This is a genomic window from Rhodonellum psychrophilum GCM71 = DSM 17998 (genome assembly GCF_000381545.1).
In the GTDB taxonomy this organism is placed as follows: domain Bacteria; phylum Bacteroidota; class Bacteroidia; order Cytophagales; family Cyclobacteriaceae; genus Rhodonellum; species Rhodonellum psychrophilum.
On record NZ_KB906691.1, the window covers coordinates 1 to 111,437 of the forward strand.

Below are 111,437 nucleotides of genomic sequence, written 5' to 3' on the forward strand. Positions count from 1 at the left end.
ATGCCTACTGCCTTTTTTAGGATTTCCCTTTCTATCTCGGATTCTTTAAGAGCTTTCTTCAAGGCAAGGATTTCCTTTTGTTCCGATGAGTGATTCATGTTCCCGTTCCCAGGGAAACTCTTCACACCGTCAGACTTAAATTCCCTTGTCCACCTGCGTACAAGATCAGGCCCGATGCCTAATTCACTGCCGATTTCCGTACTGGTTTTACCGCTTAATTGTAACTCTACGGCCATGGTCTTGAAGGCCTTGTCAAATTTTCTTCTTTCTCTTTTACTCATTGTTTCAAATTTAAGAAAAGAGCTTAACTTATTGTTCATTCAAATGTAGCAAGTCCAGTGTAAGGACGGTTATTTGCAAACTGTAAATATCATCATCCCAAGCTAACTTTCTTCTGTTTAACAACAACAGAGTTACATAGTCTGAGTGTTAAGAAGCCTCACCAATCGGTGGGGCTTTTCTCTTTTCTCTAAGTGTGGCTAGCATATTTACACGAAAATTTTATATTTGTGGAACACCCGATTTTTCAACGGATAAGAACCACCCTAAAAACCACGTTGTTCAAATGATTCAAGGTTTCTGTCATTTATGACATTCATCTTCAACTGTTTGAGCGGATCGAAATGCTGAACTGCCCGATGATAAAACACATCAAAAACTTGCTGCCAAGAATTCGAAACCATAGTAAAAAGCTTGACCATATAGAAATCTTTGTGGAAAAACCATGGGTTCTCATACAAGAGCCTCTTATTAGTCCCCTGTTTGAGTATGAATTTTATCGGGATAACAAAACTCTAATATCAGTAGGAGGTAATGTGTCCTGGGGCACTTGGAGTCTAACTCCATCATCCCAGAGGCTAATCTTGAAAAATTTTGAAGTGGAGCTTTTACTTGAGACCGTGTTCATTGATAAATCTGTAATGATCCTAAAAAAAAGCGGAACGTCTGATGATTTTTACGTCTTCATGAACAGGATAGAAGTTCCAAACTTGAACTTTCAGGAGTATTTTGACATGACCCACTTAAACCACCCCGAGGTTAAAAATGAGCACCCTGAAGTTAAAAAAAATCACGATAAAAAAATCGAGCTTTCTTCTCCAGAAAATGAAGCGGAAAATAAACTTTCACTTGATCAACTGAAGATTTCAAAAAGGAAGCTTGACCAAGAAACAAAAAAACTAATAAACCTACTGAAATTGATTTCCGAAACTGAAACTAGAAAAACCCACCTAACTGAAGAGTTGCGAAAAACAAAAATCTCCATATCCCAGCTGAAAGACAGCCACCAACATCTCCTTGTGCATGGACCTGATTCAGAGAGCTTGATTTTCAATCCTGAAGAGAACCCGGAGTTAATCCAAGAGCTTAACGAGGTCAACAAAAAACAGCCAAATCTAAACAGAAGACAAATTGAGCTCTATCTAACCTTCGCTGAAAAAAGATCCCTTCCCTCTGAGAAGATAGGTGACCACCAGAAGTTTGTAGAAGCTTTAGTTTCGGCTAAACTGCCAACATCCGCCTCCCATAGACTGTTTTCAAGCCATAGTCACTTACATAATTATAAGAATTCATTAAAGTCCTTTATGGAAAACACGTTGCTTCAGACAACAACAAACACTTCTGTGGAAACCATATGAAAGAATTCTTCCAGTCCATCCTACCGAGGATTCAGAACAAAGGCGAAAAACTGAAACATATTGAGCTCTTCGTAGAGAAGCCATGGGTTTTGATTGATGAGGCAACAGATGAACTTCTGGAATATGAGTTCTTCAGAGACGGCAGGCTACTGGTCTCCCGTGGAGGAAATGCAGCTTGGGGCAGATGGGAACAAACTCCTTCCAGCAGGTTGATTTTGGAATATGGGGACAAATTACTTCTGTTACACACGACCTTTGTGGACGAAGCGGTTATGTTAGTCACCAAAAGCGGGAGTACTGAACCTACCATGGCACTCGTAAATCAGAAAAAAATCCCGGATCTCCTCTATAAGGCATACCTTGCAAATATTGCCGATCTTCAAGGGGAAATAGAGAAAGAAGAGCCTGAACCTCAAAAGAATCCATCAACAAGTTCTCAAAAAATTGATCCTCCACAACAGGGGGAAGTCTTTGGTGCTGAGGCGGAAGGGATTCCAGTTAAGGTTAATCGATACAATATAAAGGAGAAATCAGACACCGGAGATGATTTGATTTTTCTTACCGCTATCCCTGACGTTATTCACGAAGGGGCTCAATTGATGTCTATCAACAACAAAGAGGCTCTACCAGAGGCTAAACAAATTACGATAAAAAACTTTTCCGGAAGTTTCCTGATTGAAATCGATAGTGATTGCACTGTTGGTTCTGTTACTTATTTAGAAGCAGGATGGAACAAGTTGTACTTACTCCTAGCGGCCGCTCTTGTATTTATCATGGTTATTGTGCTGTCAAATTTTGTGTAAATCTGTACTTTCACGCACGGGTATTTTCTAATACCTTATATTCGCTCAACAAAATCTGGTTCGAAAGGGGCAAACCTTTGGGGAAAACTCAAATGACCTTCACCAGATTGGTGAAAGTTCCCGGTGATAAAAGAAGGTTACAATACTGTGTTACCTCGTTCCAACCACGCTGGAACATTTCCCGATCAAGTCCCTTTTGAGAGTTTGATACTTTAAATGATTTACCCTGGTTCCACAGGCTGTCAACACAGTTCTGAGAACCTGCAACCCATATAAACCTACATGTCCGAAGAACAAAAACGCCAGCTGGAAAGCAAACTCTGGGGTATCGCCAATCTTTTACGCGGCAAAATCAGTGCAGACGATTACAGAGACTATATCCTGGGCTTTATTTTCTACAAATACCTCAGCGAACGTCAACACCTCTATGCCAACGGACTGCTGGAAACCGAAAGTTCCAAAGACTACTTGACACTCAAAGACCCCGACTTGCTGGAAGCCATCAAGGATGAATCCCTACAGTCGCTTGGGTACTTTCTCAAACCCGAAGAACTCTTCGCCTCTATCACCGCCAAGGGCAATGCCTCCACAGAGACGGACAGCAATTATATTCTGGAAGACCTCAAAGCCGTACTCAACCACATCGAGCAAAGCACCATGGGCACGGATTCTGAAGAGGACTTCAACGACCTTTTCAGCGATATTGACTTGAGTTCAAATAAGATTGGGCGTACTGTCAAAGCGCGAAACGAGGTGGTGGTACAGATCCTGAACCATCTCAATTCCATCGACTTCCGACTGGAAGACATCGAGTCGGATGTTCTGGGAGATGCCTATGAGTACCTGATCGGGAAGTTTGCAGCGGGGGCAGGAAAGACGGCTGGGGAATTTTATACCCCACAGCAGGTATCAAAAATACTGGCAAAGATCGTCACCACCGGAAAGACAAAACTGAAATCCGCATATGACCCAACAACTGGATCGGGATCGCTCTTGCTGCGGGTTGCCAAAGAAGCGGAAGTCAGTGAGTTCTTCGGGCAGGAACTTACCCGTACCACCTACAACTTGGCACGAATGAACATGATCCTGCACGGCATCCATTACCGAAGGTTCAACATCGCGCAGGAAGATACCCTGATGCACCCCCAGCACTTGGACTACAAGTTCGAAGCGGTGGTGGCCAACCCACCTTTCTCCGCCCACTGGAAAGGGGATGACCACTCACTTTTCAATTCTGACGAGCGCTTCAGCCAATATGGTAGACTGGCACCCAAAACCAAGGCAGACTTCGCTTTTATGCAACACATGCTCTATCAGCTGGCTGACAATGGAATTATGGCCAGTGTATTTCCCCATGGGGTACTCTTCCGTGGAGGAGCAGAAGGACAGATCCGGGAGTATATGATCAAGGAGATGAATGTGCTGGATGCCGTGATCGGTCTGCCTGCCAATATCTTCTATGGAACTACTATCCCAACCTGCATTGTGGTGCTGAAAAAATGTCGAGAGCATGATGACAATGTGGTCTTTATCGATGCCAGTGGTGATGACAACTACATCAAGGTGGGTAACCAAAACGAGCTTCGAGACAGTGATGTGGAGAAGATCATAGAGACCTACCGTAATCGGGAGACCTTGGACAAGTACAGCTATGTGGCCTCCTTAGCAGAGATCGCTGAAAATGACCACAACCTCAATATCCCACGCTATGTGGACACCTTTGAGGAAGAGGAAATTGTGGACTTGGATACCACCGCAGAAGAAATTCAGCAACTTGATATTTCTCTGAAAAGTAATGAGGCGGTGTTGAAGGACTTTTGTGAAGAATTGGGGATTAAAACACCGTTTTGAAATGAGCGAAAAAAGCATGTTACCTAAGCTTAGATTTTCGGATTTCAAGGAGAATTGGCAAGAGAAAAATCTCGAGGATATTTGTACTCTTCAGAGAGGTTTTGATATCACAGCAAAATCAAGGATCCATGGCGATTTCCCTGTATACTCCTCTTCAGGCATCTCCTACTTCCATAATCAATATAAGGTAAAAGGGCCTGGAATTGTAACCGGTAGAAAAGGGGTTCTAGGGAAGGTATTTTTCATTCTTGGCCCTCATTGGCCACACGACACAACACTTTGGGTGAAAAATTTTCACGGGAATGATGTGAAATTTGTGTATTGGTTACTTGTAAATTTTAAACTGGAGAGGTTTGATGCTGCATCTTCGATTCCAACACTTAACCGAAATAATGTTCATAGAATAAAGGTTCTAGTTCCCTCCCTCCCCGAACAGCAAAAAATCGCCTCCTTTCTGTCTTCGGTGGACGAGCGGATTGACTTGCTGGAGCGGAAGAAGGAAAAGCTGGAAGTGTACAAAAAGGGGGTGATGCAGCAGATATTTTCTCAGAAGATCCGGTTTAAGCAGGATGATGGGTCTGAGTTTCCGGATTGGGAGGAGAGGAAGTTGGGGGAGGTTGGTGACTTCTATGGTGGTGGGACACCTGAGAGCACAAAAGAGCACTTTTGGAAGGGTAAAGTACCTTGGATTTCAAGCTCTAACCTCACAGATAATTCAATTTTCAAAGTTTCAAAAACAAGGTTTATATCCGAAGAAGCGATAGTTCAATCTGCTACAAAAAAAGTACCTCCTGGTTCTGTCTTGATTGTGACACGGGTAGGAGTCGGAAAAGTCGCTTTCAGTGATGAAAGCTTATGCACGAGTCAGGACTTTGCATCAATAGCTCCAAATAACCAGTACAACCCTATTTACCTCGCATATTGTTTGCTTTGCCTTCGGTCGAAGATTATAAATCTGAGCCAAGGCACTTCAATCAAGGGTGTCATACTAGAAGATTTGAAAAGTTTAAAAATCCCAAGCCCTTCAAAAGAAGAACAGAAAAAAATCGCAGCTTTCCTGAACAGCATAGACGAAAACCTTGAAACGCTTGACAGGCAGATCCAGGGCTTGCGCACTTGGAAGAAGGGGCTGTTGCAGCAGATGTTTGTGTGAGAGAATTGTTTGCAAAAGGACTAAGGTGGTACCAACAATTACCAATACATCACCTGACTAGTCTATCCGATCAACCGTAAAAAATATAACACCTATATAATCAATTAACTAATATTATGATACTTTTAGCAATCATTGTTGGATTAGCCTTGATAGCCTTAGCATTCATGGAATCTTGGGAGAGTGCCGACCAGAAAAAAAGGGGTCTAAAGCAAGGAGAGCAAGAAGCCGGGTTTTTCCCATTTTTAGGTAAACTTGGATGTCTGTTCATCACTGCTGTAATTGGCGCACTAGTTCTGTATGTTATAACCCTCTAGCATGTCTACAGGAAACATTCGTGAAATTCGAAAAACCTTTTCAAAGCTCAGTAGGCCTTTTCAAGAAAAAACAGCAAACTAATATGCAGAAAACGCAAGCGATCACTGCACTTGCGTTTTCCGATTTCCTTCCTCCGAACGGTAGGATAAACTCTTAAATAAAAGCACGCCCTCCTCACCTAATTACACTCCTGCATAGCACGCAGGCCTTCGGTGAAGAGAAAGTGTTTTCGCAAATGTGTAAACATATCTTTATTTTTCGTAATTATTTACGTAAATTTGTTTCAACAGAATCTGAGTCGCATACCGTAAGATCTGCTCTCGGGTCATTTTTATTCATTACCTTTGCATCGACAGTACACGCCACGCTACCCATCAGAACAGCGTCCCAGGGCGTGTCTTTTGCTTTTTAGGGGAAATCAGAATTTCCTGAGACTTGAAACTTGTAATTATAAGATCCTGTCACCTAAGTCTTGTTTTGTTGAAAAGATTTCCACATATTGCCTATAGACTTATTTCATGACGCGTGATTTCACCCCTTTTTACTGTACAAACGCCCCACAAGAAAAAACTCTTTATATCAATCTTGCCAAAATCACTTTTGTAGATATATGCAGAAATACTCCGTCAACCAACACCTTATCGAAACGATTCTCTCCTGGGTTAAGTCCGGTGAGATCTGGATTCCTAAGATCCAGCGACCATACGTATGGGATAGTAGTTCCAAGGTCTGTGACCTGATGGACTGCCTCTACCAAGGATACCCTGTAGGTTACATCATCGCCTGGAAAAACCGAAACGTTAAGTTGAAAGATGGGTCGCTTAGTGAGGGGAAAAAGGTGTTGATCGACTGAGAACAGCGGGTTAAACACCGTGGAGGAACTTCATCAAAATTTACGGATGAACTGTGTCCCGGTCGAGATCATGGATATGAACCTCGACAACTACCCTGAGTTTTCGAATCTCAGACGAAAACTGATGGCTGAGAAGATGAGAGAGTATTACTTTAAACTGTGAGCTTATGGATGAATTTGAAGCAAACTCGGGTTCCGCAGAAGAAGAAAAAAGAAAGCGGGACAGATATTTAGTCCCGATACTAAGTATTTTTGTAGGTTTGGTGGGGTGGCTGTTCTACTCATTCCTTGGCAAAGACTATTTTCCAAGTCGAGTGATAGGAATGCTGTTTTGGTTAATTGGCTTGAACATAGCAGTCAGTCCTTTTGAAAGAATACTAAAAAAGTTTCTCCTTACACGAGTCCTCCTAAAATTGGTTCAGGGTTTACTCATTATCGCATTGGTGGTTTTATTCATCTCAGTTTCGGTGGGATCCGTTTACGTGTCGGTGATACTAGTTTTTATGTTTGTTGTGGCACCAATCAAAGTTGGCTTAGACCTGCTTGATATAAAAAACTCATCTGAAATTGCCATATTTCTGTCATTCACGTTTTCAAGTATCGCTTTCTCCTACAAGGGAAATGCCATCATAAACCGAATAACTATCTTTTGGAGAGGAAGGGATAAGGAAAAGATCCAGCGTGAGCTCGAGTTAATCAACACCTACCTTGGCGAGAAACAAATCCGATTCTTCATTTACCTTGCTTACTTTTTAGTAATCATTTCCGCCACAGTATTTGACCTCGCAGAGGTTTTTAAGGATTCATCAGAACAAAACTTCTTGTATTTGACACTCCAGTCCTTTGCGGCATTTCTCGCCTTCGAAGCCTTAATCGAAAAGAAATCTTTGATGAAGCCATGGACTGACAAATTTATTGTGTTTAGAAAGCTTTTTCCAATAAAGGCAAAAGAGAGATCTGATAAACCTACATCCGAATAAGCGAAGGCCTAAACAAAAGGTTATGGAAAAGATGTCCCAGGGCGTGTCTTTTACTTTCCGGAAGAAACAAACTTCTAGGATTTTAACCTCCGCAGTTTAAATGCTGAGCGTTTCTTATTCAAACTTTTCACGAACAGTGGTATCACTACTTGCTTAGCTAAAACTAAATCCACATCTTGAAGTCTGTTGGCCCAAAAACTTATTCATGGGTCATTTTTACGCCGATCATGACCACCCAACCCGAACAGACCCTTGAAAACAACCTGATTTCCCAACTACAACAGCTGGGTTACAAAAAGGTACTGATCCCAGACGAGAAGGCCCTGCTGATCAATTTGAAATCTCAGCTCGAAAAACACAACAAAACCCAATTCAGTGAAATTGAGTTTGCCCAGATCCTCAATGCGATCAACAAGGGAAATGTATTTGAGCGGGCAAAGATCCTCAGGGACAGGGTTGAGTTCACGGATGATTCTGGTGAACACCGCACCGTAGAACTGATCAACCAGATCCACTGGTGTCAAAACGAGTTTCAGGTCGCCCAACAGATCTCTATAAAGGGAATCTACAAAAACCGCTATGATGTCACCATCTTGGTAAATGGACTCCCACTGGTACAGATAGAACTCAAACGACGAGGTCTGGAACTCAAAGAAGCTTTCAAACAAACCTCCCGATATGGCATCCACTCCTTTGATGCGGGACAGGGACTTTTTCAGTTTATCCAAATCTTCGTCATCAGCAATGGCGTCAACTCCAAGTACTACGCCAACGGTCCTTTGAGAAACCGAAGTTTCAAACAGACCTTCTACTGGTCAGATGTCAAAAACAAACAGATCACGCAGCTTTCAACATTTGCGGATATTTTCCTGGAGCCCTGCCATATCTCCAAAATGATCACCAAGTACGTGGTATTGAACGATACCGAGAAGACCCTGATGGTACTCCGCCCCTATCAGTTCTATGCCACGGAAGCTATCGTGGAGCGTGTGAAAACCACCACCAAATACGGCTACATCTGGCACACCACAGGTTCTGGCAAGACCCTTACTTCATTCAAGACCGCCCAGATTCTCACCAACCTGCCACAGGTGTATAAAGTGGTCTTTGTGGTGGACAGAAAGGACTTGGATACCCAGACCTCACAGGAATTCAACAGCTTCAGCAAAGGCAGCATTGATGGCACCAACAATACCAACAAGCTTGTCAAGCAACTGACAGGAGATGACAAGCTGATCGTTACCACCATCCAGAAACTTTCCACCGCTGTCAACAAAGCCCACTATGTGGAAAAGATGGCTGTCCTCAAAGACAAGCGCATCGTCTTCATCTTTGATGAATGCCACCGGAGTCAGTTTGGGAAGACCCATTCCGACATCAAGGAGTTTTTCGAAAATTCCCAGATGTTCGGGTTCACGGGCACACCGATCTTTAAAGATAATGCAGGCACCAACGAATGGGGCAAACGGACCACGCAGATGCTTTTCGGAGACTGCCTCCACAAATATGTGATCACCGATGCCATCCGGGATGAAAACGTCCTGAAATTCTCAGTAGAGTACATCTCCACTTTCAAGAAAAGAGACCACATCTTTGACATCAACGTGGAGGCCATTGATGAAGAGGAGGTGATGAATGCCCCACAAAGGCTGAACAACATCGTGGACTACATCGTCACCAACCATGGGAGGAAAACCCACAACAAATCTTTCACAGCCATCTTCTGTGTACCGAGTGTAGCCATCCTGATCGAGTACTACAAGCTCTTCCAGACCAAGTATAAAGCCGGGGAACACAAATTGAAAGTAGGCACCATATTTTCCTACGGGGCAAATGTGGACCTGATCAATGATGATATTGATGAACTTGGAACTGTGGAAGAGCTGGGCTTGGCGAAAGAACCGGGGTTTTCCTTGGCAGCGGAGGAAAAGTACATGGCACCCTATGGCAGCGCCACCAAAAAACACCCCCGAGAGTATCTGGATGATTTCATCGCAGACTACAACAAGCTCTTTGGCACCAACTTCAGCACACAGGACTCCAAGTCTTTCTACAACTATTACAACGACATCGCCAAGCGGGTGAAAAACCAGCAGGTGGATATTCTGCTTGTGGTAAACATGTTTCTCACTGGATTTGACAGCAAATGGCTGAACACCATCTACGTGGACAAAAACCTGAAATACCATGGATTGATACAGGCCTATTCACGGACCAACCGGATTCTCAACGAATTGAAATCACAGGGGAATGTCGTCAGCTTCAGGAATCTAAAAGGTGCCACCGATCAGGCCATTTCACTTTTCTCCAACTTGGAGGCGAAGGGAGAGATCATTATTGAACCCTATGAGGATTACGTGGAGAAATTCAATCAGGCATTTAAAGACCTGCTCCAAATCACCCCAACTGTCAACAGTGTGAATGATCTGCAGGATGAAGATGCACAATTGGTTTTCATCAAAGCCTTCCGGGAATTGATGCGTCTGAAAAATGTATTGGTGACGTTCACGGAATTTGACTTCGAAGACCTCTCCATGCCGGAGCAGACCTTTGAAGATTACAAGAGCAAATATCTTGACCTCTACGACAGAACCAAAAACAACAGCCAAAAAGAAAAAATCTCTATCCTCAACGATGTGGATTTTGAACTTGAACTGATCCACCGTGACGAGATCAATGTGGGCTATATCCTGAAACTCCTGGGCAAACTGAAAGATGCCAGCCCAGAAGAACAGGAGAAACAGAAGAAAGCGATTGTAGAACTCATCGTAGGGGAAGCCCAACTCAGGAGCAAGAGAGAGTTGATCGAGAAATTTATCCGCGAAAACCTTCCTGAGATAAAAGATGCCGATGATATCCCAGAGGAATTCACCAGCTTCTGGACTAAGGAACGTCTCAGAGCCCTCCACCAGCTCAGCAAGGAGGAAAACCTGGATGATGAAGCCTTGGAAAAAGTGATCGGAGATTTCATCTACACCGAGAAGGAACCTCTCAGAGATGACATCATTGGGTTAATGAAGGACAAACCTTCCCTTAAAGAGAGGAAAACCATCGCAGAAAGAATCAAGTCCAAAATCCTCGGTTTTGTGGAGACCTTTATCAACGGGATCATGGAGGCGGCTTAGGGTGAAGTAGATTCAAGTTGTTTTGACAGGTTCGAGGATTTCCTCCAAAGGACGGTCAATCAACTTCCGGACATCTATGTTTCCTATCTCAGCTTGATGAAAAAGAAACTTAAGGTCTTCTTCTCTCTTCTGGGCTGTTGTAAGCTGTACGTACTTTGGGTTGATGTAAAAGACCCCTGAGTCATTTGTCTTAAGGAGAAGCCCCTTCCCCACAAGCTTTCTGGTGAAGTTGTTCATGGTTTTGACATTGATCTTAATGCTTCCACCTGAGATTTGGGAAGCATGTTGAACAAAAGCCTCCTCTTGCTCTTTCCCAATATACACTATACCATGTCTTCCAACATCTTCACACAAAAACTCAAACCAACATCTTTCTTTTGCGGAAATCGACAGATAGATATGTCTGGCATTGAAAAATATTTTGAGCCCAACAGTTGAAAACTTCACAGATATAGTTGTTCTTGTGCCATCTTGGTATAAATCTGTTTTAAGCACAAGAGAGCCTTGTTTTGTTGTCATATTTACGAAAAACGGGGGTGTTTTTCACCCCTTTTATCAAAATCAAACCTCTGAAAAACAGAGTGTTAACCTATATTTAAGAGCCTAATAAATAGTAGACTGTCGGATGCCTGTATTCCTCGCTAACCTGTTTGAGAACCCACGTGGGTTGCTGCAAATGTATCATAACTTCGTTGAAAAAGTAAAGGGTACGAATCGTCGAAAAAAAATCTCAGTTCCGCTCGCATTATACAGAGTGCCCGATGGGGTTTTGTCAGATGGGGTAATCATACCGGAAAAAGGGGATCTCAGTCTCCTGACCAGCAATATTCCTCTGAGAGCCGAAGCGATTTTGTTTCTGTTTGAAATTGACAAAACTGCAAAGAACCTTTTCCTATTCTGTGTTGCGACAAAAATGAAACCTGAAACGTTGGAGTTCTCCTGGAACAAAAAAGATCAGGGAGATTTTCTTGACTTCTGTAACCTGTTTGGATCAAAACCAAGCTTAAGCACCGCAAAGGATGCGATGAAATTATTGGCATCCCAGAACTTGGTTAGGTTTATAGGGGGCAAAAAATACATGTGTAACCCCATGATAGTCTCAACTCCTGAAAATTTGACCACCCAAATGTTCTCAAAATTCACTGACAGCATCATCGAAAAGGAAATCAAGAACGAAAAGTTGGGAGGTGTGATTCAAGAAAAGCTTTTCCCAAAGCTGAAAACTCTCTATAAGGAAGTCTCTATCTAGCCGACAGTTTGAGTGTTATAATTTCGTCAAGAAATTTGTGTGTTCACTTCTGAGAATGCTCCTCCGACCTGATACCTATTTCTACACCGTCTCCTTAAAGAGAAAACAGAGCGTTCCTTATACTCTTGATAGCTAACTCTGAGACTCACTGTCATCATTTCGACACGCACAACGTGAAAGAGCTTGTTGACGAAGAGAACAAACCTTGGTTTGTGGCCAAAGATGTGGCCGAAATATTAGGGTATAAGAACACTAGGACGGCCATTGCAGCACATTGCAAGGGTGTCCTAAAACAGGACACCCTTACTTCAAAAGGAATCCAAAGCATGCAAATCATCGGCAGAGACGACATTATACGTCTTTGCATGAAATCAAAACTTCCAGCAGCTGAGCAGTTCGAAAAATGGCTTGTGTGAAAGAGATGTGTTACCACGTATCAGAATGTCTTCCAACAAACCGGAAAGATAGTTCTCAGAAGTGATGAATTCCCCTAAAGAGACAAAACCGTCACAGCTTCTCAGAACTTACTTTGGGTTATTTGAAAAGAGCAGGTAAAACGGCATCTTGCGTTACTTTTGTAGCCCGATGAAAAAGCTAGCCTCCACCTTCTTCCTTTGTACTATAACGCTATCGCTGCTTTTCACAGCATGCCATGGAAAAGGCATTTCGAACCTTCTCTCTAAGGAGGGATCAACCGTCTCCTCCCGAGTGCTTGAACCTCGTGGATATGTTAGAGAAGCAACCACAGGTGGAACATGACCGCATTACCTTCAAAATCTGAAACCACAGCCCCACGGGTCAAAAGTTTTGGATTTTCAGGGTCGTCCCATCTCAGACCAACGCAATCATTCTGCGGTAATGGACATCGATGTAGAAAAAAAAGACCTTCAAAAATGACATGATGCCACCATCAGATTTAGGATTACCCAAAAAGCTCCCGATTTGGCACCTTAAAAAAACCCCTAAGATCAGAAGATTCAGTTAATTAGACCACCAATAAACCAAGACCCAGCACATGTTAGAAAATCAAGATTCCAAAGACTTGAAGCATCTGAGTGGCACCCCAACATCTCCACATCAAGGAGGTGATCACAAATCAAATGAACCAGAAAAGAACAGTTGGTGGAGCCTGCAAAATATTCTCGTCAAAGTAATCACTGTTGTTCTGGGCATAGCGGCCCTTTTCATTGTGACGGAAGTACTGGACCAAATAGAAAGGATGCTGTACGAACTTTACAAAATCAGCATCTGGGTTTTCGCTGTAATTGTGGTGATCACCATCATCATATCGCTCTTCAAAAAAGACTGAAATAAGCCCAATAAGTGTGATTTGAGACGGGAAATGCGCCTGTTTTTCTGTATATTATAGTAAGGGGCATTTGCTCCGAGACTCAAATTTTTACAGCATGAACAGCGCATTTTTCGTCACACTTCTCAGAAACAACGACCATTCAGAAAACCATATCATCAGCCCGGAATTTAGGGACATCGATGATGCAGCCACCTTCCTCGATGAAGTCATCACCCGAATGGAAGGCATAAGAAACGGCCTGATCAATCAGGATGATGCCGGGCTGGTGTACCGGGATCTGGACTACACCTTTCAGGTTGTGGAGGATAACGCTTACAAGGGAATTGTGCTGGTGCGTTTTGAAGATATCGACTTTGAATCTTCCTACGAACACATCAGGGATTTCCTGTTGTCAGAACAACCGACGTTAGCATAAATTTTTCCCAAAAAAAATTTCCACATTATGACAGTTCCCTTACAGAGCGTGCGACCGTGATGCTACCACCCCCTTAACATCCCCCCGGATCACTTCAAATCCACTGGTACCCCCCACTTTTTAATTACATCTTATACTTTTTCATCTTCCTACCCCCCAATTGCTCTAGTGTTCAACCTATAAACATTAGAGCAATATGCATTTACGTATTTCAAAACGTTCCCAAGCTCGCATACGAATTGCGTTGCAGGGTCCAAGTGGTTCAGGAAAGACTTACTCTTCCCTACTGCTTGCTTATGGCTTGGTGGGTGACTGGTCAAAAATAGCCGTCATCGATACCGAGAATCAAAGTGCCGACCTGTATGCCAACCTTGGCGACTACAATGTCATTTCTCCGGGTCTTCCTTACACACCTGAGAAATATATGGAAGCAATCCAGTGCTGTGAGAACGCAGGTATGGAGGCCATCGTCATCGATAGTCTTTCTCATGAATGGGAAACCCTGCTGGACATCCACAGCAACATGCCAGGCAACAGTTTTACCAATTGGAGCAAGATCACTCCCAGACACAACCACCTGATCAACAAAATCCTTTCCTCCACAGCGCACATCATTACAACAGTCCGAAGTAAACAGGACTATGTGCTGACTGAGAAAAACGGGAAGCAGGTGCCTGAAAAAGTGGGTATGAAAGGTGTGCAGCGCGATGGGTTGGAGTACGATTTTACAATTGTCTTTGACATCAACATCAAGCACTTCGCATCGGCCTCCAAGGACAGGACAGGGATTTTCGGTAGTCTTCCTGATTTTAGGATTACTGCAGAGACGGGAGAAATGATCAAAAACTGGTGTCTTTCCTCAGAGCCATCCGTGGAAGCAGATCCCAAAGATTTCCTTGAAGCCATTCAGTCCTGCAAGAGTCTTGACCAGTTGTACCGTCTGTACAATGAGAACCCAAGCCTGCAGGAACTCCACAAGGAAGAGTTTGTTACTCAGAAAAGTAAGTTGTTAACTCCGCAAAACTTCAGATCCAATGGAACTACTGCGCATTAACAACCACATGGAAGTAATGGACATCTCCCATGTGGAGGTGTCTACTTCACCTTTTCTGGAAGCCAACACCTCAGAAGTCTCTCTAAGGGAAATCCGGGAAAGGCATGTGATTCCAGTGTTCCTGAAAGACAACGAACCGACCATTTCACAAGTTGAGTTCGTGGAGGTTGTCGCAGAAGCTGCCAGAGATGTCTTCGGCCTTGGCACTACACCCATCCCTACAGTGAGGGTTTCGCATCCTATTAAGGGAAGGACCTTCGATGCTAGACACAAAAAAGCCCAGGATCTGCTTCCTCACGAAAAGACGATCTATAATGAGCGGATGGCATTTATGCTGACCATTCCGGGGATCACCGACGAGATCGGAGGCAACACATTGGAACTGTCAGTGGGTGGTGTCAAAGCCTACAATCTGGACAACCTAAACAGTGTCAAGGGTTCACCTGAACATTTCAAGGTATTTGTGGGCTTCAGAAATTTCGTCTGCACCAATCTTTGTGTTTCTACAGATGGGGCCAAGTTGGACATTCGTGCCAAGAGCCTTGAAGATCTGTACCAGCAGGTATTTCTGCTCTTTCAGGAGTATGATGCAGTGAAGCAACTCAGTCAGATGAATCAGTTCACAGGATACTTTCTGGAGGAACGGCAGTTTGCACAAATCATTGGACGTGCCAGACTGTACCAATTTCTTCCACGAGAGTTGAAGGTGGAGGTGCCTGAGTTGCTGATCAACGACACGCAGGTGTCCCGGATAGCTGAATGTTATTACTCAGACCCGAATTTCCAGCGACAGGACAATGGCAGCATCGACCTTTGGAAGTTTTACAACCTGATGACAGGTGCAACCAAGCATTCCTATATTGACAAGTACCTTGAGCGTGGAGTCAACAGTTTTGACTTCACCCGGCAGGTACAGGGAGCATTGGAATCTCCTTCACACAATTTCTGGTATTTGCGTTGAACCCGAAGAGCTCGCCCCTAAAAAGGCGGGCTTTTCACATTTTAGACAGACATGACAAACTTGATTTACGAGCTTCAGCTCAGTTACAAAGCAAAAGGATGCGGAAGTAAACTTCAAAAAATCCAGGGTTCCGCGGAAGCATTTCGGCTGCTACAAACTATCTTTGACCAAGATTTAATAGCCGCCAGAGAAGAATTCGTCGTCTTGTACCTCAACCGGGCCGGACAAGTAATCGGTTATCACAAGGCATTCCAAGGTGGGGTTTCTTCTGTGATATGTGACCCCAAGATCGTCTTGGGGGTAGCGCTCAAATCTCTCAGCTCAGGGTTGATCCTTGCGCATAACCATCCTTCAGGAAATATGAGTCCTTCAGAAGCGGACATTACGCTGACACGAAAGATAAAGAACGCCTGCAAGGAAATGGATATCGAGCTGTTGGACCACCTCATCCTGTCCCCCGACGGGAACTACTTCAGCTTTGCTGACGAAGGGAGAGTATTGTAAAACAACTGGTGGGATAGCAGGTCAGGATGTATTCCTTGCCCTGTTTCACCCACAAAATGATCTTTCACAGGCTGAGGCGTGCGAAAAGCGTGCACATAATGAGGCATTTCTTCTGCAACTTATTGATTCACAGTAGCTCAGCTGGTTAGAGCATCTGACTGTTAATCAGAGGGTCCTTGGTTCGAGCCCAAGAGGAGGAGCGAAAGCCTTGCAGAAATGCAGGGCTTTTTGCGTTTTTAGACTATGGAACAATTTTTTGTTTATATTTTGTATTCGTCTTCCATCGATAAATATTACGTTGGTCAAAGCGAAAATGTGGCGAATAGGATAGCATTCCACAACGATGGTGTAAGAAATAAAATCTGGACAAGGCGGGGCATTCCTTGGGAACTGAAAACCGTTTTTGGATTTGAATCAAAAACTGAATCCTTAAAAGCGGAAAAATTCATCAAAAATCAGAAATCAAGAATATTTATAGAAAAGCTATTAGCGGGAGGCTGGAATTGCATCTGATCCCGTTTGAACGGGAAGGGTCCTTGGTTCGAGCCCAAGAGGAGGAGCCAAAGCTTTGCAGAGATGCAGGGCTTTTTGCATTTTTGGACAATGGAACAATTTTTTGTATTCGTCTTCCATCGATAAATATTACGTTGGTCAAAGCGAAAATGTGGCGAATAGGATAGCATTCCACAATGATGGTGCAAGAAATAAAATCTGGACAAGGCGGGGCATTCCTTGGGAACTGAAAATCGTTTTTGGATATGAATCAAAAACTGAATCCTTAAAAGCGGAAAAATTCATCAAAAATCAGGAATCAAGAATATTTATAGAAAAGCTATTAGCGGGAGGCTGGAATTGCATCTGATCCCGTTTGAACGGGAAGGGTCCTTGGTTCTTGAATCCCGAGAGACGAACGGATCGGGAAGCCCAAGAGGAGGAGCAAAAGCCTTGCGGAGATGCAGGGATTTTTTTTTGCGTTTTTAGACCATGGAACAGGGAAATGAATGTTGATTTTATAGTAGGGAGAATCCCAGTGCTGGAGCAGGAGAGCATTGACTTGGGGATCTATCCAACTTAACTATCTCCTAAAGGATAAGGTCCAAGACATTGGGATTTGGCCTGGCATTATATAATGCTGTTGTAGGTGGTAGTGGAGGACAATTGTTAAATATGATTTGGTGGGGAGGATAAGTTTATTTCCTGATGCATAAAGATTTATTTTGACATGTATTCCTTCTTATCCTAAACAGATATTTTCAATAATATTAATTTCCATCCTCATTATTTTCTTCTTCAAGTTTTCATTTTTAAGCGTCCCTATAATCCAAGTGGTATTTTTTTCTATGGATAGGTGTCCGGAATTTCCGATGGTTCAATAATTTAATTTTGGTATTTGCCGATTGATTAAATTTTATTCAGCCGATCCAAGCGGAACACCTTTCTTTTAAGAAGATTTCCAAGACAGATCGATTATATTTTGTTGGTCGATTTTAATTGAATAAAAAAAAATCGTTAGAAATACCATTAAAGATAGTTGATGATGAAGATGGAGGTGGTGTAGCTTTTTTTCTAGAGTATTTTTTATGTGCGAAAAACGAATGATAGATGCTTCCATTCGTTATTTTTGCCAGAATGAATCAACATTTAAATTTTGTTGATTTCTTGTAAATAGATATCGATTTCAGGGAGTTATTTTGAATTCCTATACTCAAGGGTATTGAATTTTGACTCAATACAGATGAACTCAATTATGGGTTTTTAAAGCAAACAAACTCCAATACTTCAAAAAATAGCTTTTCATAAATCGGGATTGATTCTGTTTTTTAGTAAAATTTCAATTCCTTATAATTAGTTTTTGGATAGTATTTTTCTGGAAATTTTTCACAAAAAAAAAGGGCGCCAATTTTGGCGCCCTTTTTTTATTGAATAAAGTCTTATTAGACCTTGTCTTCGTATTTCTTTACCCAGCTATTCAAGGTTTGATAATTCAAACCTTTGGCTCTTGCAAATTTTGAAGTATTCATGCTGCTGTTTTTGGATTCTTCATTTCTGAATTCCCTTACATAATTGATCTTGTCATTTTCGCTGTAGCTTGTTCTTGAAGCTTTTTTAGTGCCACCTGATTTTCCACCATTGATCAATTCAATTGCTTCCATGATGTCTTTAACCAATGAAAGGTCCGTCAAGTCCAATCCTGCTTTAGCAAGTTTGTTTTGCGCTTCTATCTTTGGGTTTTTTGGAGTAACACTAAGTCCTTTTTTGGAAGCTTCTTGAAGGCTTATTTCTTGCCCATCTTCAGTAACGAAAACAAATGCATCTTTCTTCTTTAATTCTGAGAGAACACTCTTTATTAAGTCTTTCATGTTTTTTGATTTTTTTGATTATTTTTTATAAATGTAAGTATTAATAATTCATATTCAAATCGTATTTAGTGTAAGTTGTTCATTGATTTATAATTCCCGCTCTTTTTTATGAAACCATTTTCCGGATTATGCTTTAAGTTATGAATGAAAATTCTAGATTTTGTTTATTGAAAATTGAATGAAAACTATTCGAAAAACCGACTAATATTAAAAAAAGCCTATTTATGGTAAAAAATAAATTCTTTTTATATGAATTTTAATATATATTTAATTTGTTGTAAATCAGTGTATTTAATGTATTTTGGATCAATTTATACTTTCATTTAAAATAGTTTAAAAATAAAGATTTAATTCAATGCCTCTAAAAGAATTAACTTAAGAACTTGAGGGTTTTTCCCTTTTTTATGTTCTTATGAGTTGTCGGGTTTTGATTCTTTTTATGGTTTTATTTAATTTGAAACGAAATTTATTTTTCTCGGTGTGCAAAAATATTCTCGTGATTAATTTTTGAATTTCCAATTTTCAAGGTCGGATTCCCCTTTTGGTTTTATGTGTTTTAAATTTTCAGCATCATTGTTTTTTCCTTTGGATTGAAGAGCTCGCCTTAAATGCTGACTTATGATGTGATTATTCTGATAGTAATTATAACGATTTGAACTGTGTGTTTTTTAAACGTTAAAAAACAATGATTTTGACTACTCTCCTTTATTTGTAAAGTGGGTTATGATTTCTTGAAAACGAATGAAGGGAGATTTAATAATGGGAGACGATTAAAATTTATTAAGGATTATTGTGTTGTTTAGAATATGTTTCTTCTTTGTTTTGGAAGTGGGGTTTCTGGGTTTGATTTTTAGATACGCTATTCTTAAGATCTTAATTAACCCATTGTGTTATCGAAAAATTTAAGTGCGTCATTTTTCAGACATTCAATAAATATATTTCCAGTCTTAGATTCAATTGGGGAAAACGAGTTGGTTTTTCCCGATTAGTTTTGAGTTATTGTCTATCCAGAATTTATTCTTTAGTAAAAGAATTAGGAATGGATTTGGATCTCTTTCCCATTCTATATCTTATGTATCAATGAACAGCTAGGGAAGAAGCTTTTTTTTTCTTGCCGGTTTTTGAAGCAATTTTTCGTAATGTGATTTATGGAAATTTCGAAAGGGTAGTTTTGATTTATCCCCAAAAAATATTTTGTGTTATGTGGTTTTAGACTTTGAGGTTTTATTCCATATTTTCTTTTCTTGGACTCAAATATTTATAGCTTCTGTTTTTTAATTTTTCAAAACAGCGCGTCCTTAATTTGAGAAGTTTAAATCCAATTGGTTTTATTTATTTACACTCAATTCGCTGGATATATACTTTAAAATTAATTTTGTTAAAATTTTAGTTTTACTCTTTTAAAACCATTTTCTGGTTATTTTGTTTTTTTAAACATTTATTCAATTGATCTAAATTAGATACTTTTCACTGATCTTAGGGAGAGATTCTAATTGGCTAATTTTTTAATAATCAATCGGGGAGATTAGTGGAACATGTCAAAAAGAAAGAGATATGTAATGCATCTGGGTAGTCAGTGTAGGAATAAGATTTGGCTATGGTGGTTATATTAAAATTTTTAAACTCGCTTGCTTTTATCTCGTCCCATTGACCAGGTCTTTTATATTTGGATTGGTAAACCTTAAACTTTTCTCCTCAAGATTAAGAATATTGTCTTTTAAACATTTTCTTTTTTGGCGAGAGACTTTCTGTCTTAAAATTTCCTTGAAAAAATTAATCCTTTATCGTTAAGTTTGGGGTTAAATCACTGCCCCAAATAAATAATTAATTGCATTCACCTCTCTAATCATCCTGTGGAAATCACCATTTATGGCCTTTAATTCGATTGATTTTGCTGTGTTTTTGCCTATCGTTTTTATTCTGTATTGGTTTGTGGCCAAGCGGAATTTGAGGGCGCAAAACCTATTGATCGTTATGGCCAGTTGTTTTTTTTATGGAATGTGGGATTGGCGATTTTTGGCTCTCATACTCTTCAGTACGCTTGTTGATTTTGGTGTCGGATTGGGGCTTGCCCAAACTGAAAAGATACATCGGCGAAAATTATTGCTCTGGATGAGTGTAGGTGTCAATCTTGGCTTCCTTGGATTTTTCAAATACTATAATTTTTTCCTCGATAATTTCCTGGATACCTTTTCCTTGCTTGGCAGTCCCATACAGGCCAACTCCCTGAATATTATATTGCCTGTAGGGATCAGTTTCTACACCTTTCAAACGATGAGTTATACGATTGATGTCTACAGGAAAAAGTTGCAGCCAACCCGGGATTTTATTGCTTTTAGTGCTTTTGTGAGTTTCTTTCCCCAACTGGTGGCTGGGCCTATTGAGAGGGCATCCAACCTGCTTCCTCAGTTTTTTAAGGAAAGGGTCTTTGACCAAAAAAAGGCCGTGGATGGTTTGAAACAGATTCTGTGGGGTTTATTCAAAAAAATGGTGATTGCCGATAACTGCGCCCAATATGCCAATACCATTTTCAATAATTCTGAAATTGCTTCTGGTTCCATGTTGGCAATGGGGGCTTTCTTTTTTGCTTTTCAGATTTATGGGGATTTTTCAGGGTATTCCGATATTGCCATCGGAACCTCCAGACTTTTTGGGTTTGATTTGATGAAAAATTTCGCTACCCCTTATTTCTCTAGAAACATAGCTGAGTTTTGGAGGCGTTGGCATATATCGCTCTCCACTTGGTTTAGGGATTATGTCTATATTCCGCTGGGTGGAAGTCAGGTGGAGATTTGGCCAAAAGTGAGGAACATTTTCATCATCTTTTTGGTCAGTGGTTTTTGGCATGGGGCCAATTGGACTTTTATCGTTTGGGGGGCACTTAATGCTGTTTATTTTCTACCCTCTCTTTTTCTTGGGAGCAATCGGAAGCATCTCGAAATTGTGGCCCAAGGGAGGGTTTTGCCCAGCTTCAGGGAGTTCTTGTCCATGTTGGCAACCTTCTCCTTCACCACTTTTGCATGGGTATTTTTTCGTGCCGAAAACATCGATCATGCTTTTCGGTTTGTTGGCGGGATATTTTCAACCTCGTTTTTTACGGTACCCAATCTTTATGCGATGGAAGGCTCAGTTACGCTTTTGGTATTCATCTTCCTTTTCTTGATTTTGGAATGGAGGGGTAGAGAAAATGAGTACGCGATCAGTGAATTGGGGGCTCGATCGACACGTGTACTCAGATGGTCAATGTATGTGGGCTTTATTTTGGTCATCAATATTTTTGGGAATAATTCCGCTGATATCGAATTTATTTATTTTCAATTTTAACCAAAGACGAGATGAAAGGATTTATTGCAAAAACATTGTTTTTCTTGGGTGTTATGCTTGCGGTGAATGCATTGCTTTTTATTTTGGTCAAGCTTTTTTATATCAGGGGGTATGAAGAAGTCGATTTGAACTATCCCACCTATTTGCTTGCGGATTCTCACGGAATGCCTTTAGGCGACTTTACCGAGGATTTTGACGTACACAATTTTTCCGACCATGGGGATTCCTATTTGGATATGGAAAGGAAGCTCAAATACCTTATTGCCAATACGGATGTTTCCAAGGTGTATATCAGCGTGGATGACCACACTTTGTCCCCTTATCGAGAAGATTTCAACAATGTCGATCGTTCAGCCTATTATACGGAGTTGGAGGATCACCAAGGTCTATTTGATTTTTTGGAGGAAAAGTACATGGATTACTATGTCGTGTTTCTCCATGATAAATACAGTTTGGTGATCAGGAATTTTCTGGAAAAGGAGTTGTTTGACTTTTCCAAATGGAAAAGTCAAAAGAAGACCAGGTGGATTGAACTTTCGAAGGAGGCCCAAGACCAAAAAAGTATTTCGCGTGCAAATGATTTTTTTCCGGGCCATCGCAGGTCAATGGCTCTTACCACATCCTTGAAAAACATCATTTCCCTCTGTAAAGAAAATGGAATTGAATTAATCGGGGTGAGGTTTCCATTGAGTCAATCTTTTCACAAAGTCATCGGATCAAAAAGTTATCGGGCGGACGAGATTTTTTATAAAGAAGGGTTGTTGGTACAGGATTATGATTCCTTGTATTTGGGGCAAGATGCATTTTTCAGGGACCAAGACCATTTGGAAAGGGAGGTAGGGGCAAAGTTTGCCGAGATTTTGTTCGAGGGAACGGAAAAGGATTAACTATGGGTGTTGAGTTGATTGGGTGTAATAGCCGTGAAGTTTTTCTATTGACCGAGCAACCCCGCAGAAAAAACAAAAGCGGAAAAAAACCCTTTCGAATGATTTTCCGCTCCATTACCTGAAGGCCAGAGCCTTCAAATTATGCCAAGCTACAGTTATTATGGCTTTTCGCCCAGTTTCCCAGGTTCATGACTTTAGGTTTTCAAACTCTAGCATTCGCAATCTTTCGAAATTGAAGCTTGATTCAGGAATGTCTGCGGTGAACCGTTTCAGACTTTTACCCAAAGGTATAAGCCCCTTTATATCTTTATCGCAAGTTCTAAACCCTGGCCCGAAATTTTACTTTCGACCTTTTATCTCTTACTTGATAGAATCAAATTTATATATTAATAATTATATAAAAAAATAAATATATAAAAAAGAATAAAAAAAATAAAGATATTGTGATGAAACCTGTTTAAGGATTTTCATGATTCTTACATGTCATGCTGAAAAATCCTTAATTACTTCTTCAAGCAGTTTTAGAATTTGAAAAATGAGCTTAAAACCAAATTAAATACCATTTAAACAAGGATAGACCAATTGTAAATAATTAAAAGAAGCGGTTTTGATAAGAATTGTTATCTTCATATTTGTGGATTTATCTCTCTTGGGAAGTCAATGGAGGGTGGGAAAAGACGGTAAGGAATTCATTTTCCCTTATTCCAGATTGCCAACGCACCTTTATTTTGACTTGGACATAGATTGATCCGAATTTTTGAAGACCCTTTAAACACAATTGACAAAAACCATGAAACGACCCAAAAAAGAAATCTCGGAGAATTCCCGTAGAACATTCTTGAAAAATGCGGCCATTGCTTCTTCCATCTTTATCGTGCCGAGGCACGTGTTGGGTGGGGTGGGATTTATAGCGCCCAGTGATCAGCTGAACCTTGCGGCTATCGGAGCAGGGGGTAAGGGCACCAGCGATATCCTGAACGCCTCCGTCAACGGGCGCGAAAGGGTAGTTGCTCTTTGCGATGTGGATTTTTCCGGCACGGCAAAAAAATCAATCGAGAATTTTCCCAAGGCAAAGCTATATGCGGATTACAGGGAAATGTTGGAAAAAGAAAAAGACATTGATGCAGTGACTATTTCCACTCCGGACCACGTCCACGGTCCTGCAGCGGCCTTTGCCATGGAAAGGGGGAAACACGTATATGTCCAAAAACCCATGACCCACAATATACGGGAAGCGAGACTGCTTACAGAAATGGCAAGGAACAATAAAATCGTCACCCAAATGGGAAACCAAGGGGCCTCGAATCCCTTGCTGGATATGGTGAAAAAATGGGTGGATTCCGGTCAAATAGGCAAAATATCCAAAGTGCAGATTTGGACCAATCGTCCCGTATGGCCACAGGGCGGTCCCATGCCTAAGCCTGACGAAAGCCTAAAACCAAAGGATCTAAATTGGGACTTATGGTTAGGTCCGGCCAGCTACAGACCCTACACACCCAATCTTCATCCCTTCAATTGGAGAGGGTGGTGGGATTATGGTACAGGAGCGCTCGGCGATGTTGGCTGCCATTTGATCGATATCCCTTTTCGGACACTGGGGCTTCGCTATCCCACCGATGCGGAGTGCAGTGTGGGCTCCGTCTATTCGGGAATGTGGACGGCGGATTACCACCCTGAAGGATGTCCAGCCTCTTCGTTTACAACCTTACATTTTGCAGCTACCGAAAAAAGCAAGTCACCGATAGAAATGACCTGGAGCGATGGTGGGATAAGACCATCCCATCCGGATATCATCCCTGCCGACCACGACATCGGAGGAACAAACAGCGCCAATGGCGTCATGATCATAGGTGAAAAGGGAATCATTACGACCAATATCAATGATAGCTCTCCCATGATGCCCAAGTTGTACCTCAATGATGGAACAACTGATTTTGGGCCGGATAAACTTGATAACCAAGAGCCGGAATATGGTCATCAACGCAAGTGGGTAGATGCCTGCAAAGCCGGTTTCAACAGTACCGAACACAAAGGATTGACTTCTTCTTTTGACTATGCCGGCCCGATGACCGAAACCGTATTGATGGGCAATCTTGCCATCCGAAGCTACATGCTCAGGAGAGAAAACAGCAACGGACAGATGGAATTCTATGGCCGCAGAAAATTACTCTGGGATGGGGAAAACATGAGAATCACCAACCTTGAGGATGCAAACCAATTCGTCGGCAGAACCTACAGAGAAGGATTCAAAGTCTGATGAAATAACCCGTGAAAGGATTCCATCCTGAATGGGGTTTATATTTTACAGTACAAGGGTCCCAACTTCTAACCAATCGATTCTTGTGATCAGGTTGGAAGTTGAGGATTAAATTCAGTTAAATTCACCCCTAAGGCCATGCAAAGGCTTTGGGGGGTTTTTGTGCTTTCCGTCTTTACCGATGGGTAACTTTCTTGGATCAAGAAGGATCCTTTTGAAAATAAAATTCAGGGCGAAACCCGCTTTAGTAAAGAAGATACGTTCAATATGGCATCGAAAAGAAACTTGCTTTTGAAAAAACCAACCTGTATGTCAGCTATTTTGGTATTGGCGATGCTGTCATTTTCATTTGATTCAGTATTCAAGCCACTTCCCCAACCCGAAATTGGCGTCTGTACAAGTTATACCAATGCGGATGTGCTGGCCAAGGCAGGATACTCTTTTATCGAAGAAAATGTCCAAAGTTTTTTGGTTCCTACCAAAAGCGAAGAGGAGTTCGAGAAAATCTTAGAGGACGCAAAGAATGCGGCCCTTCCGATCAAGTCATTTATCATTTTTTTGCCGGGAAATTTAAAAAGTGTGGGGCCTGACGCAGTTCATGCAGAAATATTGGACTACGCAGAAATTGTTTTTCGAAGGGCAAGAAAGGCGGGCGTTGGAATCGTTGTTTTTGGAAGCAGCGGATCAAGGTCTGTTCCTGAGGGCTTTTCAAAAGAAGAGGCAAGAAAGCAATTTATCCAACTTGGCATTGCCTTGGGGCCCATCGCAGCAAGACATGATGTGGTCTTGGTCCTTGAGCCTTTGAATAAAAAAGAGTGCAACTTTATCAATTCAGTCCTGGAAGCGGGAGAAATCGTGGAAGAAGTCAACCATCCCAATTTCCAGTTGCTGGTCGATATCTACCACATGAAAATGGAGGGAGAGGGTCCGGAAAGTATCCTACTGTATGGACGCTTTGTCAAGCATGCACACGTGGCTGAGAAAGAAGGTCGAGCTGTGCCAGGAACCCATGGGGAGGATATCCACCCGTATTATCAAGCCTTGCAACATGTGGGATACCAAGGGAAATTATCGATAGAAGGGAATTGGGTTGATATGGAAGCGCAGGCAAGTGTGGGAATAAAGACTATCAAAAACCAATGGTAAATGAGTAGCGGGGTGGATCGCTGCAGAAAAGAAGCTCTTTTTTCTTTCTAGTGTAGGAAATTCCCAAAAACAAGTTTGGGAACTGGTTCTTTTCAATAAAACCCCACAATTAAATTGTTGAAATGTGAGACAATCAAATTTTTTTGAAGGATTGGAGTTTAAATCAAAGTCTGAAAGCCTGTCTTGCCGCAAGTTTCCAGTCTCCTTTTTCCTTTACCCACACCAACAATACGCCTAGGTTTACCGTGTTTGACCTTCCGCCATCTAGCGTTTCGCCAGAGAGTTTGTGTCTGACAATCGCAGTTTTTTTGCCCGAAAAAGAAATCGTTTGGTCTGTCAATATGATTGTTTTAAAATCCGATGTTCCCGAAACCAAGGCTTCTATGAATTCCTCTCGGTTTTCAATTTTGCCACTGGAATGACCATAGCTGAGATTCGATGCTGTGAGTTGTGTCAATACTTCGGTGGAAGGATCAATCATGGCAATGCGAAGGCTTTCGATGGCGGTTTGCACTTCTTTGTCTGATTGGGCGAAAGAGAAGGAGCAAAGAAAGAAAAGTGATAAAAACAGCAGGCTTTTCATGGTCAATAAAAGGTTTAGGTCGCTTGAAATGGAAAGATAATAATTTCTTGGATATTACGGATTCAGTGGTTAAGGCTATGTCAAGCATTACCAATTCCATTCCATCCTTAAATCTCATTATAATCAGTCAATTGATTACTTTTTTAGACTTCTCCATGTCGACAATACGTCTAATTCTCCTAATAGTCTGGGGTTTTTATAGTTTCAAGCTCATAGGGAAACCTGAGGTGTGTTTCGGCTTTAATGGCTTTTGTCAAGAAATGTTTGGTGGACCACCTGCCAATATTTTTCGGCCTTTAATTGTCATTGCCAGCATTTTTTTAGAAACCGTTCAATAAAGCCGCTTTTTGTATTTGTTGATGTATAGGGTTTATCAATTTTTTTTTCAACCGTTTGCTTAGTTGTGTTCTTTTGGGTCGAGTGCTTGAGCTTCGATGTTCTGATAATGATATCTTTCTACTCGAAAAATGGACTTGTATGAATTCCGGTTGCTCTAGAGGGAAAAAATAGTGGGTTCAATTAAAAGAATCCATCAAATGGGCCTCAAATTTTTTTATGAGGCCCATTTGAGGGCTTCCTTCTAAAACTAATTTGCGGTAGGCTGTGGCTTGTAAATGGCACCTGTAGCAAAATCAACAATTAAGCCAGGCATAAATAAAAGTATGTCAGCAATTAAAGCACCTACTCTTACTTCTCTTTGTGGTTCACCTGGTTGTGGCTTTGTTCTTTGGTATTCACTAACTGGACCACCAAAAACTGTCGCACAGCCAGTTACACTTGCGGATAACAAAACAATCAATGTGAAATGAAGGAGTTTTTTCATTTGTTTAAATTTAAAAGGTTAGGTTAATTTATTTGTAAACAAGTTTGGTTTTTGAAAATCTATCGTGGAATCCATTCTGATAAAAAAGAAAGGATATAAATTCTAGAGGGACCAATCGCAATGCAGTTCGTAAAAGAATATTTAAAACTTTGGGTTTTTCATTGGTTGTCAATCCAACAACTTTTGTCTTGGTAAACATTTTTCCAACAGTTTGGCCTGTGATTGTTTCAGATATAAAATAATATAGGTAATAAATTAAAATCATTAACACTCTGAAGTCTTCTATTTCTACAAAATCCCTAAGGATGAATGCCGAAGCGAAAACAAAAATTAAAAAAACAGTTGAATCAATAAGAAGGTTAATAGCCCGAACCTCAAATCCCATATTTAGTCTCAATTTCTCCTGCAATTCTAATAAAAAAAGGTAGTTTATTCTAATTTTGAATTAGTTATTTCTTTTTGAAAATCAATTAAAACCATTTTATTTCCTGTGATTTATTGAACCGATATTGTCTTTTGGGTTTCCATTTGGGCGTTATTTAAACCTAAGAAACAGGTGTTTTCTTACTTAATTAAAGAATGCGTAGGCATTTTTAACCCGGTTCAAAAAATCAAATTTTGGCGGAAAACAGTTTTGTTTGTTTTATGGTTTTTTCTTAATTAAAAAAGGTAGGCCCTCCTTATCGGAGCGCCCACCTTTTACGATTTTGGATAGGAAAATCGGAGTATTAGCTAAGCTTAAATCGTATCGGCAATCGCATGCGCACATTCACCTTGCGTGCTCTTTGCGTCCCTGCATCCCAATTGGGTGAGTTTTTGACGACTCTCAGCGCTTCTTCATCGCATCCTCCTCCGATTCCTCTGAGGATTTCGGGATTCGTGATGGATCCATCGGAATTGATCACGAAAACAACATAAACAGTCCCTTCAATGCCCATATTCCGCGCCTCTGTTGGGTATTTTAAATTTTCGCCCAGGTATTTGCTCCAGCCCTCCATTCCTCCGGGAGGATTTGGTGGAACTTCAACGACATCGAATATTTCTCCCCCAACCGATTCGAGGACAGTTTCATCGATGGGGATATCAATCATTAGAGGTAGTGCTTCCTCTTTGGATTCTTCACAGGAGAAGGCAATCACCAACAAGGCCATCAAGGGAATGGCGAACATGAACCTCGTTTTTTGCAGTAAATTGGATTTGTTTTTTTTCATCATAAGGATTCTTTTTTTGGTTTGAAATTGGTTGAAATTGTTCATGAGTTGCTTTCCCCTTTCGGCAATGACCAGCTTCAGAAGGAGGTAAGCGTATTCATCTTTTGCATGTGATTTGGTGACTTCATCATCTACTTGGTATTCGTGCACTTCGCAGAGACTTGACTCCACAAACTTGAGTACAGGGTGGAACCAAAAAACCATTTTCATCAACTGAAAAAACATAAGGTCCAATGTATGGTAATGGCTTCCATGGAGGAATTCGTGCGCAAGGATCAATTGATGGTCATGGTCGCCAGGATTGTATTGAGGCAAAAAGACATAATGGAAGAAAGAAGAAGGTTGAAAACTGGGGTTGATTACGATGGTGTAACCGTCTTGGTAATGTTTTTCGGAAGCTTGAATCCGTCTGAATATCTGGAACAGCCCGATGGAGAAGCGAACAAATACAGTGAGGAATCCGACCCCATAAATTCCCATCAAGATTTGGGGCAAACTTAAAAGTGGGGAGGTTTGGCTTTCTGCATTGGTCGAAAACTCAAATTCGGGCAGGAAATAAATTGGATTGGTGGACAGAAGATTCGATTCCATCGAAAACCCACCTTCAAAGGAAAGCAGCGGAATGATCAGAGCCAGTCCGAGAGAGGCGAGCAAGTACGCGCGGTTCCACCCGAAAAAAGTATGCTTTGTCAAAAAGATGTGGTAAAAGCCATACAGCACAACCAAACAGATGCTGCCTTCCCATAAGTAGTTCAAAACTGGATTCATGATTCCTCGGGTTTGTTGAAGTTTTCGATGAGTTTTTGTAATTCCTGAATATCCTGATCGGAGATTTTATTTTCCTTGACCATAAAAGACAACATGTTTTGGGCAGAGCCATCAAAGTAGTTTTTGACCAATTTGTTTAAGCTTTTGCTCTGATATTGGCTCTTGGAAATCAAAGGAAAGTATTCATTGGTTTTTCCATAAGACTTGTGATTCACATACCCTTTGTTTTCCAATTGCTTGATGATGGAAGCCAAGGTGGTATACGGTGGTTTTGGATCAGGTAAAAGATTCAGGATGTCTCTGATCAAGGCCTTTTCCAGCTGCCAAAGCAGTTGCATGACTTGTTCTTCATTGGGGGTTATTGCTTCCATAATTTAAATGTAAAATTTCTTTTTCAAAAAACCTACGAAAAAATCGTAATACTACGAAAATAAAGTAATGATCGGTTTCGCTCCACTCACAAGGACACGTTTCTGCCTCGCAAATACCTGTCATCATGAGTGGAGCGAAACCAACGAAGAGGTTTTTTGTGGACTCCTCATAAGGCAAAACCTTAAACCCGTTTTATGCATTGTCAATTTTATTCCGGCCTGAAATTGTTTTATAATCAGTCGGTTGTTTACCCTTTTTGATTTCTCCCTATTGGACTATACATGAGTATTCAATTAGTCCGGTTTTTTTGTTGTTACAGTCCTATTTGGGAAGCCTAATGCATCTTTTGGGGTAAACAATATTGGGCTTGATCAAAAAAGGATTTCAATTAAAACCGAACCAATTCGCATCCACTCAGTTCCCTTTGGAATAAAAGCGCAATATTTATTTCAGGGAAACCAATTTTTCACTGACACACAAAAAAGACAAGCAAAATTAAATGAACGATATCCTTATCATTGGCGCAGGACTCAGCGGATTGACCCTTGCCCATAATCTCAAAAAGAAAGGGATAAACTGCAAAGTCCTCGAATCCCAAAATAGAATGGGGGGAAGGATTCAGACTGTCTATGGAAAGGCCAACACGCCTATGGAAATGGGCGCAACCTGGTTTGGAGGAGTCCATCAAAATCTCCTGAAATTATTGGAAGAGTTGGATCTTGGATATTTCAAACAAAAAGAATCCGGGATCGCCATTTTCGAGACGATGTCCTTCGAGCCTCCCCATCAGTATTTTGTACCTGAGTCGGGATCATCCTCTTTGCGCATCAAAGACGGTACCTATCGGATCATCGAGGTTTTGGCTGAAAAGATTGGGGTCGAAAATATCCAATTGGAAACTGAAATCACCCAAATCAGAGAGGAAGGGGAGTTCATCAGATTGATGGACAATAATGGACAGGAATACTTGTGCAAAATTCTGGTCATCGCAATGCCACCACGCGTGCTTTTGGGCAATGTGGAAATCACGCCAAAATTTCCCAAAGAAGTACTGGAAGTGATGCAAAACGTGCAGACTTGGATGAGCGGATCGGTGAAATTCTCCGTGGAGTATTCCTCTCCGTTTTGGACCCAAAAGGGTTATTCGGGATCTGTGTACAGCCAATCGGGTTTGGCAACGGAAATCTACGACCATACCAACTTTGAGGGCTCAAAATTTGCACTGAAGGGCTTTCTGAACGGAAGTGCATCCTCTTTAACTATAGAACAGCGAAAAATCAGGGTGATCCAACAACTGGAACATTATTATGGTCAGGAAGCAACACAATTTCTAAGTTACCAGGACAATATCTGGGATGGAAAGTTTATCAAATCAAAGGATGACGGTTTTCTCCTCCCCCACCAAAACAATGGACATCCCATTTTGCAACAAGGGCATTGGGGGAACAAATTGTTTTTTGCGGGAGCGGAGAGCGGTAAACCTTACGGCGGTTATATGGACGCAGCGGTAAATGCTGCCAATGTAGTTTCAACCCAAATCACCCAACTCCTTTTGTGAAACAGACTTGCGAAAATTTCGGTGGTTTTTTACCGACCGTCATTTTTCAAATTTTTTTATGTTTTAATAACCTAATTTAGATGGTAACAAAACCATTCAAATGATGAGAAAGATTTTACAGCTGATCTTGGTCTGTGGCCTGATGTTATCTTTTGGCTTGCCAAATGAGACCAAGGCCCAAACCTATGATGAAAAAGTATACGATGCCGTCCAATGGCGGTTGGTGGGACCACACAGAGGAGGCCGATCTGCGGCAGTCGCGGGAGTAGCTTCCGAAAAAAACACCTATTATTTTGGCGCCACGGGTGGCGGTGTCTGGAAAACCACAGATGGAGGCAGGAATTGGGGCAATATTTCTGACGGATACTTTGGGGGCTCGATAGGCGCGGTCACCGTTGCCGAATCAGACCCAAACATCATCTATGTGGGTGGTGGAGAAAAAACCGTCCGCGGAAATGTTTCTTACGGTTATGGCATGTGGAAAAGTACAGATGCCGGCAAAACCTGGGCCCAAACAGGTTTGGAGGAATCCCGTTTTATCTCCAGAGTGAGAATCCACCCAACCAATCCCGATGTTGTTTATGCAGCGCTATTGGGGGATATTTTTAAGCCTACCGAAATGCGTGGGGTTTACAAAACCATGGATGGTGGCAAAACCTGGGAGAGGAAACTGTATGTAGGCGATGTGGCAGGAGCGGTGGATCTGATATTGGATCCAAACAACCCAGAAACCCTATACGCCACTACATGGGATGTAAAAAGGACACCTTACAGTTTGGAAAGTGGTGGGCCGAATTCCAAAATCTTCAAAAGTACAGATGGCGGGGAAAACTGGACCGAAATCTCCAGAAACAAAGGATTGCCCGCAGGTTTATTGGGTATCATGGGCATTACAGTGTCTCCTTTGAATTCGAACAGGCTTTGGGCTATTGTGGAAAACCTCGAAGGGGGAGTTTTTCGCTCTGATGATGGCGGGGAAACTTGGGAGAAAACCAATGAAGACAGAAGCCTAAGACAAAGAGCTTGGTATTATACCCGAATCTATGCCGACACGCAGGATGAAAACATTGTCTACGTTGTCAATGTCGATTACCACAAATCAACCGACGGAGGAAAGACATTTAAATCCTCTAGTGCGCCACACGGTGACCATCACGATCTTTGGATAGACCCCAATGACAATCAGCGAATGGTCATCGCCGATGATGGCGGTGCCCAGGTTTCCTATGACGGGGGCACTTCTTGGTCCACGTACATGAACCAACCCACCGCTCAGTTTTACAGAGTCACCACGGACAATCATTTCCCCTACCGGATTTATGGTGCACAGCAGGACAATTCTACCATGCGCATCAACCATAGAAACGAAGGGGCAGCCATTACGGAAAAAGATTGGGAAGTAAGTGCCGGCAGTGAAAGTGGCTGGTTGGCCGTAGATCCAAATGACAATGACATCGTCTTTGGAGGGAATTATGGTGGACTGCTTCAATACCTAGACCACAAGTCAGGCGCAAAAAGGAACGTCAATGTCTATCCCGACAATCCGATGGGCCACGGTGCCGAGGGGATGAAGTTTCGATTCCAGTGGAATTTCCCGATTTTCTTTTCCCCCCACGATTCCAATGTGCTTTATACCACATCCAATCAATTTCACAGATCGAGCAACAAGGGGCAGAGTTGGGAAACATTCTCTCCTGATTTGACCAGGAACGCAAAAGACAAACTCGGTCCTTCAGGCGGGCCGATCACCAAGGACAACACTTCCGTAGAGTATTACAGCACAATCTTTACGGCCGCAGAATCCCCTCTGAAAAAAGGAGTGATCTGGGCAGGATCCGATGATGGACTTGTCCATGTCACGCAGGACAACGGTAAAACTTGGGAAAATGTAACGCCAAAAGATTTGCCGGAATGGACCCAAGTCAACAGCATGGAGGGTCATCCTTTTGAGGAAGGTGGATTGTACTTTGCAGCGACTGCCTACAAAAACGGTGATTTTGCACCTTACCTTTACAAAACCACCGACTACGGCAAAACCTGGACAAAAATAGTAAAGGGAATCGATGCCCAACATTTCACCAGGGTAGTGAGAGCAGATCCTGCCAAAAAAGGAATCCTTTATGCGGGTACCGAAACAGGGATGTATATTTCCTTTGATGACGGTGCCAACTGGCAAAGCTTCCAAATGAATCTTCCGATCGTGCCCATCACGGATTTGACGATCAAAGAAAACAATTTGATTGCGGCGACACAGGGGAGAAGTTTCTGGATCATCGATGACTTGACCGTCTTTCATCAGTTGGCAGAAAATGTGGGGAGCAAACCTTTTCACCTTTTTCAACCCCAGGATTCTTATAGTTTAGATGGTGTAAGAAAGGAATCCACTACGGCTGGGACAAACAGACCTGGAGGAGTATTGGTCTATTATCATTTAAAAGACGAACCAAAGGAGGAAGTCAGGTTGGAGTTTTACGACAAACAAAAAAAACTTGTCCATCAGTTTTCCTCAAAGGGCATTGAAGGGGATACTTTGAAATACAAAACCGGATCCAATGAATTCAATTGGAATCTCAGGATTCCTGATGCAAGGAAGTTTGAAGGAATGATCATGTGGTCGGGTCCTTTGAGAGGTCCTAAGGTGGTGCCAGGAGATTATTCAGTTCGCCTGATTGTGGACGGTCAGGCTCAGGAGCATGGTTTCAAAGTCTTGCCGGACAAAAGGTATCCGACAACTCAGGAAGATCTTCAAGCAAAATTTGATTTCTTGCTCAGTGTTAGGGATAAATTGACCGAAACCCATGAGGCCATCATTCTGATCAGAAAATACAAAGAGGAGCTCCATACCATTTTAGAAAAAGATCCGAAACAAAAAAGAAGGATCGATCCGATTGTCAAAACGATTTCTGATATCGAAAAGGAACTTTACCAGACACAAAACAGCAGTGGCCAGGATCCCTTAAACTATCCTATCCGACTCAATAATAAGCTTGCTCACTTGAATGTGATCGCAGGAACCGGGGAATTTAAGCCTACCGATTCAGCAGAGGAAGTGAGGGTAGAAATCACCCGGCAGATCAATATCCAATTGACCAAATTCAAAGAGATCGAAAAAACCCAGATTTCTAAAATTTTGAATATTGAAGAAATGAAAACCGAGTTGAAAATGAAATAATGTCCTGCAAAGGATGGCTTTAAAAAGTCCGCTGATTTCAGCGGACTTTTTTTTTGTCTGTGGGAAAAGTACATAGAGTTGTTGATTTTCAATTTATATTTTTGAAAACCTGGGAATGCCGATGATTTTCTCGCCTTGAGATTTCCTCTAACTGGATGGCCGTATCCATTGTTTTTCAGGTAAAGGTTTGAGTCCGTTTCACTTATCGTTATCTTTAAAATCGGAGCAAAAAAACGGAAGAAATGCATTCTGTTTTTTGCCCGGATTTTTATGTTTAAATGATATAGGTTTGGTAAATGAACCTACTGACTTGTTCTCCTATCGATGAAATCATTGGTTAAATATTTGAAAAAAAGAGAGGCCGAGATCCTTTTTCTCTTGAGAAAGGCCAAGGAGGACTTCACGGTAAATGACTTTCATAAGCTTAGAGTTGAAATCAAAAAACTAAATGCGTTTTTCGAAATGGTGGATTTTTGTGTCTCAGGTTTTAAAAGGGGAAAAAAATACAAACCATTCAGACTGATTTTTAAACAGGCAGGGAGAGTGAGGGAACTGCAGGTGGAGGAGGAGATGCTGAGCGCTTTTTTTATGGAAAATTCGTTGCAGGATTATAGACTGGAATTGAGTCGTGCATTAGAGAAGGAAAAAGAATCTTTTTTTTCAATTAATGATCAAAAAAAGCAAGACTTGCTTCAAGATAAAATCTTAAAAACCATTCCTTTTCTGAAAAAAATAAACAGGAAAAAAATGGCGGCATACATGGAGTTTGCCTGGAAGAAAATCGAGAAAATACTTGAACAAGAAAACCTGCTTTCCGAAAACCTTCATTTTTTACGCAAGCGCATCAAGAAACTTCTGTACAACAGGGTGCTGGTTTCAAAGGGCGGAGGAAAAAAAACCGTTTCGATTACGGATGATTTATCCGACATGTTGGGAAAGTGGAATGATGGACAGGTAATCCTCAATCGTTTGGAGGCAGCCATGAATTCTGGAAAAATCAAGCCGGGTGAACTCCTCCAAATCGAAAATCTAAAGGCACAAATCATGTCCAACAATGCACAAATGTTTGACCAAATCAAGCTCAGCATCCATTCTTAGGTCAATTGCTGAAAGCGAGCTGAATTTTTTTTCGTAAATCCCAAAGATCCTTTCTATTCATCCACAAGCGTAAATACCATTTGCCTGAATTTCCAGGCGGTCTGATCACCACTGATGTTTTGGGTTTGCTTCAGCAAAATCCCGATCAATTGTTCCTCTGGATCAGCGAAGTACTGGGTGTTGAAATAACCTCCCCAATCGAAAGTGCCAGCACTACCGTTTCCACCTTCAGCCATTCCTTTTTCGGTAAGAACGCCAAATGCCAATCCGTAATGTTTGTTTCCACCTCCCCAAAGGTCACCGACTTGGTTGGCCATCATGGTGTCAATGGTTTTTCGGCTCAAGATCCTCTTGCCGTTGAGTTCACCGCCATTCAAAAACATTTGCAGGAAATTGGCATAATCCAGAACGGTGCTCGACAAGCCGGCCCCTCCTGAGAAAAACCTTTTTGCCCCAGCAATGGGATAATTTGGATCATAGAAAGTGGTGGGAAACGAGGACCAATTCCCATCTTTTTTGGTGTGAATGCTGACCAGTCTCGATGATTTTTCTTCAGGCAGGTAAAACCAGGTATCCTTCATTTCCAATGGATCAAAAATCCTCTCCCTTAAAAAATCATCATAAGGTTTTCCGGATATGATTTCTATCAAATAGCCCAGTACATCCAATCCCTCACTGTAAACATATTTCTCCCCAGGTTGATGGTGGAGGGGAAGTGCCGCCAATTTTTTCGTGTTTTCTCCAATACTGATGTTTTCTGTGGTGTACAGATCCACAATACCAGCCTTTTGATAGATCATTTTCATTCTCTCGTCTGCGTCGATGACACCATAACCCAAGCCAGACGTATGGGTCAAAAGATGTCTGATGGTGATTTCTTTGTTTGCAGGCGCAGCGATAAAGGTAGTGTCTGCATACCGGAATTTCTGAAGTACCATGGGGCTTTTGAATTCCGGTATGAATTTGGAAATCGGGTCGTCCAAACGGAACCTGCCTTCTTCCCATAGCATCATCACCGCGGTGGCGGTAATGGCTTTGGTCTGAGAGGCAATGCGGAAGATGGCGTCTTTTGGCATTGCTTTGTCATTCTCTACGGATGAAAAGCCCTTCGCCGCATGGTAAATGATTTTTCCGTTTTTGGCGATCAATGCTACCAAGCCTGGAACTTCTTCGTTCTTGATCGCATCCTCTAGCATGGCATCCAGTTTCTTCAATCTATCCGGTGAAATCCCAACACTTTTGGGAGAAGCCGCTGTAAGGAGTGGGGAGCTTTTGATGGAAGGGGTTTGGGCAGATGCGAAGAAGCCGCAGCAGGAAAGTGCCAATGCGATGGAGAATCTTTTCATATGGAGATGGCTGAGTACTTTTGTCGTATTTTTTTTGATTCAAAAATAATATTTTGATGGCAATTGTCAATTGGGGGTCTTATTTCCAACCCATTTTACTGAATTGACTCAGGAAATTTCTGGAATCTCAGGATTTATTTTCTTATCAATGAAGATAAATCATTATTCAATAAAAAGGGAAAATTTGTGGTTTTACTTGGGGAATAAAAATGAATCCGAATTGTCATCACAAAAAAAACAGCCGGTCAACTGACCGGCTGTTTCCTGCCTACATCTCAAATTTTGAAAATCTTTATTCTAATATTACTTCGAAATAATATTCCTGTCCGTTTGGATAGCGCCCCAGGACCACGACTTCTTGTCCCTTATTGTTGTTGAGTACGCTGATCAGGTCATCGGCACCAGTTATTTTGTATCTGCCATCCGCTCCGATTACCGAGGTGATGACGAATCCGGTTTTTGCACCTGACTTTTTCCAGGTTTCATTGTTCAGGGTGATGATGGTAGCACCGCCCTCCAATTTCAGACGTGTTTTCAAGCTTTGGTTTACGTCTTCAAAGGTGATCCCTGCAAATGTCGCTACCTTGGGCAATTCCTTTTTTACAATCTTGGTATCTCCGGAAAGGTTTTTCAGCAAAGCGTTGGCGGTAAATTCCTTTCCATTTCTAAGGTATTTTACTTCCACTTTGTCGCCAGGCCTTTTTCGGGCGACCATTTCCTGAAGTTTAGCGACGTTGAAAGTGGTAGTGCCATCTATTCCGACGATCACATCCCCTTTTTGAAGTCCTGCTTCTTTCCCGCCACTGCCTTCATTCACATCCATCACATAGACGCCTCTGGAAACACTGATTTTTTCGTTCAGGTATTCTTCCAATTCTGGACTGATGTCTTGGATCTGTACACCCAACAAACCTCTTTGGACTGTTCCGAATTCCAATAAATCATCCATCACTTTTTTGACAATGGAACTTGGAATGGCAAAAGCATATCCGTTGAAAGTGCCGGTTCTGGAGGCGATGGCAGTATTGATACCGATCAGCTCTCCCGCCAAATTGACCAAGGCGCCTCCTGAATTGCCAGGATTGACCACTGCGTCCGTTTGAAGGAAGGACTCAATCTGTAAGTTATTGTCTGGGTTTCTTAAAATGCCAATGTTTCTGGCTTTTGCACTGATGATTCCCGCAGTGACTGTTGAGGTCAGGTCAAATGGATTTCCTACGGCAAGAACCCATTCGCCGATTCTTGTAATATCAGAATCTCCGAATTTGATGAAAGTGAGCCCTTTTGCCTCGATTTTCAACAAAGCCAAATCCGTTGTAGGATCGGTGCCAATGACTCTGGCTGTATAGCGGGTGTTGTCTTCCAAAGAAATGTCCACCTTCGTGGCATTTTGGATCACGTGGTTATTCGTCACAATGTAACCATCCTCAGAAATGATGACTCCCGAGCCTGAACTCATTCCTTCTCGGGATTGTGGCGATCTTTCGGGAGAGGGAAACCCAAAGAATTCTTCAAATGGATCTCTTCCCCTTTGTGTTTCTTGGGTGACCGAAATGCTGCTTTTTACATGGACAACCGCCGGTGTTACCATTTCGGCAGAGGCCACAAAGTTGATTCCATCGGGAATGCTGAATTTGTCATCCGCAAGCCAATTGACCAAACTGGTATTTTGCTTGTCGGTGAAATTGGTGGCGGAGTTCTGCTTGGCCAGATAACTTGCCCCCGCCAAGGCAATCACACCCCCTATGAGAGAAGCCAAAATGATTCCCAAGAAAAACTGCTTATTATTCATCTCTAGATAAGTTTATGTTATTGGATGGTTCACGAAATTTACGAGTATTGGTTGACAATAATCAAGCATTAATTGATTGAAATTGACCTAAATTAACAACGTTTAACAAGGTCAGGTTTTTTGGCAACTTGGTTCGTACTTTTATAACAAAAAGAAGTGGTGTGGGTTTCCCCACGCATCAATTAATTTACCGGAATGGTTGATTTATAGGTTGTTTTTTCAGCTTTCGGTATTTTGATTTTCAAAAGACCATCGGCATAAAGAGCCTCTATTTTGTCATGAAGGATGTCTTCCGGAAGTAAAAAGGATCTTTGGAACTGTCCATAGGGTGTTTCGATGCGGAGGAGATTTTTTTCACCGAGGTTTTCCTCCATTTTCCTTTCCCCTGAAATACTGAGTTTGCCTTCTGTGATTTCGATTTTGAAATCTGATTTTTTCACCCCTGGTACGCACACATTGATTTCAAACGCTTCTTTCCGCTCGGCAATGTCTGCCTTGGGGATAAAGGTCTTCTGTTTTTTTTCTATCGATTCTTGAAACAGCCTATCCAAAAGGCTGCTGAATGTAGGGGGATTGCCCGCCACCATTTGATTGTAGTTTACCAGTTTCATCGTATTGTTTTTTTAAATGATAAAATTAACCTGATGTTTCAACAATTGAAAATTCTATACCATCCTAGTAAGCAAGACATTGAGGCAGAAAATAGCTGGTTAATTCTTTAAAAATAATGACGTATTGGCAGACTATTGGAGCAATTTTTGCCCATATTTGCGAAAGTTTTGGGTTGAACTTCCTCTACTTGATCTATTGATATTCCTGTTTATTTCCAATTAAAAATGATGAAGGTATCCTTCCTTTTCCGGAATTTATTCTTGTTCTCCTTATGGATTGGCTCCCATGTGGCCTCCGCTCAGGACAATATTGATGTTTCTACTTCCTCGGACAGCATCTTGGTCAGTTCTGGTCAAAAACCAACGGACTCCATAGCACAGCCGAAGGCTTCCGTGGAAAGCAGTATCCGCAAGAACCTTGAGTTTACCATCACTTTGAACAGGATCAACAATGAACTGGAAAAAGAACTGGATACAGTCGAGATCATGCAATCGATCCCCTTTTTCGAAAGGTTGGTCAATACAGTCAATGAAAGACTGGAGGTGCGGGGTTCAAAAGTGAACCTAAGGTACCTCTCCGCCCTGGAAAACTTCCTCGCAAGTATCAAAAACCAAGTTTTGGATCTGGAAAAGCCAATCACCAAAAGAGGGAATGAGCTCATCGCTATTCGGGATGAATTGGATGCAGTCAAAAAGGATGATCTTTTTCAATACAGTCTTCGAGACTCTACCGTGCTTCCTGAATACCAATTGGCCATCACCCTACTCAAAAACAGGATGGTCCGAACGGACAGTGTGCTGACCTCCCAGAGGTTGCTGGCCGCATCTTTCCAAAGCCGGATTTCTTCGATGACCATTAAAATAGAGGAATTGTCCAGCGTAATTGACTTTGAAACACGGAAACTGGAAAAAGAACTCTTCAATAAAGAAAACAATTATATCTGGGAGCCCAGGGAATTCACCAACGTTGAGAAATTGGGGGAGATTTTCAGGGATTCATTGCGCTTAAACGAGGTGATTTTTTCCAGATATTTCAAAAACCATATTCCGATAAGCCTGTTTTTGTTTGGGATTTCCCTTGCCCTATATGCTTGGATACGGTACAACCTCAAAAGAATCACACAGGAAAAGGATTTTTCGGCGATCATTCTGGAAAGAGTCAAATTTGTCAATTCCTTCCAGTTTTTGAGCGCCTTGATTTTTGTGTTGCCTTTGGCGCCGTTTTTCTATCCAAAGCCTCCGATTTCATTTGAAACAGTTATCTTGATTGCTTTGGTTTTGGTGACAAGCATTTTATTGAAAAAAGACAAGCCTTGGAAAGTGTACTGGAATTGGATCTTGTTCATTTTTGTTTTTCTTTTCTATACCGCCAGTAATTTGTATTGGGAAATCGCTTTTCAAGAAAGATGGCACCTGTTGGCATTGAGTTTTATTGGTGTTTTTTTGGCAAACAGATTGGTGGTTTTGCAAAAGAAAAGTGAATTGAAATTACCCATTTACCTGAGTTATTTGGCTAAATTTTACATCGCCCTGCAAGTAGGATCCATCTTAGCCAATGTTTTTGGAAGATTCAGCTTGGCCAAAATGCTTGGAGTGGCTTCCACTATGAGTTTTGTGCAAGCGGTTAGCCTTTATATCTTTGTCACGGTCATCATGGAGATGATTTATCTTCAATTTGAAGTCAGTAAAAAACAGGGCAATGAATATACTTCCTATTGGGACTTTCAGGGAATCCAGGAAAGATTAAAAAAGGTTTTTTCGGGCTTGGCCTTTATTATTTGGGGATATTATTTTTTGGATAATCTTTCCATTTTCAACTTTCTTCTGGGCGAAGCAAAATTATTCCTGACCACTCCATGGAGCCTGTTCAGCGGCACCTTTACTTTCGGGAGTGTAGCCATCTTTTTCTTGGTGGTTTACCTGGCATCTATTTTGGCAAACAATATTGCCTACTTTGCCTCCATCAAAGACCAGCAAAAACCAAATCAAAGGGACAAAAGGCTGGGCTCATCCATCCTTCTGATCCGGTTGGGCGTGCTGTCTTTGGGTATGTTGATCGCCATTGGGGCATCTGGGATCCCCATCGATAAGATCACCATCATTCTTGGTGCATTGTCCCTGGGAATTGGCTTTGGTCTTCAGACCATCGTCAATAATTTGGTTTCGGGAATCATCTTGGCCTTCGAAAGACCTATCCAAATCGGGGATGATATCGAAGTGGGTGGGAAATCAGGTAAGGTAAAAGATGTCGGTATCCGTTCCAGCAAATTGCAAGCCTACGACGGTTCGGAAATCATCATTCCCAATGGTGATCTTTTGTCCCAACACCTGATCAATTGGACCTTGTCGGACAAAAAGCGGAGGGTTGAATTGCTGATTGGAGTGGGGTATGATTCCGACATGGAGCTGGTGCGGGATGTGCTCAGAAAACAGCTGGACCAAGAAGAAATCCTGAAAAAACCTGAACCAAGAGTCTACCTTCAGACTTTCGGTGACAGTTCGGTGGATTTCAGAGTGCTTTTTTGGGTGGACAACTATGATCTTTGGATTGAGATCAGGAATCAAGTGATGTTTGGGATTTTTAAAGCCTTCAAGGAACAGGGGATCGAAATTCCCTTTCCACAAAGAGACCTTCACCTCAAAAACCTGCCTGCAACGATTAGGGAAAATGTAAAGACGATAAAAGAAATCGAGGAAGAAATACCGGAAGGACAGGGTGGAGGTACAAATGAAAAGACCGAAGAATAAAAATCCTTCGGTCTTTAAAAAATACGCTTTAAATTTTATTTCTAAATTGATCTTTGTCTGATCGCTTCGTAGATCATGACTCCTGCGGCTACGGAGACGTTGAGACTTTCGATGTTTCCTGACAAAGGAATCTTGACAAACTCGTCACTGATGCCCATCAATTCCGGAGAGATACCATCCTCCTCAGAGCCCATTACCAAGGCTGTAGGAATGGTGAAGTCTGCATCGTACATTTTTCTTTCGGTCTTTTCGGTGACGCTGACCACGTTCAATCCCATTTTTTTCAACTCTTTGACGGTGTAATACAGGTTGGATACCCTACACACAGGAATGAAATTCAATGCCCCAGCTGAAGTTTTCACCGCATCGGAATTGATCTGTGCACTTCCTTTTTCAGGGATGACGATGGCGTGTACTCCGGCACAGTCAGCGGTCCTGGCGATAGCGCCAAAATTCCTCACATCTGTGATTCGATCCAAGATTAAGATCAAAGGTGCAACACCCTTGGAAAAACACTCCTCAATCACATTGTCCAAGGAAGCATATTGAATGGCCGACATGTGGGCCACCACGCCTTGGTGATTCTTCCGCGTCACGCGGTTAAGCTTGGCTTCCGGAACCCTCACCACGTGGATAGACTCCGATTTGGCCAAGGAAAGCAATTCCTTGATGAGTTCGTTGGTGAGGTCTTTGTTGACAAGGATTTTATCGATGTCTTTTTGGGCATGGATGGCTTCCATCACTGCCCGGGTACCGAATATATAATCCTTTTCGTTTTCTTCTTTTTCTATCAGAAATCCATCTTTCCGCTTCTCCATACTGTGATATTTTTGAACCAAGCCGGTTGAAGGGCTCTGGATCTGTTGAGTGTGTAATAATTTGGTGTCAAAATATTTTTGACGCGTGTAAAGGTAAAGTTAATTTTTGAATTTGAGTCCATGGAGCCATAACTCCATACTTCGTCATCGAGTCCAAACCGGACTTCATTGGGAGGCCCCATGACAATATAGACCATGCCGCGGTCGGTCTTCCAGCCTTCCTTGAAATCTGTAAACAAGATATTGGCAAATTCGACTTGTCTGAAATACTCTCGGATCAGGTCTTTGGAAGCCTCCTCGTTTTTGGTAAGACCGATCCAGTATTGGTCCAAAGCAATTTTTTTGTCCGCCGCTTCCAAGAGGCTCTCATGCTCCTTTCGTGTGGAAATATAAACGACCATCTGGGTCATTTCCTCCCAATTGCCAACTCTTGGAAAGGATTCTGGTGCCGTTTTGATCATCAAGCCCTTGGTGGAGTTGGTGTCAGATTGGATGAAATAATAACCTTCTTTCTCAAAGGATCTTGGGGTATTGATCAAAAAATCCCCTTCATATTCCACTTCCACTTGTCGGGACACAGGTGGAGATTTGATTTCCATGGCAGGAAATGGCGCCTCGAATTTGGCGGGATAATAAAACCGGTTCAAGTTGATGACTGAATTGCTTTTGAACAAAAGAGCTTCATTTTGAACAAGAAAACTCTGGTCAAAGGGAATGTTGTTTCCATAATAGGCGCCAAAATCCGGATGTCCGAATATAAATGGACTGATAAGGTCAATGTGGTAGAAATATTCATCTCCCTGCCGCCTGTCGGAAACCTTCAGCAAGGCAATGGCGAATTCCTGTCCCATTGGGATTTCGACTTTTTTCTCGAAGAAAAAATGGTTTTGGGTGTCATACTTCAAATCCTCTTCGGTGAGCACCATCATTTTTTCGTCCGTTATAGCTTCCTGATAGGAGGAGACAACCGTGTAGGAAAATATGTAGTCGTCAAAATCCGGATTCTCTTCAATTTTTTCAATGGGCATTTGGAGTAAAAAGGAGCGGTCGCTCTCTTGGATCGGAATGATTTTCAAAGAAAGCCTGGAATAACGGGAATACCGGAGGGCTTGGTTGACGGAGGCTAAATTTTGTTGGGAGTGGCTGTACTCGGGAATACCAATAAAAAGGATCAAAAGCCCAATGAACAGTTTAAATTTACTGGAGATGGATGTTGTTGTCATTTGATTTAAAAATTAACCTTATTTTTGCTCAAATTAATAAAATTTTAAATGGGTACCTATACAACGGAGATTGCGTCTGATAAGTTGGTCAGCGACAATCCAATTCATCAGCGCCTTTTGAAAGCCTACATCGCCGCCAAACCACTGGTAGCGGGCAATTTGCTGGAAGTGGGCTGTGGGGAAGGCCGAGGAGTGGAAGTGCTTCTGGATGCAGTGGATAATTATTTGGGTATTGACAAAATCCAGGAAGTCATCGATTCCTTAAAAATCAAATTTCCCAAAGAAGCTTTTCAACAAGCTTTCATCCCTCCCTTTTCAGGTTTTGGAGACAATTCTTTTGATACTGTCGTGAGTTTTCAGGTTATCGAACACATCCAGAATGACAAACTTTTTTTGGAAGAAATCCACAGGGTGTTGAAGCCAGGCGGAAAAGCCATCATCTCCACCCCAAATATTCGCCATACCCTCTCCCGTAATCCCTGGCATATCAGGGAATACACAGGTCAGGAATTGACAACACTTTCTGAAGGGATTTTTGACAAAGTGGAATCCATGGGCATTGGTGGCAACCAAAAAGTTTGGGATTACCATGCCGCCAACCGCATTTCTGTAAATAAGATCATGCGATTTGATATTTTCAATCTCCAGTACAGGCTGCCAGCTTCGGTTTTGAAAATGCCATTTGAGATTCTGAACCGAATGAACCGCAACAAGCTCCACCAGCAACAAGGCAAATCTGTGGTGGAAATCAGCCATGAGGATTACCTGCTGGTCGACCATCCAGACAAAGGCCTCGACCTTTTCTATATAATGCATAAAAAAAGCCCGAAATAAATCCCGGGCTTTTTTTATGCATTGTGTTTTTATTTATCTTCTGTTCATATTCATTCCGCCATCTGGTCCCAAGAATCTTTCGAGGTCTTTTTTCAATTGGGCGGATAGTTCCGTATATCCCCTTTCTTCCAACAAAGGCACAAAGTAGCGCAGCATTTCCATCGAAATCATGGCTTCCCTGTCAAAGTCCCTTCCTGTCCTGATATAGAAATCAAGCATCTGTACGGATTTGACGGATATTTTCTCTACGATGTCCAATGCCAAATCATCTTCTCCGACTTCAAAAAGGAGGGGGACGGATTGTCCATTGGCCAAGTCGTAGGCGATCGCTTTGTCGGGCATGACGGTCAAGCCATGCTTGAGAATACCCGCCGCCTTTTCCATGTCACCTTCGTCCAGCAAGGCGATGGCCACGCTGTTGATGGCGCTTCTATGGTTGGAAACGAACCTTCTGTATTCATCGTCAAAGTAATTGTTTGGATTGTCCATGCCTCTAAAGGCGAAGTCTTCCATTATATTTTTGTAGGCCAAATCGGTGTTTACCAATTCTGTTCTTGCTTTCTGAGGTTTTCTCACAGGCAACAACCGGTAGGTAAGACCCTCCATTACCACATAATCCTCTAGATCCAGACCGATCGTGGCCAAAGAGGTATTGTTGAAGTAAATCGGCCTTTCCCAATTGTTGGTGGTGATCAAGTCAACCAGCATGAGGCTTCCCTTGGTCATGTAATTGCCTTTTACCCGCATGTTGATTTGATTGACCATGAGGTCTTCCATGCCTTCGGGAATCAGGCCATCATTGAATACCTTTTGGGTATCCACGTCAAGGATCAGATTTCTTGCCGGGACCATGTTGATCGAGGTCCTGTTTGAAGAGCTCAGTTTCAAAAGATCACTTTCGTTTTTGATCAATTTCAGGTATTCCTTCGCGGATATGGCTTCCAATCCTTCCCTTTCCATTACATAAAGGACATCATTGGTGCCTTTTTTATAATTTTTGTATTCCAGGGAAAAAGGAATCGCTTCAGACTCATTTACTTTTCGGGTCATTTGTCCCACATACCAGTCTGTGTCGAAATAGCTGAGTACAATCACCCTGACGTCCGTCCTGAAACCTTCGACCTCCTGGACATACCAAAGCGGGAAGGTGTCATTGTCACCTCCGGTAAAGAGTATGGCATTGGGGGCGCATGAGGCCAGAAAATTCCTCGCAGAATCCACAGAAAAATACCTGCCCTGACGGTTATGGTCATTCCAGTTTTGCTGGGCCATCAATACCGGAACCGGGAAGGATACCAATGTGGCGATCACCCCAGCTACTGCCAGATTTTTGTTGAGTTTCCCAATCAAATGGGCCAATGCCATCACGCCAAGTCCTACCCAGATGGCAAATGCATAGAAGGACCCCACATAAATATAATCCCTTTCCCTTGGTTCGACTGGCGGGGAATTCAGGTAAAGTACCAATATGACTCCCATCATCAGGAAGAGCATCAAAGTGACATAGAATGATCTCGGGTCATATTTCGCCTGGAAAAACAAGCCTATAATGCCCAGGATAAGGGGCAGCATCAGGTAATTGTTGTGTGCTTTGTTTTCTTTGATATAATCCGGGAATTTGTCACTGAAGGCATCGGCGATTCCCAGCCAAGGGGCATCGGAAAAATCACTTTCCCTTCCCGAGAAATTCCACATGAAATAGCGCCAGTACATGTGTCCCAACTGGTGGCTGAACATGAAATAAAGATTGTCACCAAAGGTTGGTTCCTGCCCTTCGCTCAAGCCCAGTTTGGATCGATAGATCTGCTTGTGCCTTTCTTGGGTGGAATATATCCGGGGCAGAATCGTTGTTTTGTTCGGATCATATTTGTTGACCAAATTGTAATCGACGATTTCATACTTGTCTTTCCCCTTGAGGTAAACAGGAGCGCCTTCTGTCTGCTCCACTAGATCTGCCGTGAAATACTGACCGTGTAAAAGAGGACGGTAGCCATATTGCTCCCTTTTCAGATAGGAAATATAGCTGATGATATCCTTTGGTGCATTTTCATTGATGACAGGATCTTGGTTAGCCCTGATCACAATCAATGCATAGGATCCATATCCGATCAAAATGAATGTGAGCGAAAGCAAGATCGTGTTGAGGATTACTTTTTGTTTTTTGATGGAATACAAAATCCCCAGAATCAGAGATCCCAAAAACAAGGCTGAAAAAACGATGATCCCTGAGCCGAATGGCAAGCCGATACTGTTCACAAAGAAGATTTCCATGGAGCCAGCCAGACTTGGAAGCCCAGGAATAATGATGTTGTTGATGATGATCAATGCTGCGCCACCCAAAGCCATGGCGATGATGCCACCTTTCAGGTTTGGGTTTGGATATTTTTTGAAATAATAAATAAGTGCAAGTGCTGGCAAAGCAACCAGATTGAGTAAATGGACGCCTATGGAAAGGCCTACCAGATAGGCAATGAAAATCATCCAGCGGTTTTCTTCCCTTGGATCCTCGATCACATCCCATTTCAGGAGTGCCCAGATCACGATGGCCGTAAAGAAGGAAGACATGGCGTAAACCTCGGCTTCCACTGCTGAAAACCAAAAACTGTCAGAGAATGTGTAGACCAGGGATCCAATGATACCAGCCCCCAAGACGGTGATGGTATGTCCTTTGGTTTCCTGACCATTTTTCATCTGAAAAAGTTTTCTGCCCAAAAGGGTGATCGACCAGAACAGAAACAAAATCGTGAAGCCTGAAAACAAGGCACTTCCAATGTTCATCCAATAGGCGACCTGCAATCCATCCCCAAAAGCAAGAAAGCCGAACATCCTGTAAATCAGTAGAAAAAACGGGGCGCCAGGAGGGTGGGGCACTTGAAGCTTGTAGGCCACGGCGATGAATTCCCCGGGATCCCAAAAACTTGCCGTTTGCTCGACCGTCAAAACATACACCAAAGTGGCGACAAGAAAAACCAACCAGCCGGTCAAGTTATTGACCTTTTTGTAATTAAGCATTGTTCTTAAAGAATTGTGAACGGCGAAAATAAACAATAAATCACCAAATCTTTGCCATTTTAACAGCTTTTAAAGGTTTGTGATAAAAATTACTGTCATGCATTTAATCCTTCCCTAATTTTGTAACATAAAATAAAAACGCAAGATCATGAGCAACCAGCCCAAAACATTCAATGAATTGATTTCAGGTGATCAACCCGTATTGGTAGATTTCTTTGCTACTTGGTGCGGTCCTTGTAAAATGATGCAACCCATCCTTGAAGAAACCTCCAAAAAAGTTGGTGATAAGGTGAAAATCATAAAAGTTGATATAGACAAAAACCCCTTGGCGGCAAGTAATTTCCAGGTAAGGGGGGTTCCTACGCTTATCCTTTTCCAAAAGGGAAAAACCATTTGGAGGCAATCAGGCGTGGTTCCAACCCATCAATTGGTCAAAGTAATAGAGGACAACATTGCCTCAAAAGCTTAATTTAAAAAATTTTGACTTTGTGACAATTGTCATTTAATTCAAATGGATACGGATATAACTTTGTAACATCAATCAAGCAAAAAAACAAAAGAAAACATATGATAATCGAACAGATATACACAGGATGCTTGGCTCAAGGAGCCTATTACATTGAGTCAAATGGGGAAGCGGCGATCATTGATCCTCTGCGAGAGGTACAGCCCTACATCGAAAAAGCCGAAAGAAGAGGTGCTAAAATCAAATATGTATTTGAAACCCACTTCCATGCTGACTTCGTGTCTGGACATCAGGATCTCTCTGCGAAAACCGGAGCGCCGATAGTTTTTGGTCCCACGGGCATGAAAATGGGATTTGATGCCCTTGTTGCTGAAGACGGACAAGAATTCCCTCTGGGAAAAGCAAAAATCAGGATCATCCATACTCCAGGGCACACCATGGAAAGTTCTTGTTATCTGTTGATCAATGAAGAGGGGAAAGAAGAAGCATTGTTTTCAGGAGATACCCTTTTCATCGGTGACGTAGGAAGACCGGATCTCGCACAGAAAGTGATTGCTGAATTGACTCAGGACAAACTCGCAGCGCACTTGTATGATTCTTTGAGAGATAAAATCATGACGCTTGCAGACGATATCATTGTATATCCTGCCCACGGTGCAGGTTCAGCCTGTGGCAAAAACATGAGTAAGGAAAATTCCGATACGCTTGGCAATCAAAAGAAAACCAACTATGCGCTTCAGGAAATGACCAAGGAACAGTTTATCAAAGAAGTGATTACTGGACTGACTCCTCCTCCTGCTTATTTTCCCCAAAACGTAATGATGAATATCCAAGGATATGAAAGCATTGACACGGTTTTGGAAAGGGGAATAAGACCGCTCACACCTAGAGAGTTCGAAGCAGCAGCCAACGAAACCGGTGCGATCCTTTTGGATACCCGTGAGGCTACCGTCTTTGCCAAAGGATTTGTGCCCAATTCCGTGAATATCGGAATCGAAGGAAGCTTCGCCGTCTGGGTAGGAGCCATGATCCCTGATTTGAAACAGGAAATACTCTTGATCACAGATGAGGGAAATGAAGAAGAAGTCATCACGAGATTGGCAAGGGTAGGTTATGATCATTCTTTGGGTTACCTCAAAGGGGGCATCGAAGCTTGGAGAGCGGAAGGAAGAGAGCTTGATACCATTGTTTCTATCACCGCAGCGGAACTTGCTGAGATCCAGAAAAAAGAAGGCCCATTGAATATCCTCGATGTCAGGAAAAACAGTGAGTACCTAAGTGAGCATGTCATCGATGCAGAAAATGCGCCATTGGATTATATCAATGACAGCATGGCCAAAATTGATAAAGACAAAACCTATTATGTACACTGTGAAGGGGGATACCGATCCATGGTTTTCAACTCTATCTTGAGAGCAAGGGGTTTTGACAATCTCATCGATGTGAAAGGTGGATTTAAAGCCATCAAGGAATCAGAAAAATTCAAGGTAAGTGAATACGTTTGTCCATCTACCCTGCTTTAAAAAGAGTTGAATCCGCAATATGAATTCCGTTTCCCAATTGGGTTGAAGCTGCAAGAAAGTCAGACTATTTGAAGAACAAGGCTTAAAACCGATATGCGGAAGTCAATAATAATGAACATAGACGGACTATCAAGCAATTTCAAGCTGGAATGAATTTGGGAATGCATCACACGGGTTTAACACCGAATAAATAAAAAAAATGGCAAGAATCAATTCTTGCCATTTTTAATTTGAGAAATATCAAAGTGATAAATGTCACTGTTACATAAACAAAGAACACCCAATTTTGAAAGCTGATATGAAAGTAATTTTCCTGATGTTGTTGATGCTTTTGCCTTGGACTTTGAAAGCCCAAGAAGCACATTCCGATACAACAGAATTGGATGAAAGGTCCGGAAAAAGTCTGTCACATGATCTTGAAAAAGGAAAGTTTGATATCCATTTCAGGTCGTTTTACATGCAAACCATAAACCAAGGCGCATTGACGGATTATTCCACATTGGCGGTTGGAGCAGGGTTAGGGTACTTGAGTCCGGCATGGAAAGGGTTTCAAGTTGGATTCAGCGGATTCTTTGTGTTTCAGTTGTTTGAAAACAACCTGACCATCGCTGACCCCACCACTGGGGCCGGCAACAGGTACGAAGTTGTGCTGTATGACATGCATGATCCCGAAAACGCCAGGGATTTGGACAGGTTGGAGGAGTTTTTCATCTCCTACCAAAAGAAAAATTTTAAAGCAATATTTGGGAGACAAAAGGTCAATAGTCCAATGCTCAATGAACAAGACAACAGGATGCGTCCCAATATATTCAGCGGCTTGAGCATCTACCACAAAAGTAAAAAATGGGAAAGTATGGGCGCTTGGCTCACTTCGGTGGCCATTAGAGGTACAGTGGACTGGTATAAAATGGATGATTCCTTCGGCGTGTATTCATTTGGAAGAAATCCTTTTGGCGAACCCTCTGGGTACAAAGGAAACATAACAACGAAGGGTTTGGCTATGGCCGGTGTAAAATACAACAACAATGGGCTCAGTCTTCAGGGATGGAATTATTTTGCGGAAAATGTGTTTAATTTAAACTTTGTCCAAGGGGATTATGCCCATGATTTGGGTGAGAAAAAGCTGCTTGTAGGCCTTCAGGGTTTTTATCAGACAGCCGTCAACCAAGGTGGAAATCAGGATCCCAAAAAAGCGTACATCCTTCCCAATGAAAAACCCTCGGGATTGGGCGCCAAACTGGGGTTGCAATCAGGAAAACAAGAAGTTTCCATTAATTTCTTGGGATTCATGGGACAGGGGAGATTCCTTTTTCCAAGGGAATGGGGGAGAGAGCAGTTTTATGTAAGTCTTCCCAGGGAGCGCTTTGAAGGAAGTGGAGATGTGAAGGCATGGACATTGAAATACAAAACGGAACTGCCTATGAAAGGTACCAAGCTTGAATTTGGCGCATCAAAGGTGAATCACAGTGACATCGAAAAGTATGCAGCAAATAAATATGGCATCCCCTCCTACTACCATTTTACGGGCGCATTGAATTATAAATTTAGGGGGTATTTGGATGGGTTGGATGGACAAATTCTGATTGTCAACAAGACGGCACAAGATTTTGCAGCAGTCTCAGATGCCTACAGGATCAACCGAGTGGACCTTTGGAATTTGAATGTAACACTCGATTATAGATTTTAAAATCAAAACGTAACAAATTAAAAACGAATAATATGGAACAATTTATTGAATGGATAAGTCAGCCATGGCCATGGTACATTGCCGGGCCATTGATTGGACTGACGGTACCGATCCTCTTGCTCATCGGGAATAAGTCCTTTGGGATTTCTTCTTCATTGAGACATGCCTGTGCAGCCTGTATTCCTGCTGGAATCCCCTTTTTCACCTACAACTGGAGAAAGGAAATGTGGAATATAGTCTTTGTCATAGGGATTTTGATTGGGGGCTTTATTGCGACGACTTTCTTTGCTAATCCAGATGTAATTGTAGTGGCGGCGTCCACGCAGGCAGATTTGGCAGCCCTCGGGATTACGGATTACTCGAGCCTCCTTCCAGCTGAAATTTTCACTTGGGACAATTTGTTCACCGCAAAGGGCCTTTTGTTCTTTGTTGTGGGTGGTTTCTTGGTTGGATTTGGAACTAGATATGCCGGTGGATGTACTTCCGGACATGCCATCATGGGTATAAGTTCCTTGCAATGGCCATCCCTAGTGGCGACCATCTTCTTTATGCTGGGTGGTTTTGTGATGACACATTTTCTCTTGGGACCATTGATGGCTTTGGTAGGATTCTAAAATAAGAAAACATGAAGACAATAGAAAAAAATATAGCGGCTCAAAGCCCGATTGAATGCGAGGCACCGAATCTTCAGGTTCAGGAGGAGAAAGGATTGAAACTTGTAAAATACCTTATTGTGGGGATGTTTTTCGGGTTGATCTTTGTCAAAGCAGAAGTAGTATCCTGGTTCAGGATTCAGGAGATGTTCAGATTGCAATCCTTCTTTATGTACGGTGTGATTGGTTCCGCCATCTTGGTGGGCTTGATCTCGATCCAACTGATCAAAAAATTCAACGTCAAGGCAATGAATGGTGAAACCATCAAAATCGGGAAAAAAGAATTCCGAAAAGGGCAGATTATTGGAGGGTTTATCTTCGGATTGGGCTGGGCTTTGACTGGCGCATGTCCGGGACCTTTGTTTGCACAGATAGGGAGTGGATTCACAGTGATTCTGGTCACTTTGGTAAGTGCCATTGCAGGGACTTGGGTTTACGGAAAATTTTCCGACAAGCTTCCAAATTAAGGACGAATTCCAAATCTTTAACACAGCGTAAAAGCCACTTTCTTTTCTTAAGAAAGTGGCTTTTTTGTTGGCATTGATTCTTCTTCAGGGTTAGCTTAAACCCGAAATATGCATTCCGTTTTCAATTACGGCTGTAACTACCAGAAAATTTGGTGAATACGGCAATGTCCCGTTACGGTAAAGTCAATAATAAACAGTCGGCTGATGATGAATCAATTTCAGCCCTCACCACTTCATCTAGGGCATAAAATGGCTTAAATGAAAATTAGGATTGGGTTTTCTTCTGCGTCAACCAAAATAGTCCATGATCGCAGAGAACGGTCACTTAAAAATGGAGCAATGGTTTTGCTTAAGTTGGGGAGGTTTGATTCAATCAAACACCTTCTTGATAATGACTCTGATCATAAAGATGGCACAAAGGATGACAGATCCTGCTATGACGAATTCCATAAGCGTTGACTTTTTGGTATAACCCCTGTCAAAATGAAAAGTTTCTCTGGAGGCCGATTTTTATTTCTCTTTTTTGGGTCAAATTGATTCTGATAATCCACAAAAAGAAATGGACAACGATCTTTGACCCGAAATACGCAATAGGATTCCTAATGGGCTTGAAGCCAAAAGAAAATCGGAATATTGGGAGAATAAGTCGTATTGCTGATCGGTTGAGGTCAAAAAGAGTGATCAAAGACTGATTATTAAACAATTTCAGGCTGGAATAGAAATGCTGATGCATTACACGGGTTTAATTGGCCAATCTCTGTTAAATTGCGGCTTCAAACCTATTAATCCAATCAAATCAATGACCCTACTCCAAAAAAGAAGGATTGCCTTGGGCAGTTTGTTTTTTATGGCAGGATTGTGTTTTTCTTCCTGGGCAGCCCGAATTCCGGACATTCAATTTAAATTTTCGCTTTCTGAAGCCCAATTGGGGACTTTATTGCTGGGGCTTCCATTGGGTTCCTTGGTGGCATTGCCGCTGGCAGGTTGGGCAGTGCACAGGTTTGGAAGCAGGATCGTGATCATCCTGGGGGGTATCGGGTATGCGATTTTTCTGCCCTTGATCGGTTTTAGCTCCTCGGTTCTCATGTTGGTTCCCACCGTGATCGTTTTCGGGATGATCGGGAATCTCATGAACATTTCGCTCAATACCAAAGCGCTTGAGTTGGAGGACAATTATGGGAGAAGTATCCTGGGTTCCTTTCATGGACTTTGGAGTCTTGCCGGATTTTCAGGTGCTGGAATAGGGGCGGTGATGATTTATTTTGAGGTAATCCCTGTCGTGCATTATTTGGTGGTGGCGGGACTTGCCTTGGTTTTGTTGTTTCTAGGCCAGCGGTATGTCTTCAAAGACGCCAAATCTTCTGAAGGCAGTGGAATGGTTTTGAGAAGGCCGGATGATCTGCTGCTCAGGATTGGTGCGATCGCTTTTTTGGGGATGATGTGTGAAGGCTGCATGTTTGATTGGAGTGGGGTGTATTTCAAAAAGGTAGTCGAAATAGAGCCCCGCTTTGTGGCATTGGGCTACGTGGCTTTTATGGGGGCGATGGCCACGGGCAGGTTTGTTTCCGATAAACTGACCAATAGGTTTGGGAAAATCATTATTTTGAGGATAAGCGGATTGTTGATATTTACTGGGTTAAGCCTTTCCGTCGCCTTCCCAGTCATACAGGTAGCAACACTCGGGTTTTTATTGGTAGGTTTTGGAGTGGCCTCGATCATTCCGGTGGCTTATAGTATCGCAGGAAGATCCAAATTGTATTCACCTGGTATTGCGTTGGCTTTGGTATCCACCATTTCTTTCTTTGGCTTTCTCATTGGCCCACCCTTGATTGGATTTATCGCGGATCTTTTCAGCCTGAAGGTTTCATTTGCATTGATTGCATTCACGGGCTTGGGCATTACTCTTCTTTTGAGTGTGCGGCTCAAGGTTTTCAATACCGGGGAGGTGGTGATCAAGTAAGGGGAGTTTGTTATAGAATATCATTTTTTCTCCAACATGTTTGGCATCCCATAATTTGGTGATATAGGGGTTTGCTTGTGCTTTCCTCGGGTTTTTGGGTTTTCATCTATATATTGACAGTGTGATTTTTGTCACTGCAACGAATCCTTGAAATTCCCTATTTTTGAAGTTGCCCAAAAGAACTATAACATGAAGGATGCATTTGAACCGTTTATAAAACTGATTGCTTTGGTGGTAGGGCTGCTGGTCGTTGTGACAGCCCTATCCGCCTTTTTGATAGGAATTGTTTTTTTTGTCCTGCGTGGCGGTTCCCTCCCGGATCTAAGCCCCGACAAAACCGAAATGGCCCTATTGAAACCCCTTGAAGCGGTTTACCTTGGACTGATACCCAAAGAAGGCATGTGGAAAGCTCCGGAATGGTCCTCCGTAGAAAACGAACCCAATGCCGAGGATATCAAATATGGAAAGGAATTGATCGCCAATACCTCTGAATATTTGGGGCCAAATGGAAAAGTGAAGAAAATCTCAAATGGCATGAATTGCCAAAATTGCCATCTGGATGCCGGCACAGCTCCCCTCGGGAACAATTACAGTGCAGTGTTTGCCACCTATCCCAAAATAAGGGGAAGGTCAGGCCAGATGGAGGATATTCCAAAAAGGATAAATGACTGTTTTGAAAGAAGTCTAAATGGGAATGTTTTGGCGCCCAACAGCAGGGAAATGAAATCCATGGTTGCCTACATCGAATGGCTTGGCCGAGATGTGCCAAAAGGAGAAACGCCGAAAGGTGCCGGGATTTATGAGGTGCCATTCCTGGATAGGGCCGCAGACCCGATCAAAGGAAAAGTGGCTTACGAAAATCTTTGTCAAAGTTGTCACATGGAAGATGGGCAAGGTATGATGCGGGCCGACAAATTCGGTTATACCTATCCACCGCTTTGGGGGGAGAATAGTTACAACCATGGAGCTGGACTTTTCAGGATGTCCCGATTTGCAGGCTATGTGAAGGCAAATATGCCACTAGGTGCTACCTATGAAAGACCCATGCTGACGGATGAAGAGGCTTGGGACGTAGCCGCTTATGTCAACAGTCTCCCAAGACCTCAAAAAGATCTTTCCAAGGATTGGCCGGACATTTCCAAAAAACCCATCGACCATCCTTTTGGGCCTTTTTCGGATACCTTTCCTGAGGAGCAACATAAGTTTGGTCCATTCACGCCGATCAAAGCTGCCAGAGCAAGCCAATAATGGTCAAGAACTTTCTGGCTATCTTACTGCTGGTTTCCATGGTGCCAAAAGCGAATGCACAGGAAGATTCCTTGAATAATGAGCGATCGAAAAAACCTAATATTGAATTGGGATTGCGCTCTTATTTTATGTCCACCGGTTATTGGCAAGATTTTAAAGGGGATCATGCTTGGGGCCAAAGTGCATTCTTGCGGGTCAAAACCCAGTCTTTTCATGGGTTTTCCCTTACGGCAAGTTATGCGGTTTTTGGAAAAATACTGAGTTCTGATCTCTCTGCAAGAGAACCCCGGACGGGCGCCACAAACCGATATGAGATCGGTCTTTTTGATGTGCTCGACGCGGGAAACAACTTTTTCGGAAAAGTGGAGGATCTTCATTTGACCTTCCAAAGCAAAAAACTCACTGCCAATGTCGGTAGAATGGGGATCAATACTCCTTTTATCAATCCTCAGGATGGAAGATTGGAACCTACCTTTGTGGAGGGGCTGAGGCTGAATTATAAACCAAACTCCCGATTGCAATTCGGCGGGGACCTGATCTGGCGGATGTCACCCAGATCCACTTCCGGTTGGTTTAGGATTGGAGAGACCATTGGGGTTTATCCGATAGGTAGGAATGAATTTGGCGCCCCTTCGGCCTACTTTGGCAATACCTTCAGTGATTTTGTCAGTGTCACCGACCTGCGGTACAGGTTGCCAGAAGAAGCAAGCCTTCAGCTGAACCATACCTTGGTTCAAAACATTTCAAGCACCTATTTGGCCGAGTTTCAAAAAGAATGGAAAGCCAAAGTATGGAAAAACAGCATCATTTCGGGTTTTCAAGGGGTTGTCCAACATGGGATTGGAGAGGGTGGGAACCAAGATCCCGCATTGCGGTACAAAAACCCCGAGGATATCAATTATATCTGGGGAGCCAGGATTGGGCTGAAAAACGACAAGATGGTTTTGCATTTGAATTATACAAGCATCAAAGGCAGCGGCCGCTTTCTGAGCCCCAGGGAATGGGGGAAAGATCCCTTTTTCACGTTTATCCCAAGGGAAAGAAACGAGGGCTTCAGCAAAGTGGATGCCTTGACGCTTTTCATTCAACGGTCATTTCCTGAGCGGTCCCTTCAACTTTCCAGTCATGTGGGGCTTCATTTTCTTCCTTCTCCCACCAATTTTTTAATCAACAAATACGCGTTTCCTTCCTATGCCCAAATGAATCTGGCAGCCAAATATGCCCCCAAAAACTGGGGGAAAGGCCTGGATTTCCATTTGATCCTGATGACAAAAAAAGCATTGGACCAAAGCGGTCTCCAGCCGGGATGGATTTACAACAAAGTCAATTTACTGCACCTCGATATGATCTTGAATTACAGGATCCAGTGGAATGAACAGAAGTAAAGAAAGGCTGTCAAATTTTGGAATGAACTCTTAAATTTCAGGAATTATTAAACATTTTGGAATTCGACTTCGTTTTTCACTTCTTTCCCCAGTTCAAAATCGCTCAGGTTGTCCAAGGTGATCTTGCTGATTTCCTGCAGGGCCTCGGTTGTCAAAAAGGCTTGATGTCCAGTGATCAATACGTTTGGAAATGTCATCAGCCTCATGATGACATCGTCATGGATGACCATTTCGGAAAGGTCCTTGAAGAACAGCTTTTCTTCCTGTTCGTACACGTCAATCCCCAAGAAACCAATCTGACCGTTTTTCAATCCCTTGATAACCGCCTTGGTGTCGATCAATGCACCCCTGCTGGTATTGATCAGCTTCACTCCCTTTTTCATCAGGCCAATTGTTTTTTGGTTGATCAGGTGTTTGGATTCGGGGGTCAAAGGACAATGGAGCGAAATGATATCACTCTCCTTTAATAGCTCCTGCAAGTCCACGTACCGAATGCCCATCGCCCTGATTTCGGGATTTTCGAAAGGATCATGGGCGATGACTTCGCAGCCAAACCCCAAAAGAATCCTACAAAGTGCCTTGCCTATGGCGCCGGTACCGATGACGCCTACCTTTTTGCGGTGGAGATTCATACCGGTGAGGCCTTCTATGGAAAAATTGTTTTCCCGAACCCTGTTGTAAGCTTTGTGCGTCTTCCTGTTCAGTGTTTGGATCAGCGCGATGGTGTGCTCGGCCACCGCTTCGGGGGAATAAGCGGGAACCCTAAAAACCCGGATCCCAAATTCTTTTGCCGCTTCCAGATCCACGTTGTTGAAACCTGCACACCGCAATGCAATGGCTTTGATGCCGATTTCATGGAGCTTTTTGATCAACGCTTTGGTGATTTTGTCATTCACAAATACGCATACAGCATCAAAACCAGCGGCCAATGACACCGTGTTGAGCTCCAGTCCATTCTTGAAATAGGTGATTTTGTGCGCGGTTTTCGGGAGGTACTCTTCAAAATATTCCCGGTCGTAAGACTTGGTGCTATAGAAGGCGATTTTCATAAGACTGTTGGGATTCTGGAAAAATGAGAGGAGTTTAATTTAGTTTTTTTGAGGATATGCATCTTATCATAACAGATCCTGCCCATCTTTTAAATTTTTCTGGGGGCATTGTAAACTTAAGCAAACCACAACGAATTTCCCAAAGGAAGAATCTTGGGGGATCGATTCCGAAAAATCTTTGGAGGCACGTTTCCAAATTTCAATCCGGATAGAGAGATCCGGTTTTTACGAAGGGATTTAGCTGAAGGATTGGGTTTTTGAATTGCAGCACAAACCATTAAAAAATAAATTGATACCGTTTGTGTAAAAAATGAGGTGATTTAGATCATGGAATAACCGGGAAAATTTTTTTTAACTAAATAAACCATAAATAAACACAGATAATATAGTTTTCATGTGTTTATTACGAATTATAATGTATTATTGTGGTTGAAATATGCAGTTGAAATCACCCAAAAGTAAAATAAATTATTTTCCTGAATGAATTGGATTAATGGATTTCCCCCTTTTTCCAGGAGTCATTATGTTGTTTTGTTTGATTGTGAATCACCCTTTATAAAAAACAATACATATCTGTTAGGCTACTATATGTTTTGGTTTTTGGTCAAACAATTCTTGGTGGTTTAAGTTTTAAATAATGATTTAACTAAAATAACATTAATGAAAATACAAAGTGGATTTTGGTTTTTCCGAAACGATTACAATTATCCCTTTCGTTTACCGAACGCTTTTCCATTTTGTTTCCAGCTTCTTTCAGCGACAAGCAAGTTTGTTTTTTTTACCCTACTTTTTTTGTTTTCTGCCTTAGGCGTATGGGGACAGACTTTTACCATTCCACGTAATGAAATTAGAGATGCTTCAGATATACCAGCTGGCGAGAATATTGTTTTGAATGAAAGGTCCGTCTTGAATATGGATGTCCCAAAGGCTTTCGGAACACTGACTGTCCAAAATATTTTTACAAACAATACTCAAAATGCAACGATAGCTGGAACAGGAACAGCCACCTTTTCTACTTTAACTGTGACTGCTACTTCTCCAGGAGGTAGCAGTTCATCACGTGGAATTTCTTTGATAATTAATCAGGGAGCAACGGTTATCGGTACAAATTTAATTAATGCTGGAACCCGATCAAAAAATGTAACAATCAATGGGACACTCAAACTTTCGGGACCTGGAGATGCAATACCCGATACAGGTTGGAATACCTTCACCATTGGCCCCGCCTCCACGGTGGAATATCTTGGAGCAAACCAGAACGTTTACGACGACAATTACCACAACCTGATCCTGTCCGGGAGCGGGACCAAAACGCTTCAGACAGGAACGACAAATATTTCCGGCGATTTCACGATGGGTGGAACTGCCTCAGCCACCACGGTGGCGGGATTGACCGTAGATGGGGAGTTGGCTATCGGAAACGGGGCTACTTTCACAGTGGGCAGCAATTTTCCCTTGACAGTCTCAGGATCCACCACGATTGGCGGCGGAACCAGCGGGACATTTATCTTGGGAGGAACGGGCGCAAAAACATTCTCCGGAAACGTGCTGGTCAACAATGGCGCGGTCTGGAACGAAACCGGGATTGTCCCCATTTTTTTTGGTGGAAGCCTGACCATCAATGGGACTTTTACTGCCAATGCCGAAGTCCATACTTTTTCTGGAACAGCATCCACTTTTGGTGGAAGTAGAGTCATCACCATTCCCAATACAACAATCTCGGGAACTTACACCAACAATGGAATATTGGCTGTTCCGACAGCCCTTTCTGGCTCTGGTTCGCTCTCACAAGGCCCAGGTGCCACGCTTAGAATAAGTGGTTCGTCCACGATATCGACACTTAATGCCACCGCAATTGGCAATACGGTGAATTTCAATGGCTCTGCCCAAACAGTATTCAATACCAATTACTTCAATCTGAGATTGAGTGGTAGCGGAATCAAAACACTCCAAGCCAATACGGCTTCGATTGGCGGTGACTTCATGCTCTTAGGAACGGCCAGCACCACTGCAGTCCGTGGACTTGGAATTGGTGGAACTGTCACAATAGATCCAGGAACGACATTTTCTGCGGGTGCCTTTACGCATCAGGTGGGAGGAAGTTGGATAAAAAACGGGACGGCAAATACCAATCTAAGTACACTCGTTTTCAACGGTGCCAACAACACCCAAACCATCACCGGAACCAATACCTTTGGAAACCTTCGGATTTCCCACAGCGGTTCCGGAACAGTCAATGCCACGGGAAGCACATTGACTGTTCCCGGCCTGACCGAGGTATTGTCAGGGACCTTTATCGGTTCGGGTACTTTCAATACTTTCAACATCAGCTCCGGGGCGAATTTCACCGTTCCAGCTTCGGAATCGGTTTCCCTTTTCGGGGATTTGACCTCGAACGGGCAATTGATCCCCAATACCAGCACCTTCTTGCTATCCGGAACGGCCAGACAAACCTTGGCAGGAACCGCAAACCTTAATTTTTACAATCTCACCGTGAACAACCCTGCGGGTGTCAAGGCAAATACCGACCTGACGGTCAACGGCATTCTGAATCTTGTTTCCCTAAGTCCAAATGCCAGGGATGGAAGTCTGGACATGGTGGCCAACTACGGTGATTATTCCAATATCATCACCGCCTCGGAAAATCTGACCACCACCATGACGCAGTCCCATGATATTTTGGATTCCAAAATACTCAACATGGGCGCGACTGCCTCCACCTTGGGTTCGGGCGAGGTCACAGGGAAAGTGAGACGGACGACATTTGTGAACAACACAGAATACACTTTCGGCAATCCGAATACCTCCCTTATCTTTTCATCCAACGGAGCGGGTGTACTTCCTTCGGCAATCCTGTTCATCATCACCAAAGGACCCGACAGAGGTGTTCATGCCAACATGCCGCAGGCGGTTCAGCGGCTTTATCAAGTGATCCGGACGGGAGGAACGGCACCGACGACCTATGCCATCAAGTTGAATTATGCAGCCGCTGAGATAAATGGGAATACCGACAATGGCTTGGTGCTTTGGGACCACCATATCCCCTACGTATCTGCCAATACCCCCCATGAGCATGGAAAAACCACGCAAAGTTTTTCCGACAACTGGGTGCAGTTGACCGGACATGGGATCCAATACCTCCAGACAGGTGAAGTAGTGGGAGGACAGACCAAATACTGGATGATCCGAAACACCTTCATTGAAGGAAACAGATGGCTCGGAGCAGCGACCACGGGTTGGAACGCAACGCCCAATTGGTCTGCCGGTTCCGTGCCTACGGATACGACCAACGTGATTATCCCTTCCATCACGGAGTCGCCAAGGGTGGCGATAGTGCCGCAAGGCAATCTGTCCAGTCCCGGGGCAACCGTAAAATCCGTTACCATTGATCCCGAGGGTGAATTGGACGGTTCGGATGGTTATTTGTTGATCAAGGGGGGAATTAAAAACAACGGTGGCGTGGGCTCCTGGACCAACAACGGGAAATTCCTGCCCGGAACCAGCACCGTGGTCTTTGATTATCCACGAACCAGCCAGATCGAAACGAGTACGGTATCCGGATCGGGAGCTACGAATTTCTATAATCTTATCAATTCCACGGGAACGGTGCTGGTACCGCAGGCAAATGCAGTACTGGGCATTGGCGGGGTATTTACCAACCAGGGAATCTTCGACGCGACCACTTTCCCCAATACAGTTGATTATAACGGAGATATTTCGCAAACACTGGTCAACCCGAATGGCCCTGTTTCCGGCTATTCCAATCTGAGGATAAGTGGGGAAGGGAACAAAACCTTTGGCGGAAATTTCGACATCTATAATGATTTCAAAAACAACGGGACAGGAACGGTTTTGCCAAACAACACCACTATTACCTTCAAAGGGGCAGAACGGCAAATCCTTTCGGGTATTTCCGAAACCCCTTTTTACAACCTGACCCTTGACAATGGATTGGGGATTTCTCTGGACTCAGGCATAAGTGTTGCCAATACGCTCACGTTGAGCCAGGGAATCATCGATACCAATGACAATAAACTGACACTGGGCACGCCCGGCTTTGCGGGAGAGGTCACAGGTGCGGGCAGCAGTCGGTTTATCTATGGTGTTTTGAAAAGATATGTCTCCAATGTAGAAAATCTGAACCTAGATTTCCCCATAGGAGATGACACAGCTTATACGCCGATAAACCTTAACTTCAGCGGAACCACTTCCGGCTCGGGCTTTTTGGAGGCCTCTTCGGCCGCGCTCGTGCCAGCGGCAGGCGATTTGCCCCTTGGAGCGGGTTTGTCTGCTGAAAAAGTGATCAGAAGAAGGTGGAAATTAAGCAATTCAGGAGTTGGCGGGTTTACGGACTATAGTGCTGTTCTAAATTTTGTCGCCACTGATGTTCTGGGGAACGCAAACCCAAATTCACTTTTTGCCAGGAGATTGCTACTTGGGAATTGGACTGATGAGCAGGTTGGGGTCCGAACAGCCTCCAGTACAGAAGTAATCAGTTTGAGCAGTTTCGGGGAATTTGCCTTGGGTGAAGGATGTACTTTCCGTTTTGAATGGCTGGGTTTGACTTCAGATTGGAACGATCCTAATAACTGGTGTGGAAATCAGGTCCCGCTTTTGGGAGAGACAGAAACTATCCTGATTCCCCAGACAGCCAACGACCCGATCATTTTAGGAACTGTTTCTATCAGTCTTAGTGGTGAAGTCATCATCCGGGAGGGGGCCAAGTTGATACTGAAACCGGGATCAACTTTCACCCTCAATACAAATTCTGAGATCATGACCGAGACCAATGCGATGTTGGTCCTGGAGTCGGGGTCAAAATATAATAATCTTGGGTTGGGTACGCCGGTATTGGAAGTTCAGCAGTTACTGGATGGTGTCAAAGGATGGCGGATGTTGGGTAGTCCTGTCATGACGACTTATGCGGATTTTCTTGAAGGGATGGTGACCCAGGGATTTCCTGGATCCAATTTCTCCACATTGCAGCCCAATCTCTTGTGGTGGAGCGAAACCGACAAGGGAACGAGTTTACAGGGCTGGAGAAGACCCAGCAACAGCAGCGAAATGGTCAGCCCGGGAAAAGGACATTATGCCTTTGTTTTTAATGGTGCGACCAAACCCTCCGATGGATTGCCCTATGGAGACAATCTTCCGATTACCCTGAAATCAACCGGCATCGAGCCGAATATAAGAAGTACACCCTTTAATTTTGGTGTTTCATTCACCAGAAGGGATACCAGTCTGATCGTGTCAGGGGATGGATTGCTCGAGGTCAATGTCTCGGATGAGGGCTTCAACCTTCTGGCCAATCCTTCTGCCAGTGTGATCGATTATTTTGGGTCAGGTTGGGTTAAAACCAACGTGGATGAGACGATCTATGTCTGGGATCCCAATGCCAACAGCGGACAGGGCAGTTTTCTGACCTATAACGGGAACACGGGCAACCTCAATTCAGGAAGGTTGGCCCCTTTTCAAGGATTCTGGGTAAAAACGAATGCAAGTTCCCCAGTATTGACTTTTGGCAACACGGCCAAGTCCTTCCTGTCAAGGGACTATGTGGGAAGAAAATTGACACAGGATCCTTTGAACATCCAGTTGCAACTGCAAGGGGAGGGCATGCAGGCGGATTCCTATATCAGCTTCTCCGAGTTTGGAAAAGAAGGACAGGACCGCTATGATGCCTATCAGCTCGAGTCCCTTTCCGACAATTGGCTGCTGCTCTATACCTACGGATCGCTGAGAACCAACAGCCCTTTGGTGATCAATCATCTTCCGGCGCTCGACCAGCAGGAAAGATCCATCCCATTGCATATCGCAGCGGCAAAGGGTGGCAAGGCACTCAATGGAAACTACAGTCTCTACTGGGAACTGCCAACCGATTGGCCTTCGGAGGTTTCATTGGTCCTGATGGACCATCTCCAGCAGAAGGCAGTTGACATGACCGTTCAAAACGGATACGACTTCAACTTCAAAGCACCGGAAATCGTGGGTACCAACAATTCAAAATTGATGAACGGTGGGATGAAGGCACCAAGTGCGGTGGTTTTCCGAAGCCCTTATGAGACCGGTGAGCCCAATCAGCGGGTAAATCCATCCACGCCAAAGCGTCCTTTTTCCATTTTGGTGGGGGGAGAATACCTTGGCGGAGAAATCACCTACAGACCGGACTTCCCAAAGTTGTTTGCCCCTGTCCCCAATCCATTCAGAACCAATGTCAAGATCAAGTTTTACTTCCCGATCGAAACGGAGGCGGAGCTACGGGTTTTGGATATGAATGGGGTGGAAAAAGCATTTTACCCCTACAAGAAATACAATGCAGGAATACAGGAAATCGAAATGGTGGGAGAATCGCTTGCTGCTGGAATGTACATCGTTCAGCTCATTAGCGAAGGGCAGTTGCTGACTCAAAAATTGATTAAGAATTAAGGTATGATCAAGAAACTTCTATATATCCTTATGATTGGGCTCTTGGTGTCGCAGTATTCCTACGCACAGGATACCAGAAGGGCAACCCTTACGGTCAATGCAACAGCAACAGTCACCGACAATCTCCAGATGCTGACCATCCGGAACCTGGACCTGATCAACCCGATCGTGGTGGAAAATCAGATCCTTGTATCTCCGATAACAAGCAGCTATGCAGGGATGTTTAAGATCACCGGAAACAGAGGGGCTAGGGTAAGGATAACCTTCCTCCAAACAGAGTTGCTGGAAGAACAAAATGGGGGGAGAGGGACGGTTTTCGCACAGTATTCCCTGAGTGCGGCAAGGGATGACATACAGTTCCAAAGTGCCTTGTTGGACGTGGGGGAAGCAGTAGTGCCAATCGGTGCCACTGGGGAATTGTATGTTTGGCTGGGCGCAAACCTTGACTTGTCCAAAGCCACCCCGGGGCTTTATTTATCTGAATTTACGATTGAGTTGGAATATATCTAAATGAACAAATGAATTTGAAACGCTCCCATACCGCAATGAACAAAGGACTGCTGGTCTTTGTATTCCTGATTTTTTCAGGAATGGAGGTTTCGTGGGCGCAGCGGATCAGTTTCAGTACCTGGACGGGGAGTGATGATATCATATTGACATCGCCCCAAGGAGCAATGCCAGGCTTGAATTTCAATCAAAAGCAGGCGGCAATCACCGCTTCCAGCGAGGCTGTTGTCATTGGGATCACCGATGGGCAAACGGTTATTTATGAGATCGAAGCCCCGGAAGGCTTTGATCTTGTGGTGGAGGTGGATGCACCAAATGTTTTGGCCCTTGAAGGGAATGCGGAGGAAACGGTCCCTTTCCAGCTGCGGATCGCATACAACAACCAAAGTGCAGCGGATCATCTTTCCGGAAAAGGCAGTGCCATCGAACTTCCCCTGGGGTTCAATACGATCGTCTTTCCGGTAAACAGAAGGATGTCAGGCGCCCCCGGACCACCGCCAACTCCGGAGCACGGGGGGTACACCCGGCCAAAAGCCAAGGCCTATCTTTATCTCTATGCCACCTTAGGCCCCATAGGAGCCGTTCTTCCCGGGGTTTATGAAGGAAATATCAATATCAACGTTTCTTTTTCCAGTTATGATTGATAAAAGACATTTCATCCTCTTCGTGCTGATACTGCTGCTTTCGAGCAGTGGAACAGTCATGGGGCAGTTTGTGAGTTTCCGGTTGGAACTCCCGGCAGGGGTGAGTTTTAAGTCCAAGGTGATCGGTCCCAATCCGGAAAATCCCGATCAGCAAATGATTTGGATAGAGATGGTCGCAAATGAAAACCTGACGGTCCTGCTCGATCTTCGGGAAGTGGACTCGGGCAAATTCTATGATGGCTTGGTCTATTTCCTCAATGACGGCACGGTCAATTTCGCCCAGGCAGAAATAGTGTCCCAAGGAAACCAAACCCTACAACTCGACAATAGGGGAATGCTAATCCGGAATTTAGAACCCTTTGCGAATAGCCTGCATGCCTGGCTGGGACTGCCGGCAACAAAGGGGATTGTTGCAAAAATAGAATACCCATAGCTGTGAAATTTATTGTCAACCAAAAAAAGAATCGCTTATGTAACATTTAAGACAAGATTACTGGGAAGAATCAGGGAGATTCACCTAGATTTTTAAGAAGATTTAAAAACAAAATTCACAAACAAACAAATCAAACAATGAAAACAATTTTAAAATCACTCATGATGGCCGCATTTTTCGCAGGCCTTGGAAGTACTGCTTACGCGCAAAAAACCGCAACGGCACCAGCTTCTGCTACAATTCTTGCCGATTTGACCATTGAATTGGATGGAACTCAGAATGAAATTGCATTTGGAAATCTATCCGCAAGCACAACTGGTCCAGTTATCTTGGATGCAAATGGATTAGCAAATTCAAACACGGGTACATCGACTAACGTTGCGAGATTCGATTTGGGTGGAGCTGATGGTAGTGAAGTTACAGTTAGTTTTGATGAGGAAGTACTTTTGGAAGGAACTAATAATGCTTCAAATACAATGACAATGACCTCACAAGTTGTAGGTACTGCTTTAGCTGCTGAACAAAGTGCTGCAGGCATAGTAGAAATTGGTGATACCGTAAGCCTTGTTTTGAATCAAGGTGGAACAAGAGGTGAGTATTTCCTATGGGTTGGTGGCTCGTTCCCAGCACTAGCAGGTCAGAACGTAGATATTTACGCTGGAACCTTCAACATCAATGTAGAATATAATTAATCTTAAAACCCTAAAAGTCGGCGGATATACCGCCGACTTTTTTATCTTTCCCGAATGAAAAAATACCGGATTGCACTTAATTTATTCTTGTCAATGGCATTTGCCTTGCCAAGTCTTGCCCAGGTTTCAATCGCGCCGACTTCGGTCTTTATGGATGCCAATGGAATTGCCTCCCTTTACATCACCAATCCTTCTGAGACTGCCCAGGAAATAAGCGTCAGCTTTGTCTTTGGCTATCCCGGAAATGATGAAAACGGGAGTTTGATCATGGTCTATGGAGATTCTGTACGCGCAGGACAAGTGGGTATGGGAGACAGATTGCGTTCTTTTCCTAGAACCTTCATCTTGGCCCCTTTTCAGCAGCAGACCGTAAGGCTTCAGGTACGTCCCGACCGATCTCTCCCCCCAGGAATGCAATTCACCAGGATCAAAGTGACCTCCAGTGCCCAGACTCCGGACATCGAGGAAAGCGCCACAGAAGGGGTTTCCACCCAGGTAAACTTCCGTTTTGATCAAGTGATTGCTGCATTCTACAAAAACGGACAGACCACCACAGGTCTTGAAATCGGAAATGTGGAAACCATCCAGTCTGAAGGCAAACTGAATGTGATCCCAGAATTCACCACCACCGGAAATTCCCCTTTCTTGGGAAGCGTCTCTGCCAGCCTTAAAAATGCAGCCCAACAAACCGTCGCACAACAGCAGCAGACTGTTGCCCTTTATTTCAGTGGAAAACGAAAAGTAGAAATCGCCCTTCCAGAAAACCTGCCTGCAGGAGATTATACCGTGGAACTTCAATACGAAACCAAACGCGCAGACATTCCTTCCTCGGATTTGGTTCAGGCCACACCGATCACCAAAACAGTTGCTGTGCGCATCCAGTAAAAAAAAGCATTTCACCCAAATTGAAAAAATGGATACTGGCCAATTGCCTTATCCCTGGAAAATCTATGCCATCTTTTAAGACAAAGTCAACTTGAATTTCATCGGGTTTTTTCGATTCTTAAGAAAATTGCGGAAACTGCCGGTGGCACTTTGCATTCTCGCCTTGAGTTTTTTTCCTAAGGACTTGCTTGCCCAGCAAGAACCTGATGGAGAAGCTTTGCTGACTTTTACCTATCCGGCTCTTGGGCAGGTTTACCTGAATGCTGTTTTTTTTGGCGATATCCCTTTTCTTCCGATGGGAGAAGTATTGAGCTTGCTTTACATTCCCTCAGAGCGTACCGAAAATGGAAAAGGCCTCAAAGGGACTTTTCCCGGGAAGAATGACCAATGGGGCATTGATCCTCTTTTGGGGACTGCAGTAATCAAGGGCAAAACAGAGGTTTTGTCTGCCGAAAACTTTTACCTGGGAGAAATGGATCTTTACCTGCATCCGGATTATTTCTCGAGGATTTTCGGATTGAATTTTTCGACCAATATCTATGCGCTATCCATTAGCCTGGTCGCTGAAGGCGCTTTGCCGGTGGATGACAAACAAAAAAGAGAAGCACTCCGCAAAAGACTTCAACAGCGCCAATCCGGGCAGGCCTCGGATGCACCTTTACTGTATGACCGGGAAAGAAAACTGATCGCTCCCGGGATGTTGGATTACAACCTGAATACCACCCAAACGGAAAGTGGACGCAGTCTAGGGCTTTTGCTGAATGGGGGAATGGAATTTTTGGGAGGGGATTTGCAAGGGGTTTTCGCAGGAAACCTGCAAAACGGCAATCTTTTTGCAAACACTTCCGGAGTCCGATGGCGCTATGTATTGCCGGGTGGCATGCGGCCGGATGACAATGTGGCGATCACCAGTATCAGTGTTGGCCAGATCAATACTTCCGGGTTCAACAATTCTACCCGACTCTTGGGAGTGGGTGTCACCAACAATCCCGTGATCCCCAGACTGAAACTTGACGTTTTTGTCATTGATGGTTATACAGCCCCCGATTCTGAAGTGGAATTGCTGATCGGTGGCCAATTGGTCGATTTTCTAAGGGCGGATGAGGTAGGATATTATCGATTCAATGCCCCCATCACTTTTGGAACCATCCGGCTGGGTATTCGGATTTATACCCCACAGGGAGAGGTGATCACAGAAGACAGACAGCTGCAGATTCCCTTTACCTTTTTGCCGAAAGGCTTTGTGACCTACAACATACAGGCAGGCTTGCCACAATTCGGCTTGGATAGCCTGGGTACAGAAACCATTGGTCACGCAGACATTGCTTACGGCATTACCAATGCGCTGACCGTACGTGCTGGAGTTGACCAAGGATCTTTATTTGGGGTAAACAATACCTACGGTGTATTTGGGCTTTCAGCAAGATTGCTTCAACAATATTTGGTGAATGTGGACATTTTGCCCAACCGCTACTATCAAGCTTCCGGATCGGTTTTCTATGCCAACAATACCAGCATCAATGCCCAATACACAGAACATGTTCCGGGTTCTGAATTCAATTTTTTGGGCCAAGTCCGAGATGCCAACCTGAACCTATTCTATCCCTTTAAGGTATTTGGTAAATTTTCAGGTTTTAGGATCGCAGGCGAAAGACTCTGGTTTGAAAATGGTGTCAGGACCAATTATCAGGCGGATATCAATACACAAATCGGAAGGGTAGTCACGCGTGTCAATTATCGGGAAAGAATCAATGGAATCAACGACATCACCGAAGGGGGAACTGGATTGGGGCAACCCGGAGCATTTTCTTTGGCATTGCTCACCGGCTCCATGACCTATACGGTTCGTAGAAGTCCAAGTGTGCCTGTTTTTGTCCGTGGCATGTTCTTGAGAGGGCAGTTTCGCTACGATACCGATATCAGGCAGCCACAGTCTTACAGTGTGCTGCTTTCGCAGACGCTATTGAAAACCGGAAGGTTTACACTGGGATATGAACAAGATATGGTCAGGAAAGCCGGGCAACTCCAAGTTGGCTTTCTCTATGATTTCACCGCGATACGGTCTTCCACCCAGTTCAGTGCAAGAAAAGACAGCTATGTGGCACAGCAAACGTTCAGTGGTTCCATTGGGATTGACCCTTCAGGGCTTATGTTGCCAACCAACAGGGATCAGGTCACTCGGTCAGGGGTGTCCGTCAGGATGTTTATAGACAAGAATGAAAACGGGGCTTTTGACGAAGGAGAGGAGGTTGTTCCTGCCAAAGCGGTGAGGCTGGATCGCTCCGCAAACATGCTGCTGGGTTCCGATGGCATTCTGCGCATCACCCAACTCCAGAGCTATTGGAAGTACGAAATGGAAGTGGATATCAATGCCCTTCCCAATCCAAACCTGGCGCCCAAGATTAAGAAATTCTCCTTTATTGCGGAGCCCAACAGGTTCAGGAGCATCGATATTCCCCTTTACCAAACCGGCATCATCGAGGGATTTGTTTATTCAGAACAGAATGGCAGTTTGCAAGGGCTGGGAGGATTTCGCCTTATCCTTGAGAAGGATGGAGAAGAAGTCGAATCCAAGGAAGTCTTGAGGACTTTTTCCGATGGTGGCTTTTATGCGTATGGGCTTTTGCCGGGGAAGTATACACTTAGGATAGATCCCAAGCAGCTGGAGTTTATGCAGTCTGATTCCGAGCCTGGGGTTCTTGAGTTTGAAATCCTTGCTTTGGCAGATGGGGATTACAAGGAGAATCTGAATTTTGTCCTCCGAAAAATACCAGCCGCTCCGGAAGATTGATTAGATTTAAATTCGACGGATGTAAGGGTTTCGTGAAGGAAGTGGACCTTGCAAGGAAAACAGCGCCTTTGCAGTCAAAGGCAAAGCACCGCCAAGGTGAAGTCGAATACAGGGACGAAGGGATAGGTTTTGGCCAATTTCAGTCCGAAGTAGAATCGCGAATGGATAGGTGTTAATACCTGATAGAATCGGGCTGAAACCCGAAAATACGGGTTAAAACCCGGAAACGCGGGCTGAAACTCTATTGCCATGGTCTGTGTCCTCACAGACCATTAGGATTGGTTTTGACCATTTTCAGCCCGAAGTAGCATCGCGAATGGACAGGTGTTAATATCTGATAGAATACTCGCTGAAACCCGGAAAAACGGGCTGAAACTCTATTGCCATGGTCTGTGTCCTCACAGACCATTAGTTAAAGCTGAAAGAATACGGATTAAAACCCGAAAACACGGGTTAAACCATAAAGTCACAAAAAAAACCCAGACTGAAATCCAGTCTGGGTTTTTTTTAAGCGCTTTGAAATAACTTAATTCGTTCTTTCAACACTGACCTGATCCAATCCTCTTTTTTTCAAAAGGGCATCGATCTTGGGTTCAGCGCCTCTGAACTTCACATACATTTTCATCGGATCATCCGTTCCACCTCTTTCCAGGATTTCTTTTCTGAAAGCCTGGGCTTTTTCTTGGTTGAACAATTCCGTTTCCTTAAAGGCTTGGAAAGCATCCGTATCCAATACACCTGACCAGATATAACTGTAATAACCTGCGGAATAGCCTCCTGAGAAGATGTGATTGAAGTAGGTGCTTCTGTATCTTGGAATGATATTGTCAGTCAAGCCGATCTTTTCCATGGATGCAGTCTCAAAATCTCCAGCATTGGCCGTGATGGCCGTTTCCTGGGTATGGTAATCCAAATCCAAAAGGGAAGCAGCCAAATATTCCGTGGTTCCAAAACCTTGACCAAATGTCCCGCTTTTGCTCAGCTTCTCGATCAACGCATCTGGAATCACTTCTCCTGTGCTATAATGCACTGCATATTGTTTCAATACAGCTGGGTCAGTTGCCCAATTTTCCATGATTTGTGAAGGAAGCTCCACAAAATCCCTTGGCACTGAAGTGCCTGCAAGGCTTCTGTACTGCACATTGGAAAGCAATCCGTGCAAGGCATGTCCAAATTCATGGAAGAAGGTGGTCACCTCGTCGAAGGTCAACAAGGCCGGAGCATTGCCCGTAGGCTTGGTGAAATTGCAAACGATGGAAATCACGGGTGCTTTTCGCTCGCCGTTCAGGGTTTGCTGTGGTCGGTAGGAAGTCATCCATGCGCCACCTCTTTTGGAAGCCCTAGGGTGGAAATCCATATACAATACGCCTACATGTGATCCGTCGGCCTCTTTTACTTCATAAGCCTTCGCATCGGGATGATACACGGGGATATTTTTGATCTCTTCAAATTGCAGTCCGAAAAGTTTGTTGGTGACCATAAAGACACCTTCCTGAACTTTGTCCAAGCTGAAATAAGGCTTCACCTCTTGCTCGTCCAATTCAAAACGCTCCTGACGGATTTTCTCTTCATAATATCTCCAGTCATAAGGTTCCAGTTGAAAATCCCCACCTGAGGCAGTGATCATTTTCTGCATGTCCGCCGCTTCATCCTTGGCCTTGGCCAAAGCCGGCGTCCAGAGTTGGTTCAATAGTTTATAGACATTCTCCGCATTCTTGGCCATGGTTTCTTCCAAGACATAGTCTGCATGGGATTTGTAACCCAAGAGTTGGGCTTTTTCCATCCTCAAATTGGCAATATCGATGGCGTTCTTTTTGTTGTCCTTGTCGTTGCCTTGGTCTCCACGGTTTTTGTAAGCCTCCCAGATTTGTTTCCGGAGTTCACGGTTGTCGGCATATTGCAAAAAGGGCATTACACTTGGGTTCTGAAGCGTGAAAAGCCACTTGCCTTCTTCCCCTGCTGCTTTGGCATCGCCGGCAGCACCTTCGATCAAGCCCGCAGGTAGTCCAGCCAAATCAGATTCCTGATCGATCCATAATTTGTAGGCATTGGTTTCGGCCAGGATATTCTGACCAAACTCAAGGCCAAGGGTGGAGAGTTTGCTGTTGATTTCTCTTAATTTTACTTTGTCGGTTTCGTTCAGGTTTGCGCCGTTCCTGACAAAGGATTTGTATTTTTTCTCCAACAGTTTGGCCTGTTCTGGATTGAGCCCCAAGCTTTCCTGGTTGTCCCAGATGGATTTTACTCTCGCAAAAAGCTTCTCGTTGAGGTTGATGTTGTCGCTATGCTTGGAAAGTTCGGGCGCCATGTCCCTTGCGATTCCCTGAAGCGTGTCGTTGGTGTTGGCTCCATTCAGGTTGCCAAATACAGTGTTGACTTTATTGAGCAATTCCCCGGAATATTCCATCGCCTCGATGGTGTTTTCAAAGGTGGGCGCATCGGGATTGTTGACGATTGCATCAATCTCCTCTTGCTGCTTTTTGATGCCGTCTTGGAGTGCCGGGACGAAGTGCTCGTTTTTGATGAGATCAAAAGGAGGGACTTCAAAAGGCGTATTGTACGCTTCAAAGAAAGGATTCATATCCGCTGTTTTTTCTTCCGCTTTGCTGCAGCCGTAGAGCGTGGCTCCTGCTGCAACCAAAGCAATGATGGTTTTATTCATGATACATTATATTTGAGTTGCTGCAAATATAAAGAGAATTCATTGGGGAGAAAACAAGGCAGGTGGATCCGTGAGAAGCGGTCAAAAGACCTGTTTTTCTTGCCCAAAAATGATTTGCAGCGAATGTTGGCTCTTGGGAATGGCTAAGAATCTCTGAGCCAATCGATTTTTTCCAATATTCCAAGTTTGATAAAAGGGTTTTTTGTCAAAACACAGGAAGTTGTGGCGCATTTGGGATCTAGATTGGAAACCGGCTATGGTGCTGAAAAATATCTTTGTTTACCAAATCAAGGGGCTTATATTTGCCCATAATCAAGAAATTGTATATCAAAAAAGGAATTCAAGGTGTCAAATAGAACTGTAAATGTAGGAATTGTTCAGCTCAGCTGCTCCAATGACCCAGCATCCAATTTGCAAAAAACCATCGCAGGCGTCAGAGATGCCGCCGCAAAAGGTGCAAAGATTGTTTGCCTTCAGGAATTGTTTCGATCGCTGTATTTTTGCGATGTGGAGGAATACGAAAATTTCAAATTGGCCGAGAGCGTTCCCGGCCCATCCACCGATATTTTATCAGGGCTTGCCGCAGAATTGGGTGTGGTGATCATTGCCTCGCTGTTTGAAAAAAGGGCCAGTGGACTTTACCACAACACCACCGCCGTATTGGATGCGGATGGAACTTACCTCGGAAAATACCGAAAAATGCATATTCCGGATGATCCGGGCTATTATGAGAAGTTTTATTTCACTCCCGGTGATTTGGGTTACAAGGTTTTCAAAACCAAGTTTGCCACTATCGGTGTCTTGATTTGTTGGGATCAATGGTATCCGGAGGCGGCCAGGATCACTGCCCTGATGGGTGCCGAAATGTTGTTTTATCCAACGGCGATCGGCTGGCACGTGGAGCAGGATGCCGAAACGAATGAAGAACAATACCAGGCTTGGCAAACCATCCAGCGTTCGCATTCCGTAGCCAACGGTATTCCCGTGATTTCGGTGAATCGAGTCGGTGAAGAAGGAAATATGAGGTTCTGGGGTGGTTCTTTTTTTTCCAATGCCTTCGGAAAAGTGATTTACCAAGCGGACCATATCGCCGAGGAAGTCCATGTAGAGGAAATCGATTTGGACAAATCCGAGCGGTACAGAACCCATTGGCCATTCCTCAGGGACAGAAGGATTGATAGCTACTCACCCATTTTAAAGCGCTTTATCGATGAAGATTAATCCCATCGTCTCTGAAATTTTTAGCCTTGCCCAATCGGGAAAGGTCACGCCCGCCTCCCTTGGCTATATATTTCCCGCTGAATTTGGCCCGCACGCCAGTACATGGCTGAGCTGGCCGCACAAGGAAGCTTCTTGGCCAGGAAAGATCGATACGATATTTTCAGCCTATGCAGAATTCATCAAACTGGTCGCTGAGGGAGAATTGGTCCACATCAACGTCGCCAATGAGGCCATGAAACAATTTGCTACGGCACATTTGGTGTTGGCAAATGCGGACCTGAGCAATATCCAGTTTCATTTTTTCCCTACCAATGATGCCTGGTGCAGGGATCATGGGCCGGCTTTTTTGATCAATCCGGAAGCGGAGTGCAAAAAGGCCTTGGTCAAATGGAACTACAATGCCTGGGGTGAAAAATATCCTCCCTATGACCTGGACAACCAGATTCCCATCAAGATTGCAGAATACCTGAATATTCCCTGTTTTACGCCGGGCATCGTCATGGAAGGTGGCTCCGTGGAATTCAACGGCAAGGGGACCGTGCTGACCTCGGAAGCCTGTCTGCTTAACCCCAACCGAAACCCCCACCTTTCCAAAGGGCAGATCGAGCAATATCTCATCGATTATTACGGTGTCAGCAACGTACTCTGGCTGAAAGACGGCATTTTGGGAGATGATACCGATGGGCATATCGATGACTTGACCCGTTTTGTCAATGCGGATACCGTGGTGACCGTGGTGGAGCAGAATGCCTCCGACGAAAATTATGCGCCCTTGAAAGAAAATCTAGATTTGCTTCAAAAACTCCGGTTGGAAGATGGCAAGCAGCTCAATATCATTGAGCTACCGATGCCTGCGCCGATCGTGTTCGAAGACATGAGATTGCCGGCTTCCTATGCAAATTTCTATGTTTCCAATAAATATGTGATCGTTCCAACCTTCAGGGATGACAATGATGACAAGGCATTGGATATCCTCAGTGGATGCTTCTCGGACAGGAAAGTGGTGGGTGTGGATTCTTTGGATTTGATATGGGGATTGGGATCTTTCCATTGCCTGAGTCAGCAGGAACCTTTGGTGTGAATGTGAGTAAAAAGTTTTAGAATAATAAAATCCCAGGTAAAATGCTTGGGATTTTATTATTCCAGATTTGAAAAAATATCCTCCAGGTCAAGTTCGAATCCCGGGATGCAAATTGATTTCACAATATCACCTATTGTAAAAAGTTTGGAGGGTACATATTTCCCTTCAAGCAGCGTATAGATCAAAAGTGTCAATTCGTTTGGATGAATGATCCAATATTCTTTTACCCCACTTTCTTCATACACTTCATATTTGTTTTGGAGTTCTTTTTTGTTGTTTCCCGGAGAAAGTATCTCAACAATCAGATCAGGAGCACCGATACACCCGAATTCATCCAACTTGGTTTTGTCGCAAACCACACAGATATCAGGTTGGACTACGGTGAAAATAGCTGTATTCTTTTTTGACTTGCCAGGAAGCCTTACGTCAAATGGCGCACCATAAGCTTCACAGGGTTTATTGTTTAGGAAGTTGTGCAGTTTTGTAAAAACATTCCCGAATATCTTTTGATGAACTCTTCTTGGGGCAGCTGCAGCCGATTTGAAGACTTTTCCTTTGATGATTTCCACCATTTCATCCATCTCCCAAGTCAAATAATCTGCATAGGAATAAATACCATATTCGGTAAATGGCTCCTCGGTTTTATGATGATCTGGCGCTTTGGTCTCAAAATCTTTCATATTACTAAATTTAAAAAAAAATTGCTTGGGAAGAATAAAAACTTTGGGATATTAGAAAGGGTTCTTCATGGTTTTTTGTGAGGGACTAAGGAACGAAGGATTTTCTCAGTTTGGATACTTTCGGATAACCATTATTTTCACCCCGGAATAAAACCAGATTGGCTACCAAATTTTCTTTCGTTACTTTTGAGTTCAAATTAAAACCGAAAGCAATGAATTATGTGAAATTCATTTTGGCTGTATTTATTTTTTCGATTCTCATTCATACCCAGGCTTTTTCACAGGATAGAGAACAATATGTGATTCTGATTTCTCTTGATGGTTTTAGACATGATTACGTAGAAAGGTTCAAACCAGAAAACCTTTCGAAATTTATCCAAAGTGGAACTTCCGCTGAGGCGCTGATTCCCTCTTTTCCCAGCAAGACTTTCCCCAACCACTATACCATTGCCACGGGGATGAAACCCGAAAACCATGGATTGGTAGACAATTCCTTTTATGAACCCGAAAAAGACCTTGTCTATTCTATGGGAAGCAGGGATATCGTCGAAGATGGGTATTGGTATGGAGGCACACCTATCTGGGTATTGGCAGAACAAAATGGGTTGAAAGCCGCAAGTTATTTTTTTGTAGGGTCGGAGGCACCCGTTCAGGGAATCCATCCAAGCTATTATTTCAATTTTGATGCTAGCGTCCCCAATCTTACTCGAGTGTCCAAGGTATTTGAATGGCTACAGTTTCCGGAGGATGAAAGGCCGAGAATGATTTCACTGTATTTTTCTGATATGGATAATGTAGGACACCGATATGGCCCGGATAATGACGAACAAATCGGTGGAAGACTGGAGAAATTGGACCATGAATTGGGCGCTTTGTTTGAAGGGCTGAAGAGTTTTGACCTGGACATCAACATTTTCATCGTTTCCGACCATGGGATGACCAATATTCCCAAAGAGAATTTGCTCAACCTTGATTCTATCACCGACGGTTTTGCAGCAAGAGTCGTCAACAACGGTGCTTTGGCCCACCTTCATTTGGAAAATACCGAGGAATTGGAGGATGTTTATCAGCGGTTGAAAAAATCTGAAAATCATTTCAAAGTGGTCAAAGTATCGGACAGGGAATATTATAAGAATATTGAAAAGTATAGAAACCGATTTGGGGATCTGATCATCCTTCCGGATTTAGGGTATTATTTGGCCACGACCCAAGGCATGGTTTCTTATCAAAACAGGTCCGCCATGTTCAAAACAGATGTCTTTGGGGAGCATGGATTCAGCCCTGAGTTTAAGGACATGCATGGCATCTTTTTCGCCAGTGGGCCGATGGTCAAGGAAGGGTTGTTGATTTCACCATTTGAAAATATTCATATATATCCCTTGTTGGCGACTATCCTGGGATTGCCGATTCCGGCTGACATAGATGGGAATCTTGAAATACTTGAACCGATTTTGAAAGAAAAATAATGGATAGGAAAGAAATAGTGAACAGACAAGAAGTATCTTTTCTGGTGAATACGTTTTACGACAAAGTCAGAAAGCATGAAAGTCTGGGGCCGATTTTCAATTCGGTGGTAAAGGATTGGCCGGCTCATTTGGAGCATTTGACGGATTTTTGGGAAATGGTCTTGCTCCAATCCGGTCCCGGAGCCGGCCAATTCAATCCCGTAAAAGTCCACAAGGAAGTGGATCAGGCTACCCATAGCCAGATCCAGCAGGCCCATTTCGGCAATTGGCTGGAGCTGTGGTTTTCCACATTGGATTCCCATTTCCAGGGAGAAGTGGCAGACTATGCCAAGGAACATGCGCGCAAGATGGCGCATATTCTATTTTTTAGAATCATGGAGGCAAGAGGAATAAAATGAGGGGTTGCGGTAAATGAACATGTTCTTAAGAATTTCGGTTGTGTTTAAAATCCTTGGGTACATGTTCAAAAATTCCTTTTTACCGATTATCAGTTTGTTTTCAATTCTTGCCATTGGTTCCTCCTGCTCCTTCAATGGCGTGACCCGCTCCAAAAACATCACGTACATGGAGGAGGGTTTTGCCGGCAACCTTCCCGAAAAAAAGCTAAACGTTTTTGCACCCAAGAAAGCCAAGGGGGAAAAGAGTGTCCTTTTGTTTATTCATGGAGGGAGTTGGAATTCCGGAAACAAGGATATTTATGATTTTTTCGGCAACAGATTGGCAAGGAAAGATGTGGTGGCTGTGGTGATGGATTATCCATTGAGTCCGGATTACCAAGTACACGATATGGCCAAGGCTTCCGCGAAGGCGGTTCAGTGGATTCAGGAAAATATCGGTGAGTATGGGGGAGATCCAGAAAAGATTTTTGTCTCCGGACATTCTGCCGGCGGGCATTTGGCCAGTTTGATTACTATCAGAGATGATTATTTTGATACTTTGGGTATCAAAAACCCAATCAAAGGTGCTGTTCTCATCGATGGCGCAGGATTGGATATGTATGGATTTCTGATGCAGAAGGATTATGCTCCCGGGACTTCTTATCTCAAGGCATTCACGGATGACCCCCAGGTTTGGAAGGATGTTTCACCAATGTACCACTTAGATGAGGAAATGCCACCACTGTTGATCCTGATGGGAGAGAAGACGCTTCCGAGTATAGAAAAATCCACCGAGAGCTTTTTGGAGGAATACAAAAAATACGTATCTGAGCCGAATTTCCATCTTCAAAAAAGAAAAAGGCATGTCCCGATGATTGCCCAGTTTCTCTACACCCCGAACAAGGCTTACCGATGGATGCTTGATTTTATGGGGGAAACCGAATAGGGAAGGGTCCAAGTCAGATCTGGTTCAAGTCTTCAGACTTGGATCATCATATCGCAGTCTTCAGACTGTAAATTTCCCTAATCAAGAATCTGTGATCAAAGCCTTTATTTCTTTTTCCAACTCTGGCAGATGGCGGATTAAAATCGACCAAATATTCTCATCAGAAATATTGTCGTAGGCATGAATGACTTGGTTTCTCAGGCCAATGATAGATTTGGATTCAGGAAGATGATTGATAAATTTTGGATCACGTTTGATTATTCGGTTCATCGCCTCGCCGATGATTTCAAGATTTCTTTCGATAGCCCTTTTCAGCATTTTATTCTTTTGGTAATCGATAAAGTCCTCAACTTCCGTTGATTTTAAAAATTGTTGAATTTCTTCAATGGAGACGAGGATATCAAAAAGTCATTTATTGATCCTGTTGCCCATAAATCAGTTTTTTATTCTTGTTTATAGAAGCGATTAGAATGGGGTTCTTAAGGGTTTGTTCTTCCACTAAGTCAATATCCCTATTCACCAATTCACTGAGTTTTTCTTTGAGGGTCAAAAAATTCTCAAAATACCCGGAAGGCTCCATGTCTTCAAACTTCACCAAAAAATCCACGTCCGAATCTTGGTTAAAACTATCCCCAAGTGCGGAACCAAAAAGGTGAAGCCTTTCTACATGATGTTGTTTACACAGTTTCTCAATTTTCTGAGAATTGATAGCCAAATCTTTCATAACCTAAATATAACAAGAAATAATATGGCCTGCTTGCCAATTTGAACACAATCGGTCCAAGTCCGAAGACTTCAACCATGTATCTAATCCCCGGCATTCCAGTATTCCATCCTTTCGCAGCTTGTGACCTCGATGCTGTAGAAATCAAATTCTTCGGTCACTTTACCCTTGATCAGGTAGATGCCGCGGCCTTTGAAAGGGTGCTTTTTGACCACGGGAGGGAAGTGGACCGTGTCGATCCAGTGGCCGTCCCGGTCGACAAAGGTACCGAAGTTCATTACGTCACCCTTCACGGTGCGGGTGTACTTGATCGTGACGAGATAGCCGATAACCTGCACGCGCTTGCCGAGGTGCATTTTCATGTCCCTGGCTTTGATACTGGGGACACTTTGGTTTTTGAGCAGCAGGAAAGGGGAGTCCAGCGGGAACTCCAGGATTTCCAGTTGATCCACAATCTCCTGCCGGATGTCGGCCGGTTCCAGAGTGGGGATTTGAAGTTCGCGGAAGCCGGGCTCTTTGAAAAGCCCTTGGCCGCCGCTTACAGGTCGGCGCTTGTTCAGGATGAAATGGGCTTCCCAAAGCAGCGCCTGCTTGGTCTTGCCGGTAAACCGGAAGCAACCGATCCGGATCAGGATCAGGACTTGCTCCAGACTGATCTCCACCCGGTCCACGAAGTCTGCCAACCCGAGAAAAAAGCCATTGGCCAGCCTTTCCCGAAGCAGCTTTTCCACACTGTTTTTCTCCACAAATTTCAGATGGACAAATCCCAGATAGACGGTTTCTCCCTTGATGTTGGTTAGGTAATCGCTTTCGTTGACGTGGGGGGCCTGGATGTCGGCGCCGTTCATGCGGAGTTCGTGGATGTAGAATTCGGTGTGGTAAAATCCCCCGAAGTTGTTGATCACGCCCACCATGAATTCCAGCGGAAAGTAGGCCTTGAGGTAGAGGCTTTGATAGCTTTCCACCGCAAAGGAGGCCGAGTGTCCCTTGGCAAATGAATACCCTGCAAAGCTCTCGATCTGATGCCAGACTTCATCGGTGATCTTGGGGTCATGGCCTTTTTTTTGGCAGTTGAGAAAAAACTGTTTCTCCACACGCTGGAATTCGTCTTTGGAGCGGGATTTTCCGCTCATCCCCCGACGAAGGATATCCGCCTCACTCAGTGAAAGATCTGCAAAATAATGCGCCACCTTGATCACATCTTCTTGGTAGACCATAATGCCGTAGGTTTCCGGCATGATGTCATGGAGAACAGGATGGGCCATTTTTCTTCTTCCCTTGTCCACATGTCTCAAAATATACTCCCGCATCATCCCCGATCGGGCCACGCCGGGACGGATGATGGAGCTGGCGGCAACCAGCTCCAGATACTCGTCTGCCTTCATCTTGGCAAGCAACATGCGCATGGCGGGTGACTCCACATAAAAGGCACCGATGGTGTGGCCATCCCGAAGATGCTGCTTGATCTTGGGATCTTTTTTGAATTGGGCTACCTGTCGGATGTCGACGGAGATGTTTTGGTTTTGCTGGATGATCTGGATGGCGCTTTTGATATGTCCTAATCCCCTTTGGCTGAGGATGTCAAACTTGTGCAGGCCAATGTCCTCTGCCACGTGCATGTCGAAATGGGAAATGGGAAAGCCTTTGGGCGGCATTTCGGTGGCGGTGTAGTAGTGGATGGGTTTGTGTGCGATCAAGATGCCGCCTGCATGGATGCTGAGGTGGGCGGGCATGTCTTTGAGTACCTCAGAGTAGCGCAGGATGAGTTTGCCGTATTGGTCGGGTGCGTAGCCGGGTTTGTTGGCATGGAAGATCAGGGATTCGATTTCCGTCTTGGGCAGGCCGAAGACTTTGCCGAGTTCGCGCAGGACGGAATTGTACTGGAAAGTGGAATGGGTGGCCAACAGACAGACGTGTTCGTCCTCGGGAGTATTGTATTTTTTGAAAATATAGTCAATCACGTCATCCCGGTCCTTCCACGAAAAATCGATGTCAAAGTCCGGCGGATTTTCCCGATACAGGTTGATAAACCGCTCAAAGTACAGGTCCAGTTCAATCGGGTCCACATCGGTGATGCACAGGCAATAGGCCACGATGCTGTTGGCGCCGCTGCCCCGGCCGACATGGTAGTATCCTTTGCTGTACGCATAGTTCACGAGATCATAATTGATCAGGAAGTAGGAGACAAATCCTTTTTGTTGGATGAGTTCGAGCTCTTTTTCGATGCGGGCCTCTATTTTGTCATCCAGTTCTCCGTAGCGTCTGATCACGCCCTTGAAAGTCTCCTGCCGGAGGTAGTCGTAGTCTTCCCAATCCGATCCACGGACATCCCGACGGTTTTTGACGGCTTGGAAGTAAAAGGAAAACTGGCAGCGTTCCAGCAGCTTTTGCGCATTGTAAAGCAGGTAGCTGTGACCCTCGCAGCGGGCCACCATGTCGGCATAGCTGTAGAGCATATCGCCGATGTCGCCCTGTTCTTCAGGGTCGAGTTTGCTCAGGAGTGTGTTGCCATCGATCGCGCGGAGGAGCCGATGGGCATTGAAGGTCAGCTTGGAGGTGAAGGTCGCGGGTTGGAGCAGGACGAGCTTGTCCTTGTGATTTGCCCAGGCGGAATATTTCAGTTTCTTGATCTGACTGGGATGGATGCCGATAAACTCATTTTCCCGTAGGGCAAAGTGCTTCTCCGTCATGGGGTAGATGACAAAGCTGTTGCCGAAGGCGGGTGCTCTTTGGTCAAAGGCGATTCCTTTGATGCGGTGTTGGGATAGATGCTTGTTCAGTTCGAAAAATCCTTCCTGATTGCCGGCCAAGCCGATATATTGCTGGCGGATGCCATTGCGGAAGTCGATGCCGATGACGGGATGGATGCCGTTTTTTTGCGCTTCCCGGATAAAAGGAAAAACACCCGCGGTGGAGTTGATGTCTGTCAGTGCCAGGGCATCGAGTTTCTTGCCCTTCGCTTCAGCGATCAGCGTTTCCACAGACATCGTCCCGTATTTGAAGCTGAAGTGTGAGTGACAGTTGAGGAGCATGGTTTGTGAATGTAAGTATTGATAATGGGGTAATCAGGTCAGATAGGAGGAAGGCTCCACCACTTTTATTGGTTATAAAGCATGGATGTTATCAGGAGTGGAAATCAATCACCGCTCTTATGCAAAGTGGTTTTTCGGAGCATATTTCCTTTGTTTTGCGCAAGCATGTTTTCACCTTATTTTTCTATTTCTGGAGAGCAGATGCTGTTCAAATTGTTTATTAAATGGACATTTTATTGTTTATAATTTAAACATAAAAAAAGATGTAAAGCAAGGGCTTGCAGAGAATAATTTGAACAGCTGTGGAGGGAAAGCCATTTTTTTGAGGAAAGCAGGGTTGAGAAAATAATTGTTACTGTATTCAACTGGCTGGGGCACGTTACGCTGGTGGCGTTTGATTGGAAGGATGCTAAAAACAGGAGAAATACCATAGGAACGAACATGTCCTTATTTGGCGCATACTGGCCCGATGGTTTGATGGTCTTTTATAAGGTTTTTTATAAATAGGGCTTTGCCTGAAATGATACCGTGAGAAGCAGCATTTTAATTCGAAATATGCATTCCGTTTCCTAATAGGGGTATCACTGAAAAAAATCAGACTATTTGAACAGCAAGAGGTATTTCCGATATGGTGAAGTCAAAAATTGCAAACAAAGACTGATTATTGGGCGATTTCATATTGGAATAGAGTTGTGGTATTGCACAACACGGATTTGATCCCTCTGAGGGGAGATATATCCAAATCCTACATGCACTATCGATGCATGGTTTTATGAAGGGTGGCTTTATTGTAAAAAAAATCGATGTGTTGGTGTAAATCCCAAATAATCAAGCTTCTAAAGGATGGATTCTTGATACAATAAGGCTAACTTTAAAGGAGTTGTAAAAAATTATTTAACCTAAACCAAAAAGCCATGAGCATTGTAAAAGTAATTGAAGTGATCGCAACGTCAACGATAGGTTTCGATGATGCCACAAAAAACGCCTTGAAGGAGGCTTCAAAAAGTATCAAAAACATCAAATCAATCTACATCAAAGAAATGACGGCAAAGGTTGGCAACAATGAAATTGTTTCTTTTGGGGTGAATGCGAAAATATCGTTTGTGGTGGAGCATTAAAATTTGTGGTCGTGACCCACTTTTTGGTTCCGGTTTGTCTTTAGGACATACCGGAACCTGATTTTCACCTGACATTTTTTCAAGGCTTTCATTTGAACCCGAATCTCAGGTTTACATGAATCGAAACGCACGCATATCCCATTTCACATCGCCACCCCATTGAACGGATTGAACCGCCTTCTGCCTACGGACATGCCGATGGCGCGGCAGACGGTTTTATCGCCGTATTTGGTGTTGAGCCGGTCCAGGGCTTGGTAGAGGTTGATCTGTTCTTGGGTGTCTTCGAAAAGTTTGATCTGGTAATTGCCATGGACCAGATTGCTGAAACGCACGCCGATCAGCCGGATGAGCATCCGGCGGTTGTAGAGTTTTTTGAATAGTGCCTTGACCATCGGGATCAGCACATGATCGGCCGAGGTGTACGGAATGCGCTGCTGCACGGTATGGGTGTCAAAATCAGAGTATCGGATCTTGATGCTGATGCAGGCGGTCAGCTGATGCTTCTGCCGCAGCTTGGTGCCCAGCTGCTCGGTCATGGCGATGAGATTGGCCTCAAGCATTTTGATATCAATGGTGTCCTGCTCAAAGGTGTTCTCCGTAGAGATGGATTTGGCCTCGGAGTGGGGCGTGACCAGTGAGTTGTCTATGCCATTGGCCTTTTCCCAGATCATGGTGCCGTTTTTGCCGAAAGTGGCTTCGAGCAGTTCGGAGGGCATGACCTGGAGGGTCTGCACTTTTTTGACCCCCATATTGTACAGGATGTGCGAGGTTTTTTCCCCGATCATGGGAATCTTGCGGACGGATAGGGGAGCCAGAAAAGGTTTTTCCAAGCCGTAGGGAATTTCCCTAGCATTGTTGGGTTTAGCCTCTCCGGTGGCGACTTTGGAGACGGTTTTGTTTTCCGAAAGCCCCAGCGAAATCGGCAGCCCACTTTCCTTGATGATCCTTTGGCGGAGTTCCTGTGCCATCTTGAAGCAACCAAAAAACCGATCCATGCCGGTGTAATCGATGTAAAACTCATCGATCGAGGACTTTTCAAACAGGGGCACATCTTCCCGGATGATCTCGGTGATTTCGTGGGATTTTTGGCTGTACTTCTCAAAATCCCCCCGGATGATCAATGCCTCGGGACAAAGCTGCCGGGCCGTCCGCATGGGCATGGCCGAGTGCACGCCAAATTTACGCGCCTCGTAGCTGCAGGAAGCCACGACGCCCCGGTCGCCCGATCCACCGATAAGGATCGGTTTCCCATCCAGCCGACTGTCATACAGGCGCTCCACCGACACAAAAAACGAATCCAGATCCATATGCACAATACTTCTTCTCCCCTCCATGACTATTTGACAATTAAATTGACATTGTAATGTTTATAATTTAAGCAAAAGTTTTTATATTTGGGAAAGGAAAGAAGAGATATCGCGACGGTTGGTGTCCTTAAAATAAATGAAATGTCATTTCATAAAATTAAGGAAGACATACATTGAGACAATTCCCCTGTCGGAGGCCGTTTTGGATGCATTTCAAAACAGCCTCCGAAATTCTATAAAAATATTAGGCTCCAAGTATTCCATCTATTTACTGTTACATTAATTTCAATTTGATTATGATTCTTCATTCCAACATCAAATTCCTCCGAAAACGGAAAAATGTCACTCAGGCGACCATGGCAGATTCCATTGGGATCAGCAGGTCCAAGTTGGCCGGGTATGAGCTCAATATCAACCCCACATTGGAGACCTTATTGTCCATTGCGGACTATTTTGGAGTGTCGGTAGACATGCTGCTGCGGGAAGAGCTGGAGAAATATTCGGAATTTAAGCTTCGGGAGCTTTTGGAAACGGATCAGTTTCTCCGTGGCCGCAATCTCCGCATCCTGACCACCACGGTGGATGCTACCGGAAGGGAGCTGATCGAGGTGGTTTCCCAAAGGGCAAAAGCCAGTTATCTCGCCGGTTTTGCGGATCCGGATTACATCGGAGACTTGCCGAGATTCTCCCTTCCTTTTTTGCCCATGGACAAAAAACACAGGGTATTCCAAGTGGATGGGGATTCGATGTTGCCGATCCCCGACGGGGCATGGATTGTCTGCGAATACATGGATGATTGGACGGCCATCAAGGATGGCGAAAAGTACGTGATCGTCACCGAACAGGACGGTGTCACCTTCAAGATCGCCTACAATCAGATCCGGGAAAACGAAAAACTACTCCTCTGTTCGGGTAATCCCCTCTACAAACCCTTTGAAGTGGCAGTCTCCGACCTAAGAGAAGTATGGCGGTACAGACTGATGATGGTTTAGGTGGTGAATGTCGCTCCTCAAGATGAAAAAGGGTAGGGCTTCGTCGAGATTCGAGTATCTTGTAAAGCTTATCTTTTTAATATTCTTTTTTTATCATAAATTAACAGTGCCTACCTAAAGATTTTGATTACTTTAAAGACAAAATCCCTTTAATTCCGTTATCCTTATATTGTAGTGAGAGTATTTATTGATCAAAGTGAGTCTGAACCTTAAAAAGAGAGATAAATATGAGAGATTATGCGGTGATGGAGACGCCTTTGGGCAACGTCAAAGTGGAAGTTTTTGACGGATATCTCATTTCTTTACAGTTTACGGACGAAATCGCTCCGGATAAATTCCTCGACGGTGTGTTGATGGATGTGCGGATACAACTCGGTTTGTATTTCCAAGGCAAACAGAAAACATTTGACATTCCCGTCGCCTTGGGCGGGACGGATTTTCAGCGAAAAGTATGGCTGGAGATCAATAAAATCCCCTTTAGTGAAACAAGTACCTACGAAAAAATAGCGCTCAAATTGGGGAAACCCGGAGCGGAAAGGGCCGTAGGCTCGGCGATAGGCGCCAATCCCATCCTGATCATGCTCCCCTGTCACAGGGTAATTGGAAAATCGGGACAGTTGACCGGTTATGCCGGAGGACTTTGGCGGAAATCCGAACTCCTTGATCTTGAAAAAAAAGACCAAATCGGCAAGCAGGTGAGCCTAAGTTTTTGATTGCCGAAAACTCATGGCTCTTCGGAGTATCTTGATTTTTTAAACTCCTTTTTATTTTTTGCTGGAATTTCAATAGTCCCTGTTTATCTTCATTGAAAAATCCAGAACCGATCATGGAAACCATTGAAATCATCCCCTATTCTCCCGAATTGCAGCCTGCCTTTGAGCAGATCAACAAAGAATGGGTCATCCAACATTTTTCACTTGAACCCTTTGATGTCATGCAACTCGAAAATCCAGAAAAGCATATCCTCTCCAAGGGCGGAGCCATTCTTTTTGCCAAGGAGGGAAAGGAAATCATCGGAACAGTTGGTTTGGTCAAAATGGAAGAAGGTGTTTATGAAATGATCAAGATGGGCGTCAGGCCCAAAGCCCAAGGCAAGAAAGTAGGGCAAATGCTCGTGAAGGCCATTCTGGAAAAAGCCAAGGAGATGGGGGCTAAAAAAGTAGTGCTTTACAGCAATTCCAAATTGGAGGCGGCACTCAACATCTATAGGAAATTTGGGTTCCGTGAGCTCGTGCCTGAGTGTGGCAAATACCTTCGCTGTGACATCAAAATGGAGATCGAACTTTGAGCTAGCTTTTGCTCTTGACCAGATGGCTGTTTTTTCAAGCCGCATTCCCCAACAACTTCTACTCACTTTTTTCGTTTTCATTGCCAAAGGCCAAGGCAAGTGCCAAAAGATTATCTCCCCTCAATGGTAGAGTTGTTGGGCAATCCAGTACCTTTGCAGTCCAAAAAAAAGAGTCCAGCGGTTCGATCACCCGCTTCATCAAAAATTGATATGGAAAAAAAGACAGCAGTAGCAGCAGGAACAATGCTTCCCTTGATGGAGGCGTTTTACACGATTCAGGGAGAAGGAACTTTTTCAGGTACCCCCGCTTATTTTATCCGCCTGGGAGGTTGTGATGTGGGCTGTGTTTGGTGCGATGTGAAAGCATCTTGGGAGGCTGCCAAATGGCCGGTCCTGCCGATTGAAGAAATCGTGGAAGGCGCACTTCAGTATCCGGGAAGGCTGGTGGTGATCACCGGCGGAGAACCTTTGATGTATAACCTTGATCCCTTAACACGTTTGCTGAAGGAAAATGGGTTCACTACCAATATAGAGACTTCGGGCGCCCATCCCTTTTCTGGGGATTTCGATTGGGTATGTTTTTCCCCAAAAAAATTCAAGACACCACATCCAAGTATATATGCAGTAGCGGATGAATTGAAAGTGGTGGTTTTTCACAAGTCAGATTTCGATTTTGCAGAGAAGCATGCAGTCTTGGTAAGGGAAAATTGCCGAAAATTGCTCCAGCCGGAGTGGAGTAAGTCCGATTTGTTCATCAATTCCATAATAGATTACGTAAAATCTCATCCAAATTGGAAAGTTTCGCTCCAAACGCATAAATTTATGGAAATCCCATAAGCCCATGAAGCTAACCAGCCTGTTATTGTTGTTGATGTTGATTTGCCATGTGGGTTTCTCGCAGGGTTATTCCATTATTGATGGAAGGGCAATCAAAATGCATCAGGAAGGGGATGAGCTGGTATCGAAGCGCATGTACAATGAGGCTATAGAGAAATATAAAGCCTCTATTGCCAGAGAAGCCAATTTTTTTGAGTCCTATATCAAATGGGGTAGGATTTTGTTGACAAAAGGAAGCCCGGAAGCTGCGCTCGAAGTGGCCGAAAAAGGACTGGGACGAGCGGCCAAAGCTTCCAGCCAAATCAAGGCTGATTTTGGATGGCTCAAGGCCCATTGTTATCTTCAGATGGGGGAATTTTCAAAATCCTTGGCGGAGTTTGAAAATGTAGACGGCCTTCATTCCGTTGAATTCAAGAAAAGCTTCCATTACAGAGAAATCGCAACCCAAATGGCCTTTATCCAAGAGCAGCTGGACAAGGCCCTGGTGATCAAAAAAGAAGTACTTCCCGAACCCCTCAATCAATTTTCTCTTCAATATTTCCCGGTCTTGACTGCCGACAGCAGAAAAATTCTTTTTACAAAACGAGATGGAACCCATTCCTCCCAGCATGAGGACATTTTTGTTTCCTATCTGGGAGACGATGGGGAAAGTTGGACCAAGCCGGTGGGGATTGCTGACAATATCAATACACCTTATAATGAAGGTACCTGTACCATTTCGGCAGATGGGAAGATCCTGATTTATACCTCCTGTGATGCGCCGGATTCCTTTGGGAGTTGCGATCTTTATATAGCGTATCGGGTGAACAACCACTGGCAAAGACCCAGCAACATGGGCAAAAATGTCAATTCCCGTTCTTGGGATTCGCAGCCCTCCCTTTCTGCGGATGGCCGGATTTTGTTTTTTTCCTCCAACAGACGTGGAGGTTTCGGGGGCAATGACATTTGGTACACGCTCAGGAAGCCAGATGGATCCTGGTCTGAGGCCAAAAACCTTGGGGCGAAGGTCAACTCTTCCAAGGATGAGGTTTCTCCTTTTATTTACTTTAACAATGAAATCATCTTCTTTGCTTCCAATGGTCATCGCGGCTTTGGGGGAATGGATTTGTTCATGTCCAGGGTAGAGAATGGTGAGTTTATGGAGCCCGAAAACCTGGGCTATCCCATCAACGACCATTTGGACCAGTTTTCACTCTTCATCACAGCCCAAAGGGATTATGCCTATTATACCGAAAGTAAATTGTCTGGTGGTGTGGAAAGGTCTTTTTTGCATCGTTTTCAGTTTCCGGAAGAGATTGACTTGGGTGAGAAACTTATGGTCACCGAAGGAAGGGTGCTCAATATCAAGACAGGTGAGCCGATTGAAGCCAGGCTGTCTTTGGTCAGTCTCGTCAATGACAGTACTTTGTATGAATTTCGGTCCGATGGAAAAACCGGTGAATTTATGATGCTCTATCCAGACAAATCCTTTTCTGGCCTTTATGTGGAAAAGGAAGGGTATTTGCCGAAAATTTATAATGTAGAAAGGGACAATTTGCAGGATAGGGATAATCTCAATATAGAAATGACCCCGATCGCGTCGGGTGAAGAATTTGTGTTCGAAAACATATTTTTTGATTTTGACAAAGACGAATTGCAATCCCAGTCGATGAGTTCACTCAAGCGGCTCAACGATTTTTTGCTTCAAAACCACAATGTCAACATTACCATCATCGGCCATACCGACAATGTTGGGAATGTGAGCTATAATGAAAATCTCAGTTTGCGAAGAGCCGAAAGTGTCAAGAAGTACCTATTGGGCAAAGGGATCCATTATGGAAGGATATATACATTGGGTAAAGGAGACAAGCAGCCCATTAGACCCAATGATACCGCAGAGGGCCGCAGTTTCAATAGGAGGATTACGATCATGGTTCAGTAATATGGCTCACCCCTTTGTGTCAAAAATAACCATGTCTATACATTATTTTTAAAATTATTACAACGCTTTATTAAAATTCTGCAATTTATGAATTGTTCAATTGAAATAAAGGGAAAATGGCGTTTAATCGCTATGTTTAGACTTTTCATTTCTTTGAGTTTTGAGTTTTCTGACTCTTTATTTAATTATATTTTAAAAAAAATAAATATAATTTATTTGATTTTTCATTTCAAAAAAGTACAATAATAATGATTGGATTATTTTTTAAAATTGTTTAAAAAAAATTGATTTATTTTTCTGGCGGTATTTAATTGTTAATGAAAGTTAAAAAAAATATTATTTTGTTTGCCCATACTTAATGACCTGTATTTTATTTTTTTTGACTGTTTATATTCTTTTTTACAAAATATTGTTCTTTTAAAGGTGATAAAACGTCAGGTTATACAATGTCTAAAACATCCGAACAGATATAAACTTTTTGTAAAATTTTGGATTATTAGAAGAGATTGGATAAAATTGAGATATCGTTAAACTAAAAAAAAATAAAATGAGGAAAGTTTTACTTCTTGGACTTATGCTTCTTTTCGCCAGTGCTGTTGCATTTGCGCAAAGTCGTGTAGTGACTGGAACGGTTACGTCCGCTGAGGATGGACAGCCGATTCCAGGTGCATCAGTCATTGTGAAAGGAACCACTACCGGTACAGCTACCGATTTAGATGGTAAGTTTTCAATCAATGTACCACAGGGCAACAATGTTCTTGTGTTCAGTTTTGTAGGATCGACAGCGCAGGAGGCCACTATTGGCAACCGTACGCAGATCAACATTGTATTGCAGCCGGATATCACCAGCTTGAGCGAGGTGATTGTAACTGGTTACGGTACGCAATTGAAAAGAGAGGTTACCGGAGCGGTTTCATCCGTGAAAGGTGAATTGATCGAAAACCTTCCGATGCAGTCATTTGACAGAGCTTTGCAAGGTCGTGCTGCAGGTGTACAGGTAAGATCATCCAATGGTCTTCCAGGTGGAGCAGTAAACATCCGTATTAGGGGTGTTGGTTCTATCAACGCAGGTAACGAGCCGCTTTTCATCATTGATGGAGTGCAGTTGAACAACGCATCCAACTCCAATTTTACCCAATCCAATCCACTTGCCTTTTTGAATCCAAATGACATCGAGTCAATGGAGATCTTGAAAGATGCAGCTTCTGCAGCCATCTATGGTTCACAAGCAGCAAATGGTGTAGTGATCATCACAACCAAAAAAGGAAAGCAAGGAAAAGCTAGATTTGAATTCAATGCTTTTGCTGGTCAGACTGAACCAATGAAATATTTGGACGTCCTCGGGGGCTCTGAATGGTACCAAATGAGAAGAGAAGCTTTCCAAAACTCAGGAAATGCTTCAGCCGAAGCGAATGCTTTGAATAACATGGGCGTGCTTCCTGCGAACTGGCAAACGCTTTCTCAAGCAGAGCTTGAGGCAATAGGAACGGGATTGCCTACCTATGATTGGCAGAGAGAAGTGATGGGAACTGGTCAACTTCAAAATTATGAGTTGTCTGTTTCAGGTGGAGATGAGAAGACTACATTCTTTGTTTCCGGTTCATACAACTACCAAGAGTCTTCTTTCAAGCCAGTGGATTTTGAAAGAGGAACCATCAGATTGGCTATGGCCCATCAGGCGAATGCGAGGTTGAAAATTGAAACAACAGTAAACCTTTCTACTTTCCAACAAAACGTTCCTTTCGCTATTGATGGTGCATTCTTGGGAAGTCCTGCATTTTCAGCTTCTGCAGTATTGCCACACAATGCGATCTACAATGAAGATGGTACTTACAATACAGCCATTAGAGGTGTTTTGGGACAAAACGTTGTCTTGGTTAATGATTACAATTCAGGTCTACAAAGAACCAATACGCTTGTTGGTAACCTCATTGGTACTTACAAAATAGCAGACAACCTTACCTTCAGGTCTTTGGTAGGTATTGACTATAGATTGCTTCAAGGAGACAGTTACCGCGATCCAAGGACTCCAGATGGAGCCGGTGTGAGAGGTAGAAGTTCTGTTCAATCCGATTGGAGAACACGTTTCATCACCACACAGACCTTGAACTGGAACAAATCGTTTTCTAATGTTCACAATGTTTCTGCCATCCTAGGTTTGGAATATTTGTCTGAAACAAGAGAAGGAATTTCTGGAGCAGGTATTGGTTTCCCAACTTTCCAATTCAGAACAATTCAGTCTGCAGCTACGCCTGAATCCATCTCAGGATTTTGGACTGGATACAGAAGAGTGGGTGGATTTATATCTGCAAACTATGATTACAATAAAAAATATCTGGCCACGGTAACGGCACGTTATGATGGTTCCTCACGATTCGGAGAAAACAACCGATATGGTCTTTTCCCTTCCATTAGAGTGGGTTGGTATTTGAAAGAAGAAAGTTTCTTGAAGGATTCAGAAGCAGTATCTGATTTGAAAATAAGAGCATCTTATGGTAAAACAGGTAATGATCAAATTGATAACTTTGGTGCAAGAGGTTTATATGGTGGAGCCGGAAACTATTCAGGTTTAGCAGGTATTCGTCCAGGTTCTTTGGCCAATTTGAATTTGGGTTGGGAATCTAATCTAACTTTCAACTTAGGTTTAGATTACGGTTTCTTCAACAACCGAGTTTCTGGAGCGATCGATGTGTTTGACAGAAGATCAAAAGACCTTTTGTTGGATCAGCCAATCCTTTGGACCAATGGTTTCGGATCAATCGCCAACAATGTTGGAGAGCTTCAGAACAAAGGTATAGAGGTTGAAATCTCCACTGTGAATATTGACCGAGGTGGTTTCAGATGGAATACTTCCTTCAACTTCACGTATATCAAAAATCAAGTGATCAGCCTATATGATGGCCTTCAGGCATTACCAGCCAATCCAGGAATCGCAGTGGGTCAACCTGTTGGTAATCCTCCTTTTGCAGGTGCACCAGCACCAGGTTCTTTCTTTGCAGCTGAATATGCAGGTGTAAACCCTGCCACCGGACGCCCAATGTGGTATGATATCAATAGAAACATCACGTACCTTCCTTTGGCTGCCGATAGAATTTACAATGGTTCTAACTTGTCTCCTTATTATGGTGGTTTGAACAATACTATTTCCTACAAAGGATTTGAATTAACGGCTTTTTTCACTTATGAATATGGAGCAGTTGTAGGAGATGGACAGTATAGCTTCCTTAGGGAGAACGGAACGCGTTTGGCACTTAACGCTTTGAGCGAAGTACATGACAGAAGATGGATGGAGCCAGGTCAAATCACGGATATCCCAAGAAACCTTACCACCAATGCAGGTAACGAAGTTAGGGGTGCTGGAAGAAACAGTGGTACAGCAGGTCTTTTGAAGGCAGACTTTGTGAGATTGTCCCAGTTGACATTTGCTTACAATTTTAAACCACAGACACTAAGAAGCCTTGGTCTTTCCAGTGCAAGAATCTATGCACAGGGATTAAATTTGTGGACTTACGCGGATTATCCGGGATATGATCCTGAATTCACTGGAGCAGGTACAGGTCAGATTCCATTGACCAAAAACTATACTGTAGGTATTAAAATTGGATTCTAAAAAAAGAATAAAGATGAAAAAAATAAGATTAATAAATAAAGTAGCGTTGTCACTGTTCTTTGCCGCTTCCTTGGTAATGACTTCTTGTGATGATCTGCTACAGGTGGATCCCCGGCAATCAATAGACGCCAGTGGAGCACTCAATACCCCAGATGCTGTTGATGCAGCCATCAACTCGGTCTATGCCAGGTTGAGACCCGTTTCCAATTATGGAAGAGACTTGTTGGCTCTTTCAGATGCTTTGGCTGACGTTGGACAAACCACCAGCAACAGTGGACGTTTGATCGGTGAAAACAACAACCAACCCAATTCACACTTCGGAGCAGGGTTATGGCAAAACAGTTATTTCGCCATCAATGAAGCGAATTTGATTTTAGATGGACTTTCCAATGTGCAAGGTGCTTCCCCAGCCCAATTGGCAAGGTGGGAAGGTGAGGCAAAATTCCTCCGTGCTTTGTATTACTTTGACTTGGTTAAGGTTTATTCCTATATCCCCACCGCGATTTATCAGCCTGGTGTGATTGATGAGGGTGGTATTCCTTTGGTTTTGGAAGGTGTAATCACTTCTGATGCTGCTTTTAACAGGAAATCTTCAAGAGCGACCATACCAGCTGTTTATGATCAGATCTACGCTGATTTGGAATCCGCTAAAACGTTGTTGACTTCAAGAGGAACACAATTTGCTTCTTCAGGGGCAGCTTCGGCTTTGTTGTCAAGAGTTGCCTTGTACAGAGGGGATTGGGCAAAATCAGTAGCTGAATCCACAGCCGCCTTGGCGAGTGCTGTAGGGTCTGTCCAAAGTGGTACAGGTTATGTGAATGGCTGGAAAACAGACATCAATCCTGAATCCATGTTCGAAGTTAGATTTTCTATCGCTGGCGAAAGTATTGGTGTTAACGAATCTCTTCAATCTACTTATTCCACTCTTTTAAATTTGACAAACAAAAATTCGCAGGGAGGATGGGGAGATTTTATCCCAAATGCTAGGGTTAGAGGTTTCTTTGGACTGACTCCGCTTTTAGTTGGTGGTTCTGCTACAGACAACAACAATTATGACGTGACCAGAAACGATGATATCAGAGGTTTTCTTTATACAACAGGTAACACTGTGAGAGGTGCAGGTCGTCAAATCGAAAGCATCAAGTTCCTCAGTAAAAATGGATTTGCTTATGGTGACAATATCCCTGTAATCAGAAAGTCCGAGATGCATTTGAACAGAGCGGAAGCCAATTATCAATTGAACAATGCGGCTGATGCTTTGGCGGAACTTAATGCTTTCAAAGGGCTAAGAGGTTTACAGCCGGTTGAGCTTACAGGTCAAGCGCTACTGGACGAAATCCTATTGGAAAGATTTAAAGAATTCGCTTTCGAAGGGCATCGTTTCTTCGATTTGAAGAGGTATGGAAAAGACATTGTGAAGACAACACCAAACGTGCTTCTTCCTTTTGATGATTTCAAATTCCTTCCTCCAATTCCTCAAAGAGAGGTGGATGGTAATCCTAACCTAAACCAAAACAGAGGTTACTAAAATTGATACAACTATGAAAAAAATACTTTCAATATTTTCACTGGTCTTAGTCTTTGCATTTTCATCATGCATTGAACAAAACTACCCTTTGTGGTCAGGCGCAGTGGTGGAATTTCAGGATGCAGTGGTAAGAGGCCCAGCAGCTGGAGTTACTTATCCAAGAATAACTGTAGCGAATACAGTTGGTACAGTAAACCTACAGGTAAACCTTGTGGGAGCTCATAGAACAAGTGATGAAACCATTACCTACACAGTAGTTCCAGAAGGAACCACAGGTGTTTCAGGGACTGATTTCACGGTGTCGGGCACTGCTGTCATTCCTGCCAATTCCAGTTTTGCTACAGTTGCGGTAACCATCCCCAACACTGGAGCGATCGGCGGTTCTGTTGACGTGCTTTTAGAGCTGGTTGGCAATGCTAACCTTGCGCCAAGCGAGAACCACAAGAGAGTTCAATTGAGAATTACGCGTCCAGCGCCACCAGCGCCAGGTGCTTAATTATTGCAAAATTTAGTTTGAAAAAAGGCCGATTTTATCGGCCTTTTTTTTTATTTTTAAAACATGAAGATAGTTAGTTTAGGATTGTTCGCGTTTTTGGTATTCTTCTCTACGAATACTGTTTTTGCTCAACTTAATTTATTGAAGGATGGCACCACAGGTATGCCAGTGTTGGCCAATCCCTATCCAGACATGAAAGGCTCGCCTTATGTTGGAGATTTTGAATTGGGTAAAATCATTTTTTCCGAGAGGGATACAGCAGAAAATTTGATGGTTAACTTCAATGCTTTCACCAACAAGCTGGAATATCGAATTGAGGGGGAATTGTTGGCATTGGACGCCAATAAAATTTTTGGGTTTGTGTTGAATGAAAAATCCAACCCATCGGTTTACAGATCAGGATATGCGATTCCTTCCGTAGGTCCGAATCGTTTTGTCGAGATATTGGTTGATGGGGAGTACACGCTGATCAATCACAAATTCAAAGTGATAATGGATGATTCAGGCGCCTCTTATGGCTCTCAGAGAGCGAAGGTATTTGAAGGCCGTGAACAACTGTATGTTGTCAAGGATGGAGAAGTGAAGTTGTGGAAAGCCAAAAAGAAAAATTTGGCAAGTATTTTTGGGCCGGATTATGAAAAGGTTTTGAGCTTGGAAAAGGATTGGAGTCTTGATTTGAGTAATCTCTCCGATGTCACACGATTGATAAAGGGATTGAATCTTTAAGAATTGAAAAGGGAAGCATTTTGCTTCCCTTTTTTGATGATAGAGGGATTATATGAGGAGATTTGCATTCTTTCTTTTGATTGGATGAATCCTTTTGCCATATAACCATCTTTTTCATTAATTTTGCCCTTTCAATTTCACTATTCAATGATACACGTTTGCAGAAAAGAGCATTTTAATGCTGCGCACAAACTTTGGAACCCAAACTGGACAGAAGAAAAAAACTTTCAAATATTTGGGCCCTGTTCCAATGTCAATTGGCATGGTCACAATTTTGAATTGATTGTCACTGTGAAAGGGCTTCCTGATCCTGAAACTGGTTTCGTCGTGGACCTGAAGCATCTGAGCACATTGATCCAAACTTTGGTAATAGAAAAAGTGGACCACAAAAACCTGAATTTGGATGTTGATTTCATGTTTGGGAAAATGGCCAGTTGCGAAAATCTAGTGATGGAATTTTGGAAAATATTGGCACCAGCAGTGAATCAAATTGTTCCCCATGGTAAACTTTACAAGCTGACGCTTTACGAAACGCCGAGAAATTTTGTGGAGTATTTTGGGGAATGATGCTTGTTGAATAAATACCGATTGAATATAATAAGTTTTGATTTTCGAATGGAGAGATCAAATCCCAAATAATAGCGTTAAGGAATAGATTGTACGGTTATTTTTCTAATTAATAAGCAGCTTCCATCAAGAAATAAAATGAAATACTATATCATCTCAGGTGAAAGATCCGGAGATTTACACGCTGCGAATTTAATCCAATCCCTCAAACATGTAGATGAAGAGGCTGATTTTAGGGGGATGGGGGGCGAATTATCCGCTGAACAAGGGATGTCCCTTTGTACCCACTATGATGAGGTTTCTTTGATGGGTTTCCTTGAAGTTGTTTTTGGATTCAGGAAAATTTTAAAATACCTAAGGCTCTTGAAGAAAGACATTCTGAAATTCAAGCCAGATGCACTCATCCTGATTGATTTTGGAGGTTTTAATATGAAAATGGCTGCTTTTGCCAAAAATCTTGGAATCCCTGTTCATTATTATATCCCTCCTAAGATTTGGGCTTGGAATCAGAAGAGAGCTTATAAATTAAAAGAAACAACCGACCAAGTATATTGCATCCTTCCCTTTGAAGCAGAATTTTTCAAAAAATTTGGTTTGGATGTACATTATGTTGGGAATCCATTATTTGATGAAATATCAAAATACCAACCCCATCCTTTTTTCCATCAAAAGAATGAGTTGAAATACCAACCCATTATTGCCCTCTTACCAGGTAGCAGGAAGCAAGAATTGAACAATATGCTTTCTGTAATGCTTAAAGTGGTGCCGAAATTCCCAAATTTTCAGTTTGTAATCGCTGGTGTGGATAATCTTGGGATTGACCTCTATGCTCCTGCGGTCATGGCTGGAATAAGGATTGTTTTTGACCAGACGTATGATCTATTGCATCATGCCTCTGCTGCCATCGTCACCTCTGGAACAGCTACTCTGGAAACAGCCCTTTTTAATGTTCCTCAGGTTGTAGTTTACAAAACCAGTTTTATCAGCTATGAAATAGCCAAGAGGGTCATCAAAATACCTTTCATTTCTTTGGTAAATTTGATTGCCGAGAAAGAGATAGTGAAAGAATTGATTCAGGACGATTTCAATGTGGATAGCCTATCCAAGGAATTAAGTCTGGTTTTGGCGGATTCTGTCCACAATGGAAAGATTTTACAGGGCTATAGCGAAGTAAAAAACACACTAGGGGACTTTAAAGCTTCGGAAACCACAGCGGGATTGATCTATGATTCCATAAAACATAAATCCACGAATGTTGTCCTTTGACAGGTATGAAAATGGGTTCATACATCTGTTTTTGACAACATCCGTGGATGTAAATTTATACTGGATTTTTTAGGCTACCTGGAGTTTTTTGAACTTGGATTTGTCGAATTGCTCCGCAGCGTATTTTTCATCGATGGTGAGTTCAGTGATTGTGTCATCAGAAGGCAATTCATACATTGCATCCGTGATGATGGCTTCGCAGATCGATCTTAAACCTCTTGCTCCAAGATTATATTCCACAGCCCTGTCCACAATATAGTCGATTCCGGATTCCTCGAAAACCAATTTCACACCTTCCATTTGCATCAACTTTTGATACTGCTTGACAAGTGCATTTTTAGGCTCTGTAAGGATGCTTTTTAGTGTCGCCCTATCCAATGGGTCTAGGTGTGTCACGACCGGAAGACGCCCTATCAATTCGGGAATCAAACCAAAGCCTTTCAAATCCTGTGCAGTCACATATTGCAGAAGATTTTCTTTGTCTACTGTTTTCTGTTCCGTGGGTTTATTGAAGCCGAGGGGTTGGGTGTTTAGCCTCTTGGCAATATGTCTGGTGATTCCATCAAATGCACCGCCACAGATAAACAGGATGTTTTCCGTATTGACGGCAATCATTTTTTGATCGGGATGCTTTCTGCCTCCTTGAGGTGGTACATTGACAACGGTTCCTTCCAAAAGCTTTAACAACGCTTGTTGAACACCTTCACCGCTTACATCTCGAGTGATCGATGGGTTGTCTGATTTCCTGGCAATCTTGTCGATCTCATCGATATAAACGATGCCTTTTTCGGCAGCTTCCACATTGTAGTCAGCCGCTTGAAGAAGTCTAGTCAGAATGCTTTCCACATCTTCACCAACATAACCCGCTTCAGTCAGGACAGTGGCATCAGCGATGCAGAAGGGCACCTCAAGGGTTCTGGCCAAAGTTTTTGCCAAGTAGGTTTTTCCAGTGCCAGTTTCTCCAACCATGATGATATTGGATTTTTCAATCTTGATTTCCTCCTCGTCGTTTTGCTTCTGTCCCAATCTTTTATAATGGTTGTATACCGCTACAGTCAGGACTTTTTTGGCATCAAACTGCCCAATAACATACTGATTCAGGTATTCTGTCAGTTCCTTGGGCTTTTTGAGCTTGAATTTGGAATTTTTGGTTGGTTTTTTGGTCTTTTCCTCTTCGCCCAAAATCTGGTAGGCCTGGTCGATACAGACATTGCAGATGTGCGCGGAGATTCCAGAAACCATAAGATCTACGTCTTTCTTGTTTCTGCCACAGAAGGAGCAGGTTACTTGCGCCATTATTTATATTTTTTTGATCAATACTTCATCTATCAAGCCATATTCCTTGGCTTCTGGAGCTTTCATCCAATAATCTCTATCTGAATCCCGCTCTATCTCCTCATAGGTTTTGCCTGTGTGGGTTGCGAGGATATCGTATAATTCCTGTTTCATGGAAAGGATAAGTTTCAAGGAAATTTCCATGTCCTTGGATTGGCCTTGCATGCCGCCTGAGGGCTGATGGATCATCACCCTGGAGTGCTTCAATGCCGATCTCTTGTCCTTGGCACCACCAGCCAACAAAACCGCACCCATCGAAGCTGCAATACCTGTACAGATCGTTGCTACTTCAGGGTTGATATATTGCATGGTGTCATAAATCCCCAATCCAGCAGTAACTGAACCACCTGGGCTGTTGACATAAAGCAATACATCTTTTTTTGAATCCGTAGACTCCAAAAACAACAATTGAGCGGTGATGATATTGGCTATAAAATCGTCCACTTGGGTTCCCAAGAAAATGATACGGTCCATGATCAATCTGGAAAACACATCGATTTCCCTGAAATTCGTTGGTCTTTCCTCGATTACCGATCGGGTCATTCCATTGATGTGGGTTTCATATTGGTCAAACGCGTTTCCGCTGATGCCTTGATGGTGAACTGCGTATTTTCTGAATTCGTCTCTGTTGATCATCTTGTTTTCTTTTGTCGTTTGCAAAAATAAAAAAAGTCCTAAATGAAGGACTTTTTGTTAACGATTTTATTTGGAAATTAGTTTTCCAAAAGTTCTTTGAACTTGTCAATGGAGACAACTTCTTCAGTTAAGTCTATCTTTTCTCTAGCGAAATCCAAAACCTTATCGTTTTGGACCGAAGTCATCAATTGCATGTAGTTCTGGCCTTCGTTGCCTTGAAGGTAATTGTTGACAAACATATCCATGCTGTCTTCCATTTGTGCTCCAAGTCCTGATGCAGAGAATTGTTGCCTGATCATTTCCTTCGTTTTTTCGATCACATCCTCATGTTCCGCTTTGATTTCATTGTCTTTGGCAATCTGATTGGAGATCAAGGACCATGTCAATTGTTTTGCGTAAATCGGAAATTCTTCTTCGACTTGCTCTTCGGTAACCTTGCCTTCGTTGGCTTTGAGTAACCATTCCTTTAAGAAGGTGTCAGGAAGTTCAACTGAAGTACTAGCAACCAAAGCTTCTTTGATTTTTTCGTCGTTGAATACCTTTGTTTCCTTGTTGTAATTGTCAAAAAGAACGCTTTTTATTTTTTCCCTGAAAGCAGTTTCAGAATCTACTACGTCCGGGCCAAAGACCTTGTCGAACAATTCTTGATTGAGTTCAGCATTTTCAGTTCGGTTGATGTTCTGAACGGCAAACGTGAATTTCCCGGTGATTTGCTCAACTTCCTCTTCCGTAATGTCCAGAGTACTGGATAATTCTTCCTTGATGGCTTTTGCTGGCTCAAATTCGATTACAGCTCCTTTTTGGACGCCGATAAAATCGCCTAAAGACTTGCTGTCAATTTTGGAAAGGGGAAGGGAAAGAGTTTTTTCAAAAGATCCATCCACAGCTTTCAGATCGCCGTAAAGGAAATCATTCTCCTGGCTGATCTCTGGATTGGTCATTTTACCGTATTGACGGCTCATGTTTTCAATGGCATCCTGAACAACTTTGTCATCCATCTCCACAGTATAGGCAGTGGCATGTATTTTTTTGTCCAAACTGATTTTGATATCTTCTACAAAACCGATTTTATATTTGAATTCAAAGTCTTTCTGGCTTTTCCAGTCGATTTGTTCTGCTTCCTCTATAAGAGGCAAAGGATCGCCTAAGATTTTGAAATCTTGGGCTTTGATGAATTCGTTCAGGGATTTGGTAAGGATGTCGTTGATTTCATCCACCAAAACCGAAGTACCATAAAGTTTTTGCACCATGGAAATAGGCGCTTTACCAGGCCTGAAACCTTTGATGCTGGCTTTTCTGGCGTAGTCTTTAACTTTAGCGTCAACTTGTGGTTGATAATCTGCCTCATTTAGCTTAATTTTAACTGAAGCCTGATTTGCTGATTGCTTGTCTAGTGTGATTTCCAAGGTGGTATGATTTAATGTGTATTGAACTAAAAACCCTCAATCTCTAGTCTCAATTCGTCTTGCCTTTCGGCTTCGATCTGAATCGGAATCGTGATTGAGGGTCTTTTAATGTGCGGATAGAGGGACTCGAACCCCCATGCCTTACGGCGCTAGATCCTAAGTCTAGTGCGTCTACCAATTTCGCCACATCCGCTTGTGTAACGTGGATGCAAATGTAAGAATGAATTCCATGATTTCAAATTTCAGCAAGAATAATTCTTAAAATAAAAGAAAAATAAATTTATCGGCCTCCGTTATATTAGTTTTGGAATTGTTTTACATTAGAGTATATGATACAAGTAGATTTGGAAGAAGAGAGGAAAGAGATTTTGAAACGTTACAGAAGGCTGTTGAAGATGGCAAAGCCAGTCCTCAAATCCGGTGACGCCAAAATCATCAAAAAGGCCTTCAATGCCTCCAATGATGCCCACAAGGAAATGAGGAGGAAGTCTGGAGAGCCTTATATCTATCATCCCTTGGAAGTGGCGCTGATTTGTGTAGAGGAGATTGGTCTGGGGACTACCAGTATTGTTTCGGCGCTTTTGCATGACGTGGTTGAAGATACGGATTGGGAACTTGAAGACATCGAGCGTGAGTTTGGGCCCAAGGTGATGCAGATCATTGATGGCCTGACCAAGATCTCTGGGGTTTTTGATTATGGATCTTCCCAGCAGGCAGAGAATTTCCGAAAAATGTTGCTTACCCTTTCGGATGATGTCCGTGTGATTTTGATCAAGTTGGCCGACAGGCTGAACAACATGCGGACCTTGGACAGTATGCCAAGGCACAAACAGCTGAAGATCGCCTCCGAAACCATGTATTTATATGCGCCGTTGGCCCACAGATTGGGCCTTTATGCCATAAAATCAGAGCTAGAAGACTTGTACCTGAAATATACAGATACGGAAACCTATCAGTTTATTATCAATAAAATCAATGAGACGCGGATTTCCAGGAACAAATTCATCAAAAGCTTTATTGCTCCCATCGAAGAGGAATTGGAAAGCCAGGATTTTAAATTCACCATAAAAGGCAGACCAAAATCGGTTTTCTCCATCTACACCAAGATGAAGAAACAAAACATTCCCTTTGAGGAGGTTTATGATCTTTTTGCCGTCAGGATCATCATTGACAGCAAGCTTGAAAACGAAAAAGCGGATTGTTGGCAGGTGTATTCCATTGTCACCGATTTTTATAGACCAAACCCTGATCGGTTGAGGGATTGGGTCAGTACGCCAAGGGCAAATGGATATGAATCCTTGCATTGTACCGTGATGAGCAGCAGTGGCCAATGGGTGGAAGTTCAAGTGCGAACCGAAAGGATGGATGAAATTGCAGAAAGGGGCTACGCTGCCCACTGGAAATATAAAGAAAGGGATTCCGTCACAGGCAAACACAATAGGGGACTTGATTCATGGATTACCCAAGTAAGAAGCCTTTTGGAGTCAAACAATGGCTCTGCGATTGAATTCATGGATGACTTTAGGGGAAACCTTTTCCATGATGAGGTTTTTATTTTTACACCAAAAGGGGATCTGAAAGTCCTTCCCTTTGGAGCGACCGCCTTGGACTTTGCGTTCGAAATCCATACCGAAGTCGGGACCAAGTGCATTGGCGCAAAAGTGAACCAAAAGCTGGTTCCCATTAACCACAAACTGAAAAACGGTGATCAGGTTGAGATTTTAACTTCCAACAAGCGAAAACCTGCCGAAGATTGGCTGGGCTATGTGATCACTTCCAGGGCCAAAGCGAAAATCAAGGAGGCCCTACGAGAAGAAAAAAAATCCTCAATCTTGGATGGGAAAGAAATTGTCCAAAGAAAATTGAAACAGATGAAGATGGAAGTCACTTCCGAAGTCATCGAACAATTGAGGGCTTATTTTGAAACCAAAACAGCGAATGAATTTTACCATAAGGTGGGTAAGGGTATTATCGAGCCCACTTCCATCAAAAGTTTTAAGGAATTCAAAGAAATAAAGAAACAGAAAAGTAAGCCCTCCTTAGAAAAAATGAGGGACGAATCAAGCTTTACCAAGGAAATCAAAAACCTAAAAGGTTCTGATCATGAGCAGTTGCTGATTGGTGAAGACATGGATGTGGTCGATTATGTCCTTGCCAAATGTTGCAACCCGATTCCCGGAGATGATGTTTTTGGTTTTGTCACCATCAATGAAGGCATCAAAATCCATCGTACCTCCTGTCCCAATGCGCTGGAATTGCTGTCCAACCACGGCAATCGGGTAATCAAAGCCCGCTGGACCAGCCAGCAAAAAATAGCGTTTTTGGCCGGATTGAGAATTATCGGTACGGACAGGGTAGGCTTGATCAATGATGTGACCAAAGTGATCTCAAATGAATTGAAAGTGAACATGCGCTCGATCACGGTGGATTCGGACAGTGGGATTTTTGAGGGAACGATAAAATTGTATGTCCATAGTACCCAGCATCTTGAGGATTTGATGCAGAATCTATCGAAAGTGGAAGGGATAATAAAAATAACAAGATTTGATTAAAATCAGTATAAATAGCAAAACCGATGAGTGAATCTTTAATCCCCACTCCTTAACAGTGAACAGATTTCCATGCAGAAAGGGATGAATCAATTTCCATTGGGAACAGTTATATTTGGAAAAACAACAATACATGGCCTTAAACGAAACCTTGTTTGAAGAGGTAATAATCATTTTTACAGCTTATCTCGAGAACAAAAAACTCCGAAAAACACCTGAAAGATATGCCATCTTGGAGGAGATTTATGGCAGAGGGGGGCATTTTGATGTCGAATCGCTTTACATCAGCATGAAGAACAAGAATTACCGCGTAAGCCGTGCGACCGTGTACAATACCCTTGATCTTCTGGTGGAGTGTGATCTTGTCACCAAGCATCAGTTTGGAAAAAATCTTGCCCAATACGAGAAATCCTACGGATACAAGCAACATGATCACCTGATTTGCACCACTTGCCACCAAGTGATGGAGTTTTGCGATCCCAGGATTCAAAACATTCAAAATACAGTCGGAGAAATCCTTGAATTCAAGGTCATTCACCACTCCCTTATACTTTATGGTAATTGTATTAAAGAAATTTGTGAAAACAGAAAAGATATATGAAGCTAGCGTATCAAATTGAAAAGGAGGATAAAACCTATTACTTACATCTTCAGGGCGACTTGATCGGGGACGAGATAGGACCGAAATTGGTGGAACTGGTTTCCGATGCAGTCAATGAGAAGGTTATGAATTTTGTCGTCGACCTAAGTGAAGTAAGGTACATCAGTTCAAGTGGAATCGGTGTGCTGATCACGATGCTTACAAAAATGCGAAATGCAGGAGGGGAAGTTTTTCTCGTCTCGCCTTCAGAACATGTTAAAAAACTGCTCATCATCACCAAATTGAACAATATTTTCACTGTATTCGACTCAATGGGAGAAGTTAGGGCTACTCTGATTTCATAATCCATACACTTAAGCAAAAGAAACATTACCGTTGTCTCAATAAATGGCGTGCTGGATCAAGGATGACCTAGTATAAGTTGGGAAGTCACAGGGGCGCTGGTTGAGTAGGATTTTGTTTAAGTGTCGGGGCTTTGGAAAGGTTGCCTTAATCAAGCACTTTCTGCAGATCTATATGAAACTTTTAATTGGCGAAGTATAAATCACACCATTTGATATTTAGAGATGTTTTACATTCAATTGGATAAAGTGGGAGAGGGTAATCTGACAGACATTGAGCCAGACTTAAGCACTTTCTAATTTTAGGATGAAAGAAAGGCTATTTTTTAAGGTAAAGAAACAAGTAATTAAAACAGGATTTATTACTATTCCGGAAAATTGATTTTTGATTGCATTTTAACCGGAAAAGCATCGCTTTGGGCAAGCCATAGGCAATTGGAATAATAAATCCCCTGTTTTCCTTGCAATTAATTAACCTTCTTCCAACTTTTACGCCTCAAAAAGGCATTAATGAACAAGTTTATTTTATAGGAAATGAAAATGGATATTCTTTTAGGACTGCAATGGGGTGATGAAGGTAAAGGCAAGGTTGTGGATGTACTTGCCCCAAAATATGACGTAGTCGCAAGGTTTCAGGGAGGTCCAAATGCTGGACACACATTGGAATTTGATGGAATCAAGCATGTACTGCATCAGATACCCTCAGGTATTTTCAGACAAAAGTTGATCAATATCATCGGAAATGGTGTGGTGCTGGATCCCGTGGTCCTGAAAAAGGAGATCGAAGGACTTGATAAATTCAATATCGTTTTTCAGGAAAACCTTTTCGTATCCAAGAAAGCCACTATTATTATTCCTACCCATAAACTTCTGGACGCGGCATACGAAAAGTCCAAAGGAGATAAAAAAATAGGTTCCACATTGAAAGGGATAGGTCCGACTTACCAAGACAAAATCGGAAGGGTAGCTTTGCGGGTTGGAGATATCCTTTCCGGTGATTTCAGGGCCAAATACGATGCCTTGGTCGCAAAGCACAAAACCACGCTTTCATTTTATGATTTTGACATCAGCCAACTTCCGGAATTGGAAACCACGTTTTTTGATGCGATTGAGTTTTTCAAAAAACTGAATCTTATCGATAGCGAATACGTCGTCAATGAATTTCTTTCCAGTGGAAAAAAAGTGCTTGCCGAAGGTGCCCAAGGATCTTTGTTGGATGTGGATTTCGGGAGTTATCCATTCGTGACCAGCAGTTCTACCATGGCAGCAGGTGCTTGCACCGGACTTGGAGTAGCCCCTTCCCGAATTGGTGAAGTCTACGGGATTTTCAAAGCATATTGTACCCGCGTAGGCAGCGGTCCGTTCCCAACGGAACTTTTCGATGCGGATGGAGAAGCCATGCGCAAGGAAGGAAATGAATTTGGCTCCACCACTGGAAGGCCAAGAAGATGTGGTTGGATAGATTTGCCTGCGCTTCGCTATTCCATCATGATCAACGGGGTCACCCAACTCTTTATGATGAAGGGCGATGTGCTCAACATCTTCGAGGAAATTAAAATTTGTACCCATTATGAATTGGCTGATGGGACTAGAGCTGATAAATTGACTTACGAACTGAACGAGCAGGACGTCACGCCAATCTATACCACTGTAAAAGGATGGTACACTTCCCTTGCCAATGCCACTACTTTTGAGGAATTCCCAAAGGAACTGAAGGATTATGTTTTCTTCCTAGAGGCAGAACTCGGCGTGCCCATCAAAATGGTTTCCGTCGGACCTGATAGAAAGCAAACGATTTTAAGATAAATTATATCTCTTTTAAAGGCCCCAATTGAGTTGAATTGGGGCCTTTTTTTATTTTTAGGGAATTTGGTTACTTTGGGATGTTTTATTTTCATCCCATAACTATTTTACGATAGACCTAAATGTTATTTCCGAGAGTCAAAAGCAGGTTTTTTTTATTGTTCACGCTTTTATTTTCATGCTTTCTGTCCCAGACCAAGGCCCAAATAGGATTTCCCTATTGTGAATCCTTCCAGGACAATTCGGCCCAGTCCACAACTGTTTTTGGGGGAGATGCAAGCCTCACCTCAGGTGTTTTGAGATTGACAAACAATCAGATGGACCAAAATGGATACGTCTATATAGACATCCCTTTTTCATCCGTCTTCGGAATCAAAACTTCCTTTGAGTATTTTAGTTATGGTGGTTCTGGAGCAGATGGGCTCACGGTATTCTTATTTGATGCAAATACGCCGAATTTTGCACCCGGTGGATTTGGTGGTTCCTTGGGATATGCACAAAGGAACCAAGATGCCGGATTGACAAGGGCCTACCTGGGAGTCGGGTTTGATAGTTTTGGGAATTATGGCAATTCATCCGAAAATAAAAATGGAGGATTTCCGGGTGGTTCTGGTTTGCTTCATCCCAACAGTGTTGTGATCAGAGGTCCCGGAAGTGGTTCATTGGGCTATGCATTTATAAATGGGAAGAAAACCAATAGTGTTGGACCGTTTGGATTTGGGGCTGGTGAATTGTTTGAGTTGAGTTCGGGTGGAATAGGCACCACGAGAGTGACGGATCCAAATGTCCCCGGGTATAGGAAGGTGATCATGAGTCTTGATCCCAATCCGAATGGTCCAGGATTTTTTTTGACAGTTCAAATGGAAGTGACTACTTCTCCGGATACTCCGAGGATGATGACCATTTTTGAAAACGTACCCTATTTGTTTGATGCACCCAAAGATCTTAAAATTGGTTTTTCCGCCTCTACAGGCGGCATGACAAATTTCCATGAAATCAGGAACATAGTCGTTCAAGTGGCCAACGATGAAAATCTCTTAAATCCCATTGGGGAAAATATTGCAGACAAGGCATCTTGTGAAGGACAGGAAAACACGTATGAAATAAAATCGTCGGATGTGAATTTACCCAATGAAAATTCAACAATCGGGTGTCTCCAGCTTTTTGCATCCTTCGAGGACATCATCTCTGAAGAAGAAGATTTCTGTTCGCAGGGGAAATGCAAACAAGAGAATAGGGAATTGGTTTTGCCTCAGGGAACCTTCAGGGCATCGGATGAGGGAGGTAAATTCACGTTTTTCCCAAATTTCGGGTTCAGGGACGAGGAAGTCATCGTTTATTATACCATTACCGATAGTTATGGAAAAACTTCTGCGGGCAATTCCATCAAGCTCTTGATTCAGGAATCCCCAGAACCGGTGCGGATTCAGGTGAAGGGTTTTCCGGAAGGGGTTTCAGAGGTCAGGTTTTGCGAAAGCGAGGTTTTGGAATTGTTGGCTGTGGGCAATGAAGCCTATGTGAAATACGAATGGTTCAAGGATGATGAATTGATTCCGGGTTCGGACGCTGCTTTGCTCGCGATTGATGTTGCTGGCAATTATCAGGTGATTGCTTATAATTCAAAAGGCTGCCCTACAGATTCGGGAATAATGAAATTGATCAATCCACCCCTGCCTCCTCTTTCCCTGATGGATCCCATGGTAGGTTGTGTGCCCGGAATACCATTGGATATAAGGAGTGGAATAGAAGGATACAATGATGAATTGTTTGACTATGAATTGGAAACACAGGAAGGAGAAAAACTGATCAATGAAGAAATGGGTCAAATTCTACTTTCGGGGACCTACTCTCTGCGGATCAAAAACAAGGATCTTTCCTGCTGGTCAGCACCGATTGCTTTTGAGGTTATTTTGCTGAAAGAGAAATTGGTCACCACATTTGACTATGAAATTGAGGGTTTGGGAATCAAGGATGATGCGGGTGGTGGGATTTTTATGGATGATCCCATTCGGTTCAATTCGCAATCAATCGGTGACCCCGTTCAATGGTTTTGGGATTTTGGTGATGGAAATGCCAGCACGGAACCTTCCCCGGTTCATGTATATGGTAAAAAAGGAGTTTTTCAAGTGTCCCTGACGATTACCAATGCATTTGGTTGTGAAGATGTTTTTGAATTGGACTTGCCTATTACCAAATCATATAGAATCATGTTCCCAACCGGTTTTACCCCTGCAAGCATGGAAAACCAATTTTTTCGTCCAAAGACCAAAGGCATTGTCAAAATGGAATTGTTGGTATTCAATCTTTGGGGAGAATTGATTTTCAAATCCGAAGACTTGAATTCCCTTGGATGGGATGGGCGTAAGAATGGAGAATTGGCACCGGTGGGAAACTATGTTTACCGCGTTAACCTTGAATCCATCGATGGGGAGAAGATTACGGAAAGCGGAAAATTCACTTTGATAAGATAATGGTTCGGAAAAGGATTTTGATTATTTGCCTTGTGGTTATTGGATTTCCCTGTTTTTCCCAGGATCTCCAGTTTTCCCAGTTCTATGCTTCTCCTTTGTATTTGAATCCCGCCTTTGCTGGGAGTTCCGAATTGACTAGGGTAGGGGTGAATTTCAGAAACCAATGGCCGGGTCTCGACAGGTCCTTCATTTCCTATTCTGCGTATCTAGATCATTTTATTGCTGGAAAAAACAGTGGAGTTGGAATTGTGGTGAACGGAAGTAGGGAGAGCCTTTCAAATCTTCAAAGCATGGAGGTTGGATTGTTGTATTCCTATAGGCTTCGCTTGGGGCAATCCAGATATCTCCATTTTGGCACACAGGGGAGCTTTGTCTCCAGATCGGCAAATTTTGAAGAAGTTGTTTTTAGTAGTCAGTTGGATATCGATAGGGGCACGATCGATGGGGGGAATGGAACCTGGGCTCCTGAGGATGGTAACAAACGGTTTGCAGACTTCAATGCCGGCTTGTTATATTATCAAGACAGGTTCTGGTTGGGGGCTTCTGCCCATCATCTTACCCAACCCAATATTTCCTATCTCGGAAATGATCTCAATAGGCTTCCCATTAAGTATTCATTGCATGGAGGGGTTCAATTTAAGCTCCCATCTGGCTTTATCAATGATTATTTCAATAATTCCCGTCAGGAGCGGACATTTTCTGTTGCTTTTAATTACAAACAACAGGGAATCTTCAACCAATTGGATTTTGGAACGGAGTTGTATTTCGAGCCGCTTATATTAGGGTTGTGGTACAGAGGCATTCCCACAAAGAATATGCTGCCCAATAACGAGGCCTTGATAGCAGTGCTGGGCTTTTCCCTTCCGAATGGGTTGGATATGGGCTATAGTTATGATTACACCCTATCCAAGTTGGGATGGAGGAATTCAGGAGGGGCACATGAAATTTCCATGAGGTATTCTTTCAATTTTGCCGATCCTGCAGGTAAATCCCGGTCGGTACTGCCAAGTTTCAAGTATTGAATTGCGGATTTGGTAACCCCATTCGTTTTTTGCGGTTGATAATCAGGGTAGTTTGGCTTTTTTTTAGATTATTTTCAATGTGTGAATTGTGATTTAAGAAAAGAGTTGCATCTTTGCATTCCCAAAAGAGGGGATCAAAAGCTAAAAACATAAGATTGTTTCGTTTACAATTGGTAAGTTGCCGGATTCAAGAAGAAAATATTTTATTTTTAATTATTAAGAAATAAAATTCTAAATATTAAAACAATTTGTTTACCTTTACAACCCGCTTCGCAAGGAAGGGTTTAATTTGAGATTGAAATTTTGGAAAACGATTGGTTTTGGATTGCTGGAGCTGGTTTTTTGGAGGAAGGATCGGGTTTTCGGGCCTGGAAATTTTTTCAAAAAAACATCAACAAGTTCAGACAAATTGTTTACCTTTGCAACCCGCTTGAAAACGAAGAGTGGAAAAGAT

88 protein-coding genes and 2 tRNA genes are annotated in these 111,437 nt (G+C 43.2%); 65 read left to right on the forward strand and 25 right to left on the reverse strand.

Features of this window, described 5'->3' with window-relative positions:
* A partial coding sequence (locus F824_RS0120960; RefSeq protein ID WP_026333841.1) for a transposase occupies positions 1-281 on the reverse strand: 281 nt, incomplete at its 3' end.
* A 357-nt stretch (positions 282-638) separates the two neighbouring features.
* Between F824_RS0120960 and F824_RS0120965 the strand changes: the two genes are divergently transcribed.
* From F824_RS0120965 to F824_RS0121000, 7 genes are all read left to right on the forward strand, one after another.
* Positions 639-1,637: a hypothetical protein gene (locus tag F824_RS0120965; protein ID WP_022582378.1), complete on the forward strand. Its 999-nt coding sequence runs from the start codon at positions 639-641 to the stop codon at positions 1,635-1,637.
* Positions 1,634-2,440, forward strand: coding sequence for a hypothetical protein (locus tag F824_RS0120970; protein WP_019599905.1), 807 nt, complete (start codon positions 1,634-1,636; stop codon positions 2,438-2,440). Before F824_RS0120965 ends, F824_RS0120970 begins: the two co-directional genes overlap by 4 nt.
* Positions 2,441-2,722: 282 nt before the next feature.
* A complete protein-coding gene (locus F824_RS0120975; RefSeq protein ID WP_019599906.1) occupies positions 2,723-4,291 on the forward strand; it encodes a type I restriction-modification system subunit M in 1,569 nt (522 codons plus the stop codon).
* A 1-nt stretch (position 4,292) separates the two neighbouring features.
* Positions 4,293-5,444: a restriction endonuclease subunit S gene (locus F824_RS0120980; RefSeq protein WP_019599907.1), complete on the forward strand. Its 1,152-nt coding sequence runs from the start codon at positions 4,293-4,295 to the stop codon at positions 5,442-5,444.
* A 928-nt stretch (positions 5,445-6,372) separates the two neighbouring features.
* Complete coding sequence (locus F824_RS0120990; RefSeq protein ID WP_019599909.1) at positions 6,373-6,615, forward strand: GmrSD restriction endonuclease domain-containing protein; 243 nt, start codon at positions 6,373-6,375, stop codon at positions 6,613-6,615.
* Between the two features lie 167 nt (positions 6,616-6,782).
* The gene (locus F824_RS0120995) at positions 6,783-7,595 is read left to right on the forward strand and encodes a hypothetical protein (RefSeq protein ID WP_019599910.1); all 813 of its coding nucleotides are present in this window, start codon (positions 6,783-6,785) and stop codon (positions 7,593-7,595) included.
* 227 nt (positions 7,596-7,822) lie between these two features.
* Positions 7,823-10,720, forward strand: coding sequence for a type I restriction endonuclease subunit R (locus F824_RS0121000; RefSeq protein WP_019599911.1), 2,898 nt, complete (start codon positions 7,823-7,825; stop codon positions 10,718-10,720).
* A 12-nt stretch (positions 10,721-10,732) separates the two neighbouring features.
* On the opposite strand, the gene F824_RS0121005 is transcribed toward F824_RS0121000, so the two are convergent.
* The gene (locus tag F824_RS0121005) at positions 10,733-11,239 is read right to left on the reverse strand and encodes a hypothetical protein (RefSeq protein WP_019599912.1); all 507 of its coding nucleotides are present in this window, start codon (positions 11,237-11,239) and stop codon (positions 10,733-10,735) included.
* Between the two features lie 106 nt (positions 11,240-11,345).
* On the opposite strand from F824_RS0121005, the gene F824_RS0121010 reads away from it, so the two are divergent.
* From F824_RS0121010 to F824_RS0121060, 11 genes are all read left to right on the forward strand, one after another.
* Positions 11,346-11,969 carry a hypothetical protein gene (locus F824_RS0121010; RefSeq protein ID WP_019599913.1) on the forward strand — a complete coding sequence of 208 codons (624 nt, stop codon included), beginning with the start codon at positions 11,346-11,348 and terminating at the stop codon, positions 11,967-11,969.
* A 173-nt stretch (positions 11,970-12,142) separates the two neighbouring features.
* The gene (locus tag F824_RS26355) at positions 12,143-12,385 is read left to right on the forward strand and encodes a BRO-N domain-containing protein (RefSeq protein ID WP_019599914.1); all 243 of its coding nucleotides are present in this window, start codon (positions 12,143-12,145) and stop codon (positions 12,383-12,385) included.
* A gap of 599 nt (positions 12,386-12,984) precedes the next feature.
* On the forward strand, positions 12,985-13,278 hold the full coding sequence (locus F824_RS0121020) for a hypothetical protein (protein WP_019599915.1): 294 nt from the start codon (positions 12,985-12,987) through the stop codon (positions 13,276-13,278).
* Positions 13,279-13,375: 97 nt separating this feature from the next.
* Positions 13,376-13,696: a hypothetical protein gene (locus tag F824_RS0121025; protein WP_019599916.1), complete on the forward strand. Its 321-nt coding sequence runs from the start codon at positions 13,376-13,378 to the stop codon at positions 13,694-13,696.
* Positions 13,697-13,892: 196 nt separating this feature from the next.
* Positions 13,893-14,750, forward strand: a complete 858-nt coding sequence (locus F824_RS0121030) for an AAA family ATPase (protein ID WP_026333842.1) — start codon at positions 13,893-13,895, stop codon at positions 14,748-14,750.
* Entirely contained in the window at positions 14,731-15,711 is a 981-nt protein-coding gene (locus F824_RS0121035; protein ID WP_026333843.1) for a DUF3871 family protein, read from the forward strand. The genes F824_RS0121030 and F824_RS0121035 overlap by 20 nt, the downstream gene beginning before the upstream one ends.
* A 51-nt stretch (positions 15,712-15,762) precedes the next feature.
* Complete coding sequence (locus tag F824_RS0121040; protein ID WP_019599919.1) at positions 15,763-16,215, forward strand: JAB domain-containing protein; 453 nt, start codon at positions 15,763-15,765, stop codon at positions 16,213-16,215.
* Positions 16,216-16,349: 134 nt separating this feature from the next.
* Positions 16,350-16,412 (forward strand) — tRNA-Asn (locus F824_RS0121045).
* A gap of 46 nt (positions 16,413-16,458) precedes the next feature.
* Entirely contained in the window at positions 16,459-16,728 is a 270-nt protein-coding gene (locus F824_RS0121050; protein WP_019599920.1) for a GIY-YIG nuclease family protein, read from the forward strand.
* A gap of 103 nt (positions 16,729-16,831) precedes the next feature.
* Complete coding sequence (locus tag F824_RS0121055; protein ID WP_262500776.1) at positions 16,832-17,077, forward strand: GIY-YIG nuclease family protein; 246 nt, start codon at positions 16,832-16,834, stop codon at positions 17,075-17,077.
* Positions 17,078-17,083: 6 nt separating this feature from the next.
* Positions 17,084-17,290 (forward strand): hypothetical protein, encoded by a 207-nt coding sequence (locus F824_RS0121060; RefSeq protein WP_019599922.1) that lies wholly within the window; start codon positions 17,084-17,086, stop codon positions 17,288-17,290.
* Between the two features lie 859 nt (positions 17,291-18,149).
* On the opposite strand, the gene F824_RS0121065 is transcribed toward F824_RS0121060, so the two are convergent.
* The gene (locus F824_RS0121065) at positions 18,150-18,575 is read right to left on the reverse strand and encodes a hypothetical protein (RefSeq protein WP_019599923.1); all 426 of its coding nucleotides are present in this window, start codon (positions 18,573-18,575) and stop codon (positions 18,150-18,152) included.
* A gap of 1,869 nt (positions 18,576-20,444) precedes the next feature.
* Here F824_RS0121065 and F824_RS0121070 point away from each other — a divergent pair.
* The 4 genes from F824_RS0121070 (at position 20,445) to F824_RS0121090 (ending at position 26,189) form a co-directional block, all read left to right on the forward strand.
* The gene (locus F824_RS0121070) at positions 20,445-21,899 is read left to right on the forward strand and encodes an MBOAT family O-acyltransferase (protein WP_019599924.1); all 1,455 of its coding nucleotides are present in this window, start codon (positions 20,445-20,447) and stop codon (positions 21,897-21,899) included.
* Between the two features lie 11 nt (positions 21,900-21,910).
* Positions 21,911-22,786 (forward strand): hypothetical protein, encoded by an 876-nt coding sequence (locus F824_RS0121075; protein WP_019599925.1) that lies wholly within the window; start codon positions 21,911-21,913, stop codon positions 22,784-22,786.
* A gap of 790 nt (positions 22,787-23,576) precedes the next feature.
* On the forward strand, positions 23,577-25,043 hold the full coding sequence (locus tag F824_RS0121085) for a Gfo/Idh/MocA family protein (protein ID WP_019599927.1): 1,467 nt from the start codon (positions 23,577-23,579) through the stop codon (positions 25,041-25,043).
* A gap of 309 nt (positions 25,044-25,352) precedes the next feature.
* Positions 25,353-26,189: a sugar phosphate isomerase/epimerase family protein gene (locus F824_RS0121090; RefSeq protein WP_161629738.1), complete on the forward strand. Its 837-nt coding sequence runs from the start codon at positions 25,353-25,355 to the stop codon at positions 26,187-26,189.
* Positions 26,190-26,352: 163 nt separating this feature from the next.
* Here the strand turns inward: F824_RS0121090 and F824_RS0121095 are convergent, their stop codons facing one another.
* The 5 genes from F824_RS0121095 to F824_RS0121120 all read right to left on the reverse strand — a co-directional run bounded on the left by F824_RS0121095 (position 26,353) and on the right by F824_RS0121120 (position 29,945).
* A complete protein-coding gene (locus tag F824_RS0121095) occupies positions 26,353-26,772 on the reverse strand; it encodes a nuclear transport factor 2 family protein (protein ID WP_019599929.1) in 420 nt (139 codons plus the stop codon).
* 586 nt (positions 26,773-27,358) lie between these two features.
* Entirely contained in the window at positions 27,359-27,595 is a 237-nt protein-coding gene (locus F824_RS0121105; RefSeq protein WP_019599931.1) for a hypothetical protein, read from the reverse strand.
* A gap of 28 nt (positions 27,596-27,623) precedes the next feature.
* Positions 27,624-27,980 carry an RDD family protein gene (locus F824_RS28200; RefSeq protein ID WP_019599932.1) on the reverse strand — a complete coding sequence of 119 codons (357 nt, stop codon included), beginning with the start codon at positions 27,978-27,980 and terminating at the stop codon, positions 27,624-27,626.
* 343 nt (positions 27,981-28,323) lie between these two features.
* On the reverse strand, positions 28,324-29,574 hold the full coding sequence (locus F824_RS28035) for a M56 family metallopeptidase (protein WP_019599933.1): 1,251 nt from the start codon (positions 29,572-29,574) through the stop codon (positions 28,324-28,326).
* The gene (locus F824_RS0121120; RefSeq protein WP_019599934.1) at positions 29,571-29,945 is read right to left on the reverse strand and encodes a BlaI/MecI/CopY family transcriptional regulator; all 375 of its coding nucleotides are present in this window, start codon (positions 29,943-29,945) and stop codon (positions 29,571-29,573) included. The genes F824_RS28035 and F824_RS0121120 overlap by 4 nt, the downstream gene beginning before the upstream one ends.
* Before the next feature lie 500 nt (positions 29,946-30,445).
* On the opposite strand from F824_RS0121120, the gene F824_RS0121125 reads away from it, so the two are divergent.
* The 3 genes from F824_RS0121125 (at position 30,446) to F824_RS0121135 (ending at position 35,774) form a co-directional block, all read left to right on the forward strand.
* Positions 30,446-31,504, forward strand: coding sequence for a flavin monoamine oxidase family protein (locus F824_RS0121125; RefSeq protein ID WP_019599935.1), 1,059 nt, complete (start codon positions 30,446-30,448; stop codon positions 31,502-31,504).
* Positions 31,505-31,607: 103 nt separating this feature from the next.
* On the forward strand, positions 31,608-34,676 hold the full coding sequence (locus F824_RS0121130) for a WD40/YVTN/BNR-like repeat-containing protein (protein WP_019599936.1): 3,069 nt from the start codon (positions 31,608-31,610) through the stop codon (positions 34,674-34,676).
* Between the two features lie 345 nt (positions 34,677-35,021).
* Entirely contained in the window at positions 35,022-35,774 is a 753-nt protein-coding gene (locus F824_RS0121135; RefSeq protein ID WP_161629737.1) for a CHAD domain-containing protein, read from the forward strand.
* A 53-nt stretch (positions 35,775-35,827) separates the two neighbouring features.
* Here F824_RS0121135 and F824_RS0121140 read toward each other — a convergent pair whose 3' ends face one another.
* From F824_RS0121140 to F824_RS0121155, 3 genes are all read right to left on the reverse strand, one after another.
* Positions 35,828-37,120, reverse strand: coding sequence for a serine hydrolase domain-containing protein (locus F824_RS0121140; protein ID WP_026333844.1), 1,293 nt, complete (start codon positions 37,118-37,120; stop codon positions 35,828-35,830).
* A 292-nt stretch (positions 37,121-37,412) separates the two neighbouring features.
* A complete protein-coding gene (locus F824_RS0121150) occupies positions 37,413-38,912 on the reverse strand; it encodes a trypsin-like peptidase domain-containing protein (protein WP_019599941.1) in 1,500 nt (499 codons plus the stop codon).
* Between the two features lie 182 nt (positions 38,913-39,094).
* Entirely contained in the window at positions 39,095-39,523 is a 429-nt protein-coding gene (locus F824_RS0121155; protein ID WP_019599942.1) for an Hsp20/alpha crystallin family protein, read from the reverse strand.
* Positions 39,524-39,748: 225 nt separating this feature from the next.
* Here F824_RS0121155 and F824_RS0121160 point away from each other — a divergent pair, with 225 nt between their 5' ends.
* A complete protein-coding gene (locus tag F824_RS0121160; protein ID WP_022582255.1) occupies positions 39,749-42,271 on the forward strand; it encodes a mechanosensitive ion channel family protein in 2,523 nt (840 codons plus the stop codon).
* A 41-nt stretch (positions 42,272-42,312) separates the two neighbouring features.
* Here F824_RS0121160 and rlmB read toward each other — a convergent pair whose 3' ends face one another.
* Positions 42,313-43,089: a 23S rRNA (guanosine(2251)-2'-O)-methyltransferase RlmB gene (gene rlmB / locus F824_RS0121165; RefSeq protein ID WP_019599944.1), complete on the reverse strand. Its 777-nt coding sequence runs from the start codon at positions 43,087-43,089 to the stop codon at positions 42,313-42,315.
* Positions 43,062-44,312 carry a GWxTD domain-containing protein gene (locus F824_RS0121170; RefSeq protein ID WP_019599945.1) on the reverse strand — a complete coding sequence of 417 codons (1,251 nt, stop codon included), beginning with the start codon at positions 44,310-44,312 and terminating at the stop codon, positions 43,062-43,064. Before F824_RS0121170 ends, rlmB begins: the two co-directional genes overlap by 28 nt.
* Positions 44,313-44,360: 48 nt before the next feature.
* On the opposite strand from F824_RS0121170, the gene F824_RS0121175 reads away from it, so the two are divergent.
* Positions 44,361-45,146 carry a class I SAM-dependent methyltransferase gene (locus F824_RS0121175; protein ID WP_019599946.1) on the forward strand — a complete coding sequence of 262 codons (786 nt, stop codon included), beginning with the start codon at positions 44,361-44,363 and terminating at the stop codon, positions 45,144-45,146.
* A gap of 33 nt (positions 45,147-45,179) precedes the next feature.
* Here the strand turns inward: F824_RS0121175 and F824_RS0121180 are convergent, their stop codons facing one another.
* Positions 45,180-48,158 (reverse strand): glycosyltransferase family 117 protein, encoded by a 2,979-nt coding sequence (locus F824_RS0121180; protein ID WP_019599947.1) that lies wholly within the window; start codon positions 48,156-48,158, stop codon positions 45,180-45,182.
* Positions 48,159-48,306: 148 nt separating this feature from the next.
* Between F824_RS0121180 and trxA the strand changes: the two genes are divergently transcribed.
* The 8 genes from trxA to F824_RS0121230 all read left to right on the forward strand — a co-directional run bounded on the left by trxA (position 48,307) and on the right by F824_RS0121230 (position 57,547).
* Positions 48,307-48,627 carry a thioredoxin gene (gene trxA / locus F824_RS0121185; protein ID WP_019599948.1) on the forward strand — a complete coding sequence of 107 codons (321 nt, stop codon included), beginning with the start codon at positions 48,307-48,309 and terminating at the stop codon, positions 48,625-48,627.
* A gap of 98 nt (positions 48,628-48,725) precedes the next feature.
* Positions 48,726-50,147: an MBL fold metallo-hydrolase gene (locus tag F824_RS0121190; RefSeq protein WP_026333845.1), complete on the forward strand. Its 1,422-nt coding sequence runs from the start codon at positions 48,726-48,728 to the stop codon at positions 50,145-50,147.
* Between the two features lie 298 nt (positions 50,148-50,445).
* Positions 50,446-51,834, forward strand: coding sequence for an OprD family outer membrane porin (locus F824_RS0121195; protein WP_019599950.1), 1,389 nt, complete (start codon positions 50,446-50,448; stop codon positions 51,832-51,834).
* A 32-nt stretch (positions 51,835-51,866) separates the two neighbouring features.
* Positions 51,867-52,448, forward strand: a complete 582-nt coding sequence (locus F824_RS0121200) for a YeeE/YedE family protein (RefSeq protein WP_019599951.1) — start codon at positions 51,867-51,869, stop codon at positions 52,446-52,448.
* An 11-nt stretch (positions 52,449-52,459) separates the two neighbouring features.
* Entirely contained in the window at positions 52,460-52,954 is a 495-nt protein-coding gene (locus F824_RS0121205; protein ID WP_019599952.1) for a DUF6691 family protein, read from the forward strand.
* A gap of 799 nt (positions 52,955-53,753) precedes the next feature.
* A complete protein-coding gene (locus F824_RS0121220; protein WP_033405541.1) occupies positions 53,754-54,914 on the forward strand; it encodes an MFS transporter in 1,161 nt (386 codons plus the stop codon).
* Between the two features lie 189 nt (positions 54,915-55,103).
* Positions 55,104-56,162 (forward strand): c-type cytochrome, encoded by a 1,059-nt coding sequence (locus F824_RS0121225; protein WP_019599956.1) that lies wholly within the window; start codon positions 55,104-55,106, stop codon positions 56,160-56,162.
* Complete coding sequence (locus F824_RS0121230) at positions 56,162-57,547, forward strand: hypothetical protein (RefSeq protein WP_019599957.1); 1,386 nt, start codon at positions 56,162-56,164, stop codon at positions 57,545-57,547. Before F824_RS0121225 ends, F824_RS0121230 begins: the two co-directional genes overlap by 1 nt.
* Before the next feature lie 47 nt (positions 57,548-57,594).
* On the opposite strand, the gene F824_RS0121235 is transcribed toward F824_RS0121230, so the two are convergent.
* Complete coding sequence (locus F824_RS0121235; protein ID WP_019599958.1) at positions 57,595-58,596, reverse strand: 2-hydroxyacid dehydrogenase; 1,002 nt, start codon at positions 58,594-58,596, stop codon at positions 57,595-57,597.
* Positions 58,597-59,256: 660 nt separating this feature from the next.
* Between F824_RS0121235 and F824_RS0121250 the strand changes: the two genes are divergently transcribed.
* The 7 genes from F824_RS0121250 to F824_RS0121280 all read left to right on the forward strand — a co-directional run bounded on the left by F824_RS0121250 (position 59,257) and on the right by F824_RS0121280 (position 70,974).
* Positions 59,257-65,022 (forward strand): T9SS type A sorting domain-containing protein, encoded by a 5,766-nt coding sequence (locus F824_RS0121250; protein WP_020700657.1) that lies wholly within the window; start codon positions 59,257-59,259, stop codon positions 65,020-65,022.
* Between the two features lie 3 nt (positions 65,023-65,025).
* Positions 65,026-65,532, forward strand: coding sequence for a hypothetical protein (locus F824_RS0121255; RefSeq protein ID WP_019599961.1), 507 nt, complete (start codon positions 65,026-65,028; stop codon positions 65,530-65,532).
* Between the two features lie 8 nt (positions 65,533-65,540).
* A complete protein-coding gene (locus tag F824_RS0121260) occupies positions 65,541-66,173 on the forward strand; it encodes a hypothetical protein (protein WP_019599962.1) in 633 nt (210 codons plus the stop codon).
* Positions 66,166-66,606 carry a hypothetical protein gene (locus F824_RS0121265; protein ID WP_019599963.1) on the forward strand — a complete coding sequence of 147 codons (441 nt, stop codon included), beginning with the start codon at positions 66,166-66,168 and terminating at the stop codon, positions 66,604-66,606. Before F824_RS0121260 ends, F824_RS0121265 begins: the two co-directional genes overlap by 8 nt.
* Before the next feature lie 137 nt (positions 66,607-66,743).
* The gene (locus F824_RS0121270; RefSeq protein WP_019599964.1) at positions 66,744-67,298 is read left to right on the forward strand and encodes a DUF4402 domain-containing protein; all 555 of its coding nucleotides are present in this window, start codon (positions 66,744-66,746) and stop codon (positions 67,296-67,298) included.
* Between the two features lie 54 nt (positions 67,299-67,352).
* A complete protein-coding gene (locus F824_RS0121275; RefSeq protein ID WP_019599965.1) occupies positions 67,353-68,183 on the forward strand; it encodes a fimbrial biogenesis chaperone in 831 nt (276 codons plus the stop codon).
* 142 nt (positions 68,184-68,325) lie between these two features.
* Positions 68,326-70,974: a fimbria/pilus outer membrane usher protein gene (locus tag F824_RS0121280; protein ID WP_248691076.1), complete on the forward strand. Its 2,649-nt coding sequence runs from the start codon at positions 68,326-68,328 to the stop codon at positions 70,972-70,974.
* Positions 70,975-71,500: 526 nt separating this feature from the next.
* Here the strand turns inward: F824_RS0121280 and F824_RS0121290 are convergent.
* Positions 71,501-73,636 (reverse strand): M3 family metallopeptidase, encoded by a 2,136-nt coding sequence (locus tag F824_RS0121290; protein ID WP_019599968.1) that lies wholly within the window; start codon positions 73,634-73,636, stop codon positions 71,501-71,503.
* A gap of 345 nt (positions 73,637-73,981) precedes the next feature.
* Here F824_RS0121290 and F824_RS0121300 point away from each other — a divergent pair, with 345 nt between their 5' ends.
* Together F824_RS0121300 and F824_RS0121305 are read left to right on the forward strand one after the other, a co-directional pair.
* Positions 73,982-74,857 carry a carbon-nitrogen hydrolase gene (locus tag F824_RS0121300; protein WP_019599970.1) on the forward strand — a complete coding sequence of 292 codons (876 nt, stop codon included), beginning with the start codon at positions 73,982-73,984 and terminating at the stop codon, positions 74,855-74,857.
* Positions 74,847-75,938: an agmatine deiminase family protein gene (locus tag F824_RS0121305; protein WP_019599971.1), complete on the forward strand. Its 1,092-nt coding sequence runs from the start codon at positions 74,847-74,849 to the stop codon at positions 75,936-75,938. The genes F824_RS0121300 and F824_RS0121305 overlap by 11 nt, the downstream gene beginning before the upstream one ends.
* A gap of 56 nt (positions 75,939-75,994) precedes the next feature.
* Here the strand turns inward: F824_RS0121305 and F824_RS0121310 are convergent, their stop codons facing one another.
* Positions 75,995-76,618 (reverse strand): Uma2 family endonuclease, encoded by a 624-nt coding sequence (locus F824_RS0121310; RefSeq protein WP_019599972.1) that lies wholly within the window; start codon positions 76,616-76,618, stop codon positions 75,995-75,997.
* A gap of 212 nt (positions 76,619-76,830) precedes the next feature.
* Between F824_RS0121310 and F824_RS0121315 the strand changes: the two genes are divergently transcribed.
* The 3 genes from F824_RS0121315 (at position 76,831) to F824_RS0121325 (ending at position 79,407) form a co-directional block, all read left to right on the forward strand.
* The gene (locus tag F824_RS0121315) at positions 76,831-78,084 is read left to right on the forward strand and encodes an alkaline phosphatase family protein (RefSeq protein WP_033405545.1); all 1,254 of its coding nucleotides are present in this window, start codon (positions 76,831-76,833) and stop codon (positions 78,082-78,084) included.
* A complete protein-coding gene (locus F824_RS0121320; protein WP_019599974.1) occupies positions 78,084-78,482 on the forward strand; it encodes a group III truncated hemoglobin in 399 nt (132 codons plus the stop codon). Before F824_RS0121315 ends, F824_RS0121320 begins: the two co-directional genes overlap by 1 nt.
* Before the next feature lie 61 nt (positions 78,483-78,543).
* Positions 78,544-79,407, forward strand: coding sequence for an alpha/beta hydrolase (locus tag F824_RS0121325; protein ID WP_019599975.1), 864 nt, complete (start codon positions 78,544-78,546; stop codon positions 79,405-79,407).
* An 81-nt stretch (positions 79,408-79,488) separates the two neighbouring features.
* Here F824_RS0121325 and F824_RS0121330 read toward each other — a convergent pair whose 3' ends face one another.
* The 3 genes from F824_RS0121330 to F824_RS0121340 all read right to left on the reverse strand — a co-directional run bounded on the left by F824_RS0121330 (position 79,489) and on the right by F824_RS0121340 (position 83,163).
* Complete coding sequence (locus tag F824_RS0121330) at positions 79,489-79,806, reverse strand: HepT-like ribonuclease domain-containing protein (protein ID WP_201769076.1); 318 nt, start codon at positions 79,804-79,806, stop codon at positions 79,489-79,491.
* Positions 79,807-79,819: 13 nt separating this feature from the next.
* Positions 79,820-80,131 (reverse strand): nucleotidyltransferase family protein, encoded by a 312-nt coding sequence (locus F824_RS0121335; RefSeq protein WP_019599977.1) that lies wholly within the window; start codon positions 80,129-80,131, stop codon positions 79,820-79,822.
* Positions 80,132-80,214: 83 nt separating this feature from the next.
* Positions 80,215-83,163 carry a DNA polymerase III subunit alpha gene (locus F824_RS0121340; RefSeq protein ID WP_026333847.1) on the reverse strand — a complete coding sequence of 983 codons (2,949 nt, stop codon included), beginning with the start codon at positions 83,161-83,163 and terminating at the stop codon, positions 80,215-80,217.
* Positions 83,164-84,077: 914 nt separating this feature from the next.
* On the opposite strand from F824_RS0121340, the gene F824_RS0121350 reads away from it, so the two are divergent.
* Positions 84,078-84,281 (forward strand): dodecin family protein, encoded by a 204-nt coding sequence (locus F824_RS0121350; protein ID WP_019599980.1) that lies wholly within the window; start codon positions 84,078-84,080, stop codon positions 84,279-84,281.
* A 143-nt stretch (positions 84,282-84,424) separates the two neighbouring features.
* On the opposite strand, the gene dinB is transcribed toward F824_RS0121350, so the two are convergent.
* The gene (gene dinB / locus F824_RS0121360) at positions 84,425-85,615 is read right to left on the reverse strand and encodes a DNA polymerase IV (RefSeq protein ID WP_019599982.1); all 1,191 of its coding nucleotides are present in this window, start codon (positions 85,613-85,615) and stop codon (positions 84,425-84,427) included.
* Positions 85,616-85,884: 269 nt separating this feature from the next.
* Between dinB and F824_RS0121365 the strand changes: the two genes are divergently transcribed.
* The 11 genes from F824_RS0121365 (at position 85,885) to lpxB (ending at position 98,819) form a co-directional block, all read left to right on the forward strand.
* Positions 85,885-86,580: an XRE family transcriptional regulator gene (locus F824_RS0121365; RefSeq protein WP_019599983.1), complete on the forward strand. Its 696-nt coding sequence runs from the start codon at positions 85,885-85,887 to the stop codon at positions 86,578-86,580.
* Positions 86,581-86,807: 227 nt separating this feature from the next.
* Complete coding sequence (locus tag F824_RS0121370) at positions 86,808-87,293, forward strand: methylated-DNA--[protein]-cysteine S-methyltransferase (protein ID WP_019599984.1); 486 nt, start codon at positions 86,808-86,810, stop codon at positions 87,291-87,293.
* Positions 87,294-87,406: 113 nt separating this feature from the next.
* Positions 87,407-87,868 carry a GNAT family N-acetyltransferase gene (locus F824_RS0121375; RefSeq protein ID WP_026333848.1) on the forward strand — a complete coding sequence of 154 codons (462 nt, stop codon included), beginning with the start codon at positions 87,407-87,409 and terminating at the stop codon, positions 87,866-87,868.
* Positions 87,869-88,078: 210 nt separating this feature from the next.
* Positions 88,079-88,705, forward strand: coding sequence for a 7-carboxy-7-deazaguanine synthase QueE (locus tag F824_RS0121385; RefSeq protein WP_019599987.1), 627 nt, complete (start codon positions 88,079-88,081; stop codon positions 88,703-88,705).
* Positions 88,706-88,709: 4 nt separating this feature from the next.
* Entirely contained in the window at positions 88,710-90,626 is a 1,917-nt protein-coding gene (locus tag F824_RS0121390) for an OmpA family protein (RefSeq protein ID WP_019599988.1), read from the forward strand.
* Between the two features lie 547 nt (positions 90,627-91,173).
* Positions 91,174-94,236 (forward strand): SusC/RagA family TonB-linked outer membrane protein, encoded by a 3,063-nt coding sequence (locus F824_RS0121395; protein WP_019599989.1) that lies wholly within the window; start codon positions 91,174-91,176, stop codon positions 94,234-94,236.
* Between the two features lie 13 nt (positions 94,237-94,249).
* Positions 94,250-95,764, forward strand: a complete 1,515-nt coding sequence (locus F824_RS0121400) for a RagB/SusD family nutrient uptake outer membrane protein (protein ID WP_019599990.1) — start codon at positions 94,250-94,252, stop codon at positions 95,762-95,764.
* An 88-nt stretch (positions 95,765-95,852) separates the two neighbouring features.
* Positions 95,853-96,260 (forward strand): DUF4843 domain-containing protein, encoded by a 408-nt coding sequence (locus F824_RS0121405; protein WP_236613210.1) that lies wholly within the window; start codon positions 95,853-95,855, stop codon positions 96,258-96,260.
* A gap of 63 nt (positions 96,261-96,323) precedes the next feature.
* Positions 96,324-96,986: a hypothetical protein gene (locus tag F824_RS0121410; RefSeq protein WP_026333849.1), complete on the forward strand. Its 663-nt coding sequence runs from the start codon at positions 96,324-96,326 to the stop codon at positions 96,984-96,986.
* 147 nt (positions 96,987-97,133) lie between these two features.
* On the forward strand, positions 97,134-97,553 hold the full coding sequence (locus F824_RS0121420) for a 6-pyruvoyl trahydropterin synthase family protein (RefSeq protein WP_019599994.1): 420 nt from the start codon (positions 97,134-97,136) through the stop codon (positions 97,551-97,553).
* A gap of 138 nt (positions 97,554-97,691) precedes the next feature.
* Positions 97,692-98,819, forward strand: a complete 1,128-nt coding sequence (gene lpxB, locus F824_RS0121425; protein ID WP_019599995.1) for a lipid-A-disaccharide synthase — start codon at positions 97,692-97,694, stop codon at positions 98,817-98,819.
* Positions 98,820-98,888: 69 nt separating this feature from the next.
* Here lpxB and clpX read toward each other — a convergent pair whose 3' ends face one another.
* The 4 genes from clpX to F824_RS0121445 all read right to left on the reverse strand — a co-directional run bounded on the left by clpX (position 98,889) and on the right by F824_RS0121445 (position 102,389).
* Complete coding sequence (gene clpX / locus F824_RS0121430; protein WP_019599996.1) at positions 98,889-100,115, reverse strand: ATP-dependent Clp protease ATP-binding subunit ClpX; 1,227 nt, start codon at positions 100,113-100,115, stop codon at positions 98,889-98,891.
* 3 nt (positions 100,116-100,118) lie between these two features.
* Positions 100,119-100,790, reverse strand: a complete 672-nt coding sequence (locus F824_RS0121435) for an ATP-dependent Clp protease proteolytic subunit (protein ID WP_019599997.1) — start codon at positions 100,788-100,790, stop codon at positions 100,119-100,121.
* Between the two features lie 77 nt (positions 100,791-100,867).
* Complete coding sequence (tig, locus tag F824_RS0121440; protein ID WP_019599998.1) at positions 100,868-102,196, reverse strand: trigger factor; 1,329 nt, start codon at positions 102,194-102,196, stop codon at positions 100,868-100,870.
* A gap of 111 nt (positions 102,197-102,307) precedes the next feature.
* Positions 102,308-102,389, reverse strand: a tRNA-Leu gene (locus F824_RS0121445).
* Positions 102,390-102,525: 136 nt separating this feature from the next.
* Here F824_RS0121445 and F824_RS0121450 point away from each other — a divergent pair.
* From F824_RS0121450 to F824_RS0121480, 6 genes are all read left to right on the forward strand, one after another.
* Entirely contained in the window at positions 102,526-104,748 is a 2,223-nt protein-coding gene (locus tag F824_RS0121450) for a RelA/SpoT family protein (protein WP_019599999.1), read from the forward strand.
* Between the two features lie 130 nt (positions 104,749-104,878).
* Positions 104,879-105,346, forward strand: a complete 468-nt coding sequence (locus F824_RS0121455; protein WP_019600000.1) for a Fur family transcriptional regulator — start codon at positions 104,879-104,881, stop codon at positions 105,344-105,346.
* On the forward strand, positions 105,343-105,690 hold the full coding sequence (locus F824_RS0121460) for an STAS domain-containing protein (RefSeq protein ID WP_019600001.1): 348 nt from the start codon (positions 105,343-105,345) through the stop codon (positions 105,688-105,690). The genes F824_RS0121455 and F824_RS0121460 overlap by 4 nt, the downstream gene beginning before the upstream one ends.
* Positions 105,691-106,221: 531 nt before the next feature.
* Complete coding sequence (locus F824_RS0121470) at positions 106,222-107,493, forward strand: adenylosuccinate synthase (protein WP_019600003.1); 1,272 nt, start codon at positions 106,222-106,224, stop codon at positions 107,491-107,493.
* 155 nt (positions 107,494-107,648) lie between these two features.
* Entirely contained in the window at positions 107,649-109,961 is a 2,313-nt protein-coding gene (locus F824_RS0121475) for a PKD domain-containing protein (protein ID WP_236613211.1), read from the forward strand.
* Positions 109,961-110,983 carry a PorP/SprF family type IX secretion system membrane protein gene (locus tag F824_RS0121480; RefSeq protein ID WP_019600005.1) on the forward strand — a complete coding sequence of 341 codons (1,023 nt, stop codon included), beginning with the start codon at positions 109,961-109,963 and terminating at the stop codon, positions 110,981-110,983. Before F824_RS0121475 ends, F824_RS0121480 begins: the two co-directional genes overlap by 1 nt.
* Positions 110,984-111,437 lie beyond the last annotated feature (454 nt).

Coding starts and splice junctions, on each gene's coding strand:
- F824_RS0120965 (WP_022582378.1), top strand. CDS start 639: ATGATAAAACACATCAAAAACTTGCTGCCAAGAATTCGAAACCATAGT.
- F824_RS0120970 (WP_019599905.1), top strand. CDS start 1,634: ATGAAAGAATTCTTCCAGTCCATCCTACCGAGGATTCAGAACAAAGGC.
- F824_RS0120975 (WP_019599906.1), top strand. CDS start 2,723: ATGTCCGAAGAACAAAAACGCCAGCTGGAAAGCAAACTCTGGGGTATC.
- F824_RS0120980 (WP_019599907.1), top strand. CDS start 4,293: ATGAGCGAAAAAAGCATGTTACCTAAGCTTAGATTTTCGGATTTCAAG.
- F824_RS0120990 (WP_019599909.1), top strand. CDS start 6,373: ATGCAGAAATACTCCGTCAACCAACACCTTATCGAAACGATTCTCTCC.
- F824_RS0120995 (WP_019599910.1), top strand. CDS start 6,783: ATGGATGAATTTGAAGCAAACTCGGGTTCCGCAGAAGAAGAAAAAAGA.
- F824_RS0121000 (WP_019599911.1), top strand. CDS start 7,823: ATGACCACCCAACCCGAACAGACCCTTGAAAACAACCTGATTTCCCAA.
- F824_RS0121005 (WP_019599912.1), bottom strand. CDS start 11,239: ATGACAACAAAACAAGGCTCTCTTGTGCTTAAAACAGATTTATACCAA.
- F824_RS0121010 (WP_019599913.1), top strand. CDS start 11,346: ATGCCTGTATTCCTCGCTAACCTGTTTGAGAACCCACGTGGGTTGCTG.
- F824_RS0121020 (WP_019599915.1), top strand. CDS start 12,985: ATGTTAGAAAATCAAGATTCCAAAGACTTGAAGCATCTGAGTGGCACC.
- F824_RS0121025 (WP_019599916.1), top strand. CDS start 13,376: ATGAACAGCGCATTTTTCGTCACACTTCTCAGAAACAACGACCATTCA.
- F824_RS0121030 (WP_026333842.1), top strand. CDS start 13,893: ATGCATTTACGTATTTCAAAACGTTCCCAAGCTCGCATACGAATTGCG.
- F824_RS0121035 (WP_026333843.1), top strand. CDS start 14,731: ATGGAACTACTGCGCATTAACAACCACATGGAAGTAATGGACATCTCC.
- F824_RS0121040 (WP_019599919.1), top strand. CDS start 15,763: ATGACAAACTTGATTTACGAGCTTCAGCTCAGTTACAAAGCAAAAGGA.
- F824_RS0121050 (WP_019599920.1), top strand. CDS start 16,459: ATGGAACAATTTTTTGTTTATATTTTGTATTCGTCTTCCATCGATAAA.
- F824_RS0121065 (WP_019599923.1), bottom strand. CDS start 18,575: ATGAAAGACTTAATAAAGAGTGTTCTCTCAGAATTAAAGAAGAAAGAT.
- F824_RS0121070 (WP_019599924.1), top strand. CDS start 20,445: ATGGCCTTTAATTCGATTGATTTTGCTGTGTTTTTGCCTATCGTTTTT.
- F824_RS0121075 (WP_019599925.1), top strand. CDS start 21,911: ATGAAAGGATTTATTGCAAAAACATTGTTTTTCTTGGGTGTTATGCTT.
- F824_RS0121085 (WP_019599927.1), top strand. CDS start 23,577: ATGAAACGACCCAAAAAAGAAATCTCGGAGAATTCCCGTAGAACATTC.
- F824_RS0121090 (WP_161629738.1), top strand. CDS start 25,353: ATGTCAGCTATTTTGGTATTGGCGATGCTGTCATTTTCATTTGATTCA.
- F824_RS0121095 (WP_019599929.1), bottom strand. CDS start 26,772: ATGAAAAGCCTGCTGTTTTTATCACTTTTCTTTCTTTGCTCCTTCTCT.
- F824_RS0121105 (WP_019599931.1), bottom strand. CDS start 27,595: ATGAAAAAACTCCTTCATTTCACATTGATTGTTTTGTTATCCGCAAGT.
- F824_RS28200 (WP_019599932.1), bottom strand. CDS start 27,980: ATGGGATTTGAGGTTCGGGCTATTAACCTTCTTATTGATTCAACTGTT.
- F824_RS28035 (WP_019599933.1), bottom strand. CDS start 29,574: ATGAATCCAGTTTTGAACTACTTATGGGAAGGCAGCATCTGTTTGGTT.
- F824_RS0121120 (WP_019599934.1), bottom strand. CDS start 29,945: ATGGAAGCAATAACCCCCAATGAAGAACAAGTCATGCAACTGCTTTGG.
- F824_RS0121125 (WP_019599935.1), top strand. CDS start 30,446: ATGAACGATATCCTTATCATTGGCGCAGGACTCAGCGGATTGACCCTT.
- F824_RS0121130 (WP_019599936.1), top strand. CDS start 31,608: ATGAGAAAGATTTTACAGCTGATCTTGGTCTGTGGCCTGATGTTATCT.
- F824_RS0121140 (WP_026333844.1), bottom strand. CDS start 37,120: ATGAAAAGATTCTCCATCGCATTGGCACTTTCCTGCTGCGGCTTCTTC.
- F824_RS0121150 (WP_019599941.1), bottom strand. CDS start 38,912: ATGAATAATAAGCAGTTTTTCTTGGGAATCATTTTGGCTTCTCTCATA.
- F824_RS0121155 (WP_019599942.1), bottom strand. CDS start 39,523: ATGAAACTGGTAAACTACAATCAAATGGTGGCGGGCAATCCCCCTACA.
- F824_RS0121160 (WP_022582255.1), top strand. CDS start 39,749: ATGATGAAGGTATCCTTCCTTTTCCGGAATTTATTCTTGTTCTCCTTA.
- rlmB (WP_019599944.1), bottom strand. CDS start 43,089: ATGGAGAAGCGGAAAGATGGATTTCTGATAGAAAAAGAAGAAAACGAA.
- F824_RS0121170 (WP_019599945.1), bottom strand. CDS start 44,312: ATGACAACAACATCCATCTCCAGTAAATTTAAACTGTTCATTGGGCTT.
- F824_RS0121175 (WP_019599946.1), top strand. CDS start 44,361: ATGGGTACCTATACAACGGAGATTGCGTCTGATAAGTTGGTCAGCGAC.
- F824_RS0121180 (WP_019599947.1), bottom strand. CDS start 48,158: ATGCTTAATTACAAAAAGGTCAATAACTTGACCGGCTGGTTGGTTTTT.
- trxA (WP_019599948.1), top strand. CDS start 48,307: ATGAGCAACCAGCCCAAAACATTCAATGAATTGATTTCAGGTGATCAA.
- F824_RS0121190 (WP_026333845.1), top strand. CDS start 48,726: ATGATAATCGAACAGATATACACAGGATGCTTGGCTCAAGGAGCCTAT.
- F824_RS0121195 (WP_019599950.1), top strand. CDS start 50,446: ATGAAAGTAATTTTCCTGATGTTGTTGATGCTTTTGCCTTGGACTTTG.
- F824_RS0121200 (WP_019599951.1), top strand. CDS start 51,867: ATGGAACAATTTATTGAATGGATAAGTCAGCCATGGCCATGGTACATT.
- F824_RS0121205 (WP_019599952.1), top strand. CDS start 52,460: ATGAAGACAATAGAAAAAAATATAGCGGCTCAAAGCCCGATTGAATGC.
- F824_RS0121220 (WP_033405541.1), top strand. CDS start 53,754: ATGACCCTACTCCAAAAAAGAAGGATTGCCTTGGGCAGTTTGTTTTTT.
- F824_RS0121225 (WP_019599956.1), top strand. CDS start 55,104: ATGAAGGATGCATTTGAACCGTTTATAAAACTGATTGCTTTGGTGGTA.
- F824_RS0121230 (WP_019599957.1), top strand. CDS start 56,162: ATGGTCAAGAACTTTCTGGCTATCTTACTGCTGGTTTCCATGGTGCCA.
- F824_RS0121235 (WP_019599958.1), bottom strand. CDS start 58,596: ATGAAAATCGCCTTCTATAGCACCAAGTCTTACGACCGGGAATATTTT.
- F824_RS0121250 (WP_020700657.1), top strand. CDS start 59,257: ATGAAAATACAAAGTGGATTTTGGTTTTTCCGAAACGATTACAATTAT.
- F824_RS0121255 (WP_019599961.1), top strand. CDS start 65,026: ATGATCAAGAAACTTCTATATATCCTTATGATTGGGCTCTTGGTGTCG.
- F824_RS0121260 (WP_019599962.1), top strand. CDS start 65,541: ATGAATTTGAAACGCTCCCATACCGCAATGAACAAAGGACTGCTGGTC.
- F824_RS0121265 (WP_019599963.1), top strand. CDS start 66,166: ATGATTGATAAAAGACATTTCATCCTCTTCGTGCTGATACTGCTGCTT.
- F824_RS0121270 (WP_019599964.1), top strand. CDS start 66,744: ATGAAAACAATTTTAAAATCACTCATGATGGCCGCATTTTTCGCAGGC.
- F824_RS0121275 (WP_019599965.1), top strand. CDS start 67,353: ATGAAAAAATACCGGATTGCACTTAATTTATTCTTGTCAATGGCATTT.
- F824_RS0121290 (WP_019599968.1), bottom strand. CDS start 73,636: ATGAATAAAACCATCATTGCTTTGGTTGCAGCAGGAGCCACGCTCTAC.
- F824_RS0121305 (WP_019599971.1), top strand. CDS start 74,847: ATGAAGATTAATCCCATCGTCTCTGAAATTTTTAGCCTTGCCCAATCG.
- F824_RS0121310 (WP_019599972.1), bottom strand. CDS start 76,618: ATGAAAGATTTTGAGACCAAAGCGCCAGATCATCATAAAACCGAGGAG.
- F824_RS0121315 (WP_033405545.1), top strand. CDS start 76,831: ATGAATTATGTGAAATTCATTTTGGCTGTATTTATTTTTTCGATTCTC.
- F824_RS0121320 (WP_019599974.1), top strand. CDS start 78,084: ATGGATAGGAAAGAAATAGTGAACAGACAAGAAGTATCTTTTCTGGTG.
- F824_RS0121325 (WP_019599975.1), top strand. CDS start 78,544: ATGTTCAAAAATTCCTTTTTACCGATTATCAGTTTGTTTTCAATTCTT.
- F824_RS0121335 (WP_019599977.1), bottom strand. CDS start 80,131: ATGAAAGATTTGGCTATCAATTCTCAGAAAATTGAGAAACTGTGTAAA.
- F824_RS0121340 (WP_026333847.1), bottom strand. CDS start 83,163: ATGCTCCTCAACTGTCACTCACACTTCAGCTTCAAATACGGGACGATG.
- F824_RS0121350 (WP_019599980.1), top strand. CDS start 84,078: ATGAGCATTGTAAAAGTAATTGAAGTGATCGCAACGTCAACGATAGGT.
- dinB (WP_019599982.1), bottom strand. CDS start 85,615: ATGGAGGGGAGAAGAAGTATTGTGCATATGGATCTGGATTCGTTTTTT.
- F824_RS0121365 (WP_019599983.1), top strand. CDS start 85,885: ATGATTCTTCATTCCAACATCAAATTCCTCCGAAAACGGAAAAATGTC.
- F824_RS0121370 (WP_019599984.1), top strand. CDS start 86,808: ATGAGAGATTATGCGGTGATGGAGACGCCTTTGGGCAACGTCAAAGTG.
- F824_RS0121375 (WP_026333848.1), top strand. CDS start 87,407: ATGGAAACCATTGAAATCATCCCCTATTCTCCCGAATTGCAGCCTGCC.
- F824_RS0121385 (WP_019599987.1), top strand. CDS start 88,079: ATGGAAAAAAAGACAGCAGTAGCAGCAGGAACAATGCTTCCCTTGATG.
- F824_RS0121390 (WP_019599988.1), top strand. CDS start 88,710: ATGAAGCTAACCAGCCTGTTATTGTTGTTGATGTTGATTTGCCATGTG.
- F824_RS0121395 (WP_019599989.1), top strand. CDS start 91,174: ATGAGGAAAGTTTTACTTCTTGGACTTATGCTTCTTTTCGCCAGTGCT.
- F824_RS0121400 (WP_019599990.1), top strand. CDS start 94,250: ATGAAAAAAATAAGATTAATAAATAAAGTAGCGTTGTCACTGTTCTTT.
- F824_RS0121410 (WP_026333849.1), top strand. CDS start 96,324: ATGAAGATAGTTAGTTTAGGATTGTTCGCGTTTTTGGTATTCTTCTCT.
- F824_RS0121420 (WP_019599994.1), top strand. CDS start 97,134: ATGATACACGTTTGCAGAAAAGAGCATTTTAATGCTGCGCACAAACTT.
- lpxB (WP_019599995.1), top strand. CDS start 97,692: ATGAAATACTATATCATCTCAGGTGAAAGATCCGGAGATTTACACGCT.
- clpX (WP_019599996.1), bottom strand. CDS start 100,115: ATGGCGCAAGTAACCTGCTCCTTCTGTGGCAGAAACAAGAAAGACGTA.
- F824_RS0121435 (WP_019599997.1), bottom strand. CDS start 100,790: ATGATCAACAGAGACGAATTCAGAAAATACGCAGTTCACCATCAAGGC.
- F824_RS0121450 (WP_019599999.1), top strand. CDS start 102,526: ATGATACAAGTAGATTTGGAAGAAGAGAGGAAAGAGATTTTGAAACGT.
- F824_RS0121455 (WP_019600000.1), top strand. CDS start 104,879: ATGGCCTTAAACGAAACCTTGTTTGAAGAGGTAATAATCATTTTTACA.
- F824_RS0121460 (WP_019600001.1), top strand. CDS start 105,343: ATGAAGCTAGCGTATCAAATTGAAAAGGAGGATAAAACCTATTACTTA.
- F824_RS0121470 (WP_019600003.1), top strand. CDS start 106,222: ATGAAAATGGATATTCTTTTAGGACTGCAATGGGGTGATGAAGGTAAA.
- F824_RS0121480 (WP_019600005.1), top strand. CDS start 109,961: ATGGTTCGGAAAAGGATTTTGATTATTTGCCTTGTGGTTATTGGATTT.